Annotated in this window: 92 protein-coding genes, 1 tRNA gene and 3 pseudogenes (1 of these 96 running past the window's edge); 55 read left to right on the top strand and 41 right to left on the bottom strand. The window is 69.7% G+C overall.

Annotated features, from left to right (window positions below):
* Together ACTWQR_RS10050 and ACTWQR_RS10045 are read right to left on the bottom strand one after the other, a co-directional pair.
* A protein-coding gene (locus ACTWQR_RS10050) for a class I SAM-dependent methyltransferase (protein ID WP_443226602.1) crosses the window boundary here: on the bottom strand, positions 1 to 101 show its 5' portion. Its footprint begins 715 nt before the window's first position; only the first 101 of its 816 coding nucleotides appear in the window; its start codon is at positions 99 to 101; its stop codon lies off the left edge, out of view.
* Between the two features lie 133 nt (positions 102 to 234).
* A complete protein-coding gene (locus ACTWQR_RS10045) occupies positions 235 to 1,725 on the bottom strand; it encodes a bifunctional phosphatase PAP2/diacylglycerol kinase family protein (RefSeq protein WP_443226601.1) in 1,491 nt (496 codons plus the stop codon).
* 107 nt (positions 1,726 to 1,832) lie between these two features.
* Here ACTWQR_RS10045 and ACTWQR_RS10040 point away from each other — a divergent pair, with 107 nt between their 5' ends.
* The gene (locus ACTWQR_RS10040) at positions 1,833 to 3,452 is read left to right on the top strand and encodes an ABC-F family ATP-binding cassette domain-containing protein (protein ID WP_443226600.1); all 1,620 of its coding nucleotides are present in this window, start codon (positions 1,833 to 1,835) and stop codon (positions 3,450 to 3,452) included.
* Between the two features lie 117 nt (positions 3,453 to 3,569).
* On the opposite strand, the gene ACTWQR_RS10035 is transcribed toward ACTWQR_RS10040, so the two are convergent.
* Positions 3,570 to 4,676, bottom strand: coding sequence for a baeRF2 domain-containing protein (locus tag ACTWQR_RS10035; RefSeq protein ID WP_443226599.1), 1,107 nt, complete (start codon positions 4,674 to 4,676; stop codon positions 3,570 to 3,572).
* An 86-nt stretch (positions 4,677 to 4,762) separates the two neighbouring features.
* Between ACTWQR_RS10035 and ACTWQR_RS10030 the strand changes: the two genes are divergently transcribed.
* Entirely contained in the window at positions 4,763 to 4,999 is a 237-nt protein-coding gene (locus tag ACTWQR_RS10030) for a DUF6158 family protein (protein ID WP_443226598.1), read from the top strand.
* Positions 5,000 to 5,207: 208 nt separating this feature from the next.
* On the opposite strand, the gene ACTWQR_RS10025 is transcribed toward ACTWQR_RS10030, so the two are convergent.
* The 3 genes from ACTWQR_RS10025 to ACTWQR_RS10015 all read right to left on the bottom strand — a co-directional run bounded on the left by ACTWQR_RS10025 (position 5,208) and on the right by ACTWQR_RS10015 (position 6,871).
* On the bottom strand, positions 5,208 to 5,795 hold the full coding sequence (locus tag ACTWQR_RS10025; RefSeq protein WP_443226597.1) for a type 1 glutamine amidotransferase domain-containing protein: 588 nt from the start codon (positions 5,793 to 5,795) through the stop codon (positions 5,208 to 5,210).
* 128 nt (positions 5,796 to 5,923) lie between these two features.
* Positions 5,924 to 6,367, bottom strand: coding sequence for a CBS domain-containing protein (locus ACTWQR_RS10020; protein ID WP_443226596.1), 444 nt, complete (start codon positions 6,365 to 6,367; stop codon positions 5,924 to 5,926).
* 87 nt (positions 6,368 to 6,454) lie between these two features.
* Entirely contained in the window at positions 6,455 to 6,871 is a 417-nt protein-coding gene (locus ACTWQR_RS10015; RefSeq protein ID WP_443226595.1) for a DUF2795 domain-containing protein, read from the bottom strand.
* 155 nt (positions 6,872 to 7,026) lie between these two features.
* On the opposite strand from ACTWQR_RS10015, the gene ACTWQR_RS10010 reads away from it, so the two are divergent.
* A complete protein-coding gene (locus tag ACTWQR_RS10010; RefSeq protein ID WP_443226594.1) occupies positions 7,027 to 7,185 on the top strand; it encodes a hypothetical protein in 159 nt (52 codons plus the stop codon).
* 189 nt (positions 7,186 to 7,374) lie between these two features.
* Here the strand turns inward: ACTWQR_RS10010 and ACTWQR_RS10005 are convergent, their stop codons facing one another.
* Positions 7,375 to 9,168, bottom strand: a complete 1,794-nt coding sequence (locus tag ACTWQR_RS10005) for a thiamine pyrophosphate-requiring protein (RefSeq protein WP_443226593.1) — start codon at positions 9,166 to 9,168, stop codon at positions 7,375 to 7,377.
* Positions 9,169 to 9,444: 276 nt separating this feature from the next.
* Here ACTWQR_RS10005 and ACTWQR_RS10000 point away from each other — a divergent pair, with 276 nt between their 5' ends.
* Positions 9,445 to 10,239: an RNA polymerase sigma factor SigF gene (locus ACTWQR_RS10000; protein WP_443226592.1), complete on the top strand. Its 795-nt coding sequence runs from the start codon at positions 9,445 to 9,447 to the stop codon at positions 10,237 to 10,239.
* A 105-nt stretch (positions 10,240 to 10,344) separates the two neighbouring features.
* Here the strand turns inward: ACTWQR_RS10000 and ACTWQR_RS09995 are convergent, their stop codons facing one another.
* Positions 10,345 to 11,487 (bottom strand): PAS domain-containing protein, encoded by a 1,143-nt coding sequence (locus ACTWQR_RS09995; RefSeq protein ID WP_443226591.1) that lies wholly within the window; start codon positions 11,485 to 11,487, stop codon positions 10,345 to 10,347.
* Positions 11,488 to 11,596: 109 nt separating this feature from the next.
* Here ACTWQR_RS09995 and ACTWQR_RS09990 point away from each other — a divergent pair, with 109 nt between their 5' ends.
* The 4 genes from ACTWQR_RS09990 to ACTWQR_RS09975 all read left to right on the top strand — a co-directional run bounded on the left by ACTWQR_RS09990 (position 11,597) and on the right by ACTWQR_RS09975 (position 15,685).
* Positions 11,597 to 12,313, top strand: coding sequence for an ANTAR domain-containing response regulator (locus ACTWQR_RS09990; protein ID WP_443226590.1), 717 nt, complete (start codon positions 11,597 to 11,599; stop codon positions 12,311 to 12,313).
* Positions 12,314 to 12,586: 273 nt separating this feature from the next.
* On the top strand, positions 12,587 to 13,189 hold the full coding sequence (locus ACTWQR_RS09985; protein ID WP_443226589.1) for a hypothetical protein: 603 nt from the start codon (positions 12,587 to 12,589) through the stop codon (positions 13,187 to 13,189).
* Between the two features lie 112 nt (positions 13,190 to 13,301).
* Positions 13,302 to 14,537, top strand: a complete 1,236-nt coding sequence (locus ACTWQR_RS09980; protein ID WP_443226588.1) for an aminotransferase class I/II-fold pyridoxal phosphate-dependent enzyme — start codon at positions 13,302 to 13,304, stop codon at positions 14,535 to 14,537.
* Positions 14,534 to 15,685 carry an MBL fold metallo-hydrolase gene (locus ACTWQR_RS09975; RefSeq protein ID WP_443226587.1) on the top strand — a complete coding sequence of 384 codons (1,152 nt, stop codon included), beginning with the start codon at positions 14,534 to 14,536 and terminating at the stop codon, positions 15,683 to 15,685. The genes ACTWQR_RS09980 and ACTWQR_RS09975 overlap by 4 nt, the downstream gene beginning before the upstream one ends.
* 69 nt (positions 15,686 to 15,754) lie before the next feature.
* On the opposite strand, the gene ACTWQR_RS09970 is transcribed toward ACTWQR_RS09975, so the two are convergent.
* The gene (locus tag ACTWQR_RS09970; RefSeq protein ID WP_443226586.1) at positions 15,755 to 16,375 is read right to left on the bottom strand and encodes a DedA family protein; all 621 of its coding nucleotides are present in this window, start codon (positions 16,373 to 16,375) and stop codon (positions 15,755 to 15,757) included.
* 5 nt (positions 16,376 to 16,380) lie between these two features.
* The gene (locus tag ACTWQR_RS09965; RefSeq protein WP_443226585.1) at positions 16,381 to 17,229 is read right to left on the bottom strand and encodes an MBL fold metallo-hydrolase; all 849 of its coding nucleotides are present in this window, start codon (positions 17,227 to 17,229) and stop codon (positions 16,381 to 16,383) included.
* A gap of 84 nt (positions 17,230 to 17,313) precedes the next feature.
* Between ACTWQR_RS09965 and ACTWQR_RS09960 the strand changes: the two genes are divergently transcribed.
* The 4 genes from ACTWQR_RS09960 (at position 17,314) to dnaK (ending at position 22,987) form a co-directional block, all read left to right on the top strand.
* Entirely contained in the window at positions 17,314 to 17,739 is a 426-nt protein-coding gene (locus tag ACTWQR_RS09960) for a hypothetical protein (RefSeq protein ID WP_443226584.1), read from the top strand.
* Between the two features lie 196 nt (positions 17,740 to 17,935).
* Positions 17,936 to 20,071 (top strand): phage holin family protein, encoded by a 2,136-nt coding sequence (locus tag ACTWQR_RS09955; protein ID WP_443226583.1) that lies wholly within the window; start codon positions 17,936 to 17,938, stop codon positions 20,069 to 20,071.
* A gap of 420 nt (positions 20,072 to 20,491) precedes the next feature.
* Complete coding sequence (locus ACTWQR_RS09950) at positions 20,492 to 20,920, top strand: OsmC family protein (protein WP_443226582.1); 429 nt, start codon at positions 20,492 to 20,494, stop codon at positions 20,918 to 20,920.
* 153 nt (positions 20,921 to 21,073) lie between these two features.
* Complete coding sequence (gene dnaK, locus ACTWQR_RS09945; RefSeq protein ID WP_443226581.1) at positions 21,074 to 22,987, top strand: molecular chaperone DnaK; 1,914 nt, start codon at positions 21,074 to 21,076, stop codon at positions 22,985 to 22,987.
* A gap of 55 nt (positions 22,988 to 23,042) precedes the next feature.
* Here dnaK and ACTWQR_RS09940 read toward each other — a convergent pair whose 3' ends face one another.
* Positions 23,043 to 23,906: a helix-turn-helix domain-containing protein gene (locus ACTWQR_RS09940; RefSeq protein WP_443226580.1), complete on the bottom strand. Its 864-nt coding sequence runs from the start codon at positions 23,904 to 23,906 to the stop codon at positions 23,043 to 23,045.
* A 335-nt stretch (positions 23,907 to 24,241) separates the two neighbouring features.
* Complete coding sequence (locus ACTWQR_RS09935; RefSeq protein ID WP_443226579.1) at positions 24,242 to 25,195, bottom strand: helix-turn-helix domain-containing protein; 954 nt, start codon at positions 25,193 to 25,195, stop codon at positions 24,242 to 24,244.
* Positions 25,196 to 25,352: 157 nt separating this feature from the next.
* Between ACTWQR_RS09935 and ACTWQR_RS09930 the strand changes: the two genes are divergently transcribed.
* The 3 genes from ACTWQR_RS09930 to ACTWQR_RS09920 all read left to right on the top strand — a co-directional run bounded on the left by ACTWQR_RS09930 (position 25,353) and on the right by ACTWQR_RS09920 (position 28,502).
* A complete protein-coding gene (locus ACTWQR_RS09930; RefSeq protein WP_443226578.1) occupies positions 25,353 to 25,655 on the top strand; it encodes a 4a-hydroxytetrahydrobiopterin dehydratase in 303 nt (100 codons plus the stop codon).
* 8 nt (positions 25,656 to 25,663) lie between these two features.
* The gene (locus ACTWQR_RS09925) at positions 25,664 to 26,383 is read left to right on the top strand and encodes a class I SAM-dependent methyltransferase (RefSeq protein ID WP_443226577.1); all 720 of its coding nucleotides are present in this window, start codon (positions 25,664 to 25,666) and stop codon (positions 26,381 to 26,383) included.
* A 235-nt stretch (positions 26,384 to 26,618) separates the two neighbouring features.
* A complete protein-coding gene (locus tag ACTWQR_RS09920; protein ID WP_443226576.1) occupies positions 26,619 to 28,502 on the top strand; it encodes a rhamnogalacturonan lyase in 1,884 nt (627 codons plus the stop codon).
* 41 nt (positions 28,503 to 28,543) lie between these two features.
* On the opposite strand, the gene ACTWQR_RS09915 is transcribed toward ACTWQR_RS09920, so the two are convergent.
* Positions 28,544 to 31,180 (bottom strand): cellulose binding domain-containing protein, encoded by a 2,637-nt coding sequence (locus tag ACTWQR_RS09915; RefSeq protein WP_443226575.1) that lies wholly within the window; start codon positions 31,178 to 31,180, stop codon positions 28,544 to 28,546.
* Positions 31,181 to 31,380: 200 nt separating this feature from the next.
* Entirely contained in the window at positions 31,381 to 34,296 is a 2,916-nt protein-coding gene (locus tag ACTWQR_RS09910) for a glycoside hydrolase family 48 protein (protein ID WP_443226574.1), read from the bottom strand.
* Between the two features lie 253 nt (positions 34,297 to 34,549).
* On the opposite strand from ACTWQR_RS09910, the gene ACTWQR_RS09905 reads away from it, so the two are divergent.
* From ACTWQR_RS09905 to ACTWQR_RS09895, 3 genes are all read left to right on the top strand, one after another.
* Positions 34,550 to 36,076, top strand: coding sequence for a cellulose binding domain-containing protein (locus ACTWQR_RS09905; protein ID WP_443226573.1), 1,527 nt, complete (start codon positions 34,550 to 34,552; stop codon positions 36,074 to 36,076).
* 12 nt (positions 36,077 to 36,088) lie between these two features.
* The gene (locus ACTWQR_RS09900; RefSeq protein WP_443226572.1) at positions 36,089 to 37,798 is read left to right on the top strand and encodes a glycoside hydrolase family 6 protein; all 1,710 of its coding nucleotides are present in this window, start codon (positions 36,089 to 36,091) and stop codon (positions 37,796 to 37,798) included.
* A gap of 213 nt (positions 37,799 to 38,011) precedes the next feature.
* The gene (locus tag ACTWQR_RS09895) at positions 38,012 to 38,896 is read left to right on the top strand and encodes a class I SAM-dependent methyltransferase (RefSeq protein WP_443226571.1); all 885 of its coding nucleotides are present in this window, start codon (positions 38,012 to 38,014) and stop codon (positions 38,894 to 38,896) included.
* 99 nt (positions 38,897 to 38,995) lie between these two features.
* On the opposite strand, the gene ACTWQR_RS09890 is transcribed toward ACTWQR_RS09895, so the two are convergent.
* Positions 38,996 to 39,679 (bottom strand): glycoside hydrolase family 75 protein, encoded by a 684-nt coding sequence (locus ACTWQR_RS09890; RefSeq protein ID WP_443226570.1) that lies wholly within the window; start codon positions 39,677 to 39,679, stop codon positions 38,996 to 38,998.
* A 154-nt stretch (positions 39,680 to 39,833) separates the two neighbouring features.
* Between ACTWQR_RS09890 and ACTWQR_RS09885 the strand changes: the two genes are divergently transcribed.
* Positions 39,834 to 40,799 carry a DMT family transporter gene (locus ACTWQR_RS09885; RefSeq protein ID WP_443226569.1) on the top strand — a complete coding sequence of 322 codons (966 nt, stop codon included), beginning with the start codon at positions 39,834 to 39,836 and terminating at the stop codon, positions 40,797 to 40,799.
* Between the two features lie 79 nt (positions 40,800 to 40,878).
* On the opposite strand, the gene ACTWQR_RS09880 is transcribed toward ACTWQR_RS09885, so the two are convergent.
* Together ACTWQR_RS09880 and def are read right to left on the bottom strand one after the other, a co-directional pair.
* The gene (locus tag ACTWQR_RS09880) at positions 40,879 to 41,082 is read right to left on the bottom strand and encodes a hypothetical protein (protein ID WP_443226568.1); all 204 of its coding nucleotides are present in this window, start codon (positions 41,080 to 41,082) and stop codon (positions 40,879 to 40,881) included.
* 372 nt (positions 41,083 to 41,454) lie between these two features.
* The gene (gene def, locus ACTWQR_RS09875) at positions 41,455 to 42,132 is read right to left on the bottom strand and encodes a peptide deformylase (protein ID WP_443226567.1); all 678 of its coding nucleotides are present in this window, start codon (positions 42,130 to 42,132) and stop codon (positions 41,455 to 41,457) included.
* A 166-nt stretch (positions 42,133 to 42,298) separates the two neighbouring features.
* Here def and ACTWQR_RS09870 point away from each other — a divergent pair, with 166 nt between their 5' ends.
* Positions 42,299 to 42,868 carry a winged helix-turn-helix domain-containing protein gene (locus tag ACTWQR_RS09870; RefSeq protein WP_443226566.1) on the top strand — a complete coding sequence of 190 codons (570 nt, stop codon included), beginning with the start codon at positions 42,299 to 42,301 and terminating at the stop codon, positions 42,866 to 42,868.
* Between the two features lie 106 nt (positions 42,869 to 42,974).
* On the opposite strand, the gene ACTWQR_RS09865 is transcribed toward ACTWQR_RS09870, so the two are convergent.
* Positions 42,975 to 43,766, bottom strand: coding sequence for an aldo/keto reductase (locus tag ACTWQR_RS09865; protein WP_443226684.1), 792 nt, complete (start codon positions 43,764 to 43,766; stop codon positions 42,975 to 42,977).
* Between the two features lie 286 nt (positions 43,767 to 44,052).
* Between ACTWQR_RS09865 and ACTWQR_RS09860 the strand changes: the two genes are divergently transcribed.
* On the top strand, positions 44,053 to 44,844 hold the full coding sequence (locus ACTWQR_RS09860) for a heparin lyase I family protein (protein WP_443226565.1): 792 nt from the start codon (positions 44,053 to 44,055) through the stop codon (positions 44,842 to 44,844).
* Between the two features lie 143 nt (positions 44,845 to 44,987).
* On the opposite strand, the gene ACTWQR_RS09855 is transcribed toward ACTWQR_RS09860, so the two are convergent.
* Both ACTWQR_RS09855 and ACTWQR_RS09850 read right to left on the bottom strand, forming a co-directional pair.
* Positions 44,988 to 46,814 (bottom strand): AMP-dependent synthetase/ligase, encoded by a 1,827-nt coding sequence (locus ACTWQR_RS09855; RefSeq protein ID WP_443226564.1) that lies wholly within the window; start codon positions 46,812 to 46,814, stop codon positions 44,988 to 44,990.
* Between the two features lie 546 nt (positions 46,815 to 47,360).
* Complete coding sequence (locus tag ACTWQR_RS09850) at positions 47,361 to 48,227, bottom strand: LysR substrate-binding domain-containing protein (protein ID WP_443226683.1); 867 nt, start codon at positions 48,225 to 48,227, stop codon at positions 47,361 to 47,363.
* A 140-nt stretch (positions 48,228 to 48,367) separates the two neighbouring features.
* On the opposite strand from ACTWQR_RS09850, the gene ACTWQR_RS09845 reads away from it, so the two are divergent.
* Positions 48,368 to 49,411, top strand: coding sequence for a bile acid:sodium symporter family protein (locus ACTWQR_RS09845; RefSeq protein WP_443226563.1), 1,044 nt, complete (start codon positions 48,368 to 48,370; stop codon positions 49,409 to 49,411).
* On the opposite strand, the gene ACTWQR_RS09840 is transcribed toward ACTWQR_RS09845, so the two are convergent.
* Entirely contained in the window at positions 49,350 to 50,582 is a 1,233-nt protein-coding gene (locus tag ACTWQR_RS09840; RefSeq protein WP_443226562.1) for a DUF4185 domain-containing protein, read from the bottom strand. The genes ACTWQR_RS09845 and ACTWQR_RS09840 overlap by 62 nt on opposite strands.
* A gap of 10 nt (positions 50,583 to 50,592) precedes the next feature.
* Positions 50,593 to 52,512, bottom strand: coding sequence for an exo-alpha-sialidase (locus ACTWQR_RS09835; protein ID WP_443226561.1), 1,920 nt, complete (start codon positions 52,510 to 52,512; stop codon positions 50,593 to 50,595).
* A 248-nt stretch (positions 52,513 to 52,760) separates the two neighbouring features.
* On the opposite strand from ACTWQR_RS09835, the gene ACTWQR_RS09830 reads away from it, so the two are divergent.
* Positions 52,761 to 53,318, top strand: a complete 558-nt coding sequence (locus tag ACTWQR_RS09830; RefSeq protein ID WP_443226560.1) for an isochorismatase family protein — start codon at positions 52,761 to 52,763, stop codon at positions 53,316 to 53,318.
* A 204-nt stretch (positions 53,319 to 53,522) separates the two neighbouring features.
* On the opposite strand, the gene fdhD is transcribed toward ACTWQR_RS09830, so the two are convergent.
* The 5 genes from fdhD to ACTWQR_RS09805 are packed head-to-tail and all read right to left on the bottom strand — an operon-like array spanning position 53,523 to position 60,011.
* Positions 53,523 to 54,386: a formate dehydrogenase accessory sulfurtransferase FdhD gene (fdhD, locus tag ACTWQR_RS09825; protein WP_443226559.1), complete on the bottom strand. Its 864-nt coding sequence runs from the start codon at positions 54,384 to 54,386 to the stop codon at positions 53,523 to 53,525.
* 7 nt (positions 54,387 to 54,393) lie between these two features.
* On the bottom strand, positions 54,394 to 55,254 hold the full coding sequence (locus ACTWQR_RS09820) for a 2Fe-2S iron-sulfur cluster-binding protein (protein ID WP_443226558.1): 861 nt from the start codon (positions 55,252 to 55,254) through the stop codon (positions 54,394 to 54,396).
* The gene (locus ACTWQR_RS09815) at positions 55,251 to 57,074 is read right to left on the bottom strand and encodes an NAD(P)H-dependent oxidoreductase subunit E (RefSeq protein ID WP_443226557.1); all 1,824 of its coding nucleotides are present in this window, start codon (positions 57,072 to 57,074) and stop codon (positions 55,251 to 55,253) included. Before ACTWQR_RS09815 ends, ACTWQR_RS09820 begins: the two co-directional genes overlap by 4 nt.
* Before the next feature lie 5 nt (positions 57,075 to 57,079).
* Positions 57,080 to 59,005: a molybdopterin oxidoreductase family protein gene (locus ACTWQR_RS09810; RefSeq protein ID WP_443226556.1), complete on the bottom strand. Its 1,926-nt coding sequence runs from the start codon at positions 59,003 to 59,005 to the stop codon at positions 57,080 to 57,082.
* Between the two features lie 34 nt (positions 59,006 to 59,039).
* Positions 59,040 to 60,011 (bottom strand): 2-dehydropantoate 2-reductase, encoded by a 972-nt coding sequence (locus ACTWQR_RS09805; protein ID WP_443226555.1) that lies wholly within the window; start codon positions 60,009 to 60,011, stop codon positions 59,040 to 59,042.
* A 355-nt stretch (positions 60,012 to 60,366) separates the two neighbouring features.
* Between ACTWQR_RS09805 and ACTWQR_RS09800 the strand changes: the two genes are divergently transcribed.
* From ACTWQR_RS09800 to ACTWQR_RS09785, 4 genes are all read left to right on the top strand, one after another.
* A complete protein-coding gene (locus tag ACTWQR_RS09800; protein WP_443226554.1) occupies positions 60,367 to 61,698 on the top strand; it encodes an OFA family MFS transporter in 1,332 nt (443 codons plus the stop codon).
* Positions 61,670 to 61,831, top strand: coding sequence for an MFS transporter small subunit (locus ACTWQR_RS09795; RefSeq protein ID WP_443226553.1), 162 nt, complete (start codon positions 61,670 to 61,672; stop codon positions 61,829 to 61,831). The genes ACTWQR_RS09800 and ACTWQR_RS09795 overlap by 29 nt, the downstream gene beginning before the upstream one ends.
* Positions 61,832 to 61,967: 136 nt before the next feature.
* Positions 61,968 to 62,906 (top strand): beta-ketoacyl-ACP synthase III, encoded by a 939-nt coding sequence (locus tag ACTWQR_RS09790; RefSeq protein WP_443226552.1) that lies wholly within the window; start codon positions 61,968 to 61,970, stop codon positions 62,904 to 62,906.
* Between the two features lie 159 nt (positions 62,907 to 63,065).
* Positions 63,066 to 63,743: a GntR family transcriptional regulator gene (locus tag ACTWQR_RS09785; RefSeq protein WP_443226551.1), complete on the top strand. Its 678-nt coding sequence runs from the start codon at positions 63,066 to 63,068 to the stop codon at positions 63,741 to 63,743.
* 148 nt (positions 63,744 to 63,891) lie between these two features.
* Here ACTWQR_RS09785 and ACTWQR_RS09780 read toward each other — a convergent pair whose 3' ends face one another.
* Entirely contained in the window at positions 63,892 to 64,722 is an 831-nt protein-coding gene (locus ACTWQR_RS09780; protein ID WP_443226550.1) for an NAD(P)H-binding protein, read from the bottom strand.
* A 225-nt stretch (positions 64,723 to 64,947) separates the two neighbouring features.
* Between ACTWQR_RS09780 and ACTWQR_RS09775 the strand changes: the two genes are divergently transcribed.
* The 16 genes and pseudogenes from ACTWQR_RS09775 to ACTWQR_RS09700 all read left to right on the top strand — a co-directional run bounded on the left by ACTWQR_RS09775 (position 64,948) and on the right by ACTWQR_RS09700 (position 85,651).
* Entirely contained in the window at positions 64,948 to 66,129 is a 1,182-nt protein-coding gene (locus tag ACTWQR_RS09775; RefSeq protein WP_443226682.1) for an ROK family protein, read from the top strand.
* Between the two features lie 133 nt (positions 66,130 to 66,262).
* Positions 66,263 to 67,801, top strand: a complete 1,539-nt coding sequence (locus ACTWQR_RS09770; RefSeq protein WP_443226549.1) for a sugar ABC transporter ATP-binding protein — start codon at positions 66,263 to 66,265, stop codon at positions 67,799 to 67,801.
* Positions 67,798 to 68,817 carry an ABC transporter permease gene (locus ACTWQR_RS09765; RefSeq protein WP_443226548.1) on the top strand — a complete coding sequence of 340 codons (1,020 nt, stop codon included), beginning with the start codon at positions 67,798 to 67,800 and terminating at the stop codon, positions 68,815 to 68,817. The genes ACTWQR_RS09770 and ACTWQR_RS09765 overlap by 4 nt, the downstream gene beginning before the upstream one ends.
* Before the next feature lie 17 nt (positions 68,818 to 68,834).
* Positions 68,835 to 69,872, top strand: coding sequence for a substrate-binding domain-containing protein (locus ACTWQR_RS09760; protein WP_443226547.1), 1,038 nt, complete (start codon positions 68,835 to 68,837; stop codon positions 69,870 to 69,872).
* Between the two features lie 79 nt (positions 69,873 to 69,951).
* On the top strand, positions 69,952 to 71,154 hold the full coding sequence (locus tag ACTWQR_RS09755; protein ID WP_443226546.1) for a Gfo/Idh/MocA family protein: 1,203 nt from the start codon (positions 69,952 to 69,954) through the stop codon (positions 71,152 to 71,154).
* A gap of 14 nt (positions 71,155 to 71,168) precedes the next feature.
* Positions 71,169 to 72,173 carry a sugar phosphate isomerase/epimerase family protein gene (locus ACTWQR_RS09750; RefSeq protein WP_443226545.1) on the top strand — a complete coding sequence of 335 codons (1,005 nt, stop codon included), beginning with the start codon at positions 71,169 to 71,171 and terminating at the stop codon, positions 72,171 to 72,173.
* An 88-nt stretch (positions 72,174 to 72,261) separates the two neighbouring features.
* Positions 72,262 to 74,778, top strand: a complete 2,517-nt coding sequence (locus tag ACTWQR_RS09745; protein WP_443226544.1) for a PQQ-dependent sugar dehydrogenase — start codon at positions 72,262 to 72,264, stop codon at positions 74,776 to 74,778.
* 12 nt (positions 74,779 to 74,790) lie between these two features.
* The gene (locus ACTWQR_RS09740; protein WP_443226543.1) at positions 74,791 to 76,218 is read left to right on the top strand and encodes a ThuA domain-containing protein; all 1,428 of its coding nucleotides are present in this window, start codon (positions 74,791 to 74,793) and stop codon (positions 76,216 to 76,218) included.
* A 162-nt stretch (positions 76,219 to 76,380) separates the two neighbouring features.
* Positions 76,381 to 77,541, top strand: coding sequence for an inositol-3-phosphate synthase (locus tag ACTWQR_RS09735; protein ID WP_443226542.1), 1,161 nt, complete (start codon positions 76,381 to 76,383; stop codon positions 77,539 to 77,541).
* 275 nt (positions 77,542 to 77,816) lie between these two features.
* A pseudogene (locus ACTWQR_RS09730) lies at positions 77,817 to 78,620 on the top strand (SCO3242 family prenyltransferase); the annotation flags it as partial.
* A 563-nt stretch (positions 78,621 to 79,183) separates the two neighbouring features.
* Positions 79,184 to 80,281 (top strand): sugar phosphate isomerase/epimerase family protein, encoded by a 1,098-nt coding sequence (locus ACTWQR_RS09725; RefSeq protein WP_443226541.1) that lies wholly within the window; start codon positions 79,184 to 79,186, stop codon positions 80,279 to 80,281.
* Complete coding sequence (locus ACTWQR_RS09720) at positions 80,278 to 80,973, top strand: EboA domain-containing protein (RefSeq protein ID WP_443226540.1); 696 nt, start codon at positions 80,278 to 80,280, stop codon at positions 80,971 to 80,973. Before ACTWQR_RS09725 ends, ACTWQR_RS09720 begins: the two co-directional genes overlap by 4 nt.
* On the top strand, positions 80,973 to 81,860 hold the full coding sequence (locus tag ACTWQR_RS09715) for a TatD family hydrolase (protein WP_443226539.1): 888 nt from the start codon (positions 80,973 to 80,975) through the stop codon (positions 81,858 to 81,860). The genes ACTWQR_RS09720 and ACTWQR_RS09715 overlap by 1 nt, the downstream gene beginning before the upstream one ends.
* Before the next feature lie 3 nt (positions 81,861 to 81,863).
* Positions 81,864 to 83,033 (top strand): metabolite traffic protein EboE, encoded by a 1,170-nt coding sequence (eboE, locus tag ACTWQR_RS09710; RefSeq protein ID WP_443226538.1) that lies wholly within the window; start codon positions 81,864 to 81,866, stop codon positions 83,031 to 83,033.
* Positions 83,030 to 84,472, top strand: a complete 1,443-nt coding sequence (locus tag ACTWQR_RS09705; RefSeq protein ID WP_443226537.1) for a nucleotide pyrophosphatase/phosphodiesterase family protein — start codon at positions 83,030 to 83,032, stop codon at positions 84,470 to 84,472. Before eboE ends, ACTWQR_RS09705 begins: the two co-directional genes overlap by 4 nt.
* 117 nt (positions 84,473 to 84,589) lie before the next feature.
* Positions 84,590 to 85,651, top strand: coding sequence for a sugar phosphate isomerase/epimerase family protein (locus tag ACTWQR_RS09700; RefSeq protein WP_443226536.1), 1,062 nt, complete (start codon positions 84,590 to 84,592; stop codon positions 85,649 to 85,651).
* A 114-nt stretch (positions 85,652 to 85,765) separates the two neighbouring features.
* On the opposite strand, the gene ACTWQR_RS09695 is transcribed toward ACTWQR_RS09700, so the two are convergent.
* The 5 genes from ACTWQR_RS09695 to ACTWQR_RS09675 all read right to left on the bottom strand — a co-directional run bounded on the left by ACTWQR_RS09695 (position 85,766) and on the right by ACTWQR_RS09675 (position 93,079).
* Positions 85,766 to 86,155 carry a hypothetical protein gene (locus ACTWQR_RS09695; RefSeq protein WP_443226535.1) on the bottom strand — a complete coding sequence of 130 codons (390 nt, stop codon included), beginning with the start codon at positions 86,153 to 86,155 and terminating at the stop codon, positions 85,766 to 85,768.
* A gap of 290 nt (positions 86,156 to 86,445) precedes the next feature.
* Positions 86,446 to 87,852: an OFA family MFS transporter gene (locus ACTWQR_RS09690; RefSeq protein WP_443226534.1), complete on the bottom strand. Its 1,407-nt coding sequence runs from the start codon at positions 87,850 to 87,852 to the stop codon at positions 86,446 to 86,448.
* A 114-nt stretch (positions 87,853 to 87,966) separates the two neighbouring features.
* On the bottom strand, positions 87,967 to 90,111 hold the full coding sequence (locus ACTWQR_RS09685) for an acetate--CoA ligase family protein (RefSeq protein ID WP_443226533.1): 2,145 nt from the start codon (positions 90,109 to 90,111) through the stop codon (positions 87,967 to 87,969).
* Between the two features lie 3 nt (positions 90,112 to 90,114).
* Positions 90,115 to 91,383: a formyl-CoA transferase gene (frc, locus tag ACTWQR_RS09680; RefSeq protein ID WP_443226532.1), complete on the bottom strand. Its 1,269-nt coding sequence runs from the start codon at positions 91,381 to 91,383 to the stop codon at positions 90,115 to 90,117.
* Between the two features lie 10 nt (positions 91,384 to 91,393).
* On the bottom strand, positions 91,394 to 93,079 hold the full coding sequence (locus tag ACTWQR_RS09675; protein ID WP_443226531.1) for a thiamine pyrophosphate-binding protein: 1,686 nt from the start codon (positions 93,077 to 93,079) through the stop codon (positions 91,394 to 91,396).
* Positions 93,080 to 93,267: 188 nt separating this feature from the next.
* Between ACTWQR_RS09675 and sucC the strand changes: the two genes are divergently transcribed.
* From sucC to ACTWQR_RS09660, 3 genes are all read left to right on the top strand, one after another.
* A complete protein-coding gene (gene sucC / locus ACTWQR_RS09670; RefSeq protein ID WP_443226530.1) occupies positions 93,268 to 94,398 on the top strand; it encodes an ADP-forming succinate--CoA ligase subunit beta in 1,131 nt (376 codons plus the stop codon).
* Positions 94,399 to 94,409: 11 nt separating this feature from the next.
* Entirely contained in the window at positions 94,410 to 95,294 is an 885-nt protein-coding gene (sucD, locus tag ACTWQR_RS09665) for a succinate--CoA ligase subunit alpha (RefSeq protein WP_443226529.1), read from the top strand.
* Between the two features lie 246 nt (positions 95,295 to 95,540).
* Positions 95,541 to 97,085, top strand: coding sequence for an aldehyde dehydrogenase family protein (locus tag ACTWQR_RS09660; RefSeq protein WP_443226528.1), 1,545 nt, complete (start codon positions 95,541 to 95,543; stop codon positions 97,083 to 97,085).
* A 64-nt stretch (positions 97,086 to 97,149) separates the two neighbouring features.
* On the opposite strand, the gene ACTWQR_RS09655 is transcribed toward ACTWQR_RS09660, so the two are convergent.
* Positions 97,150 to 97,374 (bottom strand): hypothetical protein, encoded by a 225-nt coding sequence (locus tag ACTWQR_RS09655; protein WP_443226527.1) that lies wholly within the window; start codon positions 97,372 to 97,374, stop codon positions 97,150 to 97,152.
* A 170-nt stretch (positions 97,375 to 97,544) separates the two neighbouring features.
* Here ACTWQR_RS09655 and ACTWQR_RS09650 point away from each other — a divergent pair.
* Positions 97,545 to 97,629 (top strand) — tRNA-Leu (locus tag ACTWQR_RS09650).
* Here the strand turns inward: ACTWQR_RS09650 and ACTWQR_RS09645 are convergent.
* Both ACTWQR_RS09645 and ACTWQR_RS09640 read right to left on the bottom strand, forming a co-directional pair.
* Positions 97,611 to 98,210, bottom strand: coding sequence for a hypothetical protein (locus ACTWQR_RS09645; RefSeq protein WP_443226526.1), 600 nt, complete (start codon positions 98,208 to 98,210; stop codon positions 97,611 to 97,613). The two genes, ACTWQR_RS09650 and ACTWQR_RS09645, sit on opposite strands and share 19 nt — an antisense overlap.
* A 23-nt stretch (positions 98,211 to 98,233) precedes the next feature.
* Complete coding sequence (locus tag ACTWQR_RS09640) at positions 98,234 to 98,473, bottom strand: integrase core domain-containing protein (protein WP_443226525.1); 240 nt, start codon at positions 98,471 to 98,473, stop codon at positions 98,234 to 98,236.
* Between the two features lie 201 nt (positions 98,474 to 98,674).
* Between ACTWQR_RS09640 and ACTWQR_RS09635 the strand changes: the two genes are divergently transcribed.
* The 4 genes and pseudogenes from ACTWQR_RS09635 to ACTWQR_RS09620 all read left to right on the top strand — a co-directional run bounded on the left by ACTWQR_RS09635 (position 98,675) and on the right by ACTWQR_RS09620 (position 104,924).
* Positions 98,675 to 101,305 (top strand): valine--tRNA ligase, encoded by a 2,631-nt coding sequence (locus ACTWQR_RS09635; protein WP_443226524.1) that lies wholly within the window; start codon positions 98,675 to 98,677, stop codon positions 101,303 to 101,305.
* Positions 101,306 to 101,821: 516 nt separating this feature from the next.
* Positions 101,822 to 101,953: pseudogene (locus ACTWQR_RS09630) on the top strand (hypothetical protein); the annotation flags it as partial.
* A gap of 151 nt (positions 101,954 to 102,104) precedes the next feature.
* Positions 102,105 to 103,229 (top strand): annotated as a pseudogene (locus tag ACTWQR_RS09625) (dihydroxy-acid dehydratase domain-containing protein); the annotation flags it as partial.
* A 936-nt stretch (positions 103,230 to 104,165) separates the two neighbouring features.
* A complete protein-coding gene (locus ACTWQR_RS09620; RefSeq protein ID WP_443226523.1) occupies positions 104,166 to 104,924 on the top strand; it encodes a ribonuclease BN in 759 nt (252 codons plus the stop codon).
* A 435-nt stretch (positions 104,925 to 105,359) separates the two neighbouring features.
* Here ACTWQR_RS09620 and ACTWQR_RS09615 read toward each other — a convergent pair whose 3' ends face one another.
* Positions 105,360 to 106,376 (bottom strand): LacI family DNA-binding transcriptional regulator, encoded by a 1,017-nt coding sequence (locus ACTWQR_RS09615; RefSeq protein WP_443226522.1) that lies wholly within the window; start codon positions 106,374 to 106,376, stop codon positions 105,360 to 105,362.
* A gap of 294 nt (positions 106,377 to 106,670) precedes the next feature.
* Here ACTWQR_RS09615 and ACTWQR_RS09610 point away from each other — a divergent pair, with 294 nt between their 5' ends.
* The 4 genes from ACTWQR_RS09610 (at position 106,671) to ACTWQR_RS09595 (ending at position 111,861) form a co-directional block, all read left to right on the top strand.
* Positions 106,671 to 107,984: an extracellular solute-binding protein gene (locus ACTWQR_RS09610; RefSeq protein ID WP_443226521.1), complete on the top strand. Its 1,314-nt coding sequence runs from the start codon at positions 106,671 to 106,673 to the stop codon at positions 107,982 to 107,984.
* 365 nt (positions 107,985 to 108,349) lie between these two features.
* Positions 108,350 to 109,357, top strand: a complete 1,008-nt coding sequence (locus ACTWQR_RS09605; RefSeq protein ID WP_443226520.1) for a carbohydrate ABC transporter permease — start codon at positions 108,350 to 108,352, stop codon at positions 109,355 to 109,357.
* Positions 109,358 to 109,370: 13 nt separating this feature from the next.
* Positions 109,371 to 110,312 carry a carbohydrate ABC transporter permease gene (locus tag ACTWQR_RS09600; protein ID WP_443226519.1) on the top strand — a complete coding sequence of 314 codons (942 nt, stop codon included), beginning with the start codon at positions 109,371 to 109,373 and terminating at the stop codon, positions 110,310 to 110,312.
* A 142-nt stretch (positions 110,313 to 110,454) separates the two neighbouring features.
* The gene (locus ACTWQR_RS09595; protein WP_443226681.1) at positions 110,455 to 111,861 is read left to right on the top strand and encodes a GH1 family beta-glucosidase; all 1,407 of its coding nucleotides are present in this window, start codon (positions 110,455 to 110,457) and stop codon (positions 111,859 to 111,861) included.
* Between the two features lie 515 nt (positions 111,862 to 112,376).
* Here the strand turns inward: ACTWQR_RS09595 and ligK are convergent.
* The 4 genes from ligK to ACTWQR_RS09575 form a co-directional block, all read right to left on the bottom strand.
* The gene (gene ligK, locus ACTWQR_RS09590) at positions 112,377 to 113,060 is read right to left on the bottom strand and encodes a 4-carboxy-4-hydroxy-2-oxoadipate aldolase/oxaloacetate decarboxylase (RefSeq protein WP_443226518.1); all 684 of its coding nucleotides are present in this window, start codon (positions 113,058 to 113,060) and stop codon (positions 112,377 to 112,379) included.
* A gap of 23 nt (positions 113,061 to 113,083) precedes the next feature.
* Positions 113,084 to 114,109: an amidohydrolase family protein gene (locus ACTWQR_RS09585; RefSeq protein ID WP_443226517.1), complete on the bottom strand. Its 1,026-nt coding sequence runs from the start codon at positions 114,107 to 114,109 to the stop codon at positions 113,084 to 113,086.
* Positions 114,110 to 114,402: 293 nt separating this feature from the next.
* Entirely contained in the window at positions 114,403 to 114,807 is a 405-nt protein-coding gene (locus ACTWQR_RS09580) for a hypothetical protein (protein ID WP_443226516.1), read from the bottom strand.
* A 170-nt stretch (positions 114,808 to 114,977) separates the two neighbouring features.
* The gene (locus ACTWQR_RS09575; protein ID WP_443226515.1) at positions 114,978 to 115,163 is read right to left on the bottom strand and encodes a hypothetical protein; all 186 of its coding nucleotides are present in this window, start codon (positions 115,161 to 115,163) and stop codon (positions 114,978 to 114,980) included.
* Positions 115,164 to 115,343: the final 180 nt, after the last annotated feature.

The following is a 115,343-nucleotide window of genomic DNA, read 5'->3' as shown; positions in this document are numbered from 1 at the left end:
TCGAGGAGGTAGGCCGCCGAGTTGGCGGCCGTGCGCCAGGTGTGCGAGCGAAGCACGGACTCGTGATGGCCGTGCGTGTAGACGGCGGTCTCCTTCGACATGGCGTCCCCATTCCATCGAGAGCGATACGTGTCACCGTACGCCTTCATGTCGAATGATGAGACTCGTATCTTGCTATGTGGACTGACGGATGATCGGTGACGGTGATCAGCGACAGGTGATCAGTGACGGTGATCAGCGATGGGTGAGCGGCCGGTAGACCGTCAGTGCCTCGGGCAGCTTTTCGAGCGTCACCTCGCCCTCGACCGTGGTGACCTCACCGTCGTACGCGAGCAGCGTGCCGGGCTCGACGCCCTCCACACGCAGCTTGCCGACGCGGACGGCCGCGTGCACGGGCGAGCGGGTCAGCGGTCCCGCGACGGCCGCCGCGAGGAGCCGGACGGCGGGAACGCGGCCTCCGTGCACCACCCGTACGTCCAGGCGGCCGTCCGCGAGATCGAAGCGGCGGCCGGGAGTCAGGCCCATCCGGCGGTACATGCCGTTGCCGGCGAACAGCAGCCACAACGGCCGTTCCCTGCCGCCGAATTCGGCCCGCAGGGGATGCCGGTCGGCACGCAGCACGCGCACGGCCGCGACCACCCCGGCCGGCCAGGGGCCGATCCGCTTCGACCAGCGGTCCCGCTCGCGCACCAGCTCCGGATAGACGCCCAGGCTGCAGGTGTTGAGGAAGCAGCCCTCCCGGTCGCCGGTGGAGAAGTAGCCCACGTCCACCCGTACGGCATCGCCCTGCCGCACGGCCCGGCTCAGATCGCGTACGTCCTCGACGCCCAGGTCCTGCGCGAAGTGGTTGAGCGTGCCGCCGGGCAGCACCGCGAGCGGCAGGGTGTGGCGCAGTGCCACCTCGGCGGCGGCGTTCACGGTGCCGTCGCCGCCGCACACGCCCAGCACCTGGGCGCGGGCCGCCGCCTTCTCCAACTCGGCCGACAGGTCCGCCGCTTCGCACACCACGACCTCGGCGAGCGGCAGCGCGACGGCCAGCGCGCGTACGCGGTCCGAGGTGGCCGCCGCCCTGTTGGCCACGAGGACCAGGCCCTGCCCGTCCGGCAGCGCGGGCGCGTCCACGCGCGGGCGGCCCGGGGGCGGCAGCTGGTCCCGGGTCGGCACGAGGCCGCGTACGGCGAAGGCGGCGCCCGCGCCGAGTGCGGCCCCGGCGAGCACGTCGCTCGGGAAGTGCACACCCGTGTAGACGCGGGAGAGGGCCACCGCGGCGGCCACCGGGGCCACCGCCGAGCCCAGGGAGCGGGATTCAAGGGCGACGCCCATCGCGAAGGCCGCCGCCGACGCGGAGTGGCCCGAGGGGAACGAGGTGGTGATCGGCTGCCGCTTCAGCTGCCGGATCAGCGGCACCGCGTCGAGGAGCGGGCGCGGACGGCGCACCGAGCGCTTGCCGAGCGTGTTGATGGTGGCCGAGGCGAGGGCGAGCGAGGCGATACCGCGGACGGCCGCGCGGCGGGCCCGCGGCGAGCGCGTGGCCGCGAGCGCCGCTGCCGTGCCGAACCACAGCACTCCGTGGTTCGCGCTGTGGCTCAGCCTCGGCAGGAAGGGGTCGGCGCCCGGCCAGTGCCGGGCCGCGACGGCCTCGAAGAGGCGGCAGTCCAGGGCCAGCAGCCGGTCGCGAAGGGCGTGCCCGGACTCCGGGACGGTGAGGTCTACGTCTGCGGTCATGGGAATGCGTGTACCCCGGCAGGCCCATACCTCGCACAACCGCCCGCCGCCGGCCCGTCTCGTAACCCGTTTGCCGCGCGCCCGCCCGCCCCGGACAATGCGCAACCATGGGACATCTGGAAGCCGCGCACCTCGAGTACTACCTCCCCGACGGGAGGGCGCTCCTCGGCGATGTGTCCTTCCGGGTGGGCGAAGGGGCCTCGGTCGCGCTGGTGGGGCCCAACGGGGCCGGGAAGACGACACTGCTGCGCCTGATCTCGGGGGAGCTGAAGCCGCACGGCGGCACGGTCACGGTGAGCGGCGGACTCGGCGTGATGCGCCAGTTCGTCGGATCCGTACGGGACGAGACGACCGTGCGCGACCTGCTCGTGTCGGTCGCGCAGCCCCGGATCCGCGAGGCGGCCCAGGCCGTCGACCGCGCCGAGCACGCCATCATGACGGTCGACGACGAGGCCGCCCAGATGCAGTACGCGCAGGCGCTCTCCGACTGGGCCGAGGTCCAGGGGTACGAGGCCGAGACGCTCTGGGACATCTGCACCATGGCCGCGCTCGGCGTGCCCTACGACAAGGCGCAGTTCCGCGAGGTGCGCACGCTCTCCGGCGGTGAGCAGAAGCGGCTCGTACTGGAGGCGCTGCTGCGCGGTACCGACGAGGTGCTGCTGCTCGACGAGCCGGACAACTACCTCGACGTGCCCGGCAAGCGCTGGCTGGAGGAGCGGCTGCGGGAGACCCGTAAGACGGTCCTGTTCGTCTCCCACGACCGGGAGCTGCTGGCCCGCTCCGCCGAGAAGATCGTGAGCGTGGAGCCGGGTCCCGCCGGGGCCGACGCCTGGGTGCACGGCGGCGGCTTCGCCACGTACCACGAGGCACGGCGCGCGCGCTTCGCGCGCTTCGAGGAGCTGCGGCGGCGCTGGGACGAGAAGCACGCGCAGCTGAAGAAGCTGGTGCTCAACCTGCGGCAGGCCGCCGCGATCAGCCCTGACATGGCCTCGCGGTACGCGGCCGCGCAGACCAGGTTGCGCAAGTTCGAGGAGGCCGGGCCGCCGCCGGAGCCGCCGCGCGAGCAGGACATCACGATGCGCCTGCACGGTGGCCGGACGGGCGTAAGGGCCGTCACCTGCAAGGGACTTGAGCTCACCGGGCTGATGAAACCCTTCGATCTGGAGGTCTTCTACGGCGAGCGGGTCGCCGTGCTCGGCTCGAACGGCTCCGGCAAGTCGCACTTCCTGCGGCTCCTGGCGGGCGGCGACGTGGCGCACACCGGGGACTGGAAGCTCGGCGCGCGCGTCGTGCCCGGCCACTTCGCGCAGACCCACGCCCACCCGGAGCTGGAGGGGCGCCTCCTCCTCGACATCCTGTGGACCGAGTACGCGCAGGACCGCGGTGCCGCGATGTCCCGGCTGCGGCGCTACGAGCTGACGGGCCAGGCGGAGCAGCGCTTCGACCGGCTCTCCGGTGGTCAGCAGGCCCGTTTCCAGATCCTCCTCCTGGAGCTGGAGGGGTCCACGGCCCTGCTCCTCGACGAGCCCACCGACAACCTGGACCTGGAGTCGGCGGAAGCCCTCCAGGAAGGTCTCGAGGCGTACGAAGGCACGGTCCTCGCGGTCACTCATGACCGCTGGTTCGCCCGCTCCTTCGACCGTTATCTGGTGTTCGGCAGCGATGGGCGTGTGCGCGAGACGAGTGAGCCGGTCTGGGACGAGCGGAGGGTTCAGCGGGATCGCTGAACCCTCCACGGGAACGCTCCGCGGGGCGCGTTGGTATTGACGCTGCGGGCCGGTGGGGGCTTGTCGCGCAGTTCCCCGCGCCCCTTCCAGGGGCGCGCCACCGCAGGGCCGCGCCCCTTATGCCCAACGCAGCAGTGCGCCCAAGCCGCCCACCGGCACCTCCTGCGGGCCGGCCGCCGTCACCGACAGCGCGGGCGCGCCGGTCGCGAACGCCGACCGCAGGAGCGCGTCGTCCGCGCGGGCCGGCCAGGGGTGGGTCTCGCCGAGCGGCTTGGTTTCCGTACGCCGTACCGCCAGCTGGTCCGGGTCCTCGCCGATCCACACCTCGCGGTGCGCGTCAGGGCCGTCCGGGCGGATCAGGAGCTCCTCGATCCGGTGCTCCCGGGCCGCCTCGACCAGCGCGGGCACGCCCTCCACGGCGCCGACGTGGCCGTCCGCGTCGGGTACCCGGGCCGCCAGGAACCGCTCCAGTTCGTCGGCCGCCCTGCGGTGCACGTGCTCCGCGCGGGCCCGCTCCACGTCCTCGTCGAGGAGCCTGCTGCCGGGCCCGTGCGGGGCCTCGACCACGCGGTCGTGCAGCCGTTGCGGCAGCCGTTCGCGCACGGCCCGTCGCTCACGGTCGTCGCCGACGAGGATCAGCAGGTCGGCCCGGGTCTCCTCCTGGCACACGGCGAGCGCGTCGGCGATCTCCGCGGCGTTGTGTTCCCAGGTGTTCTCGACCTTGAGCTGGAAGTGCCGCTCGGACCAGTCGATGGAGGTGGTCCGGTGCACGGGCCACTGCCGTCCGGCCACGGTGCCCGCGTCCCGGCTGCCCCGCGCGCCCCGCAGTTCGAAGTCCGCGCCCTTGCGGTCGATGTAGGCGACCACGGACAGCGGGTCCTCACCGACCAGGTCCAGCAGCGGCGCGGTGTGCGGCAGCGCCGACCAGTGGACGGACAGGACTCCGGGGTTCGCGGCCAGGGGCGGGTCGAGGATCACCTCGCCGCCGGTGGCGAACACCGCCCGGCCGTGCGGCTCGGTGGAGTGCCGCAGCTCTTCCAGCGCCGTCCGGACGGCCTCGCAGGTGGACTCGTCAGCGCCTTGCCCGGCGAGCTCTCTGGCCGCCGCCTGGGCAGTCAGCGACCTTTCGTGCGGTGTGTCCTCCGTGTGCCGGGAGGTGTCGATGTACACGGAGGCCCAGGGCCCCCGATGTTCGTAAAGTGGATTGAGAAAGGCGAGATCCATGGCTCCCTCCCGGATGCCGCTCGGGATATTGCTGACCGGGCGGGTACCCGGACCGCACCGAAGGACACGACGATCGGGGTACCACGATGACCGGAGTCGACCCGAGCCTCTTGGACGACCAGCAGCTGATGAAAGAGCTGGAGACGATCCACCGCACCCGCCACGACACGCTGCTGCACGGCTCGAACGACGCTCTGCGCACCCACAACGAGCGGATGGCGCAACTGGAGGGCGAGTATCTGCGCAGGAACCCGCGCCGCCCGGTTTCCCAGGGCAGGACCCGAGCGGGGGCGCGGGAACGGCAGTCGGAGGGGGGCAGCTGAAGCGCCCGGTCCGACCTGAGGTCCACTCGCTCTGCCGCTCTGCCGCTCTGCCGCTCTGCCGCTGGGCGCGCTGACGTCAGCCGTGCCTCACGATTGACGCCGGCCGCGCCATCGTCGGCGTCAACCGGTCGGCGTCAACCGCTGGTAAACGTCCTGACGTCAGCCGCTGGTAAACGTCCTGACGTCAGCCGCTGCTCACGTCCTGACGTCAGCTGTTCGTCACGTGCTGACGCCAGCCGTGCTTCACGGGGTGACCTTGGCGTCGCTTCCAGAACTCCGCCAGGGACGCCTCGCAGAACGCCTTGAGGTCGTCCGGCCTGCGGCTCGTGACGAGCGTCGCGGGCCCGGCCTCGCAGACCGTGACCTGCTCGTCGACCCAGGTGCCGCCCGCGTTGCGGATGTCGGTGCGCAGGCTCGGCCAGGAGGTGAGGGTGCGGCCGCGGACCACGTCCGCCTCGACGAGCGTCCACGGAGCGTGGCAGATCGCGGCCACCGGCCGGCCCTGCTCGAAGAAGTCGCGTACGAACGACACGGCCCGCTCGTCCATGCGCAGCGCGTCCGGATTGGCCACGCCGCCGGGAAGTACCAGGCCGTCGAAGGACTCGGCCGAGGCTTCGCCGACGACCTGCTGCACGGGGAAGACGTCTGCCTTGTCGAGATGGTTGAACGCCTGGATCCGCCCCGGCTTCGTCGACAGCAGTACGGGCTCGCCGCCCGAGTCGTGCACGGCGTGCCAGGGGTCGGTGAGTTCGATCTGCTCGACGCCCTCCGGCGCCATCAGAAACGCGATACGCATTGCGGTTTCCACGTCCTTCTCTCTCGGCTCGTGCGGGCCCACGGCGCCGGCTGCTCGTCCTGCTCGTCCTGTTCGTTCACGTGCCTTGTCCAGGTGCGGTGTTCGACCGCGGGACCCGCATGTGGGGTTCACATGCGGGTGCTGCCGCCCGGCCAGTCGTCCGGTTCGGCGCGGCTGATCTCCGCGAGGGCCGACTCCGGGTTCTGGGAGACGGCGAGGTCGCCCAGGCTGATCATGCCGACCGGCAGGCCGTCCTGGACGACCGGCAGGCGGCGTACGGCGTGATCGCGCATCAGCTCGACCGCGGCCGCCACGGCCTCGTCCGGGCCGACCACCACCGGGTTGGGTGTGCACACCGCCTGAGCGCTCACCGTCAGCGGGTCCACGCCGTCCGCGACCGCGCGCAGCGCGATGTCGCGGTCGGTCAGGACGCCGATGATGTCGTTGTCTCGGGCCACCAGGACGTCGCCGATGTCCTGAGCTCGCATGAGCTGCGCCGCTTCGACGAGCGAGGCGTCGGGGCGGACGGCGACGACACCTGGTGTCATGACTTCCCTCACGAATACAGCCATGGCTGTGGGCCCTTCCTGCGTTCTCCGCTCACGGAGTACGGGTTTACGTCAGCGTGACGTCGCCCGCAGTACCCCTGAGGCGGCGGGCTATGCGTTCCGTGCGGGCTCTTCCGGTGCCGCGGTCCGGGCCGCGGAGCCCACGACGGCCTCGGCCAGTTCCCGTGCGTTGGCGTAGCGAGCCTTGCGCGGCAGCCGCTCCACCGCTTCGACGAGGGTGTCCGGCGCGTACCGGCTCCGCAGGACATCGATCAGTTCGCGTGGGCCCGCCGGGAACGACGTACGGCCCAGGAGCCGTGCCAGTTCGAGGCGGACAGCCGCCATGGAGGCGGTGACGGTGCCCGGTGTCACGGGGCCACCCGCGACAGGCAGATCGTCGTCGGCGGTCGGCTCGGGGTCGTGCCATTCCTCCGTCCGGGTCGGATGCCCCGACCTCAGCAGGCCCTGCAGTTCATGCTTCATCTCCTCGTCCCGGTGGACGCTCAGACGGTCGCTGCCTCGCTGCATGACTCCCTCCAGGTGTTCAGGGGGTGGAACCTCGTGTACCCGCACCCCGCGCATCGACACGGAGGCAGGACCTCCACTCGGGGGGTTTGTCCGCCCGTGACCGGGAGACCCGATCTTCACCCCCCCACCGTGGAACCCTGGGGAAGGACAGGCCCATGGCGGTATTCGCTGTGATCATCCCTGTGCTGATGCTCGGCGTTGTCCTGGCACTCGGCCGCTACGAGGAATGGCTGCTCCCGCCCGCGTCGCAGCCCGACGAACTTCCACTCGTCCCGGAGCCCGACGAGACCGGAAGGACTGCTCTGAGCCACTGAGAGTCACTGGCCGGACGACCTCGGCCCCCGGCACGGGAACTGCCGGGGGCCGATGCGCGGGTCCGTACGGCATGGGAACTGCCCGGGGCCGATATTCCGTACGGCATGGGAACTGCCGGGGCCGATGCGCGGGTCGTACGCGCGTGGGGCCGCACGCCGGTCGCGAGGTGATCCGTACGCCGTCGTGCCTCAGGGCCGGTCGTGGCCCGGGAGGAACTCCTGGAGCTTGGCCTTGAGGCCCTGGCGGACCATGGACGTGCGGTCGGAGTCGCCCTTGAGGATGGACGCGGCGGTGGCCTCCATCTGCTCCCAGGTGGCGTGCGGGGGGATCGGCGGGACGGCCGGGTCGGTGAGGAATTCGATCACGGCGGGGCCGTCTGCCTCCAGGCCCGCGCGCCAGCCCGCCTCGACGTCCTCCGGCTTCTCCACCCGCAGGCCGGTCAGTCCGAGGGAGCGGGCGAAGGCGGCGTACTGCACGTCCGGGATCTCCTGCGAGGGCAGGAACGACGGGGCGCCCTCCATGGCGCGCATCTCCCAGGTGACCTGGTTGAGGTCGTGGTTGTTCCAGACGCCCACGACGAGCCGCGGGTCCTCCCACTGGTGGCGGTACTTCGCCGCCGTGATCATTTCCGCGAGCCCGTTCATCTGCATGGCGCCGTCCCCGACGAGCGCGATCACGGGCCTGTTCGGGTGCGCGAACTTGGCGCCGATCGCGTACGGCACCCCGCAGCCCATCGTCGCGAGGGTCCCCGACAGCGAGGAGCGCATCCCGGAGCGGTGCGTCAGATGCCGCGCGTACCAGTTCGCCGCCGACCCGGAGTCGGAGGTGATGATCGCGTTGCCGGGCAGCAGCGGGTCGAGTGCCCGTGCCACGTACTCCGGGTTGATCGGATCGGCGGACAGCTCCGCCCGGCGCCCCATGACCTCGCGCCAGCGCGTCACGTTCGCGCACACGGTGTCGTACCACTCGCGCCCGCGGTCGGCGTCCAGCAGCGGAATCAGCCGCTCAAGCGTCGCCTTGGCGTCGCCGACGAGATTCACCTCGTACGGATAGCGCATCCCGATCATGTGCGGATCGATGTCGATCTGCACGCCCCGCGCCTTGCCGAACTCCGGCATGAACTGGGTGTACGGGAAGGAGGAGCCGATGGTCAGCAGGGTGTCGCAGTCGCGCATCAGCTCGTACGAGGGACGCGTGCCGAGGAGGCCGATCGCTCCGGTCACGTACGGGAGTTCGTCGCTCAGCGCGTCCTTGCCGAGCAGCGCCTTGGCGACGCCCGCGCCGAGCAGCTCGGCGATCCGCTCCACCTCGGGCTGCGCTCCGGCGGCCCCCTGGCCGATGAGGATCGCCGCCTTGTCGCCGGCGTTGAGGATCTCGGCCGCCCGCTCCACGGAGTCCTGCGAGGGAATCGCGGTCCACGCGCTGCGGTCCAGGCTCGAGGGGACCATCTTGAACTCGTGGGTGGGAGGCGAGTAGTCGAGGTCCTGGACGTCCCCGGGGATGATCACGGCGGTGGGGGCGCGGCGGGCGTAGGCGGTGCGGATCGCCCGGTCCAGGACGTTCGGCAGTTGCTCGGGGACGTTCACCGTCTCGACGAAGTCGGAGGCGACGTCCTTGAACAGCGTGTGCAGGTCGACCTCCTGCTGGTAGGAGCCGCCCATCGCGGTGCGGTGCGTCTGACCGACGATCGCGAGCACCGGCACGTGGTCGAGTTTGGCGTCGTACAGACCGTTGAGCAGGTGGATCGCGCCGGGACCCGAGGTCGCGGCGCACACCCCGAGGCGCCCGCTGAACTTCGCGTAGCCGACCGCCTCGAACGCCGACATCTCCTCGTGCCGCGACTGGACGAAGCGCGGCTGGTCCTCGGCCCGGCCCCAGGCGGCGAGGAGGCCGTTGATGCCGTCCCCGGGGTAACCAAACACATGTTCTACGCCCCATTCGCGCAGGCGCTGCAGGACGTGGTCTGCGACCTTGGTGCTCATGCGGGACCTCCCCGGGTGGTGGCGTTACCCCGCCCGAGTCACCCTCGCGAGGCCGGGAAAACGTGGGGCCGGGAAACCGGCGGGTTGTGCGCCGCGTAGAGGCCGGGGTGTTTGCCGCGCATGGGGGCGGGCAGCCGAATACACAGTGCTTCGGACAGGAGGCACGTCCGTGGGAGTGGTGAATCCCCCCGCCGCGGGTGTGCCCGTCCGGCTCTGGGTGCGCTCCCACGGTTGACCGTCCAACCAAGGCACCCCCTCAAGGGAGTTGCGAGCACCATGCACACTCACGCGAGTGCGAAGCACCACCCGCACGACGACGCCCCGGACACCGCGGAGGACTTCCGCAGGCTCGCCGCGCTGCCTCCGGGACAGCTGCGCGACACGCTCCGCGAGCGGATCATCGAGGCCTGGATGCCCATGGCAGAGCGGCTCGCCGGACGCTTCCGCAGCCGTGGCGAGAGCTATGAGGACCTCCGGCAGGTGGCGGCGCTCGGCCTGGTCAAGGCCGTCGACCGGTACGACCCCGAGCGCGGCAACGCCTTCGAGAGTTACGCCGTGCCGACCGTCACCGGTGAGATCAAGCGCCACTTCCGTGACCACATGTGGACCCTGCACGTTCCGCGCCGGGTCCAGGACCTTCGCAACCGGGTCCGGTTCGCCCGCCAGGACCTGTCCCAGACCATCTCCGGCCGGCAGCCCACGATCGCCGAGATCGCCGAGCACGCGCAGCTGAGCGAGGAGGACGTACGTGTCGGCCTCGAGGCACTGGAGAGCTTCACCGCCCTCTCGCTCGACGCCGAACTCCCGGGCAGCGAGGACGGATACTCTCTGAGCGACGCGCTCGGCGCGGCCGACCCGGCCCTCGACGTGGTCATCGACCGCGAGGCGGTCAAGCCCCGCCTCCAGGCTCTGCCCGAGCGCGAACGCGCCATCCTCTACATGCGGTTCTTCGGCGACATGACCCAGAGCCGTATCGCCGAGCAGCTGGGCATCTCGCAGATGCACGTGTCCCGGTTGATCAGCCGTTGCTGCAACAGGCTGCGGGATCAAGTTCTGCAGGATGTCGCCTGAGGCGGTGGGGGATCTGCGGGTCCGTTGTGGCTGGTCGCGCCCACGCGGCGGAGCCGCAAAGCGTCACAGCCCCGCGCCCCTTATGGGCGCCCCCTGACGGGGGGCCTACCTGCGGTCCAAGTTCCTTAGGACCAGGGCCAAGTGGCGCGACATCATGTCCATCACCTGGGCCTCCGCCATCGAGAAGGCCAGGCGGGCGCCGGTGCGGAACAGGGTGATGACGCCCTGTACGACGCCGTCGGTGGTCAGGGGGACGCAGAGCAGGGACGTGACGTTGGCACGGACCAGGACGGGGGCGCCGGAGGAGTCACGGCCGAAGGCGTCCGGGTCCTCCGGGCGTACCTGGAGGGCCGTGGAACCGCCGCGTGCCGCCTCGACGACGAGGGGGCACGCGGCGGGATCCTGCGCCTCCAGATCCCCGACCTGCGCGTCCCGCTGATTCGCCGACTGGTCCGGCGGGCCGAGGACGGTCGTACGGCACAGCCGTGCGGCCCCCTCGTCGGCCACCACCCAGTCCGCGAACCGCCCGTGCAGCACCCGGGCGGCCCGCTCCAGCACCGCGGCCCGCGTCTTGGCGGGCTCGGCCAGCAGCGCCGTGGTCATCGCGTCCAGCAGGTCCATCAGCGCCGCGTGCCGCGTCGTCTCGCCGAGGTCCGGCACCGGTCCGGGACCGCGCTCCGCCGAGGGCACCCGCGCACCGGCGGGCTGGAGCACCACCAGTACGGCCGTACGCGGCTCACCGCTCGGCCGCAGCGCGGTGAGCGTCGCGCGCAGGGGAACGGAGGGCCGCTGCTGAAGGTGCACGATGAGACTGCGGTCGCCCTCGCCGCGCGCCACCGCGGCGGTCTGGGACCGGAACGCGGCCCGGTCGGCGTGCGCGAGGAAACCGGTGAGCGGGCGACCGGTCGCGTAACCCGCGCGCACACCGGTGAAATTGGTGGTCGCGAAGTTCAGCCTGCGGACCACGGTCTCGCGGTCGATCAGCGCGACGGGCAGCGGCAGCCGCTGGAAGATCGCCTTCAGAAGCTGCTGCTCCTGGCGGTCGGCGGAGGGTGCCCTGGACGCGCCGGCGCCGGTCAGCCGTTCGTACCAGGGCCACAACTGGTCGGCCACATGGTCGAGTTCGAAGATCGCCGCGTCCAGCACGGTGGAAAGATCGTCATGGGGTATGGTCCGCGCCGCCTTCAACTCCGCGACGCGGCGCACGAAATCCGCGAGTTCCTCACCGAACTCCTCCGTCTGCGCCATGCGACGAACGTAGCTCTTCACACGCGTTCGCGGGGCGGCGGAAGCGGAACGTCTCGAACTCGTTTTCCCCGCAGGTGAGCGGGAACGCGCGAAGAAGAGGAGGTGTGACATGGCGGACACCGAACATCTTGGCTCCCGGGGAACGGAATCCCCGGAATCTGCACTTCCGGGTCGTCGGCTGTCAGAACTGGCCGAGCAGGCGGCACGCTGCACCACCGACTGCTGCGGCGCGGGCACCACTGTGTCCGACGGCGGCCCGGAGCGGCCGGCCGCGGTGACCCACCCGGACCTCGCGGGGCTCGTCTCGGTCCAGCTCCGCTCCGGAGACGGTCCGATCCCCGCCGCGCTGGAGAGCGGTGAGCCCGTAGAGTCGGGTGACCTGCTGCGCGAGGAACGCTGGCCGCAGTACCGGGCCATGGCGCTCGACTCGGGCGTACGCTCCAGCGTCACGATCCCCTTCCGCCGCGCGGGCCTGGCGGTCACCCTCAGCCTGTACAGCTTCCGTCCGGGCAGCCTGGAGGACGCCCCGCACGGTCCCGCCCAGGCACTCGGCGACCTCGCCGCGACCTGTCTCGTACGCGACCGCTCGTACCGTGCCGCGCTCACCGAACTCGACCAGCTGGGCGCCGCGCTGCGCACCCGCCCCGTCGTCGACCAGGCGTGCGGCATCGTCATGCATGTGCTGGGCTGCGACGCCGACGCGGCCTTCGCGGTCCTGCGCCGCATCTCGCAGGGCACCAACCGCAAACTGGCCGAGGTCGCCTCGGCCCTCGTCGAGACACGGGGCCGGGGACTGGAGCAGGAGCTGGTGTCCTTGTCGAACTAGCACCGTTGCAGTACTGGCCGAACAGAGCCGTAGCGGTACGGACATCAGGCCGAACGACGTCGTACGCGCGTGTGCCGGGCTCACCGGGCCCGGCACACGCGCGTGTGCGTGCCGTCACCCGCTCGGACGTCCGCGTGGCACGAATGGTGTCCGGCCGCGCGCGCCCGGTCGGCAGCGGGTCTCTGATGGGCTGCGGGGCACGACGGCAGTGCCCCGCCTCCGCAGCCTCAGGGGCGTGGGGGTCCCCAGCCTCCGGCCAAAGGAGCCCAGCCCATGCGCCGTACCGTCCGTGTCCTGTCCGCCACCGTCCTCACCGCCGTCGTCCTGGGCACCGCCGCCACGGCCGCGGCCGGGAACCCGACGGCGGAGGTCAGCCCGCACACCGTGGCCCCCGGCGGCACCGTCACCGTGTCGGTCTCCTGCGAACCGACCGGCGGACCCGCGCCCGAGACCATCGACGCCACCTCCCAGGCCTTCGAGCACGGCACCGTCCAGCTGCACAAGGCCGCGGGCGACGACGAAGACCCCGCGGCCGGCCCGGCCTACGGCGGCACCGCCCGTATCGCGCCCGCCGCGAACTTCGAGGAGGGCGCGCCCGACGCGGTCGGCAAGACCTCCGAGTGGACTGTGGACGGCACCTGCCCGGCGGCGCCCGGCGGAGAGGGCAAGCAGTGGAGCGCGTCGTTCACGGTGTCTGGTGAGGCCGCCAAGGACAGGTCCCACGGCCCCGTGGTCCCGCACGGGGTGCGCGCGGGCGAGGGCGGTACCTTCACCGACTCCCCGGTCGCCCTCGGCGCGGGCGGTCTCCTCATCGCGGGCGCGTTCGGCGCGGCCGTCCACAAGCTGCTCCGCCGGGAGTCCGCCACGAAAGACTGAGGGGGAGCCTGCCACGAAAGGCTGAGTTGGCGGCGCCGATCACTGGGTACTCAACGAATCGACGGAGTACGGATCACATCGACGGAGTACGGATCACTGCGCGGAGGTGCGTATGCGGCGGACGGATCCGGAAGGGCATGGTCCCGTCCGTTACGGCCCACCGCTCCCCGGCCAGGGGCTCCCCGTGCCGCCCGGACTCGCCGCTGCCGCGGTGGGAGCGCACACCGAGTCGACCGGCGGAGGTCCCGCACTCCTGGACGCCGCCTGCGCCTACTGGGCCCGGCGCGGACTGCCCGCCCGCCGCGACCTGACGGCAGCGGCCCCCGGCGCCCCCGCGCTGCTCCTCGCCCTGACCGCCGCGCTCGGCGGCGACGTCCTGGTGCCGCGCCCGTGCGCCGCATGGTGGGCGCCGCAGGCCCGTCTGCTGGGCAGATCCGCCTTCCACGTGGGGACGCCCGCCGAGTGCGGCGGCGTCCCGGACCCGTACGCCCTCCTGGAAACCGTGCGCCGCGTACGCGCCGAGGGCGGCGACCCGCGGCTGCTCGTGCTGTCCGTCGCCGACGACCCCACCGCCACCGTCGCGCCGCCCGAGGTGGTGCACGAGACCATCGAGGCGGCCGCGGGCGAGGGGCTGCACCTGGTCAGCGACGAGACCTGGCGCGACACCCTGCACGAGCCGCACGACACCGTGCTGCTGAGCCCCGCCGAGATGCTCCCCGACCGGGTCACGGTCCTCACCGACCTGTCCGGCCCCTTCCTGCCACCCGGCTGGCCGGCCGCCGTCGCCCGCTTCCCCGACAACGACACCGGCCTCGGGCTGCGCGACCGTGTCCTCGACGTCCTCACCGCGCTCGGCGCCCGGATCGCCGCGCCGGTCGCCGCGGCCGCCGCGTACGCGCTCCACGAGCCCGACGAGATCGTCGGGCGCCTCACCACGGCCGCGCGCCTGCACGCGCGCGTGGCCGCCGCCGCGCACCACGCCGTCGTGGCCGCCGGCGCCCTCGCCCGGCCCCCGCGCGCCGGCCGCCACCTGTACACGGACCTCGGCCCGCTGCGCCCCGCGCTCATCCGGCTCGGTGTCGGCGACGCCCAGGAGCTGGAGGACTTCCTCACCGCCCGGCTCGGCATGCCCGCGCCCGGCGGCCACCGCTTCGGGGACGATCTCGGCGCCCTGCGCGTACGCCTGGGCACCGGACCGTTCCTCGGCACAACCGACGAGGAGCGTTCGGCGTCTCTCACGTCACCGGAACCTCTGGAATTGCCGCATGTGGAACGTGCGTTGAGTCTGCTGGGATCGGTCTTCGAAGATCTCCGCGACGACGCTCGGCGATGGGAGTCCCCTCGATGACGCAGCAGTCCGAGTCGACCACGACCACCTCATCCCCCGGGGACGGCGATCAGGCGTCCTCATCCGCCTCCGTGCCCGCATCCGTGCCGGTATCCGTGTCCGCGTCCGGGCCTGCACTCGGAACGCCGCTCGCCGACCCCCGCCCGCTCGGCGAGCGGCGTGTCTGGCCCCGTTCCTTCGTGGACCGGCTGACCGCCCCGCTGCCGGGCATCAGCGGCTTCGCGCGGTTCGCCCGCGAGGGCGCGCTGCGGCCCGGTCCCGAAGGGCTCGCCGACATTCCGCGGCTGCCGTACGAGCCGGGTCCGCTGCCCCGCGTGAACGCGCGCACGGTCGCCGTCTCCTGGGCGGGACACGCGAGTTGGGTGATTCGGATCGGCGGCCTGACCGTCCTCACCGACCCGGTCTGGTCCCGCAAGATCCTCGGAACTCCGGCCCGGATCACGCCCGTTGGCGTGCCCTGGAGCGAACTGCCGCGCGTCGACGCGGTCGTCATCAGCCACAACCACTACGACCACCTGGACGCCCCGACCCTGCGCAGACTCCCACGCGACACCCCGGTGTTCGTCCCGGCCGGGCTCGGCCGCTGGTTCCGGCGCCGCCGCTTCACGCACGTCACCGAACTGGACTGGTGGGAGGCGGCCGAACTGCATCCGAGGGGCGGCGCCGCAGGCGCCTCGGTCGAGGGTGGTGGCGGGAGACGGGCGGGCGGAGTCCGCCTCGACTTCGTGCCCGCCCACCACTGGTCCAAGCGCAGCCTCCACGACACCTGTCGCACCCTTTGGGGCGGATGGGTACTGACCGCGTCCGACGGACAGCGGGTGTACTTCGCCGGCGACACCGGATACGGCCACTGGTTCGCCCAGATCGGCCACCGCTACCCCGGCATCGATCTCGCCCTGCTTCCCATCGGCGCGTACGACCCCCGGTGGTGGCTCAGTGACGTGCACTGCGACCCGGAGGAGGCGGTGCGGGCGGCCCAGGACCTCGGTGCGCGCCGGATGGCCCCGATGCACTGGGCCACGTTCGTACTCTCGGCCGAGCCCGTTCTCGAACCGCTCATGCGCGTACGTACGGCGTGGGAGAAGGCGGGCCTTGCCAGAGAGGACCTGTGGGACTTGCCGGTGGGTGCGTCACGGGTGCTGGGCTAGGGATGGGCCGCCCTGGCCGGTACGTGACGTGCGGGTGGGTTGTGGCCGGTCGCGCAGTTCCCGCGCCCTTCAAGGGCGGGCCGGTCGGCGGACCCGGCGCCAAACGCTGGGCGCGGTGCTGATCGCCAAGGTCAGGACGACCGCCGCCACCACGCCCTCCCAAGGCTCCTCGAACAGCGAGCCGCCAAGAACGCCGATGAGCTGGTACGTCGCCGCCCAGGCCAGGCACGCCGGCACATCGCCGCGCGCAAACCGCCGCAACGGCCACTTGGCCAGCAGACAGGCGAGCATCACCGGGATGCGCCCCGCCGGTACCAGCCGCGACAGGACCAGCACCGCGACTCCGTGATCCGCGAGCTTCTCCTGGGCCTGGGCAAGACGGTCCTCGGGCGCGCGGTCGCGGATCGCCGCCAGCCAGCGCGAGCCGTTCTTCGACCCCATGCCGCGCCGCCCGAGCCAGTACAGCGCGACGTCCCCGAGGAACGCCGCGAGCGCCGCCACCACGAAGACCAGCGCCATCGCGAAGGGCGCCGTCTGGTGAAAGGCCACCACCGCCGCCGAACTCACCAGCGCACCGGTCGGCACCACCGGCACCAGCGCACCGATCAGCACCAGCAGAAACAGTGACGGATAACCGATCGCCTGCTGTGTGGACTCCGGCGGCACGGTCGTGGCCGCGGCGGCGAGCACCTGTCTCACCGGGCGTCGCCCTCCCGCTCGTCGCCGCTCAGGTCGGCCGGTGCGTCCCGCGGGCCGCTCAGGGGAGTGCGGGACCCCGCGCTGCCGGGGCGCACGCTCTCACCGTGCCCCAGCTTGTGCACCGCCACGCCTGGTGCACGCTCGGCGGCCAGGCGCACGAACTCCTCGCCCGGCGTGTGGAATTCATGGGGGCGCACGGCGTCCATCCCGATCGGCCAGTACGTGCCGTAGTGCACCGGCACCGCGCTCCCCGGCTGCAGCATGGCCAGCGCCTCGGCGGCCCGCCCGGCGTCCAGGTGCCCCTCACCCAGATATGGCCCCCAGCCGCCGACCGGCAGCAGTGCCACGTCGACCGGACCGACCTCCTTGGCCATCGACTCGAACAGGCCCGTGTCCCCGGCGAAGTACGTCCGCGTCTCGCCCTCGATCACATAGCCGAGCGCGGGCGAGCGGTGCGGTCCGACCGGCAGCCGCCGCCCGTCGTGCCGCGCCGGAACGGTCCGTACGACCAGGTCACCGACCTGTGTCCGGTCACCGGGCGCCACTTCGGTGAGCCGCAGATGGCCGAGCCTGCGCAGGCCGGGCACCTGCCGAGGGGCGCCCTTCGGCACCAGCAGCAGGGTGCCCGGCGCGAGCCGGGCCAGCGAGGGCACGTGCAGATGGTCGGCGTGCAGATGCGAGACCAGAGCCACGTCCGCCACGGCCGCTTCCGGCGGGGGCGGCGCCCCGCGGCGCCGGCGCAGATGCGCGAGCCGGCGTGCGAAGAGAGGGTCGGTGAGCACCCGCGTACCCGAGTCCTCGACCGTGCAGGTGGCGTGACCCCACCAAGTGATCTCCACCGGCACTCCTTTGCCCCCTTCGCGCGACTCCCCCCGAGCCTACGGGCAGGAGTAGGGTCGGCGGCGAAACCCGGAGGTGAGGGGGACGCCATGGGAGACACGCGCGCTGCCTACGGCATGCTTCGCGTGACGGCGATCGCGAGTCTGACGCCGTTGGAGGAACTGGAGGCGGACCCCTTCCTGGTGGACTCGCGCAGCCAGCACGCCATGTGCGCGCGCTGGGCGGCCGAGCGCGGCTATGTGGTCACCCGCGAACTGCTCGTACGAGGACTGCGGCCCGACCACTGCGCCCTCTGGGAGGACGTCGAGGCGGGCCTCGTCGACCTGTTCGTCGCGCCCAGCCACCGGGTTCTGGAGCGGGCGCTCGCCTCGGTCGACGAGTTCACCGCCGAGTGCGCGCGGCGCGGGGTGCGCGTCGAGACGGTCGGGCACGCGGAACCGGCGTACGACGCGCAGATGAAGGCCCGGGTCCACCGACGCCTGTCGATGCCGACGGCGGGGTACGACGGCCGCTGACCGGCGACCCTCAAGGGGCGCGGGGCTGTGACATCGTGCGGCTCCGCCGCGATGGGGGTCCCCCCGCTCGAGCCAAGTCGAGAGTGGGGGAGCGACCAGCCACGGACGGCCCGCAGTTCATCCACGGCGTTTCCCACGGACCGCTCGGCGAAGCCCAGAAGCCCAAGAGCACGCTCACCCGTTGTGACAAGGTTAGATGTCGGACTGGCACCCAGCGGAGCGCAAAGGTGGGCGTGGAGTGAGCGGTGCGCGATGGCGGAGGGTTGTCAGCGCGGTATGGCGGAGCATCGCGGTGTGGGCCGTGTCCACCGTCACGATGCTGGTGCTCGCCGGGATCCTTCCCGACTTCAGAATCCAGTCCGTCGACGGGGACAGCGCCACCCGGATCGCCGTCACCGCCGCACTTGGCGCCGGAGCCTTCGGCGTGCTCTCGGCGGTCGTATGGCCCCTCCTCGTCAGGGCACTGCTCCTCGTACCCGCGTACGTCCTCGGCCTGCTCGTCTTCTTCCTCAACGGGTCACTCCTGCTCCTCGCGCTGCGCATCATCCCGTCGGGAGAGAGCGAAGCCGCCCCCGAGACCGCCGTGGTGGTCGCCGCGGTGATGTCGGCGGTCGCGTCGGCGACCGGCGGAGCCCTCGCCGTACGGGACGACGACGCGTACCGGAGGAGGCTCTACCGGCTGTCCGACCGCCGCCGCGTCGAGGAACCGCCGGCCGCGGGCCCGAGGACCCACGGCACGGTCTTCCTCCAGCTCGACGGCGTCGGCCACGACGTACTCCTCGACGCCGTGTACCAGGGCCTGATGCCGACCGTCGCCGGCTGGCTCGGCGAGGGCCCGGCCGACCGGCCCGCCCCTCGCCCCACCCACCGGCTCACGCCCTGGCGCACCGACTGGTCGAGCCAGACCGGCGCCAGTCAGCTCGGCATCCTGCACGGCTCCAACCACGACATCCCCGCCTTCCGCTGGTACGAGAAGGACAGCCGGGAGGTCATGGTCTGCAACCGTCCCACCAGCGCCGCCGAACTCCAGCGCCGGGCCATCGAGCACACCGGCGACGGCGGCCTGCTGACCGTGGACGGCGCCAGCCGCGGCAATCTGTTCAGCGGGGGTGCGGGGCAACTCGCCCTGGTGCTCTCCGTGGCCTCCAGAAGGGGGCGGGAGAACCGTTCGCGGGCCGGCTACTTCGCGTACTTCTCCGATCCCGCGAACGCCGTCCGCACCGCCATGTCCTTCGTCGCCGAAGCCGGCCGCGAGATCGGCGAGTCCACCCGGGTCCGCATCAGGAAGCAGCGCCCCCGCGTCAGCCGCGGCGGCCTCTACCCCTTCATTCGCGCCTTCGCGACCGTCGTCGAGCGGGACGTCGTCGTCGCCGCGGTGATCGGGGACATGCTCGCCGGCCGCGCCTCGGTCTACGCGGACCTGGTGGCGTACGACGAGGTGGCACACCACTCGGGCCCGCGCAGCCGCGACACCGAGAAGGTCCTGCAGCGACTGGACCGCTCGCTCGCCCTGATCGCGCAGGTCGCCGAACACGCCCCCCGCGCGTACCGCATAGTCCTGCTGTCCGACCACGGCCAGAGCCCCGGCGAGACCTTCCGGGCCCGCTACGGGCTCGGCCTCGGCGAACTCGTCCGGGCCGGCTGCGGGCTGCCCGTGCCCCGCAAGGCGCGGCGCACGCACAGCGGCGCCGAGGCCAGGGCGGCCGTCCGGGCGGCCCTGCGCAGGCCTGTCGAGGAGGGCGACGAACAGCACCGCCCGTCCCGCCGCCGCTCGGAACCCCTCGTCCTGGCCTCCGGCAACCTGGGCCTGGTGTCCTTCCCCGACGTACCGCACCGGATGAGCCGCGAGGAGATAGACGACCGCCACCCGGCGCTGCTGACCACGCTCGCCAACCACCCCGGCATCGGCTTCGTACTCGTGCGCAGCGAGGAGCACGGCGGCCTCGTGCTCGGCGCGCACGGCGCCGAGATCCCCATGGACGAGCTGGACGAGAACCCGGGCCCGCTCGCCGACTTCGGCCCGGGCGCCGCCGACGCCGTACGCCGCACGCACTCGTTCCCGCACGCCGCGGACATCATGGTCAACTCCTGGTACGACCCCCAGGAGGGCGAAGTCCTCGCGTTCGAGGAGCAGATCGGCTCCCACGGCGGCCTCGGCGGAGCACAGGGTCGGCCCTTCCTGATGTCGCCCCTCGCACTCTCCGCACCCGTCGAGGACGGCGAGGAACTGGTCGGCGCCGAGCACATCCACCGCGTACTGCGCCGCTGGCTGCGCGAGGTCAACGGCCCGCAGGTACCCATCGAAGCCCGCCCCGGCCAACGGGCCGCATAGGCCCCCTGGCAGGCCACCGTGGGCACCGCGGGCACCGTGCCTCCAGCTCCGCGCGCGTATGTGCCCGGCCGTCGACCATTCCTCCGCCGCAACCACCGCAGCCGGGTGTCGAGTTCGGTGCTGGCCTCGCGAACGTGGCGAGGATCCCGAGGACGGCGACGGTGAAGGCGCGTACGAAGTCCGGATGGAGCAGGCACAGGACGCCGGATGCGAAATCCGCCAAATCCCGTGATTCCCGCGAGGACTTGGAATGAGGTCGAGCATGGAATGGACCGCAGGGCCTCGGCTGCCCCCTCGGCAGGAGATTCAGCGGCCCGGTTCGGCGGGCCCCCGCCCGGTCGGGTGGGTGCGCCGGGGCCAGGTGTGATCGGATGGGGGTTACGGATCCCCGAAACGGGACCACACCCGAAAGGAATCACCGTGGCTACCTCGCGCTCCGCACACACCGTGTGGGAAGGCAATCTGTTCAAGGGCAACGGCGTCGTCACCTTCGACTCCTCCGGCAGCATCGCTGAGCAGCCGGTGACGTGGGCGTCGCGCGCCGAGGAGGCGAACGGCAAGACCAGCCCGGAGGAGCTGATCGCCGCCGCCCACTCCAGCTGCTTCTCGATGGCCTTCTCGAACATCCTCGACAAGGCCGGCACCCCGCCGACCAAGCTGACCACCTCGGCCGATGTGACCTTCCAGCCCGGCGAGGGCATCACCGGCATCCACCTCACCGTCGAGGGCACCGTGCCCGGCATCGACGAGCAGGCCTTCGTCGCCGCGGCCGAGGACGCCAAGGTCAACTGCCCGGTCAGCCAGGCGCTGACCGGCACGACGATCACGCTGTCGGCGAAGCTCGCCTGACGCTCCCGCGTACACGTACGTCGATGCCGCGCCCGCCACCAGGGGGCGCGGCATCGTCATGTCCAGGACGATGCGGGCCACCCGTACCCTTGACAATGAGGCACTCAAGTTTTGTGATGGAGAGCAGGAAGGCCCTGGCGGAAGGGGATGGACATGGCACGTGCGGTCGGGATCGATCTCGGTACCACGAACTCGGTGGTGGCCGTCCTGGAAGGGGGCGAGCCCACCGTCGTCGCCAACGCCGAGGGCGCGCGCACCACACCCTCGGTGGTGGCCTTCGCCAAGAACAACGAGGTCCTCGTCGGCGAGGTCGCCAAACGGCAGGCCGTGACCAACATCGAGCGCACCGCGCGCTCCGTGAAACGCCATATGGGGGACCCGGGCTGGCGGTTCCCCGAGACCGGCACCGTCGACGGCACCCGCTACCGCGCGCAGGAGCTGTCCGCGCGCGTGCTGCAGAAGCTGAAGCGGGACGCCGAGGCGTATCTCGGCGAGGACGTCACGGACGCCGTGATCACCGTGCCCGCCTACTTCGACGACACCCAGCGCCAGTCCACCAAGGAGGCAGGCGAGATCGCAGGCCTCAAGGTCCTGCGGATCATCAACGAGCCGACGGCCGCGGCCCTCGCCTACGGGCTCGACCGGGGTGAGGAGCAGACCGTCCTCGTCTTCGACCTGGGTGGCGGGACCTTCGACGTCTCGCTCCTGGAGATCGGCGAAGGCGTCATCGAGGTCAAGGCCACCAACGGCGACACCCAACTCGGCGGCGACGACTGGGACCAGCGGATCGTCGAGCACCTCGTCAAACGCTTCAAAGGGCAGTACGGCATCGACCTCGGCCAGGACAAGATGGCGCTCCAACGCCTGCGCGAGGGCGCCGAGAAGGCCAAGATCGAACTGTCCTCGTCCACCGAGACGACCATCAACCTGCCCTACATCACCGCCACCGGCGAAGGCCCGCTGCACCTCGACGAGAAGCTGACGCGCGCCCAGTTCCAGGAACTCACCGCCGACTTGCTCGACCGCTGCAAGAACCCCTTCCACCAGGCGGTCAAGGACGCGGGCGTGAAGCTCGAGGCGGTCGACCACGTCATCCTCGTCGGCGGTTCGACCCGGATGCCCGCGGTGACCGAGCTGGTCAAGGAACTCACCGGCAAGGACCCGCACAAGGGTGTCAACCCGGACGAGGTCGTGGCCCTCGGCGCGGCCCTCCAAGCCGGTGTCATCCGCGGCGACGTCAAGGATGTACTGCTCCTCGACGTCACCCCGTTGTCCCTCGGCATCGAGACCAAGGGCGGCATCATGACGAAGCTCATCGAGCGCAACACGACCATTCCCACGAGGCGTTCGGAGATCTTCACCACCGCCACCGACAACCAGCCCTCGGTCGGTATCCAGGTCTTCCAGGGCGAGCGTGAAATCGCCGCCTACAACAAGAAGTTGGGTGTCTTCGACCTCACCGGACTGCCGCCCTCGCCGCGCGGAGTGCCACAGATCGAGGTGGCCTTCGACATCGACGCCAACGGCATCATGCACGTCTCGGCGAAGGACCTCGCCACGGGCCGCGAGCAGAAGATGACCGTCACCGGCGGCTCCGCGCTGCCCAAGGACGACATCGACCGCATGATGCGCGAGGCCGAGCAGTACGCCGACGAGGACCGCAGGCGCCGCGAGGCCGCCGAGACCCGCAACCAGGCCGAGCAACTCGTCTACCAGACCGAGAAGTTCATCCGCGAGAACGACGAGCGGATCCCGGCGGAGACGAAGACGGAGGTCGAGTCCGCGATCACCGACCTGAAGGGGCTCCTGGAGGCCGGGGACAGCACCGACACGGCCACGCTGCGGACAGGCGTCGAGAAACTCGCCACCGTCAGCCAGAAGATGGGCCAGGCGATGTACGCGCAGGCCCAGCAGTCGGCCCCGGGGGAGCAGCCGGGGACCGGGACCGAGCACACCTCGTCGTCGGACGAGGAGGGCGTGGTCGACGCCGAGATCGTCGACGACGAGAAGGACGGCGGGGACGGCATGGGAGGCAGGGACACCGACACGAAGGGCGGCGCCGCCTGAGGAACGCCCACGGGCCGACCGCCCACGGGCCCCGGGGAAAGGCGGACCCCGGGGCTCAGAAGTCCGCCCGGCGCTCCCGGATCAGCTCCTTGGTGCGCTCGACGGTGGCCGCCCCGGTCGTCATGTGGTCCAGGACCTCCAAGTGCGCGGCCACCTCCGTGCGGGAGTCGAGGTAGAGCGCCCCGGTCAGATACTCGCTGTAGACCATGTCGGGCAGCTCCGGCTCGGCGAAGCGGAACAGCACGAACGGCGCGTACGTCCCGGGGTGCGGGCCCGCCGCGAACTCGGCGATCTGCAGCGTGATGTGGTCGCTCTCGACGACTTCCAGGAGGTGGTCCAGCTGGTCCGCCATCACCTCGGAGCGGATGCTGACCGGCCGTCGCAGGACCGTTTCTTCCATGATCACCCACAGGTGGGGCGGGTTGTCGCCGGTCAGCCGCTTCTGCCGGGCCAGCCGCAGCGACACATGGCGCTCGATCTCCTCGGGCCCGGTCTGCCCGACCGTGCCCGCCTCCAGAACGGCACGTGCGTATTCCTCGGTCTGGAGCAGTCCGGGCACGAAGTGCGGCTCGTACGACCGAATGATCGAGGCCGCCTGCTCCAGGCTCACATGCAGGCTGAACCAATCCGGCAGGACGTCGTGGTAGCGCTGCCACCAGCCGGGCTGGTTCGCCTCCTCGGCCAGCGAGACGAACGCCGCGATCTCGTCGTCGGGCACGCCGTACGTCGACAGGAGCACCTGGACATACGGGATCTTCAGCGCGACCTCGGCCATCTCCATCCGTCGAATGGTCGCACCCGCGACACGCAGGATCCGCGCGGCCTCGTCCCGCTTCAGGCCGGACGCCTCGCGCAACTCCTGAAGCCGTCTTCCCAGCACCACTTGACCCACGGTCGGCGCGGGACGCCTCTCACTCACGTCGCGCCTCCCCATGCGCCGAGCATGGCGAGAAGTGTGCCACGTTCCTGAGCAACCATCACCGGATCGGGTGCGTTGTTATTACCTCTGTTACTACCTCCCCCTTTTTTTTCGCTGCCACTACCTCTGCGATTACTCCGCCATTACGCCTTCGATCACGTCCGCCATTACCTCTGGGGTAATCGACGGTCACTCGGGGTGCCCGGCATGGTGGGCGTACTGGTTCCCGGGCCGGCGCACTCCGGTCCGGGAACCGGGTGCCGTACCTCGCCGCGTCCGGCCCGCTGGGGCAGGCCGTCACCCGGCACAGCCGAAACAGACGAGCTGACGGGGCCTCAGGACATCAGCGACTGAAGGTATTTGGCCGTCGCCGGGTCGGCGGGGAGCAGCGTCTCGATGGCCAGCTCGGCGACCGTCACGTCCATGGGCGTGTTGAACGTCGCGATGGACGAGATGAAGGACAGGACCCGGCCGTCGTGCTCGAGCCGCATCGGCAGCGCGATGCAGGGGACCGACAGCTCCACAGGCTCCCCGTCGCCCTCTGGAGAGGGCTGCCCCTCTGGGGAAGGGCGTCCCTCCCGGAGCGGATACGCCGCCACCTCCTCGTGCAGCGCCCGCAGCGGCTCCGAGCGGCGCAGGGCGATCTCCCGTTCCATCTGGGCCAGCAGATGGCCGCGCCACTCGCGCAGATTGAGGATCCTGGGCGCCAGGCCCTCCGGGTGCAGCGTCAGCCGCATCGCGTTCAGCGGGGGTGCGAGCAGGTGCTCGGGGAGGCCGTCGAGCAGCATCACGATGCCCCGGTTGGCGGCGACGACGTTGTACGTGGCGTCCACGACGAACGCCGGGTAGGGCTCGTAGCCCTGGATCAGCCGCTCCAGGCCCTCGCGCAGCGCCTCGAGCGCCGGATCGTCCAGTGGGGTCTCCGGGTAGTGGGGTGCGTAACCGGCCGCCAGCAGAAGGGAGTTGCGCTCCCGGACCGGTACGTCCAGGTGCTCGGCCAGCCGCAGCACCATCTCCTCGCTCGGCCGGGAGCGGCCCGTCTCGATGAAGCTGATGTGCCGTGCCGACGATCCGGCCCGCAGCGCCAGCTCCAGCTGACTGACCCGGCGCTGCTCCCGCCAGCCACGCAGCAGCGGGCCGACCCCCTTGTCGACGGCGGACGCGGTCGGGGACCCGTCGACGGACGCGGCGGTGGAGCCACCGGACGCGGCGGTGGACCCGTCGACGGACGCGGCGGTGGAGCCACCGGACGCGGCGGTGGACCCGTTGGCGGACGCGGCGGTGGTCATGTCACGACCGTAGCCGATGCGCGGCTCGCCGGTCGATGCGCGGGCCGCACGGCCGAATGCATACGCCACGGACCGCCGGGAACCCGCCTGACCAGGGACGAAACGGCCGGACTGTGGCACGCTGAAGAGATCCGGATGTCACGGAAGGAGCGAGATCATGCCCGTGGAACCGCTGTCGCAGAAGGACATCGAGGAACGGCTCGCGGAGCTGCCCGGCTGGTCGCTCGACGGAGACCGGATCACCCGCTCGTATCGGCTCGGCTCGCACTTCGCGGCGGCCGGTCTCGTCGTGCACATCGCCCAGGTGCAGGACGAGCTGGACCACCACTCCGACCTCACGCTCGGCTACCACAGCGTCTCCCTCAGCGTGAACACGCACACGGTGGGCGCCGTCACCGAGCTGGACCTCGACCTTGCGCGCCGGGTCGAGGAACTCGCCCCCGCGCACGGCGCGAGCTGAGCGCGCCGGTGTTCGACTACAACAAGGAGGCCGAGCGGTACGACGCCTCCCGGGGCGGCGAGCCCCGTGCCGCGGCGGCCGCGAACGCGGTGCTCGGACTGATCCCCGAGAACGCGCGGAGCCTCCTCGACGCCGCCTGCGGCACCGGCATCGTGACCCGGCGGTTCGCGGCGGCCGGCCTCGACGTGACAGGCGCCGACGCTGCGAACGGCATGCTGCGGCGGGCCGCCGAACGCGTCCCGGGCCGCGTCATTCTGGCCGATGTCCGCCAACTTCCCTTTGCCGACGCCTCGTTCGACGCGGTCTCGGCGATCTGGCTGCTGCACCTCCTGGACGACGCGCACCGTGCCGTCCAGGAGGCGGCCCGCATACTGCGCCCGGGCGGCGTCTTCGTCACGACCGTCGACAAGGCCGCCGCGCACGACGTCCGCAGCGACATCGACGCCGTGATGGCACCGCGCCCGCGCCGCGCCGCCCGCGACCGCTCGGACCTCGTGGCCGAGTACGCCGCCCGGTACGCCCTGGTCCCGGCGGGGCGGTCGAGCTTCCGTGGCCGGGCCCGGGCCCCGGCGCAGGCCGCCGCCGACGTACGGCGCGGCTGGTACACGCTGCTGCCGCCCGGCGAGCCGCTCACCGAAAAGCTCGCGTCCCGCCTGGAGCAGCTGCCGGACCAGCAAGTTCCGCGCGGGGAACCGGAGTTCAAACTGCGGGCGTTCACAAGGGCTTAGGGAACGGCCCAGGAAAAGGCCTGGGAAGTGGTGGGGAGGTGCTGGAACCGGCTGACCTGCGGGAACGGATCTCGCGGACGGTGACGGCGTCGGCGCGCACGTATGCGTGGACGCACGCGCGGTCGTACGCGTAGAGAGCGCTTACTGAAAGGCGGTGGAGGGCGGCAACTCCCGTACCCCCAGCGGCGACTGAGGGAGCAGAACCCGTCTGCCCCCTCTCAGGAGGTACGTCACCGTGCAGCACCCGCACCCGCATCCGCACCGCAGACGCAAGAAGACCGGGCTGGTCCTGGCCACCGTTGTCACCGGCGCGCTGGCCGCCGCCGGGCTCACCGCTCTCACCGCCGGCTCCGCGCAGGCCGCGACCGCCCGCCAGGTCGAAAAGCTCGACCGGGGCGTCGTCAGCGTCCACACCGGTAGCGGAAACCTCGTCAGCTGGCGCTGGCTCGGCACCGATCCGAGCGACGTGTCGTTCAACGTCTACCGGGCCGGCACGAAGGTCAACCCGACCCCGATCACCGGCTCCACGAACTACTTCCACTCCGGTGCGCCCAACTCGGCCGACTACACGGTCCGCGCGGTCGTGGGCGGTGTCGAGCAGGGCGACTCCGTCCACGCGATCCAGTTCCGTACCGGATACAAGGACGTCCCCATCACCCCGCCCGCCGGCGGCACGACCCCGGACGGCGTCGCCTACACCTACGAGGCCAACGACGCTTCCGTCGCCGACCTCGACGGCGACGGCGCCCTCGACTTCGTGCTCAAGTGGCAGCCGACCAACGCCAAGGACAACTCCCAGTCCGGCTACACCGGCAACACGTTCATCGACGGCGTCAAGCTCGACGGCACCCGCCTGTGGCGCATCGACCTGGGCCGCAACATCCGCTCGGGCGCGCACTACACGCAGTTCCAGGCGTACGACTACGACGGCGACGGCAAGGCCGAGGTCGCCATGAAGACGGCCGACGGTACGAAGGACGGCACGGGTGCGGTGATCGGCAGCTCGTCCGCCGACCACCGCAACTCCAGCGGGTACGTCCTGGCCGGGCCCGAGTTCCTGACCATGTTCAACGGTCAGACGGGCAAGGCGATGGGGACGGTCGACTACGTCCCCGCGCGCGGCACGGTCTCGTCGTGGGGCGACTCGTACGGCAACCGCGTCGACCGGTTCCTCGCCGGTACGGCCTACCTGGACGGCGCCCGGCCATCGTTGATCATGGCCCGCGGCTACTACACGCGTACGGTGCTGGCGGCCTGGGACTGGCGGAACGGCGCCTTCACGCGGCGCTGGACCTTCGACACCAACTCCTCCACGAACAGCGGCAAGGGCTATGACGGCCAGGGCAACCACAGCTTGTCCATCGCGGACGTGGACGCCGACGGCAAGGATGAGATCGTCTACGGCGGCATGACCGTGGACGACAACGGCAACGGGCTGTGGACGACGAAGCTCAACCACGGTGACGCGGGCCATGTCGGCGACCACAACCCGGCCCGTGCGGGCCTGGAGTACTTCAAGGTCTCCGAGGACTCCTCCAAACCGGGCTCCTGGATGGCCGACGCCCGCACCGGATCAGTTCTGTGGCAGACGGCCACCGGTGCCGACAACGGCCGCGGCGTCGCCGCCGACATCTACGCCGGCAGCGCGGGCTCCGAGGCCTGGTCCGCCTCCGACACCACCCTGCGCTCGGCCACCGGCGGCTCGCTCGGCCGGGAACCGTCCAGCATCAACTTCGTGAGCTGGTGGGACGGCGACACCACCCGCGAACTGCTCGACGGCACGCGCATCGACAAGTACGGCACGTCCGGCGACACCCGCCTGCTGACCGGCTCCTCCGTCCACTCCAACAACGGCACCAAGGCGACGCCGGCCCTGTCCGGCGACATCTTCGGCGACTGGCGCGAGGAGGTGGTCTGGGCGACGTCGAACAACACGGCCCTGCGGATCTACTCCACGCCGAACGAGACCAGCACGAAGATCACGACCCTGCTCCACGACACGATGTACCGCACGGCCCTGGCCTGGCAGAACACGGCCTACAACCAGCCGCCGCACCCGAGTTTCCACATCGGCAACGGCATGGCGACGGCGCCTCGACCGACGGTCTACACGCCGTAGGCAAAACGGGGCGCGTGCCGATTCGGCACGCGCCCCGTTCTTCAACTCGCGGTACAGGTCTGGTCATTGAACTTGAAGGCGGCGGGCTTGCTGTTCGATGCCGTCCAACTCCCGGTGAACCCAAAACTCACCGATGAACCGGACGCCACCTTGCCGTTCCAGTTCAGGTTCTTTGCCGTGACCGTGGAGCCGGATTGTGTGTGGTCGGCATTCCACAGTTGCGTGATCTTCTGCCCGTCGGTGAAGGACCAGCTCAGCGACCAACCGTCCCACGCACTGGTCCCCGTGTTGGCCACCTGTACTTCACCCTGGAAACCGTCTGCCCACTGACTCGTGACCTTGTACGTCACCGCGCAGGCACCCGCGGGCTCGTTGCCGCCTCCGTCCGAAGCACCGGCCGAGTCCCCGTAGACGACTCCGCGCCCGTTCGTCGACACGTACACACGCCCGTACACCCGCGGATCCCCGGTGATGGCCGCACCCGTCCAACCCCACTGGTGCGCGTCGTCGTTGATCCGGGTCCAGGTCGCGCCCTTGTCGGTCGAGCGGAAGATGCCGCGTACGCCGCCGATCTTCGCGCTCGTGTAGAGCGTCTGGTACGAGGCCCCGGTCGCCGCCTTGCCGAAGCCGATCGTGTCGGCCTGCTCGACACCGGACAGCTTGGTGAAGGTCGCGCCGCCGTCCGTCGAGTGCCACAGCCCGTACGCGCCGTCGCTCGCCCCGCCGGCCAGCCAGACGTCACCCTTCGTCCCGGGCAACGCCTTGAACCGCACGCTGTCGCCGCTCGGCAGGCCGGTCGCGGCCGAGGCCGTGAAGGTCGCGCCGCCGTCCGAACTGACATAGAACTTCCCGGACTTGAAGCCGTAGAAAGTCTTCGGGTCGACCCGGTCGGACTCCACGATCGCCCCGGCCGGGATACCGCTCGACGCCGACCACGACGTGCCGAACCCGGTCGCGTACTGCACACCCGCGCCCTCCGGACTCCACACGAAGCGGCTGCCGTCGGACGCCGCGGCGACCGTGCCGCCGCCGCTCACGCCCGAAGGGTCGGTGCCGGCGAACCAATTGGCGCCGTTGTCCGTGGAGAAGGCGATGTGCGGACCCGAGTCCAGATTTCCCACCCGCACCACTGTCCCAGGGTTGGACTCGGCGAAGTCGAGGCTCGTCGTCGTGGTGAAGTTCGGCGAAGTGAACATCATCGAGGGGACCTTGGTGAGGTCCGTGTGCCGGAAGCCGCCGATGTCACCGAGGGCGCTGAAGAGCTGGGCACCGCCGGACGGGGGAGCGGCGAGGTCGTTGACCGCCGTCTCCTCCAAGCCCTGGACCATCGGCTTGATGGTGAACTGGCCGCCGCTGTCCCACTGATCGAGGTTTTCGGTGCCGTAGATCGTCGCGCCCGTCCCGTACATCATCCGGGCCGAGTCGAACGGGTCGATCTCCAACGCCTCGGTCATCCAGCCGAGTTTGGGAGACTCCTCGGGCGGCGATGGGTTGGCGCCCCAGCTCAGCCACGGCGAGGACGAGACGTCCATCGTGTAGCGGTTCGAACGGGTGGGATAGGACGTGTAGTCCCAGGCCTTCGTCCAGGTGCCGCCGCTGTCCGTGGAGCGGAAGACCTGCGTGTCCGGCCACCAGGAGCTGTACGCGGTCGCCATCACGGTCCCCGGATTCTGCCGGTCGACAGTCAGCCCGCTGAAGCCGTAGTACGTGTCGGCCTCCGCGACCGGGCTGATGTCCGTCCAGGTGCCGGTCGCCGTCGCGTACCGCCACAGCCGGCCCTTGCCGCCGTCGTAGGGGCCGCCCTTGTCGCTGTACGCGAGGTAGAGGTAGCCGTTCTCGGCGTCCAGCACGCCCTTGTGGGCCAGGTATCCGGTGGGCTGACCGGCGATCCGGGACCAGGTCGCGCCCGCGTCGGTCGAGCGGTAGACGGCGTTGTCCTTGTCGGCGACCCCGACGTAGATGGTCTGGGTGGCGTTCGTGCCGGTGCCGGTGCCGGTCGACTCGTCGAAGGTGACCCAGGCGATGCCCTGGTTGTCGGAGGCGTAGCCGCTGGTGTCGGTCGGATCCTGCGCGTAGTTGCCGACGTTCGGGAAGTTCGTCACCTGCGACCAGGAGGCACCCGAGTCCGTGGAGCGCCACAGGCCCTTGCCGCTCGGCGCGCCCAGATACAGCACGCTGTTCTTGTGGGGGTCGATCGCGAGGCGCTCGCCCATGCCGCGCCCGGGCATGTTGCCGCCCAGCTTGAACGGCAGGTCCGCCTTCTGCCAGGTCGCGCCCCGGTCGGCGGACCTGAGTACGGCTCCGTTGCCGGGGTCCCAGCTGTTCGTGTACGTGCCGACGGCCGCGTACACCTTGTCCGGTGCCACGGCGTCGGAGGCGAGGCTCACGACTCCGGTGTGGCCCCAGCGGTCCCAGCCGACCGAGTCGAGCAGCGGGGTCCAGGTCTTCGACGACTGCTGCCAGCGGTAGGCGCCGCCGATGTCGGTGCGGGCGTAGGCGAGGTTCTTCTCGGAGCGGTTGAAGACGATGCCGGGGACGAAGCCGCCGCCGTCGATGCGGGCGTTCTTCCAGGTGTAGGTGTCGGCGGCGATGTTCACCGCCTTGGCGGCCTTCTCGGGGGTCTCGGCGGCCAGCGCGGTCGGGGTGCCGGCGAGCAGGCCGGCCGCGAGGCTGAGCACGGCCGTGAGAACGCGGGTCCTTCGGGCGGTTTTTGCGGTACCTGCGGCACGTGCGGTTCGTACGGTTCTTCGCACGGTGGGGTCCTTTCCTGAAGCGGGGGGGGGGAAAGGCGCGAAGGCCGGGCGGGCCCCCGGGAGGTGAAGGGGCCCGCCCGGACCGGGTCCTGATGGGCAGGACCTTGTACGCGGAGCAGCAGGGGCTATTCGAGGAGCTCCGCGTACGAGCCCATGGCGAGGGCTATGTCCGCCTGGGCCCAGAACCGGTGGTACGTGAAGGTGGGCGCGGCTCCGCCCGCCAGGTAGGACTCGATCTTCGACCAGGCCGGGTCGTCCTTGTAGAAGGAGCGGATCGAGTCGAAGGTGGACGAGGAGTTGATCGGGTCGCCGTTCGGCATCTCGCCGGTCCAGCCGCTCGGGACGTACAGGCCGTCGTCGAAGCGGTTGTAGTCGGCGCGGGTCTCCTGGACGGCGATGCCCAGCGGGTCCTGGTTGTTCTCCCACATGCCGTCGAGCAGCGCCTTGGCCGTCGTCTTCGCCTCCGTGTCACCGGACCGGTCGGCGTAGTACGTCAGGGTCTTGGCGTACGCGGCCGCCACGCCCACGTCGTCGGTGTAGTCGGCGACGGTGACGTGAAGTCCTGTGTTCGCACCGGGAGTTGCCGCGTTCCACGTGTCGGGCTTGCCCGACCACTGGAGCGTGTTCGGGATACGGAAGCTGCCGTCCGGATTGATCGTGGTCTTGGACAGCGCCCAGTCGACCCACTTGTCGAGGACGACCTTGGCGTCCGCGTCACCCGTCTGCTGGTAGTACTCGGCGACCCGCTCCATGGACCACGCCTGGAAGCCGAACCACTGGTTGGACGGCGGGTCGTGGTAGACGGGCTTCTCGTCGTAGAACATGCCGTAGAAGGTCGGCGTCCCGGCCGGCGGGGTCGCGTGACGGCCGCCCCAGCTGTTGGTCGCACCGCCCGCGATGGCACCCTCGCTCGACTGCAGCCAGCGGTAGAACTCCAGCTGCCGGTCGAGGGACTTGGCCCAGTCCGCCTGCCCTGTCGCCGACTTGGGCTTCAGGTCGGCGTAGGAGCTGAGCGCGTACGCCGCCAGAGGGTTCTGGTAGCCGCCGTGGGTGTGGCTGGAACCGATGCGCCAGGACCAGCCCGCCGAGGTGTCGGTGGCGCCGCCCCAGGCGTAGTACCAGGACATAAGGTAGTGCGAGGCGTCCTTGCCGGTGCCTGCCGGACAGGTCGACGGGCCGACGCAGTTGCCGATTTTCTTGAAGTACTTGTCGTACATGGAGTAGCGCAGATAGTCACCCATCTTCGCCGCCTTGCCGACGGTCGCCGAGATCTCGGAGCCCTTGCCCTGCTCGTCGGCCCAGATGTCCGCCCAGTACGCGGCCTGCACGGCACGCGCGTCGGCGTCGGGGGCGTTGGTGAACTTCCACTGCTTGGCGTACGAGGCGTCCTTGGTGAACAGATCCAGGTAGCCGTTCGTGCCGCCGTAGGTGAAGTTGTCGCAGGTCGGCTGCGGCACCGTCTCCCACACGGACTCCTGCGGCCCGCGCTGGAAGGTGTTGATGTACGACGGTCCGGTGTCGGACGGGCCCGCCTGGCACTTGCCCGGCGAGTTGCCGTACCCGTAGACGTTGTCGACGTCCTGCAGCCAGTGCATGCCGTACACGTCGTCCGTGCCGTACGCGCTCTTCAGCTCCGCCGCGATCGGGTCGGGGCCGACCGCGACACCGGTGTCCAGCTGCGCCGGGTACTCGTTCGGAGTGTCGTGCTCCGGTGCGTACGTCGCCGGCTTCGAGGCGTTGTAGAAGGAGTTCGTCGGCTGGTCGGCCTTTGTGGGGATCATGAACTTCTCCATGATCTCCCAGGCGCCGTTGAACCTGGACCAGTCGCCCGTCACCTTGCCGTACATGGCCTGGAGCCACAGCAGATAGCTGTACGCCTCCGATGTCGTCTCATGGCCGTGGTCGGGCGCCTCGACGATCAGCGTCTCCACCGAGTGGTACGGGATGCCCTCGGGGGAGAAGTAGCCGTTCGCCGGATTGGTGATCTTCCCGTAGAGGTCCAGGAAGCGGGCGTCGTACGCCTTCGTCGCGGCGAGCTGGGTGACGGTGACGGTGGCCTTGGCGTGGCCGGTGGCCGTTGTTTCGAAAGCCGCCGAACCCGTGCCGGAGGCGTCGGCGGTGATGGTCACCTTCTGCGCCGTGTTCCAGTTCGACGGGGTGAAGGTGAGCGATGCGCCACCGGTGACGGACAGGCCCGTGTTGCCGCTCGCCCGAGCCGTCGTCACGGTCACGTTCGCCGACGGCTGCGTCGAGAGCTTCACCTCGTACGTGCCCGTCTTGCCCTGTTGGACGCCGAGTTGGGTCGGCGTGGCGACCACGGCGGGACCCGAGGCGACCGTGATGCCGACCGGCGTGGACTCCGCCGACGCGCCCAGGCTGTCGTACGCCTTCGCGAGCAGCGAATGACTGCCCACGGTCAAGCCATTGACCGAGAGCGAGTAGGGCGAGGTGGTGTCGGTGCCCAGGAGGGTCGTGTCGTCGTAGAACTCGACCTTGCTGACCGTGGCGTTGTCGGCGGCCGCGGCGGTCGCGGCGAGGGGGACCGCGTCGCCCTGCGAGTAGACGGCACCCGCCGCGGGGCTGGTCAGCACGGTGATCGGCGGCTGGTGGGCGCCGGTGCAGGCCGTGCCGTTGATCGCGAAGGACGTGGGCGCGGCGTTGGTGCCGCTGTACGTGAACTGCGCGCCGGTCGTGACGGCCGTCCCGACGGCGATCGTGCCGTTGTAGGAGGCGTTCTTCACGGTGACCGTCTTGCCGGACTGCGCCCAGGTGCCGCTCCAGCCGTTGGTGAGCTTCTGGTCGCCCCCGTAGTCGTACGTCAGCGTCCAGTCGCTGATGGCCTCCGTGCCGCGGTTGGTGAGCGTCAGCTCGGCGGTGAAACCGGAGCCCCAGTCATTGGTCTTGTAGTCGACGCTGCACTGAACTGCCGCCGCCTGAGCGGGAGTTGTGCCAGTGGCGAGCATCGTGATCGGGAGAGCGAGGGCCGCCACCACGGCGGTCCACATTCGCCGCGCCAGGCGGCGTCTGCGTCTTGGTGCCATGTTCTGGTTCCTCTCCTTGCGGCTCGGAGATGGGGGAGGAGCAACAAGCTTTGAACCAGTGGGAGCGCTCCCATATTGAGGAGGGGGGTGCAAGGGGTCAAGGTGTTTGAAGAGTCGAAATGATTCGATAGATCAAGAGTGCAACTCCTCTGTCCTTTGCCGACACTTGGCGCTAGCTTCATCCGCACCAGTGGGAGCGATTCCATCAGTCGACGCGTCCGTAACGACGCGACCGAGCTGCAAGGACTCGCTCATGCGACACCCCCCGCGTTTACCTCTTTTAGTTGTCGGCGCCGCCGCGGTCGCCCTTGTGGGCACCGCGATCGCGCCGGTTGTCACGGCTTCAGGAGCCGCACCCGCCTGCACGGTGGAGTACTCGGTCACCAGTCAGTGGGACGCCGGCTTCCAGGGTGCCGTGAAGGTCACCAACAACACGGCAGCGGTGAGCAGTTGGAGCCTCACATTCGACTTCGCCGGAAGTCAGAAAGTCACCCAGGGCTGGAACGCCAAGTGGTCCCAGTCCGGCACCACCGTCACAGCGGCCAACGAGAGCTACAACGGTTCGCTGGGCACCGGCGCGAGCGTCAGCGCCGGGTTCCTCGCCTCCTCGGCGGGGAGCAGCGCCGCGCCCACGTCCTTCAAGCTCAACGGGACGACATGCAACGTGGACGCGGAGCCGTCACCGGACCCGACGGACCCGACCGACCCGCCTGACCCGACCGACCCGCCGGAGCCCACGGACGGACCGCCCGCCCTGAAGGTCTCCGGCAACAAACTGGTCGACGAGAACGGCGCCACCCGACGCCTGCTCGGTGTCAACCGCTCCGGCGGCGAGTTCATGTGCGTCCAGGGCCACGGCATCTTCGACGGCCCCGTCGACGACGCCTCCGTCAAGGCGATCGCCGACTGGAACGCCAACACGGTCCGCATTCCGCTCAACGAGGAGTGCTGGCTGGGACTTTCCAACATCAAGCCCGAGTACGGCGGAGCCAACTACATCGCCGCCGTCAAGGACCTGGTGACGAAGGTCAAGGCCCACGGCATGACGCCGATGCTCGAACTGCACTGGTCCCACGGCCAGTACACGGGCAATTCGGCGGGCTGCTCCGACGTGCACGCCAGCTGTCAGAAGCCGATGCCGGGCGCCCAGTACACGCCGTCCTTCTGGACCTCCGTCGCGAGCACCTTCAAGGACGACGCGACCGTCGTGTTCGACCTGTTCAACGAGCCCTACCCGGACCGCGCGACCTCCACCGCCACCCAGGCGTGGACCTGCTGGCGCGACGGCGGGACCTGCCCCGGCATCGGCTACGAGGTGGCCGGAATGCAGGACCTGATCGACGCGATACGCGGCACCGGCGCCAAGAACGTGATCCTGGCCGGCGGACTCGCGTACTCGAACGACCTGAGCCAGTGGCTGACGTACAAGCCCACTGACCCGACCGGCAATCTCGCCGCCGCCTGGCACGTCTACAACTTCAACACCTGCTCCAACGAAAGCTGCTGGGACTCCACGCTCGCGCCCGTCGCCGCCCAAGTCCCGCTCGTGGCGGGTGAGATCGGCGAGAACACCTGCGCGCACTCCTTCATCGACCGCGTCATGAAGTGGTTCGACGACCGGAACCTCTCCTACCTCGGCTGGACCTGGAACACCTGGGACTGCTCCTCAGGTCCGGCCCTCATCTCCAACTACGACGGCACTCCCACGTCGTTCGGCATCGGGCTGCGCGATCACCTGCGCTCCCTGGACGGATCCCTCAACGGATCCCTCAACGGATAGGAACCCGCACACATGAGCCGTACAAGAACAGCACTGTTAGCGGCACTGGCGATGGTCGCCGGCACCGCGGGCGCCGCCGCCGCGGCGATACCCGCGGACGTCGGCGCGGCCGCCGTCCCCTGCACCGTCGACTACAAGGTGCAGAACCAGTGGGACTCCGGCTTCACCACCGCGGTCACGGTCACCAACAACGGCGCTGCCAAGTCGAGTTGGGCCCTGAAGTGGTCGTACGCCGGAAACCAGAAGATCACCAACGGCTGGAACGCCAACCTCAGCCAGAGCGGGACGGCGGTCACCGCCGCCAACGAGAGCTACAACGGCACGTTGGCGACCGGTGGTTCCATCAGCTTCGGCTTCAACGCCTCCTACAGCGGCACGAACGCCATGCCGACGACCTTCACGCTCGACGGCGTGACCTGCAACGTCGACGACGGAGGCGGCGGCCCCACGGACCCGCCGGACCCGACTGGTCCCAAGGTCGACAACCCGTACTCGGGCGCCAAGGTGTACGTGAACCCGGAGTGGTCCGCGAAGGCCGCCGCCGAGACCGGAGGCAGCCGGATCGCCAACCAGCCGACAGGCGTGTGGCTCGACCGGATCGCCGCGATCAACGGCGTGAACGGCGGCATGGGCCTGCGCGACCACCTCGACGAGGCGCTGACGCAGAAGGGCTCGGACGAATTGGTCGTCCAGCTCGTCATCTACAACCTGCCCGGCCGTGACTGCGCGGCCCTCGCCTCCAACGGCGAGCTCGGCCCGACGGAGATCGACAAGTACAAGACCCAGTACATCGACCCGATCGCGGCGATCCTCGCGGACAGCAAGTACGCGGATCTGCGCATCGTCACGACCGTCGAGATCGACTCGCTGCCGAACCTGGTCACGAACGTCTCGCCGCGGGTCACCGCCACCCCGAACTGCGACACGATGAAGGCGAACGGCAACTACATCAAGGGCGTCGGCTACGCGCTGAACAAGCTCGGCGACGCGCCCAACGTCTACAACTACGTGGACGCCGGCCACCACGGCTGGATCGGCTGGGACGACAACTTCGGCCCGTCCGCCGACATGTTCAAGCAGGCCGCCACCGCCGAGGGCGCGACCGTGGCCGATGTGCACGGCTTCATCACCAACACGGCGAACTACAGCGCCCTGAAGGAGAACAACTTCACGATCAACGACAACGTGGCGGGCAAGTCGGTCCGTGAGTCCAAGTGGATCGACTGGAACCGCTACGTCGACGAGCAGTCCTTCGCGCAGGGCTTCCGCGACAAGCTGGTCTCGGTCGGCTTCAACTCCGGTATCGGCATGCTGATCGACACGTCCAGGAACGGCTGGGGCGGTACGGCCCGGCCCGCCGGTCCCGGTCCGCAGACCAGCGTGGACACCTATGTCGACGGTGGCCGCTATGACCGCCGCTTCAACGCGGGCAACTGGTGCAACCAGTCGGGCGCCGGCCTCGGCGAGCGTCCGCAGGCCGCTCCTGCCACCGGTATCGACGCCTACGTGTGGATGAAGCCTCCGGGCGAGTCCGACGGGTCCAGCTCGGCGATCCCGAACGACGAGGGCAAGGGCTTCGACCGGATGTGCGACCCGACGTACACCGGCAACCCCCGGAACAACAACAACATGTCGGGCGCGCTGCCGAACTCGCCGCTGTCCGGGCACTGGTTCTCGGCGCAGTTCCAGGAGCTCATGAAGAACGCGTACCCGGCGCTCTGACGCTCCGCCGGTAGGGCGGTTCGGCATCTGCGGGCCGTCTGTGGCTGAGCGCGCGGTTCCCCGCGCCCCTTGAGGGGCGCGGGGAACCGCGTCATGAACCGGGCGGGCGTTGCTGCTTTTTGCTGATCCGTGTTGCTGTTTCCGCAACAGTGGTGGCCATTTCCGGGAGTGGTGGAGCACGCTGGCCGCATCCCGAACGAGAGGCTCGGAACCATGGCACACCACCACGAAGACGCCCACGACAACGGTCACGGCCACACCCACATGGACTTCGCCGAGATGCTTCCCATGCTGGAGCAGGAGGCCGAACTGTTCACCCCGCTCTACGCACAGGCCGCCGCCTGGCTGCGGGAGCGGCAGCCGGAGCCGGAGCTGATCGTGGACGCGGGCAGCGGGCCCGGAGTCATCTCCTGCCTCCTCGCCGATACGTTCCCGGGGGCGCGCGTCGTCGCGGTGGACGGGGCGGAGCCTCTCCTGGAACGGGCCCGCGAACGCGCCGCCCGCCACGGGATCGCCGACCGCTTCAGCACGCTGGAGGCCGAACTGGCCGATGGGCTGGGCGACTTGGAGTATCCCGCCGATCTCCTCTGGGCCAGCAGGTCCCTGCACCACGTCGGCGACCAGCGGGCCGCGCTCACCGGCTTCGCGGACCGGCTCGCGCCCGGCGGCACCCTCGCCCTGCTGGAGGGCGGGCTGCCCTCGCGCTACCTCCCGCGTGACATCGGCATCGGCCGGCCCGGGCTGCAGTCCCGGCTGGACGCGGTACAGGAGGAGTGGTTCGCGCGGATGCGGGCCGAGTTGCCCGGCGCGGTGGAAGAGACCGAGGACTGGCCCGCGCTGCTCGGCGCCGCCGGGCTGCGGCACGCCGCCACACGCTCGTTCCTGCTCGACCTGCCCGCGCCTCTCTCGGACGAGGGCCGGGCTTTCGTCGCCACCAGCCTCGGCCATCGCCGGGAGGGACTCGCCGACGGCCTCGACGCGGATGATCTCGCCACGCTCGACCGGCTCCTCGACCCGGACGACAAGGCGAGCGTGTATCACCGGGCGGATGTTTTCCTGCTGGTGGCGATGACGGTGTATGTCGGGGTGAAGGGGTAGCGGTCCACGCGGGGCCAGTCTGCTACGGGCGGATTTCGCTCTGCGACACCCGTGGCAGACACCGGGTCGTCGTGCTCGTCGCCGGAACGCGCCGCCTGTTCAGTTGTTCTGGAGGAACCGCTTCGCCAGCCTGTCGCCCAGGGCCACCGCCGCGCTGTGGCTCTCGATGGGGGAGACCTGTGAGCGGGTGAAGAAGATGTACGTCACTCCCGAGCCTGTGCCGCCGGTCGCCGGGTCGGGATCGATGCCCAGGGCCTTGGCGGTGGCGTACGAGGCCTCGCCGATGATCCTCGCGGGGCCGGTGTCGCCGACGACCGCGTACTGGACCTTGTCGCCGTGGACGACCGCGACCACCCCGCCGCCCTTGATCCCGGCGTTGGCGTAGTTCCATGTGCCGCTGGGGCGGGGCACGACGACGTACGGGAGTCTCTCCGAGTTCAGGGGCCTGCCGTCGGACTGGTGGAAGGCCGTGTCGCCCTGGAACCACGGGTCCGTGTCGCCGTTGCATCGGGCGGTGACCTGGCCGTCGCAGTCGATGTCCATGTCCGCCTTCCAGAAGACCGCGCCGTTCTTGCCGCAGACGGGGACGGAGGGTGACGCTCCTTCGTCGGTGCGGTACCTGCCGTTGGAGATCCGGGAGCAGGACGTCACCTTGGCGAGGAGGGCGGCGGCGCTGACCGTGCCCTCCCGGGCCTGGGCGGGAGCGGCGTCCGCCGGGAGCGACGCAGCGGCGAGAAGCGCGGTACCGGCGGCCGCGGCGAGGGTCAGTGTCCGAGTGCGCACTGTGGGGAGACCCCTTCCGTAAGGAGATTTTCCTTGTCAGGTTGCCGCACGAGGTGAACCGCTTGCGTGGCCGCGTCGAGCCGCACGATTAGGTGGCCGATGCACGGGTACCCGGGCGGATCTTGGTTTCGACCCGTGGTGAGGGGAGAGCGTCGTGCTCCGCCGGTCCACGCCGACCGCACCCACCGAGGCGCCGAGGCGCGCCGTCAACCTGCTTCCGCACGGCCCCCGTTGGGGACAGGCGGCCGGGGCGGTGGCGCTCTCCCTGTCGCCGGTCTTTCTGGACCTGTCGGGCACGGAAGCGGGCACAGCGTCCGTGTACCGCTGCCTGCTGGCGCTCCCCGTCCTGCTGGTTCTGACGATCCCCGAATACCGCCGCGAGGGGCCACCGCCGAGCCGCCAGGTGGGCTACAGCCTGGTCGCCGGGGCACTCTTCGCCGGCGACATGGTCCTGTGGACGAAGGCGATCGCCGAGGTCGGCGCGGGTCTGTCCACGGTGCTGGTCAATGTCCAGGTGGCGCTCGTGCCCCTGCTCGCCTGGGCCGTGGACCGGGAGCGCGTGGGCCGCCGCTTTCTGGTCTGGCTGCCCGTGATGATGGTGGGCGTCGTCCTCACGGGCGGGCTGCTGGAGAGCGGCGTGAACGGCAGGGACTCCACCGCGGGCACCGTCCACGCGATCCTCGCGGCTCTGTGCTACTCGGGCTTCCTGTTCCTGCTGCGCCGCGGCGGCTCCCAGGGGCACGTCCGTACGGCCTACACGGTGGTGATCGTTTCCTCCACCGCCTTCTCGGCACTCATCGGTGCGCTCTGGGGTGCCCTCGATCTCGCACCGCCTTGGCGCGCCCTGGCCTGGCTCGCGGCGGCGGCTCTGAGCAGCGGGGCGATCGGGTGGCTGCTGGTGGCCATGTATTCACCGCGGCTGCCCAGCCACGTCGGAGCGGTGCTGCTCCTCCTCACTCCGGTGGGCGCGCTCGCCCTGGGGGCGGTGGCGCTCGACGAGCGGCCGACGCCGTCGCAGTGGGTGGGCTGCGTACTGATCCTGGTGAGCGCGTACGTGACGGTGGGGTGGCGAGGCGAGACCCCGGAGCCGGGAGAGCCGGGGGAACGCGAGGGGGCGTAGATCGCCCGATCGAGGCGGACACGGCCCAGCCCGGCGAACCGGCCGGTGATCACGGCGCCGTACGTACGGCGAGCGGGAGTCAGCGGCCTCGGGGCGCTCCGCGCCGCCGTTGTGCGGGCGGGGGCGAAGGCGGGGAGAAGGTGTCCTCCTCCTCGTCCAGGGGCGGCAGCTCGATGGTGTAGCGCGGCTGGAGAAACAGATCGTGGTGCTGCGGCGCGGCGGGCGAGCCGTCCGTGTTCTGCTCCGGCTGGGCAGGATCGAGAGGGGAATGGGCAGCAGTCATGCACAACCGTCCAGGGTTAAGGGTCGCGCGGATCCAGAGCGGAGTTGTCGACCGGTGACGGTCGGTACTCGTCAACTCTACGTGCGCAAGTCCATTACATCCTACTGCCAGCCGGACGGGCGTCAGCAGGCAAGGTGAGGAGCGCTACACGTCAGATATCCGGTCGTCCGCACCGAGGTGGGCCACCCCGCGGGCAGAGTGCGCGCCGACTCGTGGCGAGACATGTCCGGGACACGTCCCGGACACTTCCCAGAGATGTCCTGGGCGTGTCCTGGGCATCCTCCCAGCCACGTCTCAGGCACCTCCCAGGCACTCCCCCCAGGCCGACCTCTGGCCCGCCTCTGGTGGCGCCGGTCGCCGTCCTGCCGAGAGTCAACGGCCCAACTCGGCCGCCGTTTTGGTGCGGCGTGCGAACACCGCCTCACGACGGTCCGCCATCTGCCGCAGGGCGTCCTTGCGGTCCCGTTTCGAGAGCCGGTCAAGGTAGAGGTGGCCGTACAGGTGGTCGGTCTCGTGCTGGAGGCAGCGGGCGAAGTAGTCGGTGCCCTCGATGACGAGGGGATTGCCGTGCTGGTCGTAGCCGCGGGCCACGGTGTGGTCGGGGCGGGGGACGGACATGCCCGCGCCGGGGACGGAGAGGCAGCCCTCGGTGTCGTCGATCAGGCGCCGGGTGGCCGGGGCGGACTGGTCGAGGACCGGGTTGACGATGTGGCCGACGTGGCGGACGCCGTGTTCGTCGGGGCAGTCGTAGACGAACAGCCGTAGGCCGACGCCGACCTGGTTCGCGGCGAGGCCGCAACCCTCGGCGACGTACATCGTCAGGAACAGGTCGTCGACCAGAGCGGCCAGCTCCGGGGTGCCGAACTCGGTCACCTCGCGGCAGGGTCGGTGCAGAACCTCCTCGCCGACCTCCGTGATCCGGCGCACGGAACCACGCCGGGCCTCGGGAGCGAGCGGCGGATACGGGCCGTCGACCGGCTCGCCCTGCACACGGACTCGGCGGTCGACGCGGGCCGGCGGCCGCCCGGGATCAACGGACACTGCGGTCATCACCCTTCCCTCTTCCTGCTCCTGCCTGCTTCCTGGAGCTCGCGTGCGGCCTACGCGCTCTCACGCTCATGTCCTCGCGCCCGCGCCCTTGCTCACACAGGGCTCACACCCGGCTTGTGCAGACACGCGCTTGCCAAGCTCTTTGCAAAGTAGCAGACTTTGCAAAGTGACTGAAGAGGACGTTCTGCCCGAGCACGAGGTGCGTGCGGGCCTGCTCGATCTGCTCGCCGAAGTCGGCACCCTCACCGCCACGCAGGCGGCCGGGCGGCTCGGCTACAGCTCCGGGCTCTGCTCGTTCCATCTGCGGCAACTCGCGCGGTACGGGCGGATCGAGGAGGTACCGCGCAGTGGTGGGCGGGCCAAGCCGTGGCGGCTGCGGAAGGGGGCGGACCCGGCAACCGGCGCCGCTGACGGGCAGGTCGAGGAGCCCGAGGAGTTCGGGGAGCTGGCCCGCGGCCTGGAGGACGAGAGCTACCAGCGGTGGCTGGACCGTCGGGAGCGGGCGCCGCGCGAGTGGCGGCAGGACGAGGCCTTCAGCGGCGTCGTCTACCTGACGCCGGAGGAGATGCGTGCCGTAGCGGAGTCCGTACGGCAGACCCTCGACCGGTATCGGCACCGGGAGCAGCAGCCCCTCGCACGCCCGGACACCGCCAGGCCCGTCGCCCTCGTCGCCCGGCTCTTCCCGCTGCTGCCCGATGGTCAGGATGCCAATGACCAGGGTGCCTCGGGCGCATGACAAAGCCGCCGCCCGAGCGAATCGGGCGGCGGCTCCGAGTGCCGTACGACCGTCTGCCGTACGACCGTCTCGTCTGCCGTACGACCGTGTGCCGTACGACCGTTGGTCAGTCCTGGTGGGACATCGCCGGGTCCGGGCCGAGGCGACGGTCCTCGTTGAGTGCGCTGATCGCGGCGATGTCCTCGGTGTCGAGGGAGAAGTCGAAGACCTCGATGTTCTCCTTGATCCGGGACGGCGTCACGGACTTGGGGATCACCACGTTCCCGAGCTGGAGATGCCAGCGCAGGACGATCTGCGCGGGCGTACGGCCGTGCTTCTGGGCGATGGCCACGATGGCGGGGACTTCGAGCAGGCCCCTGCCCTGGCCGAGCGGCGACCAGGCCTCCGTGGCGATGCCCTGCTCCGCGTGGTACTCGCGGGCCGCGTGCTGCTGCAGGTGCGGGTGCAGCTCGATCTGGTTGACGGCCGGGATGACGGACGTGGCGTCGATCAGCTTCGCCAGGTGCTCCGGAAGGAAGTTGGAGACGCCGATGGACTTGGCGCGGCCGTCCGCGTACAGCTTCTCGAAGGCCTTGTACGTGTCGATGTCCCCGCCCTTGGCCGGCATCGGCCAGTGGATGAGGTACAGGTCGACGTAGTCGAGGCCGAGCCTCTCCAGAGACGTGTCGAAGGCGCGCAGCGTCGAGTCGTACCCCTGGTCGCTGTTCCAGAGCTTTGTGGTGACGAAAAGATCCTTGCGGGCGATACCGGAGGCGGCGAGGGCCTTGCCGGTGCCCTCTTCGTTGCCGTAGATCGCGGCGGTGTCGATGCTGCGGTACCCGGCCTCCAGCGCGGTGGCGACAGCCCGCTCCGCCTCGTCGTCCGGCACCTGCCAGACTCCGAAGCCCAGTTGGGGCATCTCGACGCCGTTGTTCAGGATGATCGGGGGGACCTTGCTCACGAGCTCTCGATCCTTCAGTCGGCGGGTGGTACTCCCATCGTCAACGATCACGGGTCGTTGCGCATTCCTGTCCCGTGCGTTCGCCGACGGAGCGGGAAATTGGCCGGAAACCGCTCCAGCGGTTCCACCTTATCGGTCCAGACCATTGACCGAGTCCTGTCATCCCATGGACGCTGCCGCATGCCACTCGCATGTCACTGAACTCAGTGCATGTACGTGAACGACAGGATGGGGTGAGAGGTCTGTGAGCACCACGAGAAGGAACCTGCTGGGCGCGGCACTTGGCGGCGCGGCCGCGACGGTCGTCGGTCTGCCCGCCGCCACCGGGGCGCACGCCGCCTCCTGGCAGCTGAAGTGGTCCCCGTCGGCGAGCGCCGACGGGCTCGGCGCCTTCGAGACCCTCGAGGACGACCGCGCCGACTCGCACCCCGCGGCTTCCCCGCACATCTACGCCACGGGCAACAACTGGCGCTTCAACATGCACACCGTCGACCGCGACACCTCGACGGACCGTCAGCGCCATGAGGTCACCGGCCTGCGCAACGGCTCCGGCAGCGACTACCTCAAGTGGACCGAGGGCCAGACCTGGCGGGTCACGTACTCGATGTACATCCCCAGCTCCCTGAAGGCCACGACCACCTTCACCCACATCATGCAGATGAAGCAGCCCGGCTCCGGATCCTCGCCGATCGTCGTGCAGTCGCTTCGCCGGGTGAACGGCGTGCAGACCATCGAACTGAAGCTCTTCAGCGACGACATCCTCGTCGGGCGTACGAACCTCGAGCCGCTGCACAACAAGTGGATCGACGTCGACTTCCAGATCAAGGTCGGCAACGGCTCGGCCGGCTCGGTCCGCTGGATCCTCAAGAACGGCTCCACGACGATCATCGACAAGTCGAGAACGGGCGTCGACACGTTCCTGGCCGACCGAGTACGCCCCAAGTGGGGCATCTACCGCTCCCTCGGCGACACGTCGGGGTCCTTGCAGGACTGCTACTTGCTGCTTACGAACATGCGGGGCTACCAACTGGTGTGAGCGCGGCCGGGCGCCCCTGAAGGGGCGCGGGGAACCGCGCGACCAGCCACAACCGGTCCACAGCCGACAAACAAGCCCCGCAGCCGACAAACAACCCCGCAGTCGACAAACAACCCGCGGTATCTCGGCCGAACCGCCGAGCGCTACGCCCGGTACAGCGCCTCGACCTCCGACGAGTACGCGTTCTCGATCGCCTTCCGCTTCAGCTTCAGCGAGGGCGTCAACAGCCCTTGTTCCTCGGTGAACTGATGAGCCAGTATCCGGAACGTACGGATCGACTCGGCCTGGGAGACGAGTGTGTTCGCGGCGACCACCGCCCGGCGCACCTCCGTCTCCAGGTCGGGATCGCGCACCAGCTCGGACGGCGTCAGCTGAGGTTTGCCGCGCATTGTCAGCCAGTGTTCGACGGCCTCCCCGTCGAGGGTGACGAGCGCCGCGATGTACGGGCGGTCGTTGCCGACGACGATGCACTGCGCGACCAGCGGATGGTCCCGCACCCGCTCCTCCAGGACCCCCGGCGAAACGCTCTTGCCGCCGGAGGTCACCAGGATTTCCTTCTTGCGCCCGGTGATGGTGAGGTAGCCGTCCTCGTCGAGCGCGCCCAGGTCGCCCGTGGCGAGCCAGCCGTCGTGCAGCGTGGCGTCGGTGGCCTTCGGGTCGTTGAGATAGCCCTGGAAGATGTTGTCGCCGCTCAGCCAGATCTCGCCGTCGTCCGCGATGTGCACGGTCGTGCCCGGGATCGGCTGTCCCACGGTGCCGTACCGGGTGCGCTCGGGCGGGTTGGCGGTCGCGGCGGCCGTGGACTCCGTCAGCCCGTAGCCCTCGTAGATCTGCACGCCCGCGCCCGCGAAGAACAGTCCGAGCCGTCGGTCCATCGCCGAGCCGCCGGACATCGCGTGCTTCACGCGTCCGCCCATCGCGGTACGGATCTTGGAGTAGACGAGCTTGTCGAAGAGCTGGTGCTGCATCCGCAGCGCTGTCGAGGGCCCGGGTCCGATGCCCCAGGCCTTCGCCTCCGCCGCGTCCGCGTACCGTACGGCGACCTCGACGGCCTTCTCGAAGGGGCCCGCCCTGCCCTCCCGTTCGGCCTTCCTGCGCGCCGCGTTGAAGACCTTCTCGAAGATGTACGGCACGGCGAGAAAGAACGTCGGCTGGAACGCGGCCAGGTCGGGCAGCAGGGCCGCCGCGTTGAGCTGCGGCTGGTGACCGAACTTGACCCTGCCGCGGATCGCCGCGACCTGCACCATCCGTCCGAAGACGTGCGCGAGCGGCAGGAACAGCAGGGTGGCCGCCTCGTCGCCGCGCTTGGAGCGGAAGAGCGGCTCCCAGCGCTCGGTGACCGTGTTCGACTCGAACATGAAGTTCGCGTGGGACAGGACACAGCCCTTGGGGCGGCCGGTGGTGCCGGAGGTGTAGATGATCGTGGCGACCGACTCGGGTGTGACCGCGCGCCGGTGCCGGTGCACCACCTCGTCGTCGATGTGCGCGCCCGCCTCGTACAGCTCCTGCACGGCGCCCGCGTCGAGCTGCCAGAGTTTGTGCAGCATCGGCAGCCGGTCGATGACCGTGGCGATCGTCATCGCGTGGTCCTCGTGTTCCACCATCGCGGCCGACACCTGCGAGTCGTGCAGCGTCCAGAAGACCTGCTCGGCCGACGAGGTGGGGTAGATGGGCACGACCTGGGCGCCGATGGACCACAGCGCGTAGTCGAAGAGCGTCCACTCGTAGCGCGTACGGGACATGATCGCGACCCGGTCGCCGAAACGGATGCCGTGGGCCAGCAACCCCTTCGCCAGTGCCAGGACCTCGTCGCGGAACTCCGCGGACGTCACGTCACGCCACTCGCCCCGGTCGTCCTTGCGGCCGAGCGCGATGTAGAGGGGGTCTTCGAGGGCGTGCTCGAAGACAGCATCGGCCAGACCGCCCACCGGCGGTGCCGACGCCAATGGAGGGTTGGTGAACTCGCGCAATCCCCGCTCCTTGTGGCGCTCCGCACAGCGCCGTGAAAGCTACCCCACCGGGCGCCACAGCGGGAGGGGCGTCGGAGCACCTGGAGGCAGGGCATCGGCACTGGTCAGCCATTTAAATACGGCCACAAGGGGGGAGGCCGGGACAGAATCCTTACGGCTCCGTAGGTTTCGGGCCCGTAATCTCCACGGAATCTGTACGACGCGATTACGCTGCGCTGGCTTGGCGGGTGGGTGCTCGGTGGGGGCTGTCGTTTGTGGCGTGCGGGTCGGTTTGGGCTGGTCGGGCAGTTCCCCGCGCCCCTGAGGGGCGCCCCTGCGGGGCTGCCCCTGAGGGGCGCCCCTGCGGGGCTGCCCCTCATCGCCTTCGGTGCGCCGGGACCGCGCTCTCGGGCGACGCGCCCAGCCGTTGGCGAGGTGCCCGCACCAACACCAGTACCAGCGCGTCGGGCGGCGTTCCCGTCACACCCGCGACCAGGGCTTCCATTTCAGCCGCAAAATGTGACAGCCCCGCGCCCCTTGAGGGGCGCGCTCCCGGATGCCGGGTCTTCAACGTCCCCGGTGAAGTCGGTCTCCCGCTGCCAGGATCTTGGTCGCCAAGGCGTCTGCCGCTTCCTGCGCCGAGGTTCGGCGTCTGCCGTGCACCAGGACGAATTCGACCTCGCCCAGTTCGGGCAGTCCCGCGCGGTCGGGGACGCGGACCAGGCCCGGTGGGATCAGGCCCCGGGAGTGGGCCATCACCCCCAGGCCCGCCCGCGCGGCCGCGATGAGGCCGTTGAGGCTGCCGCTGGTGCAGGCGATGCGCCAGGCGCGGCTCTGGCGTTCCAGGGCTTCCAGGGCGAGGGCTCGGGTGATCCCGGGCGGCGGGTAGACGATCAGCGGGACCGGGCGGTCGGGATCCAGCCGGAGGCGTTCCGCGCCGATCCAGACCAGGTGGTCGTGCCAGACCAGTTCGCCGCGCGGGTCTTCGGGGCGCCGCTTGGCCAGTACCAGGTCGAGCTTTCCGTCGGCCAGTTGCTCGTGCAAGGTGCCGGAGAGCTCGACGGTCAGCTCCAGGTCGACCTCGGGGTGGTCGTGGCGGAAGCCCTCCAGGATCTCGGTCAGGCGGGTCAGGACGAAGTCCTCCGAGGCGCCGAAGCGCAGCCGGCCGCGCAGCCGCGTCCCCGTGAAGAACGCCGCCGCCTGCTCGTGCGCGTCCAGAATGCGGCGTGCGAAGCCGAGCATGGCCTCGCCGTCCTCCGTCAGCTCCACGGAGTGGGTGTCCCGTGAGAACAGCTGTCGCCCGGTGGTGTCCTCCAGGCGGCGCACGTGCTGGCTGACCGTGGACTGGCGCAGTCCGAGGCGGCGGGCGGCCTGCGTGAAGCTCAGCGTCTGGGACACCGCGAGGAACGTACGCAGCTGCGAAGGGTCGTACACCGTCATGGTGCCCAGGCTAGCGCGGTCATCGTGATGCGTGATGACAGTCAGAGCGGTATGACGGATTCCCGATCACGGTCCGGGAGAGGACGATGGAGAGGGCACGATCTGAACTCAACGCATCGAAGTAGTGGAGCACCGTGAAACGCCTGCAGTGGCCGTCCTGGCTGCCGATCGACCCGTACATCCTGCTGCTGCTCGGGACAGTGGGCCTCGCAGCCCTCCTCCCCGCCCGGGGCAACGGCGCCGATGTCGCGGACGCCGCCTCCACCGCCGCGATCGCCCTCCTCTTCTTCCTCTACGGGGCACGCCTGTCGACCCGTGAGGCGGTCGACGGACTGCGGCACTGGCGGTTGCACGTAACGGTCCTGGCCTGCACCTTCGTGATGTTTCCGCTGCTCGGGCTGGCGGCCCGGGGGCTGGAACCGGTGTTCCTGAACCACTCGCTCTACACCGGCCTGCTCTTCCTCACCCTCGTGCCCTCGACGGTCCAGTCCTCGATAGCCTTCACGTCCATCGCGCGCGGCAACGTGCCCGCGGCGATCTGCGCGGGCTCCTTCTCCTCCCTCGCGGGCATCGTGATCACCCCGCTGCTCGCGGCGACACTTCTCGGCAGCACCGGGGGCGGGTTCTCCGCGGACTCGCTTCTCAAGATCGTGCTGCAGCTGCTCGTGCCGTTCGTGGCCGGCCAACTGCTCCGGCGCTGGATAGGTGGCTTCATCGCCCGTCACAAGAAGATCCTCGGCCTCGTCGACCGGGGCTCGATCCTGCTGGTCGTCTACACCGCGTTCAGCGAGGGCATGGTGCAGGGCATCTGGCACCAGGTCAGCCCGGCCCGCCTGGCAGGCCTGCTGGGGGTCGAGGTCGTGCTGCTCGCCGTGATGCTCGCGATCACCTGGTACGGGGCGAAGGCGCTGCGCTTCAGTCGCGAGGACCGGATCGTCGTCCAGTTCGCCGGGTCGAAGAAGTCCCTGGCGGCCGGACTGCCCATGGCGAGCGTACTGTTCGGCGCTCACGCCTCACTGGCCGTACTGCCTCTGATGCTCTTCCACCAGATGCAGCTCATCGTCTGCGCGGTCATCGCCAAACGCCGCTCCCACGACCCCGAGGCGCAGCCGGCCGTCAACCAGGCCCCAGCCGCAGAGTCACGAATCGCGGTCGGTACAGGGACACGTTCCGACTGAGGTTCGCCTGCGCCGAAACGCCGGTCGTGTCCAGCCAGTTGACGTCGTAGCTCAGTACGAGCCCGCCTTCGCCGAGCGCAGGGTGGAGCTGCGGGTTGTACGCCGCCACGCCCGCGCGCTGCTCGGGCAGCGGCGGGCTGAAGCCCTTGCCGGGCCCGTGCCAGGGCCCCGTGGGCGAGCACGCCCAGTACGAGGTGATGGTCGTCAGCCCCTCGGCGCCCGCCGCCATCGTGAACAGCACGTACGTCCCCCCGTCGCGGACGACCGTGAACGCGCTGCCCACCCCCTTCCGCTCACCGTCACCCAGTACGGGCCTCATGTGTGACGGGATGGTCCACCGCTCGCCGTCCCAGTACTGCCACGCGGCCGGATCCGCCAGCCTGCCGCGGGGCACGCGCGCGATGTACGCCTTCGAGGCGGGGCGCGCGGCGGCCCGGGCGTCGTCACCGCCGAAGACGTACGTCCAGTTCCCGTCGTCGGTCAGCGCGGTCGTGCCGAACAGGACCCGCCGCGCCGGGTCCTGGACCCGTTGCTGGTCCAGGACCTTCACGATGCCCTCGACGCGCAGGTCGGGCAGCGAGAGCGTGGCGACCTCGGTGGCGGTGGGGACGCCGTAGATCCAGGGGTACGCGCCGTTCGTACGGGTCCACAGCATGACCCGTACGACCTGCTCGGACGAGCCGGGGGAGCGGGGCTCGACCCGGGCCGCCACCGGCCAGCGCCACTGCCCCGGGGCCGGGTCCGGGAACAGCGGCGCCGGCAGGGTGCGCCGGAGGCGGCCGTCGGTCATCACCACGGCCGAGTTGCGCACCAGGGGCGTGTTGGTGTCCCGCCACGCGTAGGACTCGCCCGCCAGGTTCGGCGGCCGGTACACCTGGCCGAGAAACGTGTCCGAGAACAGCCACAGCACCCGCCCGTCCGGCAGCCGCAGCGAGTGCGTGCCGTCGCCGCCGGTCCAGTCGTCGGTCCGCGCGGGGTCGTCCCCGTACCGCGCGAACTCGCCCGTGAGTGTGGAGTCGGCGGTCCAGGACGTGACCTTACGGGCCCCGCACGCGCCCTCCCGGTCCTCGTCCTCCGGGAGGGCGGTGAGCAGCACGGCTCCGAGGACCAGGGCCAGGAGCAGGCCAAGACCGGTCCCCGTGAGCTGTCGTGCTCGGGTGTTGTCGGGCACGCCCGGGACGTTAGTGGCTGCCGCTCACCCGGTCCATGGGCAGCCACAGGACGGTGTCCCGGGTCACAGCGGCGTTGGCCGTGCGGACGCCGGTCAGCTCCGCGTCGCTCAGCGCCCGGTCGTAGACCCGTACGTCGTCGATCGCGCCGGTGAAGTGCGCGCGGCTGTCGAGCCGCTGGCCCACATGGACGCCGAACGGCGAGTTGCGGCTCACGGAACCCGGCACGTCCACCGTGCTGAGCGACGTGCCGTCGATGAACAGGGTCAGCTGTCCGGCGCCGCGACGCAGCGCCAGATGGTGCCACCGGCCGTCGTTGTACGCGCCGGTCGTGCGCACGGACGCGGACCTCGGGGCGCTCGCGCCGTCCCGGGCGGTGATCAGCCCCTGTATACGGTCGCTCGCGGGCTCGCCGCGCAGCCACACCTGCGGCTGGGTGGTGCCGATCCCGCCCATCCACAGCAGCGGCTGCTCACCGGTGGCGGCCGTGTAGCGGAACCACAGCGACGCCGTGAAGTCCTTTGTCCCGAGCGTCAGTTCGTCGCGGTACGGCAGGCGTACGGCGGCGTCGGTGCCGTCGAACTCCATGGCGCCGCCGAACACGCCGGCCGTCGCGCGGGCGCCCCCGAGGACCGCCGCCCGACGCGCCTCCGGAGCGAGGTCGGCCGTGGTGGGGTCGGGGCCGCGTCGCGGTTCCAGCCAGTCCTCGGTGAACCGCGCGAAACGGATCTCGTCGCGCGCGTCCACCGTGCCGCCCTCGTACATCAGGCCCACGGTGTCCGCGCCGATCCCCACCAGGTCCGAGTAGCCGGACCAGTCCCTGGTGACGACGGTGCCACGGTCCACGCTGTCCCAGGTGCGTCCGCCGTCGTACGAGGAGCGGATCATCATCGTGCGGCGGCGGTCCGGGTCGCCAGGAGACGCGAGCAGGATCCGGTCGCCGAACCGCAGTGTGGATCCCTGGACTTGGGGTGTGTAGAGGTCAGGAAGGGCGCGGAAGGGCGCGACGAAGCTGTCGCCCCCGTCGCGGCTGAACGCCTGACTGCGGTGGCCGAGATCGGTGCCGTCCTGTTCACGGCCGCTGACGATGATCGTCCCGTCGGCGCGCTCGGTCATGGTGATCTCGGACGGCTTCTGGCGGAACGTGCCCTCGGCCGGTATCGGCCAGGAGTCCGTCGCCCCGATCCGCCAGTGGTCGCCGCCGTCGTCGCTGACGATGAGCGCGGCGTGGTTGGCGGTGACCCTCCCTACGCCTCCGGCCGGGGGGACCCCCGTCTCGCTTCGCTCGCCCTCCCAGGTCTCGGTGTTGACGCCGAAGACGAGCCGGCCCGCGTGCCTGCCGAGGGTCAGCTGGATGCCGTGCACCGGGCCGGTGGCGTACCAGGAGTTCCAGTTCGCCGGGAGGATCTCGTCGCTGAGGTCGCGCGGCTCGGACCAGGTGCGGCCGTCGTCGTCGCTGTGCTGCATGTGCGGGGTGCGGTCGCAGGGGATCTGGCAGTTGCCGCCGTCCGTGCGGCCCGTGTTGTACGTCTCGGCCAGCACGATGCGGCCGGTCTCGCGGTCCACGACCGGGGCGGGGTTGCCGTGCGTGTCGCCCGCGCCCTCGTTGACGACCTGGAGCGGGCTCCAGGTGCGGCCGCCGTCGGTGGACCGCTTGAGCACGATGTCTATGTCGCCGGCGTCACTGCAGTCGTTCACCCGGCCCTCGGCGAACGCGAGCAGGGTGCCCTTGGTGGTCTTCACGACGGCCGGGATCCGGAAACAGGCGTAACCGGGATCCTGAGAGGCTTTGAAGAGCACCTGCTGCTCGAAGCCCGTCTCCGGGGCGGCCGGTTCGGCTTGTGCCGGGCTCGGCAGGGCGAGTAACGCTGCGGTGGTGAGAAGCGCTGTCAGGGTGGATCTGAGGCGGCGTGCGCGAAGACTTGACGGCATGGTGCGGCCTGCCCTTCATGCGTCTGGACATCTGAACATCTGGACATCCCACGTCCGACGTGCACGGACACAGACGCTACTTGGGCCTCCGACGGCCCACAAGGAGCGTGCACGGTCGTGTTGGGAAGAGCGCGTGCGGCGGCCCCACCACTGCCTGACGGAGGCTCAGGGGGCCAGGCGAGAGCAGTTCACGAGCCCGTTGATCCGGATTTCCGGTACGGACGGCTGATGCGGGCTAACGTTCCGTCATGACCGCAGCTGACACCGAGCCCCGCCTCGCCCTCGACCCCGCGCGCACCGCCCTCGTGCTCATCGACCTGATGGACCGTATCGTCGGACTGCCGTTGGAGCCCTACAAGGGCCCCGAAGTCGTCTCCGTCGCTGAGGAGTTGGCGGCCGCCTTCCGCGCGGTGGGCGCGCTCGTCGTCCTCGTTCGCGTCGAACGGCCCGGCGTCGCCGAGCAGCCGCCCGGCAGTGGACTGGTCGCCGGGCTCGCGGCCGACGGCGACCTCGAGATCGTGAAGCGGACCATCGGTGGCTTCCAGGGCACGGGTCTGGACGAGCGGCTCCGCGAGCGCGGGGTCTCCACGCTGGTGTTCGGCGGAGTCGCCACCAACCTCGGCGTCGAGTCCACCGCCCGCGCCGCCGGCGACCTCGGTTACGGCCTCGTCTTGGTCGAGGACGCCATGGCCGCCCTCACCGCTCCCGAACACGAGGCCGCCGTGAAGCTGAACTTCCCGCGCCTGGGGACCGTCGTCACGGCCTCGGAGGTGCATTTCGCCAAGGGGCGAGCGGGGATCACGTAAAGCCCTTTGCCCGCGAGTGAGCCGAAGGGGCACGCCCAGCCGCCACGCGCTCGCAGACGAAGACGCTGCTGTGGCGGCTCTTCGCGCGGAGCGCTTGGCGCCCCGGAGGCGAACCGAGCGCTGAAAAACACAGCGGGGCCCCTCCGGCGCAGGGGGCGCTCCCCGCCGGGTCGGGGCCCCGCCGCCGTGTCGCGGGGAGACCGGTCAGCCCTGGGCGGCCGCGGTCCGCAGAGCGATGCGGTGCTCGCCCGCGTACACGTTCATGGAGGCGCCCCGGAGGAAGCCGACGAGGGTGAGGTTCGACTCGGCGGCCAGGTCCACGGCCAGCGAGGACGGGGCCGAGACCGCCGCCAGCATCGGGATGCCCGCCATCACCGCCTTCTGGGCCAGCTCGAAGGACGCCCGGCCCGAGACCAGCAGCACCGTGCGGGAGAGCGGCAGCGAGCCGTTCTGCAGGGCGCGGCCGACCAGCTTGTCGACCGCGTTGTGCCGGCCCACGTCCTCCCGGATGTCGAGCAGCTCGCCGTCCTCGGTGAACAGGGCCGCCGCGTGCAGGCCCCCGGTCCGGTCGAAGACCCGTTGCGCCGCGCGAAGCCGGTCGGGGAGGCTCGCGAGGAGTTCGGGTTCGAGCCGCACCGGGGGAGTCGTGTCGCCCGCCGTGTCGTCGATCGTCCAGCGGGCCGTCGTACGGACCGCGTCCAGGCTCGCCTTGCCGCACAGGCCGCAGGACGAGGTCGTGTAGACGTTGCGTTCGAGCGTGATGTCGGGAATGACGACGCCGGGCGCCGTCTTCACGTCGACGATGTTGTACGTGTTCGAGCCGTCCACCGTGGCGCCGGCGCAGTACACGATGTTCTGCAACTCGTCGGCCGCGCCCAGAACCCCCTCGCTGACCAGGAAGCCCGCCGCGAGCGCGAAGTCGTCGCCCGGGGTGCGCATCGTGATCGCGAGGGGTTTTCCGTTGAGGCGGATCTCCAGTGGTTCCTCGGCGACGAGCGTGTCCGGGCGGGTGGAGACCGCCCCGTCCCGGATGCGGATCACCTTGCGTCGTTCCGTGACTCGTCCCATGTCCTGATCAGTCCCGGTTCTGTACGTGCTGGTAGCCGAAGCGGCCCTTGATGCAGAGATTGCCGTGGGTCACCGGGTTGTCGTGCGGAGAGGTGACCTTCACGATCTCATTGTCCTGCACGTGCAGGGTGAGGTTGCAGCCCACTCCGCAGTACGCGCACACCGTGGTCGTCTCGGTCTGCGCCGACTCGTCCCACGTGCCCGCCGCCCGCATGTCGAACTCCGACTTGAAGGACAGCGCTCCCGTCGGGCACACCTCGATGCAGTTTCCGCAGTACACACACGCGGACTCGGTCAGCGGCCCGTCGTGCTCGACCGCGATCCGGGCGTCGAAGCCCCGCCCGACCACCGAGATCGCGAAGGTGTTCTGCCACTGGTCGCCACAGGCGTCCACGCACTTGTAGCAGAGGATGCACTTGTCGTAGTCGCGGACGTACAGGTCGTTGTCGACCTTCGGTTCCTCGTTGAGGCGTGCCGCGTCCGGGCCGAAGCGGTCGGGCTTCGCCTCGTACTCCTTGAGCCACTCGGCGACCTGCGGTGTGGTCGACAAGTCGACGGAGGACGCGAGGAGTTCGAGGACGATCTTGCGGCTGTGCCGGGCGCGCTCGGTGTCGGTACGGACCTCCATGCCCGCCTCGGCCTTGCGGGAGCAGGCGGGGACGAGCGTGCGGGCTCCCTCGACCTCGACGACGCACACACGGCAGGCGTTCTTCGGCGTGAGGGTGTCGCCCTGGCAGAGCGTCGGCACGTCCTTGCCGGCGGCCCGGCAGGCGTCGAGGATGGTCGATCCCTCGGGGACCCGTACGGGCTCCTCGTCCAGGGTGAACTCGAGCAGACGGCGGGGAACCCCCAGCGATATCACGGTCATTCGTACGCCCCCAGACGGTCGATGGCGGATTCCACGGCATTCCACGCGGTCTGTCCGAGACCGCAGATCGAGGCGTCCCGCATGGCACGGCCCACCTCGCGAAGCAGCGCGATGTCGCCGGCCGCCTCCGCACCCGTCCGCTCGGCGATGCGATGCAGGGCCTCCTCCTGGCGCACGGTGCCGACCCGGCACGGCACGCACTGCCCGCACGACTCGTCGCGGAAGAACTCGGCGATCCGGAGCAGCAGGCGGGGCAGCGGCACGGTGTCGTCGAAGGCCAGCACGACACCCGAGCCGAGCGTCGTGCCCGCCTCCCGCGTGCCCTCGAAGGTGAGCGGGATGTCCAGCTCGTCGGGGCGTACGAAACCACCGGCCGCGCCGCCGAGCAGCACCGCGCGCAGTCGCTCGCGTACGCCCGCCAGCTCCAGCAGCTCGCCGAGCGTCGCGCCGAACGGCAGCTCGTAGATGCCGGGCCGGTCCACGCTTCCCGACACGCAGAACAGCTTCGGGCCCGTGGACTTCCCGGTGCCGATCGCCGCGTACGCGGGCGCCCCCATCGTGAGGACGGGCAGCACGTTGACGAGCGTCTCGACGTTGTTCTCGGCGGTGGGTTTGCCGAACAAACCCTTCTCCACGGGGAAGGGCGGTTTGGAACGCGGCTCTCCTCTGTACCCCTCTATCGAGTTGAAGAGGGCGGTCTCCTCACCGCAGATGTACGCGCCCGCGCCCCGCCGGATCTCGATGTCGAAGGCATATCCCTGGCCGAGGACGTCGTCCCCGAGCAGCCCACGCGCGCGTGCCTGCCCGATGGCGTGCTCCAGACGCTGGAGAGCCCGGGGGTACTCGCCGCGCAGGTAGAGGTATCCCTTGTGCGCGCCGACCGCGTACCCCGCGATCGTCATCGCCTCTACGAGGGAGTACGGATCGCCCTCCATGACGACCCGGTCCTTGAACGTGCCCGGCTCGGACTCGTCGGCGTTGCAGACGAGGTAGTGCGGATGGTCCGGCTGTGAGGCCGTGGCCTGCCATTTGCGGCCGGTGGGGAAGGCGGCGCCGCCGCGTCCGACCAGGCCCGCGTCGGTGACCTCGCGGATGACCCCGGCGGGGCCGATCGCGAAGGCCTGCCGCAGGGCGGTGTAGCCGCCGTGTGCCCGGTAGTCGTCGAGCGACGCCGGATCGACCACGCCGACGCGGCTCAACAGCACCAGAGACGAGTCTCCGGCCTGCGGGACCGCCATCGCCGCGGGCGGCTCCTCCGGCGCCGAGTCGGGCGCGCTGCCCGCGAGCACGGCCGACTCGACCGTCGCGGGCGCCGACACCGCCGTACGCACCGGATCCCCGGCCTTGACCGCGAGCGCCGCCGGGGCCCTCTCGCACAGGCCCAGACAGGGGCTGCGCTCGACGCTGACACCGCTGCCGAGGCCGAGCCGGGCCTCGACGCCGGCGCAGAGTTCACTCGCGCCCGCAGCCGCGCACGCGAGGTCCGTGCAGACGTGGAGAACTGTCGCCGGGCGCGGCTTCACGGAGAACATCGCGTAGAAGGTGGCGACCCCGTACGCCTCCGCCGGTGGCACGGTCAGCCGGCGGCACAGATAGTCGAGTGCGCCCTCGCTGATCCAGCCGATCCGGTCGTTGACGGCGTGCAGCCCCGGCAACAGCAGGTCACGGCGTTCCCGGGCCTCGCGGCCGCCGCGTGCCCACCTGAGGTCGGCGTCGGAACGGTCGGCGCCCTCCCACGAAGACTCCGGAGGACCGAGCAGCGCGTCGACCGCCGCCCGCTCCTCGTCCGTCGGCTTGCTGTCGCCGAAGTGCAGATCCACTTACGTCACCTCACTTGAATCGCAACCGGCAGCTTCTCGATCCGGATCGCCGACGCCTTGAACTCCGCCGTACCGGCGATCGGGCAGTTCTCCTCGATCGTCAGCTGGTTGGTGTCCACCTCGTCGGGAAAATGCATGGTCATGAACGCGAGCCCGGGCCGCAGCGCCGGATCGATCCACACCGGGGCCCTCACCGAGCCGCGCCGTGAGGAGATCTGGACCTCCTCACCGACCACCACGCCGTAGTGCTCGGCGTCCTCCGGGCACAGCTCGACGTACTCGCCGCGCCGCAGCGGCGAGGCGAAACTGCCGCTCTGCACACCGGTGTTGTACGAGTCCAGACGCCGCCCGGTGGTCAGACGGATCGGGTACTCCTCGTCCGTCAGATCGACGGGCGGGTCGTGCTGGACGATCCCGAAGGGCGCGAGACGGCCGCGCTCGGCGGGGTCGGACGACCACAACCGGCCGTGCAGATACGTCGGTTCGAGCTTGTCCGGGTCCGGGCACGGCCACTGGATGCCCTGGTGCTCCGCCAGGCGCTCGTACGTCATCCCGTAGTGGTCCGGCGACACCGACCGCAGCTCGTTCCATACGGATTCGGAGTCCGCGTACTTCCACTCGTGGCCGAGCCGGGCGGCGAGGTCGCAGAGGATGTCGATGTCCTCGCGGGCCTCACCGGGCGGGGTGACCGCCCGTCGCACCCGCTGAACTCGCCGTTCACTGTTGGTGGTCGTGCCGTCCGTCTCGGCCCACCCGGCGGTCGCGGGCAGCACGACGTCGGCCAGCTCGGCGGTCTTGGTGAGGAAGATGTCCTGGACCACGAGGAAGTCGAGCGCGCGCAGCCGCCGTACGGCCTGCTCGCTGTCGGCCTCCGACTGCGCCGGGTTCTCGCCGATGCAGTAGACGGCCCTGAGCGTGCCCTCCTCCATGGCCTCGAACATCTCCGTCAGGTTCAGCCCGTAGTGCGGCTGGATGACGGTGTCCCACGCGGACTCGAACTTCAGCCGCGCGTCCGGGTCGAGGACGTCCTGGAAGCCCGGCAGACGGTTCGGGATGGCACCCATGTCACCGCCGCCCTGCACGTTGTTCTGGCCGCGCAGGGGCTGCAACCCCGAGCCGAAACGCCCCACATGGCCGGTCAGGAGGGACAGGTTGATGAGCGCGCGCACGTTGTCCGTGCCGTTGTGGTGCTCCGTGATGCCGAGCGTCCAGCACAGCTGGGCGCGCTCGGCCCGGGCGTAGGCGTGCGCCAACTCCCTTATCGCGGCAGCCGGTACGCCCGTCACCTTCTCGGCGAGCGACAGGGTCCAGGGCTCGACGAGCTGCTTGTACTCCTCGAAGCCGGTCGTCGCCCGTTCGACGAAGGCGTCGTTCGCCAGCCCCGAGTGGATGATCTCGCGGCCGATCGCGTGGGCCATCGGGATGTCCGTGCCGACGTTCAGGCCCAGCCAGCTCTCGGCCCACTCGGCCGTTGACGTGCGGCGCGGATCGACCGCGTACATCCGTGCCCCGTTCCTGATCCCCTTCAGTACGTGCTGGAAGAAGATCGGGTGCGCGAAACGGGCGTTGGAGCCCCACATCACGATGAGGTCGGTGTGCTCGACCTCCCCGTACGAGGAGGTCCCGCCGCCCGAGCCGAACGCGGCCGACAGACCCGCCACGCTCGGCGCGTGACAGGTGCGGTTGCAGGAGTCGACGTTGTTGGTGCCCATCACGACGCGCGCGAACTTCTGCGCCACGTAGTTCATCTCGTTCGTGGCGCGGGCGCAGGAGAACATGCCGAACGCGTCGCGATTCACGTCCAGGCCCCGGGCGGCGCGGTCGAGCGCCTCGTCCCAGGTGGCGCGGCGGAACGGCTCGTCCCGGGAGTCACGGACGAGGGGGTGCGTAAGTCGGGTGTAGGTCTTGGGAGTTCGGTCGCGTTTCCTCATACGGCGGTCCTCAGGAAAGTCCTCGTGGATGTCCTCATGCGGCGGTCCTCAGGGCGAGCAGGTCCGAAATGGCGTGGACGGTGCGGAGCGTGGGCACCGGGACGTCGGTGATCTCCGCCAGCTCGACGACGGCCGCGAGCAGGACGTCGAGTTCGAGCGGCTTGCCGCGCTCCAGGTCCTGGAGAGTGGAGGTGCGGTGGTCGCCGACGCGCTCCGCGCCGGCCAGCCTCCGCTCGATGGAGACGCCCACCTCGCAGCCCAGTGCCTCGGCGACCGCGAGCGTCTCGGCCATCATGATCTCGATGACCTTGCGTGTGCCGCCGTGCAGGCACATCTGGCGCATGGTGGCGCGGGCCAGGGCGCTGATGGGGTTGAAGGAGATGTTGCCGAGCAGCTTGAGCCAGATGTCGTTGCGCAGATCCGGCTCGACGGGGCATTTGAGCCCGCCCGCGACCATGGCGTCGCTGAACGCCGTACAGCGCGCCGAGACCGAGCGGTCGGGCTCGCCGACGGAGAACCGGGTGCCTTCGAGATGGCGTACAACTCCCGGTCCCGCCAGCTCGGTTGCCGCGTAGACGACGCAACCGATGGCCCGGGAGGGCGCGAGCACCGCACTGACCGCGCCGTCCGGGTCCACGCTCTCGACACGGTGGCCGTCGTGCGGGCCGCCGTGCCGGTGGAAGTACCACCAGGGGATGCCGTTCTGGGCGGCGATCACCGCCGTCGTGTCGTTCAGGAGAGGCTCGATCAGCGGCCCGCACGTCGCGTACGAGTTGGCCTTCAGGCCCAGGAAGACGAAGTCGACCGGGCCGACCTCGGCCGGGTCGGCGGTGGCGTGGGCCCGTGCGGTGAAGTCGCCGCGCGGGCTGAGCACTCGCACTCCGTGCTGCCTCATGGCCGCGAGATGCGGTCCACGGGCGATGAGGTGCACGTCGGCGCCGGCGCGATGCAGCGCGGCTCCGACGTAGGCGCCGATCGCACCGGCGCCGAGAACTGCCACTTTCACTTGGGGGGCTCCGTTCGGTCGAGGGTACCGAGGAGTTGCTGAGCTGCACTGATCAGTGTTGAACTGTGTCGACTGAATATTGTCTACAGTATGGGAGTTGGGGCAGCAAGGGTTCGCGCAGCACCTGGAACACACTCGGGGCCGCGCCCGGGGATCGCCGAAGGGCGGGTCCGGAGTTCGCTGAGTGTCGCGCCCCGAACACCCTTGGTAGAGCTGTCGAGTTCGGCCCCGAAATGCCGTTCGTCGGACCGAACCGACCGTTCGCCGCACCCTGGATACCGTTTACCGCACACGGCGTGCGCGTCTGTGTGGCCGCCTTCCCAACCGAGTGACCGCTTCCTTATCGTCCGGGATCATGAGTCCCCCCATAGCGCCACCCGGCTGGAGCCGTTGGCTGGTACCTCCCGCGGCCCTTTCGGTGCACCTCTCGATCGGACAGGCCTATGCCTGGTCCGTGTTCAAACCGTCCCTGGAGTCCGCGCTCGACCTCAGCGGCACCCAGAGCGCCCTCCCCTTCCAGCTCGGCATCGTGATGCTCGGCCTGTCCGCCGCGTTCGGCGGCACGCTCGTGGAGCGCAACGGGCCGCGCTGGGCGATGACGGTCGCCCTGATCTGCTTCTCGTCGGGCTTCCTGCTGTCCGCGCTCGGCGCCGCCACCGAGCAGTACTGGCTGATCGTGTTCGGCTACGGCTTCGTCGGCGGGATCGGCCTCGGCATCGGCTACATCTCGCCCGTCTCGACCCTCATCAAGTGGTTCCCGGACAGGCCCGGCATGGCCACCGGCATCGCCATCATGGGCTTCGGCGGCGGCGCGCTGATCGCCTCACCGTGGTCCGCGCAGATGCTGGAGTCCTTCGGCTCCGACAACACCGGCATCGCGCAGGCCTTCCTCGTGCACGGCCTGACGTACGCCGTCTTCATGTTGCTCGGCGTACTGCTCGTGCGCGTGCCACGCCCCGCGAAGACCGCCGCCGACGGCGGCCCGGCGCCGCTCGAAGGGGTCCAGGTCTCCGCGAACAGTGCCATCCGAACTCCCCAGTTCTGGTGCCTGTGGGTCGTGCTCTGCATGAACGTGACCGCCGGCATCGGCATCCTGGAGAAGGCCGCCCCGATGATCACGGACTTCTTCGCGGACACCTCGACACCAGTCTCGGCGTCGGCGGCGGCCGGATTCGTCGCACTGCTCTCGGCGGCCAACATGCTGGGCCGCATCGGCTGGTCGTCGACGTCCGACCTGATCGGACGCAAGAACATCTACCGCGTCTACCTGGGCGTCGGCGCGTTGATGTACGCCCTCATCGCCTGGGTCGGGGACTCCTCGAAGCCGCTGTTCATCATCTGCGCGCTGGTGATCCTCTCCTTCTACGGCGGCGGCTTCGCGACCATCCCCGCCTACCTCAAGGACCTCTTCGGGACCTACCAGGTCGGCGCGATCCACGGGCGGCTGCTCACCGCCTGGTCGACCGCCGGCGTCCTCGGACCGCTGATCGTCAACTGGATCGCGGACCGGCAGGAGGAGGCGGGCAAGTCCGGCGAGTCCCTCTACGGCCTGTCACTGATCATCATGATCGGGCTGCTCGTGGTCGGTTTCGTCGCCAACGAGTTCGTCCGTCCCGTCCACGCCCGTCACCACATCCCCGCCCAGAGGGAGGCCGCCGATGTCCACGAGCGACAGCAGTCTGCCTGACAGCAGCCCGCCCGACAGCAGTCCGCCCGGCCGCGCCGGGCTGATCGCCTTCGCCTGGGTCTGGGTGGGAGCGCCGCTGGCGTATGGTCTGTACGAACTCGTACGGAAGGCCACCCAGCTGTTCACGGGGTAGGTGCTCGGACTTCCGAGGGTCTGACGGAAGCCGACAAGGGTGGCGCGCCATTCCTGTGACTTTACGTGTCCTCGTACCCGTGAGTACCTGATCAGACTGGTGAGTCCCGTTACCCAGGCAACAAGGGGGACCGCCCATGACCGGCTCACGCATCGCCGCCGTCGGCCACTATCAGCCCGCCAAGGTTCTCACCAACGAGGACCTGGCGGAGCTGGTCGACACCAGCGACGAGTGGATCACGAGCCGGGTGGGCATCCGTACGCGCCACATCGCCGGGCCGGACGAACCGGTCGACGAGCTGGCCGCGCACGCCGCGGCGAAGGCCCTCGCGTCGGCCGGTCTCGTCCCCGAGGACATCGACCTCGTCCTGGTGGCCACCTCCACCGCGATCGACCGCTCGCCGAACATGGCCGCCCGGGTCGCCGCCCGGCTCGGCATCCCGTCGGCGGCCACCATGGACCTCAACGTCGTCTGCGCGGGCTTCACGCACGCGCTGGCCACCGCCGACCACGCCGTACGCGCCGGTGGCGCGACCCGGGTGCTCGTCATCGGCGCCGACAAGATGTCCGACGTGGCCGACTGGACGGACCGCACGACCTGCGTGCTCGTCGGGGACGGGGCGGGGGCCGCGGTCGTCGAGGCCGCCGAGGAGCCCGGCATCGGGCCCGTGCTCTGGGGCTCCGTGCCCGAGATGGGGAACGCGGTACGGATCGAGGGCGTCCCTTCGCGGTTCGCGCAGGAGGGCCAGAGCGTCTACCGGTGGGCGACCACCCGGCTGCCGGCCATCGCCCGCCAGGCCTGCGAGCGCGCCGGCCTCGTCCCCGAGGACCTCGCCGCGGTCGTACTGCACCAGGCCAACCTGCGGATCATCGAGCCCCTCGCCGGGAAGATCGGCGCCGTGAACGCCGTCGTCGCACGCGATGTCGTCGAGTCCGGCAACACCTCCGCCGCCAGCATCCCGCTCGCGCTGTCCAAGCTCGTCGAACGCGGAGAGATCTCCACCGGCGACCCGGTGCTCCTCTTCGGCTTCGGTGGCAATCTCTCGTACGCGGGGCAGGTCGTCCGCTGCCCGTGACCTGGGCGTATTGCGTGGTGTGACGAGGCCAACTCCCCCTCAGCCTGGTCATTGTGCGCCGTAGACTGTAGACGAAAGACAATTGATACTGGCTTTCCGGCTGCCGTGCTGTCGTCGTCAATGCCGCAGACGCCGCCGCTGCCCAGGAGGGGGACCGCGATGTTGTCGACCGGGCTGCCACAGGGATCGGTGCCCAAGCTCGAACGGCCGGGCCCCTTGCGGGACCGTGTCTACGAGGCGCTGCTTGAACTCATCACGACCCGCGCCCTGCAGCCCGGCCAGCACCTGGTGGAGAGCGAACTCGCCGGACACCTCGGGGTCTCCCGGCAGCCCGTGCGCGAGGCCCTGCAGCGGCTGAACACCGAGGGCTGGGTCGATCTGCGGCCCGCGCAGGGCGCGTTCGTGCACGAGCCGACGGAGGCGGAGGCGGATCAACTCCTCACCGTTCGCACGCTGTTGGAGGCCGAGGCCGCCAGGCTCGCGGCGGCCAACGCGGGCAGCACCGGCATCAGCGCGCTGGAGGAGCTGTGCGCCGAGGGCGAGCGGGCGGTCGGCGCCGACGACGTGGACGGGGCGGTGGCGATGAACGCCCGCTTCCACGCGAAGGTCATGGAGCTGGCGGGCAACGCCGTCCTCGCCGAGCTGGCCGCGCAGGTCGACCGACGCGTCCGCTGGTACTACACGCCGGTCGCCCGCCAGCGCGGCCGCCAGTCCTGGATCGAGCACCGGGATCTGATCGCCGCGATCTCGGCCCGAGACGAACAGCGCGCGACCGAGATCATGCGCGCGCACACCGAGCACACGCGCAGGACGTATCACGCGCGTCCGCGCGACTAGCTCCGCTGGGCACGGTGATGATCTGCGGGCCGGTGGGGGCTGGTCGCTCCCCCACTCGCGGCTGCGCTCGAGCGGGGGGACCCCCATCGCGGCGGAGCCGCACATCGATACAGCCCCGCGCCCCTATGGGGCGCGGCTCGTAAGACCGTCAGAACGCGTCGGCGTGCTCCAGCGCCCACTCCCGGAACGTGCGCGGTGACCGGCCCGTGACCTCCTCGACCGTCGGCAGGACCTGGGACTCGTCCAGGATTCCGTCGGCGAAGAAGCGGAGGAAAGCGGTGGCGTACGGAGCCGGGAAGGCGGCCCCCAGCGCCTCGCGCGTCTCCTCGTCCGTGAGCCCGACGGTACGCAGTTCACGGCCCAGGACCTCGCCGAGGACTGCGACGCGATCGGCGGGCAGCAGGGACTGAGGCCCCGTCAGGGTGTGGATGCTGCCCTCGTGTTCGGGCCCCGGCGAGAGCAGGGCGCGGGCGGCGACCTGGGCGATGTCGTACGGGTCGATGTCCGCCGTGCGGACGCCGGGAAACGGCACGCGTACCTCGTCGCCCTTGCGGATCTGGTCCGCGAGCGACAGCGCGTTGGCCATGAAGCTCACGGGCCGCAGAAAAGTCCAGGCGAGTCCGGACGCGCGCACCCCGTCCTCCGCCGCCCGCAGATAGCTGGTGACCGCGTTGTCGTCGTCGACCTCCGCCGACTTGCCGGAGAGCATCACGACTCGCTCGACACCCGCCGCCCTCGCGTCGGCGAGGATCGCCTGCTGCCCCTCGTACCCCGGCATCAGGAACAGAGCGCGTACTCCGTCGAGCGCGCCCCGCACCGTCTCCGGGCGGTTCAGGTCACCGGCCACCGCCTCGGCGCCCTGCGGTAATCCGGTCGAAGCGCCGGCCCGGCTCAGCGCGCGCACCGGCTCACCCGCGGCGGCCACCGCGCGCACCACTCCGGCCCCCACGTTCCCCGTGGCACCCGTCACCAGAATCATGAGCTCCCCCTCATCGGCCCCGGGCCACGGCGACCGGGGGCACCCGCCCATCCTGCTGTGCGAATCCCCGTCCGACCACCCTCCCGACTCGCTTTGTCCTCTGAGTGGAAGAAGTCGTCGGTAATTCGTGCGCAACTTCTTCCCAGCTTCGGCAGCCGCTGCTACGTTCCCCTCGAAAGCCAACGACGGCGGTGCCGATTAGGCGGGGAGGGGCTCGTGAGACGTATGACGGCGCGACCCGGAAACGCCCATCAGGCACGGCTGCTCAGGCTGTTGCGTGACGGCGGACCCAACTCGCGGGCGCAACTGGGCGATCAGGTCGACCTCTCACGGTCCAAGCTGGCGGTGGAGGTCGAACGGCTCCTGGAGACGGGCCTCGTGGTCGCCGACGGACTCGCCGCCTCGCGCGGTGGCCGCCGCTCCCACAACATCCGTCTCGCTCCGGCCCTGCGTTTCCTCGGCGTCGACATCGGCGCCACGTCGGTCGATGTGGCCGTCACCAACGCGGAGCTGGAGGTTCTCGGCCACATCAACCAGCCCATGGACGTACGCGAGGGCCCGGTCGCGGTCTTCGAGCAAGTCCTGTCCATGGCAGCGAAGTTGAAGGCCTCGGGGCTGGCGGAAGGCTTCGACGGCGCGGGGATCGGGGTCCCCGGACCGGTGCGCTTCCCCGAAGGCGTGCCAGTGGCGCCTCCGATCATGCCGGGCTGGGACGGATTCCCGGTGCGCGAGGCGCTGAGCCAGGACCTCGGCTGCCCCGTCATGGTCGACAACGACGTGAACCTGATGGCGATGGGGGAGCAGCACGCGGGCGTGGCCCGTTCCGTGGGCGACTTCCTCTGCGTCAAGATCGGTACCGGCATCGGCTGCGGGATCGTCGTCGGCGGTGAGGTCTACCGCGGTACGACGGGCAGCGCGGGCGACATCGGACACATCCAGGCCGTGCCCGACGGCCGTCCGTGCGCCTGCGGCAACCGGGGCTGCCTGGAGGCCCACTTCAGCGGCGCGGCACTCGCCCGCGACGCCATGGAAGCCGCCCAGCAGGGGCTTTCCCAAGAACTCGCGGCACGCCTCGAGGCGGCAGGCACCCTGAGTGCCGTCGACGTCGCCACCGCGGCAGCCGCGGGCGACGCCACCGCGCTCGATCTCATCCGTGAGGGCGGCAACCGCACCGGCCAGGTCATCGCCGGACTCGTCAGCTTCTTCAATCCGGGCCTGGTGGTGATCGGCGGTGGGGTGACCGGTATCGGCCACACCCTGCTCGCCGCGATCCGCACTCAGGTCTATCGCCAGTCGCTGCCTCTCGCGACCGGCAATCTGCCCATCGTCCTGGGGGAGTTGGGACCCACCGCCGGAGTCATCGGCGCGGCCCGGCTCATCAGCGACCACCTGTTCTCACCCGCGTAACACCGCTCCGGAGCCGAAACAGCGCCACAGCTCTACACCTCCATAGATATATATCCCTGTAAAGCACCCCCTGATCCGCCCTGCCGCACCACGCCCTGCCCTGAATCCGGCCCGCACGCCGAGGGGAACCGTCATGGCACCTGAACCACCGCTGCTCACCATGTCCGGCATCACCAAGTCGTTCCCCGGAGTCCGGGCCCTCGACGGTGTCGACCTCGACGTCCAGGCCGGCGAAGTGCACTGCCTGCTCGGCCAGAACGGCGCCGGGAAGTCCACCCTCATCAAGGTCCTGGCCGGCGCCCACCAGCCGGACGACGGCACGATCGGCTGGCGCGGCGAGCAGGTCACGCTCCGCTCGCCCATCGCCGCGATGCGCCTGGGCATCGCCACCATCTACCAGGAACTCGACCTGGTCGAAGGCCTGTCGGTGGCCGAGAACGTCTACCTCGGCCATGAACCGACGGCCGCCGGATTCGTCGTACGCGGAAAGGACGCGAAGGCCTCAACAGCCTCCCTTCTCAAGCGACTTGGGCACTCGGAGATCGATCCGGCCCGGCTCGTCGGCGAGTTGTCCGCCGCCCAGCAGCAGATCGTGTCCATGGCACGGGCGCTCTCCCACGACGTACGCCTCATCGTCATGGACGAGCCCTCCGCGGCCCTCGACCCCGACGAGGTCGACAACCTCTTCCGCATCGTCGGTGACCTCACCGCGGACGGCGTCGCCGTCGTCTACATCTCGCACCGCCTGGAGGAGATCCGCCGCATCGGCGACCGGGTGACCGTGCTCAAGGACGGGCGGGCGGTGGCGGGCGGGCTGCCCGCGAAGTCGACGCCGACCCGAGAGGTCGTCGCGCTGATGACGGGGCGGAACGTCGAGTACGTCTTCCCCGACCGCCCGGTGCGCGACGCGCTGCCCGAGCCGGTCCTGGAGGTCAAAGGCCTCGCCCGCGACGGCGAGTTCGCGCCACTCGACCTCACCCTGCGGCCCGGTGAGATCGTCGGCCTCGCGGGACTCGTCGGCTCCGGCCGCTCCGAGATCCTGGAGACCATCTACGGAGCACGCAAGCCGAGCGCGGGCCACGTCCTGGTCGACGGGCGCCGGTTGAGGCCGGGCAGTGTCCGCGCCGCCGTCCGCGCCGGACTCGGACTGGCGCCGGAGGAGCGCAAGGCGCAGGCCCTGCTGATGCTGGAGTCCGTCACCCGGAACGTGTCGGTGTCCTCCATGTCCCGCTTCTCGTACGGGGGTTGGCTCGACCGGAGCGCCGAGCGCGACGCGGCGCGCAAGGCGACGCGCGAGCTGTCGCTGCGCCCCGACAACCCGTCCGCGCTCATCCGCACCCTCTCAGGCGGCAACCAGCAGAAGGCCGTCCTGGCCCGCTGGCTGCTGCGCGGCTGCCGGGTGCTGCTCCTCGACGAACCGACCCGTGGCGTCGACGTCGGCGCCCGCGCCGAGCTGTACGCCGTCATCCGCCGCCTGGCCGACGACGGCCTGGCCGTGCTGATGGTCTCCAGCGAAGTGCCCGAAGTCCTCGGCCTCGCCGACCGCGTCCTGGTGCTCCGCGAGGGCCACATCGTCCACACGGCGCCGGCCCGGGAGCTCGACGAACACCGCGTACTCGACCTCGTGATGGAAGGAAGCCCGGTGGCCACTGAAGGGAGTCCGGCGTCATGACGCAGCCCGTATCGCCGCCCAGGGACGACACCCACAAGGTGTCACCGTCGGCGGAACCCAGCCCGTGGCGGGCGGTCGTGGCCCGCGCCGACGTCCGCACCCTCTCCCTGCTCGGCGTGCTCGCCGTCCTGATCCTCATCGGAGGCATCACCAAGCCCGACGAGTTCCTCGACACCCGCAACCTCCAACTCGTCCTCACCCAGGCCTCGGTGATCGGTGTCGTCACCGTCGGCATGACCTTCGTCATCATCTCCGGAGGCATCGACCTGTCCGTCGGCGCGATCGTCGCGCTCGCCTCGGTGTGGGCGACGACCGTCGCCACCCAGGACTTCGGCTTCGTCGGCATCCTCTTCACGGCGGTGCTCGTGGGCGTCGGCTGCGGCCTCGTCAACGGGGTGCTGATCGCGTACGGCGCCATCGTGCCGTTCATCGCGACACTCGCCATGCTCGCCTCGGCCCGCGGTCTCGCCCTGCAGATCACCGACGGCAACACCCAGGTCGTCACCGTCGACGGCATCCTCGACCTCGGGGAGCGCGACTCCTACGTCCTCGGCATTCCGCCGCTCGTCATGGTGTTCGCGGTCGTGACGATCATCGGCTGGCTCGTGCTCAACCGCACCACCTTCGGGCGGCGCACGGTCGCCGTCGGCGGCAACGCGGAGGCGGCCCGGCTCGCCGGCATCGACGTACGCCGCCAGCGGCTGTACCTCTACCTGCTCTCCGGGCTGTGCTGCGGCATCGCGGCATTCCTGCTGATCATCCTGTCCGGCTCGGGCCAGAACACCAACGGCAACCTGTACGAACTCGACGCCATCGCCGCCGCGATCATCGGCGGCACCCTGCTCACCGGGGGACGCGGCACCATCGTCGGCTCGGTGCTCGGCGTCCTGATCTTCACCACGATCACCAACATCTTCGCCCTGAACAACCTGCAGAGCGACGTCCAGCAGATCGCCAAGGGCGCGATCATCGTCGCCGCCGTGCTCGTCCAGCGCCGTACCGCAAGCACGACTTGAGGAAAGGGTTCACCGCCATGCCAGAGCTCACGAGCCGCAGAGGACTGCTCTTCGGGACCGCCGCCGTCGGGGCCGGTGTCCTCCTCACAGGTTGCACCAGCAATGAATCCGACGACGAGCCGGCCTCGAACGACCAGCCGGCCGCCGACGACAAGCCCGGCAAGCAGGTCACCATCGGCTTCGCGGGCCCGCAGGCCGACCACGGCTGGCTCAACGCGATCAACGACAACGCCAAGAACCGCGCCAAGAAGTACAAGGACGTGACGCTGGAGATCACCGAGGGCTCCAACGACACCGCCGCGCAGATCGGCCAGATCGAGACGCTGATCAACAAGAAGGTCGACGTCCTGGTGGTGCTGCCGGCCGACGGCAAGGCGCTCACCCAGGTCGGCCTGCAGGCGATGCGCGCGGGCATCCCCGTCGTCAACCTCGACCGGATCTTCAACTCCCCGCAGGCGTACCGCTGCTGGATCGGCGGCGACAACTACGGCATGGGCCTCAACGCCGGCCACTACATCGGCGAGAAGCTCAAGGACAAGAAGAACGCCCGGGTCATCGAACTCGCCGGACTCGACAACCTGGAGCTCACCCAGCAGCGCACGCAGGGCTTCGACGCGGCCCTCAAGAACTACCCGAACATCAAGAAGGTCGCCCGGCAGGCCGCCGACTTCACCGTCGAGTCGGGACAGGCCAAGATGTCCCAACTCCTGCAGGCCCAGTCGAACTTCGACGCCCTGTGGAACCACGACGACGACCAGGGAGTCGGCGCCCTGCGCGCCATCGAGCAGGCCGGACGCGACGACTTCCTGATGGTCGGCGGAGCCGGTGCGCTGTCCGCCATGCAGGCCATCGAGTCGGACAACAGCGTCCTCAAGGCCACCGTCCTCTACCCGCCCACCATGGCCGCGTCCGCGATCGACCTCGCCCGCGCCCTCGGCCAGGGCAAGGGCGTCGGCGGCCTCGCCGAGTTCGAGATCCCGGCGTCCCTGACGCTCTACTCGGCGGTCGTCGACAAGGAGAACGTCGAGCAGTACATGCCCACCGGCTTCAAGTGATGCGTGCCGCTCCCAGGGCCTGCCCGCGGGTCAGGCCCTACCCCCCACACCGCGCCACGACGACGAGGAGGACCTCCGCATGGGACAGCCGCACCAGGGCGACGAGGCAGGCAAGCGCCCGCTGGGCGTGGGCATGGTCGGATACGCGTTCATGGGCGCCGCCCACTCCCAGGGCTGGCGCACCGTGGGCCGCGTCTTCGACCTGCCACGCCGACCGGTCCTCGCCGCCGTCTGCGGCCGTGACGGACAGGCCGTACGGGCCGCGGCCGACCGGCTCGGCTGGGCGGCCGCCGAGACCGACTGGCGGGCCCTGATCGCCCGCGACGATGTCGATCTCGTCGACATCTGCACACCCGGCGACAGCCACGCCGAGATCGCCCTCGCCGCGCTGGCCGCGGGCAAGCACGTGCTGTGCGAGAAGCCCCTCGCCAACACGGTCGAGGAGGCCGCGGCGATGACCGAGGCCGCCGAAGCCGCAGCCAAGCGCGGCCAGGTGTCGATGGTCGGCTTCAACTACCGCCGCCTGCCCGCCACTTCGCTCGCCCGGAAGATGGTCGCCGAGGGTCGCCTCGGCACCCTGCGGCATGTACGGGTGACGTACCTTCAGGACTGGCTGGTGGACCCCGAGTTCCCGCTTACCTGGCGGCTGCGCAAGGAGGCGGCCGGCTCGGGCGCCCTCGGCGACCTGGGCGCGCACATCGTCGACCTCGCCCAGTACCTGGCGGGCGAGCAGGTGGTGGGGGTGTCGGCGCTCACCGAGACCTTCGTACGGGAGAGGCCGCTGCTCACCGGCGCGTCCAGCGGTCTCTCGGCGGCCGGCGGCAGCGACTCCGGGGCCGTCACGGTCGACGACGCCGCCCTGTTCACCGGCCGGTTCGCCTCCGGCGCCCTCGCCTCCTTCGAGGCCACCCGGTACGCCACCGGCCGCAAGAACTCCCTGCGCATCGAACTCAACGGTGAACACGGCTCCTTGGCCTTCGACCTGGAGCGCCTCAACGAGCTCTCGTACCACGACGGCCGGGAACCCGGTACGCACGCGGGCTTCCGCCGCATCCTCGTCACCGAACCCGACCACCCCTACCTGGAGGCCTGGTGGCCGCCCGGTCACGGCCTCGGCTACGAGCACACCTTCGTCCATCAGGCCCGCGACCTGGTGCACGCCGTCGCGGACGGCCGGCAGCCCCTGCCCTCCTTCGCCGACGGTCTCCAGGTACAGCGCGTCCTCGCGGCGGTCGAGGAGAGCGCCGAGAAGAACTCCGCCTACACCCCCGCCGCCAGCTGAGGAGGGCCAGTCCCATGCCGCGCAACTTCACGCTCTTCACCGGCCAGTGGGCCGACCTCCCCCTGGAAGAGGTCTGCCGACTCGCCCGCGACTTCGGCTACGACGGGCTCGAACTCGCCTGCTGGGGCGACCACTTCGAGGTCGACAAGGCCCTCGCGGACTCCACATACCTCGACTCCCGACGCGAGCTGCTCGACAAGTACGGCCTCAAGTGCTGGGCGATCTCCAACCACCTGGTCGGCCAGGCCGTCTGCGACGCCATCATCGACGAACGCCACCAGGCGATCCTGCCGGCCCGCATCTGGGGTGACGGCGAGGCGGAGGGCGTACGGCAGCGGGCGGCGGCCGAGATCGCCGACACCGCGCGTGCCGCGGCCGCCTTCGGAGTCGACACCGTCATCGGCTTCACGGGCTCCGCGATCTGGCACCTGGTCGCGATGTTCCCGCCCGCTCCCGAGTCGATGATCGAGCGCGGCTACGACGACTTCGCCATGCGCTGGAACCCCATCCTCGACGTCTTCGACACCGAGGGCGTGCGGTTCGCGCACGAGGTCCACCCCAGCGAGATCGCGTACGACTACTGGACAACTCAGCGCGCCCTTGAGGCAGTTGACCACCGTCCGGCCTTCGGGCTGAACTTCGATCCCTCGCACTTCGTCTGGCAGGACCTCGACCCGGTCGGCTTCCTGTGGGACTTCCGCGACCGGATCTACCACGTCGACTGCAAGGAAGCGCGCAAGCGCCTCGACGGCCGCAACGGACGCCTCGGCTCGCACCTCCCGTGGGGCGACCCGCGCCGCGGCTGGGACTTCGTGTCCGCGGGCCACGGCGACGTCCCCTGGGAGGACGTGTTCCGGATGCTGCGCTCCATCGACTACAAGGGCCCCATCTCGGTCGAGTGGGAGGACGCGGGCATGGACCGCCTCCAGGGCGCACCCGAGGCACTCACCCGACTGAAGGCGTACGACTTCGAGCCGCCGTCGGCGTCCTTCGACGCCGCGTTCGGCGGCAACGACTAGCCACCCTCCTCGCAGAGTCTCCGGGGTGACGGCGCACCCCGGCGTAACGCACCCGCATGTACAACTGGCCCCATTCTGGAGGCAACCCGTGCACGCGAACGACCCCACCAGCACCAACAGAACCGAGAGTCACAGACGACGCCCGAGACTCCGACTCCGCAAGGCGCTCGCTCTGCTGACCGGAGCGCTCCTCGCGGGCGCGTCGCTCACCCTCGCCACACCGCCGGCGGGCGCCGCTGACGCCGCCCCGGGCGCCGCGCCCGCCGCGGCACCGGCCGCCGAGGACTTCCAGCAGGTCACCCTCGCCAAGGGCGAACCCGAGACCGGTGAGCCCATGTCGCTGGCCGTCCTCCCGGACCGCTCGGTCCTGCACACCTCTCGCGACGGCGAACTGCGCGTCACCGACGCCGCCGGCAACACGAAACTCGCGGGCAAGCTCGACGTCTACTCGCACGACGAGGAAGGCCTGCAGGGTGTCGGCATCGACCCCGGCTTCGCCGACAACCGCTTCATCTACCTCTACTACGCCCCGCCGCTGGACACCCCGGCGGGCGACGCCCCCGAGACTGGCACCGCGGCCGACTTCGCGCCCTTCGACGGCGTCAACCGGCTCTCCCGCTTCGTCCTGAAGGCGGACGGCACCCTCGACAACGCCAGCGAGAAGAAGATCCTCGACGTCCCGGCCACCCGCGGCATCTGCTGCCACGTCGGCGGCGACATCGACTTCGACGCGCAAGGGAACCTCTACCTGTCGACCGGTGACGACTCCAACCCGTTCCAGTCGGACGGCTACACGCCCATCGACGAGCGCGCCAACCGCAACCCCGTCTTCGACGCCCAGCGCACCTCGGGCAACACCAACGACCTGCGCGGCAAGATCCTGCGCATCAAGGTGAACGCCGACGGCTCGTACTCGGTCCCGGACGGCAACCTCTTCGCGCCCGGCACGGACAAGACGAAGCCCGAGATCTACGCGATGGGCTTCCGCAACCCGTTCCGCTTCAGCGTCGACAAGGCGACCGGCATCCTGTACGTGGGTGACTACGGGCCGGACGCCGGCGCCGCCAGCGCCACGCGCGGCCCCGCCGGCCAGGTCGAGTTCGCCCGCGTCACCAAGCCCGGCAACTTCGGCTGGCCGTACTGCACCGGTGACAACGACGCCTACATCGACTACGACTTCGCGACCGGCACCTCAGGCTCCGCCTTCGACTGCGCCGCCCCGAAGAACACCTCGCCCAACAACACCGGCCTGACGGATCTGCCGCCGGCCGAGACCGCCTGGATTCCGTACGACGGCGCGTCCGTCCCGGAGTTCGGCGACGGTTCCGAGTCCCCGATGGGCGGACCGGTCTACCACTACGACGCGGCGCTCGACTCGCCGGTCAAGTTCCCCGAGGCGTACGACGGTGACTTCTTCGCCGGGGAGTTCGGCCGACGCTGGATCAAGCGGATCTCGTCGGACGACAGCGGCACCGTGCAGTCCATCAGCGACGTGCCGTGGACCGGCACGCAGATCATGGACATGGAGTTCGGACCGGACGGTGCGCTGTACGTCCTCGACTACGGCATCTCGTGGTTCGGCGGCGACGAGTACTCGGGTCTGTACCGGATCGAGAACGCGACCGACGGCCACTCGCCCGTGCCGCAGGCCGCGGCCGACCGTACGTCGGGACAGGCGCCGCTGCGAGTGAAGTTCTCCTCCGCGGGCACGACGGACGCCGACGGTGACGCCCTCACGTACAGCTGGGACTTCGGCGACGGCGGTAAGTCGACCTCGGCGAACCCCACGTACAAGTACAAGAAGAACGGCACCTACACGGCGACGCTGACGGCCAAGGACACCACCGGACGCACGGGCAGCGCGAGTGTGCGGATCGTCGTCGGGAACACCGCGCCGAAGGTGACGCTGGAACTCCCGGGCGACGGGCAGCTGTTCAGCTTCGGTGACGCCATCCCGTTCAAGGTGAAGGTGACGGACCCGGAGGACGGCGCGATCGACTGCGCGAAGGTGAAGGTCACCTTCGTTCTCGGCCACGACAGCCACGGCCACCCGGTGACCTCGGCGAACGGCTGCTCCGGCACCATCCAGACCAGTGCCGACGGCGGCCACGACGAGGACGCCAACATCTTCGGTGTCCTCGACGCGGAGTACACCGACGGCGGAGGCGGCGGCCAGGAGGCGCTCACCACGCACGACCAGAGTGTCGTCCAGCCCAAGCACCGGCAGGCCGAGCACTACGGCAAGTCCCAGGGCGTCTCGATCATCACGAAGACCACCGCACACGGCGGCAAGACCGTCGGTGACGTCAACAACGGCGACTGGATCTCCTTCGAGCCGTATGTCCTGAGCAACGCCAAGAAGATCACCGCCCGGATCGCCTCCGGCGGCACCGGCGGCAAGCTCGAGATCCGCGCGGGCTCGCCCACCGGCCGTCTGCTCGGCAGCGCGACCGTCCCGGTCACCGGCGGCTGGGACACCTTCCAGGACGTCAGCGCCGATCTGAAAGGTGCGCCGCGCGGCACGACCACCCTCTACCTCGTCTTCAAGGGGAGCGGGACCGGGGCGCTGTACGACGTGGACGACTTCACCTTCACGACTCGCTGAGGGAGGTGTGCGATGAGATCAACTGGCCGAACGGTGACCGCTGTTGTCGGCGCCGCCCTGCTCATCGGGTGTGTGTCGGGACCCGCGGCCTCGAAGGGGTCCGCTGAATCCTCGGGATCGGCTGAGTCCTCTGGATCGGCTGAATCGTCCAAAGGGGAGCGGGTCCTGGTGTTCTCCAAGACCGCCGGGTTCCGGCACGACTCCATCCCCGAGGGGATCGCCGCGGTGAAGGAACTGGGCACCGCGGGCGGATTCGCGGTGGACGCGACCGAGGACGGAGCCGCCTTCACCTCGCGCAACCTGGCCCGGTACGACGCCGTGGTGTTCCTCTCCACGACGGGAGACGTGCTCAACGACGCCCAGCAGCGGGCGTTCGAGGGCTACATCAAGCGCGGCGGCGGTTACGTGGGCATCCACGCGGCCGCCGACACCGAGTACGACTGGGAGTTCTACGGCGGCCTCGCCGGCGCGTACTTCCAGTCGCACCCGGCGATCCAGCCGGCGCGGATCGAGGTCGAGGACCGGGCACACCCGGCCACCTCACACCTCGAGGAGTCCTGGAACCGTACGGACGAGTGGTACAACTACCGCTCCAATCCCCGGGACCGGGCCCATGTCCTGGCCTCGCTCGACGAGTCGTCGTACAGCGGCGGCACGATGAGCGGCGACCATCCGATCGCCTGGTGCCAGGAGTACCGGGGCGGCCGCGCCTTCTACACCGGCAGCGGTCACACCAAGGAGTCGTTCGCCGACCCCGCCTTCCGGCAGCACCTGCTGGGCGGGATCAGCTGGGCGACCGGTGCGGCGCAGGCCGACTGCCGGCCGGAGAACGGGTACACGCCGCTCTTCGACGGGACGGCCGAGTCGTTGTCGGACTGGAAGCAGGCGGGGCCGGGTTCGTTCTCGCTCTCGGACGACGGAACGCTCACGTCGTCCGGTGGCCTGGGCATGCTCTGGTACGCCGCAGGCGCCGACGACGCAGATGACGGCGGTGGCTTCGGCTCGTACTCGTTGAAGCTCGACTGGAAGATGGCGAGCGCCTCCGGTGACGACAACTCCGGTGTGTTCGTGGGCTTCCCGGCCTCCGACGACCCGTGGTCGGCCGTCAACAACGGGTACGAGATCCAGATCGACGCCACGGACGCGGCAGACCGCACGACCGGGTCCGTGTACAGCTTCCAGTCCGCCGACATCAAGAAGCGCGACCGTGCGCTGAACCCGCCGGGGGAGTGGAACACGTACGAGATCCGCGTGGAGGGCGAACGGCTCCGCGTCTGGCTCAACGGCGTGAAGATCAACGATTTCACCAACACCGATCCGGCGCGGAGCCTGCGCGACGGCCATGTCGGCATCCAGAACCACGGGGCCGACGACCAGGTGTCCTTCCGTGACATCCGGATCAAGGAACTGCCGGCGCGAGCGGCCGCGCAGGGCGATTGAGCGACGGCGGGCGGGGGACGCCGGACCTCCGCCCGCCGTCTTATCCCTTTCCGTCTTGTCCCTTTCTGGCTTGTCTCTCTACTTCTCTCTACTTCTCTGTCCCTTCCTTCTGTCTCTTTCTGTCTTGTCCCTTTTGGCTCGCGTACGACAAGGAGGCTGCCCATGTCCGCGTCCCCTTCTGCGCCCCGGGTGGGGGTGTGGCTGATCGGAGCCCGCGGCTCTGTCGCCACCACGGCCGTCGCGGGCTGCGCCGCGGTGACCGCCGGGCTGCACCCGCCGACGGGCATGGTCACCGAGACCTCTGCTTTTGCCGACTGCGGCCTGCCCCCGCTGTCCTCTCTCGTCTTCGGCGGCCATGACGTGGTGGACTGCCCGCTGCCGAAGCGGGCGGAGTCGCTGGCCGCCGGTGGAGTCCTGCCGCCCGGTCTGCCCTCGGCGGTGAACGCCGAACTGGCCGCCGCCGACCGGGAGATCATGCTCGGCGGTCCCCGGCCCGGCGACGCACGAGGCGAAGACGAACTGGTCGAGGCCCTGGCCTCCGACATACGCGACTTCATCCGCCGGAGCGGTCTGGCCCGGGCGGTCGTGGTGAACGTGGCATCCACGGAACCCGTGCCCGCCGGCGCGCTCCTCCCGGCCAGCTCCCTGTACGCGGCGGCCGCGCTGCGGGCCGACTGCCCGTACGTCAACTTCACCCCGTCCACGGGTCTGCACCACCCGGCGCTCGCGTCAGCGGCCGCGTCGTCCGGGCTGCCGTACGCGGGGCGTGACGGCAAGACCGGCCAGACGCTGCTGCGGTCGGTCCTCGGCCCGATGTTCGCGCAGCGCGCCCTGGCGGTCCGGGCATGGTCCGGTACGAACCTGCTGGGCGGCGGCGACGGCGCGGCCCTCGCGGACCCGGGGGCGGCGGCCGCGAAGAACGCCGGCAAGGAACGCGTCCTCGCCGACACCCTCGGCACGGTCCCAGAGGGCGAGGTCCACATTGACGACGTACCGACGCTCGGCGACTGGAAGACGGCCTGGGACCACATCGCCTTCGACGGCTTCCTCGGCACGCGGATGGTCCTGCAGACGACCTGGCAGGGCTGCGACTCTTCCCTTGCGGCGCCGCTGATCCTGGACCTGGCGCGGCTGGTGGCCCGCGCCCACGAGGTGGGCCTGTCGGGTCCCCTGAGCGAACTGGGCTTCTACTTCAAGGACCCGGTGGGGGAGGGGCCTGCGGCTCTGGGCGAGCAGTACGTGGAGCTGGTGGGGTTCGCGGGGCGGTTGCGGCAGGGATCTGGGGAGCCGGACACGCGGGGGATTTCGGGAGAGCGGCGATGAGGGGGCCGCGAGGTCTTCTGGGGTTCCGGGGTCTGCGGGGTTTGAGAGACCTGAGGGGTCTGAGGGACGTGAGGGCTCTGAGGGGTCTGAGGGGGCGAACGGCAGCGGACGGCGACCGTCTCGCCGCACCGGGCCGTCTTGCTGCACCGGGCCAGAATTCCGCACCGGGCCAGCTTTCCGCGCCGGGCCAGAATTCCGCGCCGGATCAGCTTTCCGCACCGAATGAGAAGGACGTGGGTCAGACATCGCGTGAGGAGAGCCCGGGACCGCGCGAAGTGAAGTCGGGGCCGAACCCCTGGGTGGAACTGCTCCGCCTCCCCGCCCTTTTCACGGTCCCCGGCGACGCACTCGCGGGAGCCGCCGCGGCCGGGGCACGCCCGACCCACCGCACCCTGCTGGCCATCGCCTCCTCCCTCTGCCTGTACGAGGCGGGCATGGCCCTCAACGACTGGGCCGACCGCACGGAGGACGCCGTGGACCGCCCACACCGCCCCCTGCCCTCGGGCCGTATCAAACCGCCCGCGGCTCTGGCAGCGGCCGGAGGCCTGACGGCGGCGGGCCTGGCCCTGGCGTCCCGAGCGGGCCGACGACCATTCGCGGTCGCCGGCGCACTGGCCGCCACGGTCTGGTCGTACGACCTGATCCTCAAGCGCACGCCCGCGGGCCCTCTCGCGATGGCCACAGCCCGCGCCCTGGACCTCCTCCTCGGGGCTGCGGTCACCAACGGTGATACCCGTAGGGCATTACCCTCCGCCCTGACCCTGGGCACCCACACCCTGGCCATCACCACCGTCTCCCGCCACGAAACCCAGGGGGGCTCCCCCTGGGCCCCGTTGACGGCACTGGCAACGACGACGGCACTGACCTGGGCGATCACACACGCTGACCAGGCACGGGACCAAGCGCACCACCCGCTGACCGCCCGGCCGGAGACCCACGCCGCAACACCGGCTCACCGGCCGGCCACTCGCGCCACCACGCCGACTCCCCACCGGGAGGCAGGCGCCGCCGCGCCGAGTCCTCAACGGGGGGCAGGCGCCGCCGCGCCGAGTCCTCAACGGGGGGCAGGCGCCGCCGCGCCGAGTCCTCAACGGGGGGCAGGCGCCGCCGCGCCGAGTCCTCACCGGGAGGCAGGCGCCACGACGCCGACTTCCAGCTCCGAGGCGCGCGTGCCCACGTGGGTTCCGGGAACCACGGCCCGCGCCTCTGCGCAGAGGTCCGCGGCCGCTGCCCTCGCCTCCACGCCGACCTTCAGGCCTGGCACCCGCGCTGTCATGGTGACGCCCAGGTCCGAGGCCCGCGTCGCACGGAGAGGTCCCGTGTCCCATCGACTCCTGGCATCGCGGCCCCCCGCAACCGCCCCCGCAACTGTCCTCGCTCCCGCTCCCACTCCCGCCCGGAGCGAAGTCGCCCTGCGCACAGCACTTGCCGCCGTCTACGCCGCGACCGCCGCCCGCCCCCTCTTCCACGCCGCCCTCAACCCGTCACCCCCACTCACCCAACGAGCCGTCGGAGGTGGCATCCGAGCCATGATCCCCCTACAGGCCGCCCTCGCCGCCCGCTCCGGCGCCCCCGTCACGGCTCTGCTGACAGCCGCACTCGCCCCGGCCGCCCGTAAGTTCAGCCGAAAGGTGAGCCTGACGTGACCTCTCAGCCGAGCCGTCCCTCCATTCCCAGCCCTCTCAGCGCTCCTGGGCCTGCGCCAACCACTCACCCCCTCCGCTACGCCTACGGCACCAACGGCCTGACCGACCTCCGCCTGGACGACGCGCTCTCCCTCCTCGCCGACCTCGGCTACGAAGGCATAGGCCTGACTCTCGACCACATGCATCTGGACCCGCTCGCCCCCGATCTAGCGGCCCGCACCCGCAGGCTCGCTCACAGGCTGGGCGAGCTCGGCCTGGGCGTCACCATCGAGACCGGCGCCCGCTACGTACTCGACCCGAGGCGCAAGCACGCCCCCTCACTGCTCGACCCGAACCCCGACGAACGAGCCCGCCGCGTCGACCTGCTCATCCGAGCCGTCCACATCGCCGCCGACCTCGGCGCCCACGCAGTGCACTGCTTCAGCGGCATCCTCCCGAAGGCCATGGACGCGGCAGCGGACAAGGCAGCCGCGGGCGCGGACATGGCAGTCGCGGGCGCGGACATGGCAGTCGCGGGCGCGGATGTCGCCCAGATGGAAGCGGAGGCGGACCAGGAAATCAACAAGGACACGGCCTGGAAGCGCCTCGCCGAGACCCTCATCCCCGTCCTCGATGCCGCCACCGCCGCCGGAATCCCCCTCGCCATCGAACCCGAACCGGGCCACCTCCTCGCCACCCTCGCCGACTTCCACCACCTCCGAACCGCACTCGGCAGCCCCGACGTCCTCGGTCTCACCCTCGACATCGGCCACTGCCAGTGCCTCGAACCCCTGTCACCCGCCGACTGCGTACGTGCCGCCGCCCCCTGGCTGCGACACGTCCAGATCGAGGACATGCGACGCGGCATCCACGAACACCTCCCTTTCGGCGACGGAGAGATCGACTTCCCACCGGTGCTCGAAGCTCTGGCCGCCGCCCGCTACCAGGGCCTGATCACCGTCGAACTGCCTCGCCACTCCCACGCCGGCCCGCAACTCGCCGAAGAATCCCTCCTCTTCCTCCACCACGCGGCCGCGGCCGTCCACTCCCAAGATGCCGACCAGCCGCCGCCCCCCGGCGAGGGCACCGTCGCCCCCGAAGGGAGAACCCCGTGAATCACCTACACGACGCCCCCGGCACCCCGACGGAAGCCCCGCCCACCCTGGCGGCCCTGCACGCCGGCCTCAACGCCCGGCTCGACGGCGCCGCCCGCGCCTGGCTGGACCGGGCCCTCGACGAGGCGGCCGCCCACTCGGGCATCCACGGACCCATCTCTGTCTGGGAGCTGCGGATCGCCGAGGCGGGCCGCCGCTGCGGACCCGAGTACGCCGACACGGCCCGCATGCTCCTCCTGCACGCCGCCCAGGCCGACGCCGACACCCTCGCGCGTGTCTACCGCCAGGGCACCGCCGCCGAACGCCGCGCCGTCCTCCAGGCACTGCCCCACCTCGTGCCGGGCCCCGACGCCCTGCCGATCGTCGAGGACGCCCTGCGTACCAACGACACCCGGCTGGTGGCCGCCGCCGTCGGCCCGTACGCCGCCCGGCACCTGGACGCCCACAACTGGCGGCACGCCGTCCTGAAGTGCCTGTTCACCGGAGTCCCCGTCGACGCCGTGGCCGACCTGCCCCGCCGTGCCCGCGCCGACGCCGAACTCGCCCGCATGCTCGGCGACTACGCCGACGAACGCACCGCCGCGGACCGTCCCGTACCCCCCGACCTGCACCGCGTCCTGGCCTTGACCGAGCACCCGGCCACCCCGTCCGGCCCCGATGGCACATCCGGCACCGACGGCAAGGAGTCCTGATGCGCATCTTCGACCCCCACATCCACATGACGTCACGGACCACCGACGACTACGAGGCCATGTACGCCGCCGGTGTCCGAGCTGTCGTCGAACCCTCCTTCTGGCTCGGCCAGCCCCGCACCTCACCCGCCTCCTTTCTCGACTACTTCGACTCCCTACTCGGCTGGGAACCCTTCCGCGCCGCCCAGTACGGCATCGCCCACCACTGCACCCTCGCCCTCAACCCCAAGGAGGCCAACGACCCCCGCTGCGCCCCTGTCCTCGACGAACTGCCCCGCTATCTCGTCAAGGACCACGTCGTGGCCGTCGGCGAGATCGGCTACGACTCGATGACCCCGGCCGAGGACACCGCGCTCGCCGTCCAGCTCCAGCTCGCCGCCGAGCACGAACTGCCCGCCCTCGTCCACACCCCGCACCGCGACAAGCTGGCGGGCCTGCGCCGCACCCTCGACGTCGTCCGGGAGTCCGCGCTGCCTCCGGACCGTGTCCTGGTCGACCACCTCAACGAGACCACGGTCAAGGAAGCCAAGGACGGCGGCTGCTGGCTCGGCTTCTCCGTCTATCCGGACACCAAGATGGACGAGGAGCGGATGGTCACGGTCCTGCGGGCGTATGGACCCGAGAAGGTCCTGGTCAACTCCGCCGCCGACTGGGGCAGAAGCGACCCGCTCAAGACCCGCAAGGTGGGCGACGCCCTGCTGGCGGCAGGTTTCACCGACGACGACGTCGACCAGGTGCTGTGGCGCAACCCTGTCGCGTTCTACGGGCTCAGTGGCCGCCTCGACCTCGAGGTCGCCGGCACGGATGCCACCCACGAGGGCAACTCCATCCTCCGCGGCGCCCCGAAGACCGACCCGAAGACCGACCCGGCGACAACGGAGGTGTGACCCATGCGCTTCCGCCACCCCGACGGCTCCACCGTCCACCTCGCCTACTGCACCAACGTCCACCCCGCCGAAACCCTCGACGGCGTCCTCGCCCAGCTCCGCGACCACTGCGAACCCGTACGCAAACGCCTCGGCCGAGACCGGCTCGGGATCGGCCTGTGGCTGGCCAAGGACGCCGCCCACGCCCTTGTCACCGACCCGTCCGCCCTGCGTCGACTGCGCACCGAACTCGACGGCCGCGGCCTCGAAGTCGTCACCCTCAACGGATTCCCGTACGAAGGGTTCGGCGCCGACGAGGTCAAGTACCGCGTGTACAAGCCGGACTGGGCCGACGCCGAGCGACTCACCCACACCACCGCTCTCGCCCGCGTCCTCGCCGGGCTTCTCCCGGACGACGTCACCGAGGGCACCATCTCCACCCTGCCGCTCGCCTGGCGCACCGCGTATGACGACACCCGGGCAGCCCAGGCCCGCACGGCCCTCACCACTCTCGCCGAACGTCTCGACGCGCTGGAGGAGCTGACCGGCCGCTCCATCCGCATCGGCCTGGAGCCGGAGCCCGGCTGCACCGTCGAAACCACGGCCGACGCCATCGCCCCGCTCACCGCGATCGGCCACGACCGCGTCGGCGTCTGCCTCGACACCTGCCATCTCGCCACCTCCTTCGAAGATCCGCACACCGCCCTGGACGCGCTGACCACCGCACGCGTCCCCGTCGTCAAGTCCCAGCTCTCAGCCGCACTGCACGCCGAACACCCCCATCTCCCCGAAGTCCGCGAGGCCCTCGCCGCCTTCGACGAACCCCGCTTCCTGCACCAGACCCGCACCCTCACCGCCGCCGGACTGCGCGGTACCGACGATCTCGGCGAGGCCCTCAAGGAAGACGCGATGCCCGACGCGTCCCCGTGGCGCGCCCACTTCCACGTCCCCCTGCACGCGGCCCCCGCCGCACCACTCACCTCCACGCTCCCCGTACTCAAGGACACGCTGACCCGGCTGGTCGGCGGCCCGCACCCGCTCACCCGCCATCTGGAGGTCGAGACCTACACCTGGCAGGCCCTCCCGACCGAGCTGCGCCCACGCGCCCGCCCCCAGCTCGCCGACGGCATCGCCGCAGAACTCACTCTCGCCCGCGACCTGTTGACGGACCTCGGCCTGAAAGAACTCCCATGAGCACCCACGAGAACCTGAGCCCTCGCGGGACCCCGGGGGCGCCGGTCGGCACCGACAAGGCCGCGGATCCCACCCCGCTCCTCGTCCTGGACGTCGTCGGCCTCACCCCCCGTCTCCTCGACCACATGCCGCGTCTCAAGGCCCTCGCCCAGACCGGCTCGCGAGCCCACCTCGGCACAGTCCTGCCCGCGGTCACCTGCGCCGCCCAGTCCACCTTCCTCACCGGCACCCACCCCGCCGAGCACGGCATCGTCGGCAACGGCTGGTACTTCCGCGAACTCGGCGACGTACTCCTGTGGCGCCAGCACAACGGCCTGGTGTCCGGAGACAAACTGTGGGACGCCGCCCGGCGCGCGCACCCCGGCTACACGGTCGCCAATATCTGCTGGTGGTACGCCATGGGCGCCGACACCGACATCACCATCACCCCTCGTCCGATCTACTACTCCGACGGCCGCAAGGAACCCGACTGCTACACCCGGCCCCCGGCCCTGCACGACGAACTCACCGAGAAATTCGGCACGTTCCCGCTGTTCCACTTCTGGGGCCCCGGCGCCGACCTCGTCTCCAGCCGCTGGATCATCGACGCGACCCGCCACATCAACCGCACCCGCCACCCGGACCTGACCCTCTGCTACCTCCCCCATCTCGACTACGACCTGCAGCGCTTCGGCCCCGACGACCCGCGCTCCTTACAAGCGGCCGCCGATCTGGATTCGGCCATGGCTCCCCTCCTCGACGACGCGCAAGCCGAAGGACGCACAGTCGTCGCCCTGTCCGAGTACGGCATCACCCGCGCGGACCGCCCCGTCGACATCAACCGCGCACTGCGCCGCGCCGGACTTCTCGAGGTGCACACGCAGGACGGCATGGAGTACCTCGACCCGATGGCCTCACGAGCTTTCGCGGTCGCCGACCACCAGATCGCCCACGTCTACGTACGCCGCCCCGAGGACTTGGAGGCCACGAGAGCGGCGCTCGCCGACCTGCCCGGTATCGAGCAACTCCTCGACGACGAGGGCAAGAAGACCCATCACCTCGACCATCCGCGCTCCGGCGAACTCGTCGCCGTCGCGGAGCCGGACGCCTGGTTCACGTACTACTACTGGCTCGACGACGCCCGCGCGCCCGACTTCGCGCAGCTCGTCGAGATCCACCGCAAACCCGGCTACGACCCGGTCGAGCTCTTCATGGATCCACTCGACCCGTACGTCAAGGTCAAGGCCGCGGGCGCACTGGCCCGCAAGAAGCTCGGCATGCGCTACCGCATGGCGGTCGTGCCTCTCGATCCCTCACCTATTCGCGGCAGCCACGGCCGCCTTCCCCTGAGCGACGACGAAGGTCCGCTCATCATCTGCTCCACCCCCCGCGCTGTCGGCGACCGTGTCGCGGCCACCGATGTGAAAGCACTGCTGCTCCAACTCGCCGGTCTCAACTGACCGTCCATGACCGGCGGACCTCGGCCCGCCGGCCCCTCACAGGCCCGTCTCTTCCGACTGGTCACAAGTGAAGCACTCACCACTGACAACGCCCTCCGACAACGAGGAGTTCCAGGCATGAGCCGCACCAGCCGCACCGCCTTCACGGCCTCCACCAGCAAGAACGACGACCCCGAACTCACCCACCGCCTCAGCAGACGAGGCATGCTCGGCGTGGCCGCCGGCGCCACCGCGGCCGCCCTGCTCGGCACCGCCGCCACCCCCGCCGCGGCCGCCGAAGCGGGCCGGGGCCGCCCCGTCCTGCCGCCCGGTCGGCTCGGTATCCAGCTGTACAGCCTGCGTGACAAGGTCTCCACGCTCGGATTCGCCCCCGTCTTCGCCGAGTTGGCGAAGTACGGCTACGACGAGGTCGAGTTCGCCGGATACACCCAGGGCTCGGCGGGCCCCATCACGCTCGCCCAGCTCAAGCGGCTGGCCCGCGACCACGGCCTGAACCCCATAGGCAGCCACGTCGGCTACTACTCCAGCGACCCGAACGCGTACACCTTCGCCCAGAACCTCACCAAGGTCCTCGACGATGCCCAGGCCCTCGGCCTCAAGCACATCGGCACCGCGTCGGGACCCTTCCGCTACGGCGACACGGTGGACGCCTGGAAGCGCGCGGCCGAGGAGTTCAACACCTACGGCGCGGCGGCCAAGAAGCGCGGCATGAAGTTCTACCAGCACAACCACGCCGAGGAGTTCTCCTTCGCCTCGGACCGCCCCGGCGTACGTCTCTACGACGTGCTGCTCGCCGAGACCGACCCCGATCTGGTCTATCTGGAGATGGACATCTACTGGGCGTTCGCCGGCCAGTTCCGCTTCTCCAAGCAGGTCGACGGCACCCCCGCCCCCTTCGATCCGCTGCGATACGTACTGAAGCAGCCCGCGCGCTATCCGCTCTTCCACGTCAAGGACGGCATCCGCGACGAATCCGTCCGCGACGGCTACCGGATGGTGGACGTCGGTGACGGCGACATCGACTACAAGGAGTTCATCTCGAAGGTCACCAAGCGCACTCCCGGCGGGCGCCACTACCACCACTGGCAGGCCGAACACGACAACCCCGTAGAGTCCTTCGCCTTCGCCCGCAAGTCCAGCGAGCACCTGCACTCGCTGCGGGAGAGGTGCGGCGACTGACAACTTCGTACACATACGGTCGGCCCTGGATCCGCGCATTCCAGGGCCGACCGTTGCGCGCTCAGCCCAGATCGGAGGGGTGGGCGCGCTCTGCAGTTCATCGGCGGATCACACCTACCCGACCTCTGTGAAGGTCTTCCAGTTGGAGCAGTCGACTGGACTCTCGTCGCTTGCGCCGTCCACCCGACAGATCCTCATCCGGTGCGCGAAGGCGCTCAGAACGTCGACGTTGTTGATTACGGTGTAGCTCCCCGCGCCACCGCCGTTGTACTTGGTTGCGAAGAAGTGCCAACGATCGTTGTAGAACCGTTCTACGTACGCCCGCACGCCGTGATCATCCGCACGGTGGTCCCAGACTTCGAAGTCATCTCCGTTGTCTATGAAATTCAGCTGAGCGAGGAGTGTTCCACTCGAACTGCGCAGCGTAACCGAATAGTCATCGGCATGGGCTGAATTGGCACCTGTGATCATCAACATCGCAGCCGCCAAGGTGACTGCCGCCACCTGTCTTATTCTTGGCGTGAAGTTCCTCCGTTTCGAAGCTTTTACCGTAACGGAAGGGTACTTTTGGCCGCGGGTTAGTGGACCCACTTCCGTGATTTTTGAGCCTTATGTGAGATTGCATTTATGATCCAATTTCTTTATCTTTCTCGACCTGTGAGGGCGGGTAATTTCAGTGGCAACTGATGGGCGGGGTCGAGCTGTGCACCTCATCGCTGCGGTCTCTGTTCGGCAGGCGCCCAGGACGGGACCGCCCGGGTCTCAGAGGCCCGGGCGGTCCAGGTTTCCGTGTGTCACTCCGCTCGGTCCGGCCCGTCGACCACCTCGCGGCTGATCGGCTGCGGATTGGGCGAGATGCTGCCCTTGTGGGGACGTCCCGGCGGGTGGAGGAACAACGCCACGAAGCCGGCGAAGAACGAGATGCAGCCGGCGAGGATGAAGGCGCCGTTGAGCCCCCAGGCATCGACGACCATGAAGCCCATACCCGCGCCCAGACCGGAGACGAGCTTGGAGCTGTAGACCATGCCGTAGTTGGTCGCGTTGTTGTTCTCCCCGAAGTAGTCCGCGGTCATGGCCGCGAACATCGGGAAGATTGCGCCGCCGCCGAAGCCGGAGATCGCGGAGAAGATCAGGAACAGTGGCAGGTTCTTGATCTCGGCGGACCAGATTATGCCGAACTGGGCGGCGCCCAGGATGACACAGACGTAGATCAGACACTGCTTGCGGCCGTAGAGGTCGGAGAGCCAGCCGATGACACCGCGCCCGGTGCCGTTGACGATCGCCTTGAGTGACATGGCGGTGGCCACGATCCCGCCGGCGAAGCCCGCGTGCTCGCCGATATCGATCTGGAAGGAAATACCGAAGATGTTCACGCCGGAGGTGCACGCCAGACAGAACCACATCAGTGCCACCCGGCCGGTCTTCCAGGCCTCCAAGGGGGTGTACTGGCGGACGGCCGGTGGGTTCTTCTCCAGCGCACGGCGGGCGCGCGGGTCATCCGGCGGGTTCAGCGGGTCGATATCGGCGGGCCACCAGTTCTTCGGTGGGTCCATGAAGAAGTAGCCTGCGACGGCCACGACCGCGGCGAGGAAGACACCGACCGAGACCAGGACGACCTTGAAGTTGGAGATGTCCATCACGGTGGTGAACAGGAAGACGAAGGGCACCGAGCCGTAAGCAAAGCCCCCGTTGACGAAGCCGGTCTTGCCGCCCTTGCGTTCCGGATACCACTTGCCGACCATGTTGACGCAGGTGGCGTACACCATGCCCGCGCCCATACCGCTGAACACACCGAAGCCGACGAGTGCGAGTGCGACGTTCGGCGCGTAGGCCAGCGAGAGATAGCCCATCAGTGTCCCGCCCGCGCCGAGCATCATCGCCCAACGGGCCGGCAGCTTGCCGGTTTCACGCAGCCTTCCCGCCGGAAAGGCGACCGCGGCCTGACAGAAGACCCAGGCCGTGAGCATCCAGTAGATGTTCTGGCTGGACCAGTGGTGCGCGTCGTGCAGTGTGTCCTCGGCGGACGCGAACGCGTACTCCGCCGAACTGATGCCCATCATGCCCACCCAGGGCAGGATGACCATCCACTTGCGTTTGCGGCCCATGATGTCGATATCGGTCTCGCCGATCCGGTACATCCGGCCGTTGGCGTCCGTCACCTCCCTGTAGGGGACGGGGGTGGAGATGTCTGTTGTCGCCATTTCGATCGAACCCCTTGCGTCGAAGAAGCTGGCCAGCGCCCCCTGTCCGTACTTCTCGTGCCGGGGCCCGCGGAGAGCGGTCACCGCAGGCCCCGTGGTTCGAGCTCTCTCAGCTCATCGACCGCCCCCCAACAACCCGGCCGCACGCGCCCAGCGATACTTCGCGCCGAGCACGGCCACCGGCTTCTCGGTTGTGTACGGGTACGCCACGACGCCCCGCTCGAAGAGGTACTGGCAGGCCTCCTCGACCTCGACGTCGCCCGCTAGGGACGCCACGACGGGCTTCTCGATCCCGCGCTCCCGGAATTCGGCCACCACGCGCGCGGTGAGCTCGGCGAAGACCATGGGAGGGGTCACGATGGTGTGCCAGTAGCCCAGGACGAGCGAGTGGATCCGCGGGTCCTCCAGGCCGAGCCGGATCGTGGCCTCGTATGTCGACGGCGGCTCGCCGCCCGTGATGTCCACCGGGTTGCCGGCGGCCCCGAAGGGCGGGATGAACTTCCGGAAGGAGGCGTCCAGGTCCGGAGGGATCTCCATCAGGGAGAGGCCGTTGTCGGTCACCGCGTCGGACAGCAGGACGCCACTGCCGCCCGCGCCCGTGATGATCACGATGTTGTCGCCCTGCGGAGTCGGCAGCACCGGCAACGCGCGCGCGTACTCCAGCATTTCGTTGAGACCGGGGGCCCTGATGACACCGGCCTGCTTCAGGATGTCCTCGTACACGGCGTCGTCGCCCGCGAGCGCGCCCGTGTGCGAACCCGCGGCCTTGGCTCCGGCCGCCGTACGACCCGCCTTCAGGACGACCACCGGCTTCTTGGGGACGGTCGCCCGTGCGGCCTCGACGAAAGCGCGCCCGTCCTTGAGGTCCTCCAAGTGCATGGCGATGCACTGGGTGTTGGGGTCCTCACCGAACCAGGTCAGCAGATCGTCCTCGTCCAGGTCCGACTTGTTGCCGAGCCCCACGATCGCCGAAACACCTGTCTTCGTAGTGCGTGCGAAGCCCAGGATGGCCATCCCTATGCCACCGGACTGCGAGGTGAGCGCGACGCCGCCTTTCACGTCGTACGGCGTGCAGAACGTGGCGCACAGGTCCTGCCACGTCGAGTAGTAGCCGTAGATGTTCGGCCCGAGCAGCCGGACGCCGTATCGCTCGCCGATGGCCACGATCTCGTCCTGGAGTTCCTGCTCACCGGTCTCCGCGAACCCGGACGGGATCAGTACGGCGTTGGGGATCCCCTTGCGTCCCACCTCCTCCAGGGCCGAGGCCACGAACTTGGCGGGGATAGCGAAGACCGCCACATCCACCTCACCGGGAACGTCGGTGACACTCTTGTACGCCTTGCGGCCGAGAATGTCATCGGCCTTGGGATTCACCGGGTGGATCTCTCCGGAGAAGCCGCCGTCGATGAGGTTGCGCATCACTGAGTTGCCGATCTTGCCCGACTCGTTGGAAGCCCCGATCACGGCGACCGACGAGGGCTGCATCAGCCGGCGCATCGACGTGAGGATCTCCTCGCGCGTGTACTTGCGCCGCTCCTTGGGCACCGAGTCGGCGAGGATCACGCGGATGTCCGCCGCGACCGCCCCCTCCGGAGTGGCGATCACCGGGTTGAGGTCGACCTCGGCGATCTCCGGGAAGTCCGCTACGAGTTCGGACACCCGACGGATCTGCTCGGCGATCGCCCATCGATCCACCGGCGGAGCGCCGCGCACCCCGCGCAGGATCTCCGCGGCCCGGATCGAGTCCAGCATCGACAGGGCCTCGTCCGCGTCCACGGGCGCCAGCCGGAAGGTGACGTCCTTCAGGACCTCGACGAGGACACCACCGAGCCCGAAGGCCACGACCTTCCCGAACGTCGGGTCGGTCACCGCGCCGACGATGACCTCCTGCCCCTGGGGGAGCAGTTCCTGCACCTGTACGCCCTCGATCCGGGCGTCCGGCGCGTACGCGCGCGCGTTGTCGATGATTTTGTGGAACGCGGCCCGTACGTCGGTGGCGCCCTCCACACCGACGATCACGCCGCCCGCGTCGGTCTTGTGGAGGATGTCCGGGGAGACGATCTTCATTACGACGGGCCCGCCGAAGCGTGCCGCGTACGCCACCGCCTCCTCGACGTCGGTCGCCAACTCCTCGCCGGGGACGGCGATCGCGTACGCGTCGGCGATCACCTTGCCCTCGGGCGCGGTCAGCGCGGTCCGCCCCTCGGCCCGCACGGCTTCGAGGAGCGTGCGCACCCTGAGCACCCGGTCTTCGGCCATCAATCAGATCACTCCGTTCGACTTGAGCAGGCGCAGCTCTTCGTCACCGAGACCGAGCTCGCCGACGTACACCTCTTCGTTGTGCTCGCCGAGCAGCGGCGAACTGGCCACGTCCACGGGGGAGTCGGAGAGTTTCAGCGGGCTGCCCACGGTGACGAAGTCGCCGCGCTCCGGGTGGGGCACCGTCACGACCATCTCGTTGGCGACCAGCGACGCGTCCTCGATGATCTCCCTGGTGGACAGGATCGGGCCGCACGGGATGTTGTGGGTGTTGAGCCTCTCCAGGACCTCCCACTTGGGGAGCGTGGATGACCACTCCTCAATGAGCTGGAACATCTTGTTGAGCTGCGGAAGCCGTGCCTCCGGCGTCGCCCACTCGGGGTCATCGGCCAGCTCCGGCCGGCCGATGAGCTCGGTGATCGGCTTCCAGCCGACGGGCTGCACGATGACGTACACGTAGTCGTTGGGCCCGCCCGGCGCGCACTTGACCGCCCAGCCGGGCTGGCCGCCGCCGGACGCGTTGCCGGACCTGGGAACTTCGTCGCCGAAGTCGTCGTTGGGATATTCAGCGAGCGGCCCATGGGCCAGGCGCTGCTGGTCGCGCAACTTCACCCGGCAGAGGTTGAGCACGGCATGCTGCATGGCCACGTTGACCCGCTGACCACGCCCGGTGCTCTCCCGCTGGAACAGCGCCGCGAGAATCCCCGCCACGGCGTGGATGCCCGTGCCAGAGTCCCCGATCTGGGCCCCCGTCGCCAGCGGCGGCCCGTCCTCGAAACCGGTGGTCGACATCGACCCGCCCATGGCCTGAGCGACGACCTCGTACGCCTTGAAGTTGGTGTACGGGCCGTCCCCGAACCCCTTGATGGAGGCATAGACGATCCGTGGATTGATCTCCTGGATGCGGTCCCAGGTGAAGCCCATGCGGTCGACCGCGCCCGGTCCGAAGTTCTCGACCATGACGTCCGAGCGCCGGATCAGCTCGGTGAGGATCTCCTTGCCGCGCTCGGTCTTGGTGTTCAGGGTGATGCTCCGCTTGTTGCAGTTGAGCATCGTGAAGTAGAGGGAGTCGACATCCGGAAGGTCGCGCAGCTGCTTGCGCGTGATGTCTCCGGTCGGCGCCTCCAGCTTGACGACGTCCGCGCCGAGCCAGGCGAGGAGTTGTGTCGCCGACGGCCCGGACTGGACGTGCGTCATGTCGAGGACGCGGATGCCTTCGAGAGCCTTGGTCGAGGTCGCCGGCGTCGTTGCCGTCGGTATCGTCGCTGTCATCGGGGCCACCTCACTTGTACATCGTCTGGTTCATGGTTCCGGGGGCGTACGCGTCCGGGTCGACCCAGACGTTGATCAGCGAGGGCTTGCCCGACTCGCGGGCGCGCTGGAGGGCGGGGCCGATGTCGGCGGGATCGCGGACCTCCTCGCCGTAACCGCCCAGCATCTGGGCGAACTTGTCGTAGTGGACGTCGCCGAGAGTGTTGCCGACCCGCTCGCGCTCCAGGCCGTACTTGGCGGCCTGGCCGTAACGGATCTGGTTCATCGAGGAGTTGTTGCCGACGATGCCGACGAAGGGGAGGTTGTAGCGGACGAGGGTCTCGAAGTCCCAGCCGGTGAGGGAGAAGGCGCCGTCTCCGAAGAGGGCGACTACTTCCTTGTCGGGCCGCGCCTGCTTGGCCGCGAGCACGAAGGGCACGCCGACGCCGAGCGTGCCGAGCGGGCCCGGGTCCATCCAGTGGCCCGGCGACTTGGGCTGTACGACCTGACCGGAGAAGGTGACGATGTCACCGCCGTCGCCGATGTAGATCGAGTCCTCGGTGAGGAAGTCGTTGATCTCGCTGACCAGCCGGTACGGGTGGATCGGTGAGGCGTCCGACTTCAGGTTGGGCAGCCGCTTCTCGATCGCCGTCTGCTCGGCGGCCCGCAGCTCGTCGAGCCACTCCTTGCGCTTCGACGCGCCGCCGTTGATGCGCCCGGAGGCGGCTTCGGTCACCGACTTCAGGACGAGGCCCGCGTCGCCGACGATCCCCAGGTCGATGTCCCGGTTCTTGCCTACGGTCCGGTAGTCGAGGTCGATCTGCACGACGGTCGCGTCCGACGACAGCCGCTTGCCGTAGCCCATGCGGAAGTCGAAGGGCGTGCCGACGATGACGATCACGTCGGCATTGGAGAACGCGTACCGGCGCGAGAGCTGGAAGTGGTGCGCGTCCCCGGGCGGCAGGGTGCCGCGGCCGGCGCCGTTCATGTAGGCGGGGATGTTGAGGGTGCGTACGAGGTCGATGGCCGCCTCGGTGCCGCGGGTCGTCCACACTTGGCTGCCCAGCAGGATCGCGGGCTTCTCGGCGTGCACGAGGAGGTCGGCGAGCTTCTCGATCGCCTCGGGGTCACCGGCCGAGCGGGTCGAGGCCCGGTACTGGCCGGCGGCGGGGACCCGGGCCTTCTCGACCGGCACCTTGGCGTCCAGTACATCGCGCGGTATCTCCAGGAAGGACGGTCCGGGAGCACCGTGGTAGCACTCGCGGAACGCCATCGACACCATGTCGGCTGCGCGGGCGGTGTCAGGCACGGTCGCCGCGAACTTGGTGATCGGCGTCATCATGTCGACGTGCGGCAGGTCCTGAAGGGACCCCATCTTGTGTTGCGTGTGGGCGCCTTGCCCGCCGATGAGCAGCATCGGGGACTCCGCGCGGAAGGCGTTGGCGACACCCGTCACGGCGTCGGTCGTGCCGGGACCGGCGGTGACGACCGCGCAGCCGGGCTTGCCGGTGATGCGCGCGTAGCCGTCGGCGGCGTGGGCGGCGACCTGTTCGTGGCGAACGTCGACGACCTCTATGCCTTCGTCGACGCAGCCGTCGTAGATGTCGATGATGTGGCCGCCGCAGAGCGTGTAGATGACCTCCACACCCTCCGCTTTGAGTGCCTTGGCGACCAGGTGCCCACCGGAGATGAGGTTCTGGCTGTTGTCGTCGGGCATGGCGAAGTCCTGTCCCTTCGTAGGGGATTGGGCGCGCTCCAGTGCAGCTCAGACGGTGTGCGCGCACTGCTCGTGGATGCCGTCGCGGTACATTGCATACAGTCGACGAATACTGTATGAAGCTTGTTATCCCGCATCCGGTGGGTGGTGTCCAGGGGGCGTGCGGCACTTTTAAGTCAGGAGCCGAGATGGACCTGTTCGAGCACCAGGCAAGGGAACTCTTCGAGGAACACGGCATCTTGGTGCCGAGGGCGGAGGTCACCGACTCGCCCAAGGAGGCACGCGAGATCGCCCGCAGGCTCGGCGGCCGCGTCGTCGTCAAGGCGCAGGTGAAGACCGGCGGGCGCGGCAAGGCGGGCGGCGTGAAACTCGCTGCAGATCCGGCCGCCACCGAACTGACGGCACGCCAGATCCTCGGTATGGACATCAAGGGCCACACGGTCGGCAAGGTGATGCTGGCCCAACCGGTCGACATCGAGAGCGAGTTCTACATCAGTTACGTACTCGACCGCGCCGCCGGCCGTTTCCTCGCGATCGCCTCGGCCGAGGGCGGCATGGACATCGAGGAAGTGGCCGCCACCCGGCCGGACGCCGTGGCACGCGTCCACATCGACCCGGCCGAGGGCGTCACCTCGGCGAAGGCGACCGAGATCGCCGAGGCCGCGGGCCTGCCCCCGCAGACCGTCGACGTCCTGGTCAGGCTCTGGGACGTACTGATCCGGGAGGACGCCGTCCTCGTCGAGGTGAACCCCCTTGTCCGTACGGCCCAGGGGCAGATCCTCGCCCTCGACGGCAAGGTCACGCTCGACGACAACGCCCGCTTCCGTCAGGCGCGTTGGGGCGACCAGGAGTCCGCGCACGACGACCCGCTGGAGGCGGCCGCCGCGGCCAAGGGCCTCAACTACGTGAAGCTGGACGGCGAGGTCGGCATCATCGGCAACGGCGCGGGCCTCGTCATGTCGACCCTCGACGTGGTCGCGGGCTGCGGCGCGCGACCCGCCAACTTCCTTGACATCGGCGGGGGCGCCTCCGCCCAGATCATGGCCGACGGCCTCTCCGTCATCCTCTCCGACCCGGCCGTGAAGTCGGTCTTCGTGAACGTCTTCGGCGGCATCACCGCCTGCGACGCGGTCGCCGACGGCATCGTGCAGGCCCTGGACACCGTCCAGCTGACCAAACCCCTGGTCGTCCGCCTCGACGGAAACAACGCCGTACGCGGCCGCACGATCCTCGACGACCGAGCCCACCCGCTGGTCCAGCAGGCCACCACCATGGACGGCGCCGCGCGCCGCGCCGCCCAACTCGCCAACGCCATCTGAAGGAGCGGGACATGGCCATCTACCTGACCAAGGAGAGCAAGGTCCTCGTCCAGGGCATGACCGGCGGCGAGGGCATGAAGCACACCCGGCGCATGCTCGCGGCGGGCACCAATGTCGTGGGCGGCGTCAACCCCCGCAAGGCAGGCCAGAGCGTCGACTTCGACGACCGGGCCGTCCCCGTCTTCGGCTCCGTACGCGACGGCATCGAGGCGACCGGCGCCGACGTGAGCGTCGTCTTCGTCCCGCCCGCCTTCGCCAAAGCCGCGGTTGTGGAAGCCGCCGACGCCGGGATCGGACTCGCCGTCGTCATCACGGAGGGCATCCCGGTCCACGACTCGGTCGCCTTCCACGCCTACGCCACCGCCAAAGGCACCCGCATCATCGGCCCCAACTGCCCCGGCCTGATCACCCCAGGCCAGTCCAACGCGGGCATCATCCCCGCCGACATCACCAAGCCCGGCCGCATCGGTCTGGTGTCCAAGTCGGGGACGCTCACGTACCAACTCATGTACGAACTCCGCGACATCGGTTTCTCGACATGCGTGGGCATCGGCGGCGACCCGGTCGTCGGCACCACGCACATCGACTGCCTGGCAGCTTTCCAGGACGACCCCGACACCGAACTCATCGTCCTCATCGGGGAGATCGGCGGCGACGCCGAGGAACGCGCCGCCGCGTACGTCCGCGAGCACGTCACCAAGCCCGTGATCGGCTACATCGCCGGTTTCACCGCGCCCGAGGGCAAGACGATGGGCCACGCGGGAGCGATCGTGTCCGGCTCGTCCGGTACCGCACAGGCGAAGAAGGAAGCGCTGGAGGCGGCCGGTGTACGCGTGGGCGGCACACCGACCGAGACGGCGAAACTCGTTCTGGCGCTCCTCGAAGAAGGTCGCTGAGCACCCTCGAAGCGGAGCGTGACGTCACTCATAGTTGACGCGAGGTGACTGTCGAGCGGGACATTCGCTCGCTACGTTCCCTCACCACCTTCCTTCCCTACGTACGTGACCACGTGTCCCTACGCAGGGAAGCCGAGCCGTGCAATTCCCTCCCTCCCTCCCACCCGTCGCCCACCACCACCCCTCCAAGGAAGGCCCTCCGGGCCCTTTCTTTCTCGACTGTGCACCGAGAGCGGAGAAACCCGAATGGCATCACCAACCCTCACCCTCAAGTCCCACACCTCCTGGACCGACGCCTGGCAGCGCTGCCTCGCGGTAGCGCCCGAGGCGTTCCAGGACGACCGTGTCCTCAACCTCTGGGGCGCCGCCTGGCAGGCGGACGGCCGGGCCCTGCCCGCCACCAGCCCCGTCGACGGCAGTCCCATCGCGGGCCCGCCGCGGCTGGACGGCGCCACGGCCCACCAGGCCGTGCGCGCCTCGCTCGACTACCACCGCGCCTGGCGTCACGTACCTCTGGAAGAGCGCCGCGCCCGCGTCGCCGCCACCCTCGACGCGCTCACTCAGCACCGCGAACTGCTCGCCCTCCTCCTCGTCTGGGAGATCGGCAAGCCCTGGCGGCTCGCGCAGGCCGACGTCGACCGGGCCATCGACGGCGTGCGCTGGTACGTCGACGGAATGGAGCCCATGCTCGAGGGCCGGACCCCGCTCGACGGGCCCGTGTCCAACATCGCGAGCTGGAACTACCCGATGAGCGTGCTCGTTCACGCATTGCTGGTACAGGCACTGGCAGGCAACGCGGTCATCGCCAAGACCCCGACCGACGGCGGCGTCGCGTGTCTGACCCTGGCCTGTGCGCTCGCCGCACGCGAAGGGATTCCCGTCACCCTCGTCAGCGGCAGCGGGGGCGAGCTGTCGGAGGCGCTCGTGCGCGCGCCCGAGGTCGGCTGCGTCTCCTTCGTCGGCGGCCGGGACACGGGTGCCGCGGTGGCCACGGCCGTCGCCGACCTGGGCAAGCGACACGTACTCGAGCAGGAAGGACTCAACACCTGGGGCATCTGGAACTACACCGACTGGGACACGCTGACGGCGGCCATCCCGAAGCTCTTCGACTACGGCAAGCAGCGCTGCACGGCCTACCCGCGCTTCGTCGTACAGCGTGAGCTGTTCGACGAGTTCCTCGCCGCGTACCTGCCGGCCGTCCGCACCCTGCGCGTCGGCCACCCGCTCGCCGTCGAGCAACCGGACGACCCGTACCCGCAGCTGGACTTCGGACCCGTGATCAACGCGGCCAAGGCGAAGGACCTCCACGACCAGGTCGCCGAGGCCATCGACCGCGGCGCCGTCCCAGTACACCGCGGCAAGTTCGGTGACGCCCGCTTCCTGCCCGGCCAGGACACGGCGGCGTACGTCCAGCCGGTCACGCTGCTCAACCCGCCCCCATCCTCCCCACTCCACCACGCGGAGCCCTTCGGCCCGGTCGACACCATCGTCCTGGTCGACACCGAGGCCGAGCTGCTCGCCGCCATGAACGCGTCGAACGGCGCGCTCGTCGCCACCCTGTCCACGGACGACGAGGCCACGTACAGCCGACTGTCCCCGCAGATCCGTGCGTTCAAGGTCGGCCACGGGAATCCCCGCTCCCGGGGCGACCGGGACGAGCTCTTCGGCGGCTTCGGCGCGTCGTGGCGCGGCGCGTTCGTGGGCGGCGAGCTGCTGGTGCGTGCGGTGACTCAGGGGCCGGCGGGGGAGCGGTTGCCGGGGAACTTCCCCGACTACCACCTGATGCCGTGACCGCGGCCCGGACTGTGACCGCGGATCGGGCCCTCACCGACGAGGTTCACGGTGTGGTCAAGGCTCACGGGGTGACCGTGTAACTCCGTAGGTCGAAGGTCTGGCCCAGGGCGTTGGTGGGCGTCACCGTCACCGCGGTGCCGTCCACTGACACCTTCGGGAGGCGATACGCCTGCGCGCCCTCTGCCGGGCGGGCGCGACCCCGCAGACCGAGCCGCGGTTGCGGCTGATGGGACCGGCCGAGGGCCGCCCGGACACCACGCGAAGGTGCGAGAACGAACCACTCCATGGACCCGCCGTGTCGATCAAGCCACTCACAGTGAACGCCGAAGTGTGTCGCTTCCTGGCCTCACGTAGGCCCGCTGCAGCCAGGAAACGCAGGTGAAGGGCACCTCGAAAGCTTGGTATTGTTGTCCATGTCGCCGCGGGGAACACCCCCGGCCAGGCGGCAGACACCTAGTCCGGGTGGCGGAATGGCAGACGCGCTAGCTTGAGGTGCTAGTGCCCTTTATCGGGCGTGGGGGTTCAAGTCCCCCCTCGGACACCGACTGGTAGTCCACGGGTTGTCGCAGAGTGCTGGTTGAGATTCATCTCGACCAGCATTTTCTGTTTTCCGGAGTCGTAGGTGAGGGCGAGCCCGAGCTGTCGGTAGATCTCCGCCTTGTCCGCGGCTTCCGCTTGGTGTACGACGGCGGCCAGGTCGCTGATGGAGCGTACGAGCCGGGCGATCTCGTCTCGGGTCATCCGGGCGCCGGGGCCTTGGGCCGTGGTGCGCAGTTCGGCTTCGGCGCGGGCTTTGCGGGCCTGGGTCTCGGCGATCCATTGAGTGGCGAGGGTTGGGTCGGCTCCGGCTTCGAGCGCTGCGCGGTGGGTGGCGAGCTTGGCATCGCAGTCGGCGATCACTGTCCGGGCGGCTTCGGCGGTGCCTTTCTCGTCGCTGGCGGGGGGTGCGGCACCGGCCATCAGGTCGATGGTGTCGTCGAGGCGGTGCGGCAGGAACACTTTGCTCAGCCGGTCGTCGAGCGGTGGGAGGATCCACGTCTCGCGCAGGCAAACGTTGCGGGGGTGCTGGATGTGGTTGGCGAGGGCGTACTCCTCGGGGAAGCGGCATCGGTAGTATGTCAATCCCCTCGCAGCGTGGAGACGATCTATGCAGCCAGTCCCTCGGCGAGGGTGGCTCGGTAGTCACGTTCGTAGTCGATCGGGCTCTTGAACCCGCACACGCTGTGTAGCCGCCTGGAGTTGTAGAAAACGGTGATCCAGGTGGCGATCTTGATGCGTGCCTCGGTGCGGGTGCGGAAGGCATGCCGGTGGACGTACTCGACCTTCAGCACGCTGTTGAACGCCTCGCTCACGGCGTTGTCGAGACATGACCCGACCAAGTCCATGTGGCTTTCCCCCGAAGCCGAGAGACTGATCTTTGCGATCGGGCGGCGGCCAAAGCGGGTAAACTGGCGGACGGCCGCACGAGAGCGTTCTTGGTCACACTTGGACTGCCTTCGTGCGGCCACTCTCATGCCCTGACTGCGGCCTGTGCGCGGAGGGAAAGTCAGGTAAGGGTGGAGACGCCGGGCCCCTAGAATGGCCGGGTGACCGACAATACTCAGCGCCCCACTAGTGGGCCGAACAGCTCCCCTGAACTGCCGACTCAGTACGCGCCGGCCGAGGTAGAGGGGCAGCTGTACGAGCGCTGGGTAGATCGGGGTTACTTCGAGGCCGACGCGAAGAGCGACAAGCCCGCGTACACCATCGTCATCCCGCCGCCGAACGTCACCGGCAGCCTGCACCTCGGGCACGCCTTCGAGCACACGCTGATCGACGCCCTGACCCGCCGCAAGCGCATGCAGGGCTACGAGACGCTGTGGCAGCCCGGCATGGACCACGCCGGCATCGCCACTCAGAACGTGGTCGAACGTGAGCTCGCCAAGGAAGGCAAGTCGCGTCACGACCTGGGCCGTGAGGCTTTCGTCGACCGCGTCTGGCAGTGGAAGGCCGAGTCCGGCGGTCAGATCGCCGGCCAGATGAAGCGCCTCGGCAATGGTGTCGCCTGGAGCCGAGACCGGTTCACGATGGACGAGGGTCTCTCCAGGGCCGTTCAGACCGTCTTCAAGAACATGTTCGATGACGGCCTGATCTACCAGGCCGAGCGCATCATCAACTGGTGCCCGCGCTGTCTGACGGCCATCTCGGACATCGAGGTGGACTACCAGGACGACGACGGCGAGCTCGTCTCCATCCGGTACGGCGAAGGCGACGAGTCCCTTGTCGTGGCGACGACCCGCGCCGAGACGATGCTCGGCGACACTGCTGTCGCGGTCCACCCGGACGACGAGCGGTACGCCTCGCTCATCGGCAAGCAGATCAAGCTGCCGCTCACCGGCCGCACCATCCCGGTTGTCGCAGACACTCACGTCGACCCGGAGTTCGGTACCGGCGCGGTCAAGGTGACGCCCGCGCACGACCCGAACGACTTCGCCATCGGCCAGCGCCACAACCTCGACTCGATCGCGGTTCTCGACGAGCGCGGCGTCATCACGGCCCACGGCCCCTTCCAGGGCCTGGACCGCTTCGAGGCCCGCTCTGCCATCGTCGCCGCCCTGCGCGCCGATGGCCGGATCGTCGCCGAGAAGCGGCCGTACACACATGCCGTCGGCCACTGCTCGCGCTGCAAGACAACGCTGGAACCGCGGCTGTCCATGCAGTGGTGGGTCAAGGTCGACACCCTCGCCAAGGCGGCCGGTGACGCGGTCCGCGACGGCCGGGTGGACATCCACCCCTCCGACATGTCGCAGCGGTACTTCGACTGGGTCGACAACCTCAACGACTGGTGCATCTCCCGCCAGCTGTGGTGGGGCCACCGCATCCCTGTCTGGCACGGCCCGAACGGCGAGACCGTCTGTGTCGGCCCCGACGAGCAACCGCCGGCCGGCGAAGGCTGGACCCAGGACACGGATGTTCTCGACACCTGGTTCTCGTCCGGCCTGTGGCCGTTCTCCACCCTGGGCTGGCCGGAGAACACCGCGGATCTTGCGAAGTTCTATCCGAACTCCGTCCTCGTCACCGGGTACGACCTGATGTTCTTCTGGGTCGCCAGGATGATGATGTTCGGTCTGTACGCCATGGACGGCGAAGTGCCGTTCCGCACCATTGCGTTCCACGGCATGGTCCGCGACGAGTTCGGCAAGAAGATGTCGAAGTCGTTCGGGAACACCGTGAACCCGCTGGACTGGATGGACAAGTACGGCTCGGACGCCGTCCGCTTCACCCTGGCCAAGGGCGCCAACCCCGGTACCGACGTGCCGATCGGCGAGGACTGGGTCCAGGCGTCCCGGAACTTCGCCAACAAGATCTGGAACGCCACGCGCTTCGCGATGATGAACGGCGCCACGATCGAGGGCGATCTGCCGCCTGTCGAGAAGCTCTCGGCCACGGACCGCTGGATTCTGTCGCGGCTCAACAGCGTTGTGGCAGAGGTCGACGCGTACTACGACGACTACCAGTTCGCGAAACTCGCCGACGCGCTGTACCACTTCGCGTGGGACGAGGTCTTCGACTGGTACGTCGAGCTGTCCAAGACCACCTTCTTCGAGGGCGGCGAGCAGGCTGCGGTCTCCGGCCGCGTGCTGGGAGAGGTTCTCGACGTCACCCTTCGCCTCCTGCACCCGGTCATCCCATTCGTCACCGAGACCCTGTGGACGACGCTCACCGGCCGTGAATCCGTCGTGATCGCCGACTGGCCGGCTGACAGCGGATTCCGCGACTCGGCGGCCGAGGCGGAGATCGAGAGCCTCCAGAAGGTGATCACGGAGGTTCGTCGCTTCCGCTCGGACCAGGGCCTTCAGCCGGGTCAGAAGGTGCCGGCCCATTTGGACCTGTCGGGCACGCAGCTCGCCGCCCACGAGGCCGCTATCCGCCAGCTGCTGCGTCTGCTGCCGGAGGGCGATGGTTTCAGCGCTACAGCGACTCTCCCCGTCGCCGGTGCCACGGTCGCGCTCGACCTGTCCGGCACGATCGACGTCGCGGCCGAGCGCAAGCGCCTCGCCAAGGACCTTGCCGCGGCCGAGAAGGAGAAGGCCGAGGCGGAGGCCAAGCTCGGCAACGAGGCGTTCCTGGCGAAGGCCCCGGACAACGTGGTCGACAAGATCCGCACCCGCCTTGCGAAGGCGGAAGAGGACATCGTCCGGCTGCAGAACCAAATCAGCAACCTGCCGCCCGCGTAGAAGCCAGGCCAGCGAAGGAAGCCCCGGACGCATCGTCCGGGGCTTCCTTCGCGAGGCGGACTCTCGCTACGGGATGCCCAGGCACTCGTAGGGGCTCGACAGAGCGAACTCCCGCTGGCGGGCGACCGTCAGTGCCTGTTCGAGGTCGAACTCTGCCATGCGGATCAGGTCGACGAGCCGAGACGGCTTCGAGGCGAGCACGTCGCGCGTGATGGCCTCGGCCGAGTCGGCGCGGTTGAAGTGGTGCCGGAACAGGTCGAGGTTCTTCTCGACTACGAGCAGGGTCATGTCGAACTCGGAGATCTCGGCGTTGGAGACTCGTCGTGTGCGCGAGTGGACCCGGTATTCGTGCAGCGGGCCGGCGATGCACACGATGTTGTTGTGGTCGCCCTCGCGGAAACGCCCGGCGAGGAGGTTCACGGCGAACGCCCAGTCCCCCCACTTCCGTACGTGCGGGTCGTAGAGACCGCCGCGGATGGCGTCGTCTCGGCGACAGACGATCGAGGTGGGCACGTGATGCTTGCGCAGGATCAGCTCCTCGCGGCACGGGTAGGAGGAGATGGTGAGCCCGTCGAAGTCGCCGATCAGGACAGCCGTCTCGGCGGCGAACAACCGGCCAAGCTCTGGGCCATCCTCGACGAGGCGGTACTGCGCCGCACGATCGGCTCGGCCGAGGTCGTGCGCGATCAGCTGCGCAAACTTGGTGGAGGCGAGCGAGCAGCCGAACATCACTGTCTGTCTGCCGCAGACACAGAGAGCGCCAAACACCCAGCCGCCGGTGAGCATGGTCTGGGCGAACGCCGGCTCGATGGCGCTGGTGGCCGAGGCCCTGGGTGCGGTCGTCCCCGGCGTCGCCGGCATCCCCGCCCCCGACAGCCGTCTGCTGGAGGCCGCCCATGGCACCGGTCGGCTGGCGGTGGAGATGGTGTCCGCAGACCGACGGCCGGGCACCTTCCTGACCAAGGCGTCCTTCCACAACGCGATCGTGGCGCTGGCTGCCATCGGCGGCTCGACCAACGCGGTCGTCCACCTCCTGGCGATCGCCGGCCGCCTCGGCATCGACCTGTCGATCGACGACTTCGACCACATCGGCTCACGGGTTCCGGTCCTCGTGGACCTCCTGCCGGCCGGCCGTTTCCTCATGGACGACCTCCACCGCGCCGGGGGCCTGCTCGCCGTCCTGCGCGAGGTCCGTGAACTGCTGGACCCCGACGCGCTGACGGTCACCGGCAAGCCTCTGGTCGATCACCTCGACGACGCCCCGATCTGGGACTCCGAGGTCATCCGCACCCGCGCGAATCCGCTGGTCGCCGAGGGTGGCATCGCCGTCCTGCGGGGGAACCTCGCCCCCGCAGGGGCGCTCATCAAACCCGCGGCGGCCTCCCCGCACCTGCTGCGACACCGCGGCCGGGCGGTCGTCTTCGACAGCATCGAGGACTTCCACGCCCGAATCGACGACCCGGACCTCGACGTCGACGCCGGCTCCGTCCTGGTACTGCGCGGGTGCGGCCCCAAGGGCTACCCGGGCATGCCGGAGGTGGCGAACATGCCGCTGCCCAAGAAACTGCTCGCCCAGGGCGTCCGCGACATGGTTCGCGTCTGCGACGGCCGCATGAGCGGCACCGCCTACGGCACCGTCGTCCTGCACGTGGCGCCGGAGGCCGCGGCCGGCGGGCCGCTCGCGCTCGCGCGGACGGGGGACTTCATCAGCCTCGACGTCGAGGCCCGGCGCATCGACCTCGACATGCCCGCGGGCGAACTCGCCCGCAGGAGCCCCAACGAAGCCACCGTCACCGGCTTCGCCAACCCCCGGCGCGGCTGGGAACGGCTCTACGTCGACCACGTCCTGCAGGCCGATACCGGTGCCGACCTGGACTTCCTCGTCGGCTCCAGCGGTTCGGAGGTGAGCCGTGAATCGCACTGAACGGCGCATCCGGCGTATCCGGCACAGGTACGACACGGCCGAGTCGCCTCTGTAGCGCGAAGCATCGTGGACGAAGGAAAGCCGGTCGGAGGCGCGGGCGGCGACGGTGCCCGTTCCGGCCTACTCCGGCCGGGCCGGCAGCCTGGCGGCGGTGACGAGGTACTTGGCGTCCGCAGGCAGCAGCACGCGGCCGGCCGTTTCGCGGTGGGGCAGGCTGAGTCGGCGTCGGGCGCAGGGAGCGGCAGGGATGCCCTGCGCAGCCGTACGCTCCACGTCTTCGGGTCGGGAAACACAGTGAACCGACACACGTGATCGCGCAGCACCACGCCCTCGCGGAGGGGCGAGAGACCGTCGATGGAACCTCGGACACCGGCAGGAACAGTCACACTCGCAGAGACCTCGCTTCGCGTGGGGCCCTTCGTGCTGCCCGGAATGGGTGCAGAGGCTGCTGAGCCGGTCGCGTATCCGGAGCCTGCGGGGCACGCTGGAAGCAGCCACTCGTGATGCCCGGCCCGCCCGGTGCGGAGACGAGCCTGCATGCCGCTGCACGGGAACAAGGCGAGGTGACCACGCATGTGCCACAGGGTCGTGTCACCACTGCGGCAGGCTTGTCGCGGCCCTCTCGGCGCGGAGCGGAGCGGCGGGCATGACCCGCCTGTCGGACCAGGAGGACCAGGCGAACCGGGAGGACCGGGAGGATCAGGAGAACCGGGAGGACCTGTCGGACCATCGGGTCCGTCTGAGCCGTCCGGCTCACCGGGCGCTCCGGATCCTTCCGGGGCGCCCGATTCTCCGGGTTCCCCGGGTGACGGTCGGCCCGGCAGGAGCGGCAGCGGGAGTCACCCCCGCAGCCGTGGGCACCGGTCGAGGGAACTGGGGCACTTCCTCCACGTCAGGGGCACGCGCGTATGGCGGCGCGGCAAGGAAGTGGAGCTGATGCACCGGGCCATGGGCTTCGCGGCGCTGGGACTGGTGACGTTCGCCCCGCTGCTGATCGTGGTCGCGGCGGCCGCCCCGCTCCAGGAACGCGGCTTCTCCACGTGGGTCGTGGACGGTATGGGGCTGTCCGGGCGCCCGGCCGACGCCGTGCAGGCCCTCTTCGCCGCACCCCGCAAGGTTCTGAGCGCGACCAGTGTCCTGAGCGTGGCGTTGCTCGCGCTCTTCGGCGTGACATTCGCGGGCAGCGTCCAGACCGGTTACGAGAAGGTGTGGGACCTGTCGGCCGGGCGCTGGCACACCGTATGGCGGCGCGTGGTGTGGCTCGTCGCTCTGACGGCCTATCTCTTCGCCGAAGCACAGAGTGGGGCCGCCCTGGGATCGGGAACCCTGCGCTCATGGCTCCGGGCCGGGCTGTCCGCGCTGCTCGGCGTGCTCTTCTTCTGGTGGGGGCAGCGTTTTCTGTTGGGCGGCCGGATTCCCTGGCGTGCCCTCCTGCCGGGCGCCATCGCCACGATGGTGGGGCTGGGCGGCCTGCGTCTGTTCTCTTCCCTCGTGTTCTCCCCGCTCATCGTGAGCAACGCGGTCTCCTACGGTTCGGTCGGCACCGTCCTGGTCGTGACGTCCTGGCTCGTAGGTGTCGGCTTCGTCGTCTTCGGCGGCGCCCTCGTCGGTCGCTACTGGTATCTCCACGAACCGCACAACATTCCCCACCCGCACCCGCACGTCCATCACCGACCCCGCTCACGGAAACGCTGAGGCGCCGTGAACCCGCCTGCTTGACGAAAGTCGTGGCGGGTGGGTTGTGGGCCGTGGGTGGTGACGAACCGCGGCGGCACCGCACGGGACGTGGCTGATGGGCCGCCACCGGCGATGGGCAGTGGCGATGCACGAGCGAGACGCGGTGGCGGACCCTGTGCCGCTCCGCGTGTCCACGTATCCGCCCGGCCCGGAGTGGACACGCGGAGTGGACGAAGATGCGCCGTGCGCAACACCTGGCACCGACTTGGCCGTCGCAGATGATGTGCCGTGGATCTGATGGTGTGGACGTGGCCGTCCGGGCCGGGCGCCCGGCCCGACCGAGCCGCTGCTTTCGGCATGGCGTCAGGCCCGGCTCTACCGCCGAGGCGTGTCGTGGCCAGACGTTCCGCCTGGCCCACCAGCACCTCTCACGGCCTCATGATTCTCACGGCCTCATGACGATTCGCGTACGACGAGCTCGGTGGGAAGCGTGACGTGCCGACGCGGTGCCTCGGGATCGCCGATCTCCTCCAGGAGGATGTGGGCGATCATGCTGCCGATCTCCTCGACGGGCTGACGCACGGTGCTGAGGGGCGGATTGCTGTGCCGGGCGATGATGGAGTCGTCGAATCCGACCACGGCCACGTCGTCGGGGACGCGGCTCCCTTGTCTGCGCAGCTCCGCCAGTGCACCCGCCGCCATGACGTCCGAGGCGACGAACACCGCGTCGAGCTCGGGGACTTGTTCAAGGAGTGAACGCATCGCCGCCTCCCCGCCCTCCTCGGTGAAGTCGCCCGAGGCCACGAGTCGGTCCGTGGCCTCGTGGCCCGCCTGCTCGAGAGCCGAGCGCCAGCCCTGGAGCCTGCTGCGCGCTACGTCCATGTCGAGCGGTCCGCTGATGGTGGCGACGGTCCGCCGCCCCCGGCCGAGGAGGTGGTTGACGGCCGTCGCGGCCCCGCCCGCGTTGTCGGAGTGCACATGGCTGAGTGACTCGTCGGGGGAGCGGCGCCCGGCGAGCACCGTAGGGAGCCCCATGTCCTCCAGCAGCCCCGGCAGCGGATCGTGCTCGTGCACCGAGACCAGGAGAACTCCGTCGACACGCCGCTCCGCCACCGACTTGGTGAGCTGGTCCCGCTCGGCCTGGTCGCGTACGAGCACCAGCTGGAGCTGCGTCCGGGTCTTCGCGAGGGCGGTGCTGACCCCGCGGATTACCGCCGAGAAGTAGGGCTCCGAGCCCAGTCTGCTCTCCGACTCGGGGATCACCAGGGCCACGGAGTTCGTCCTGCTCGTCACCAGCCCGCGGGCAACCGAGTTCGGTACGTAGTCCAGCTCGGCGATGGCGGCGAGCACGGCGGCCCTGGCCTTCTCACTGACGAGCTCGGAGCCGTTGATGACTCGTGAAACCGTGGTGCGTCCGACACCGGCGCGCGCGGCCACGGTTTTGATGGTCGGGCGTTGCCTGCCCCCCATGACGCCTCCCTCACTTCTGCGCTGCCCGGACGGCTCTCACCTGCGCGCATTGTGCCAGACCGGCGCCGGACATCCGCGAGCGTCCGCAGGGTCCAAGCGCGGGGCAGGACATCTTCCCGCAACGAAATGGATTCGACTTCTTGACAGAGCCTTTCGCGGCGGCCAGGCTTCGGGCTCCTGAGTGGGCACGTTCCCATCCCTGTTTGGGAACGTACCCACCGGACAAATCGTGCCTACGGGGCGGACCGTGGGGCTCGAACTCCGGTGCGTCAGCGCCGCCGCTAGGAGGACCAAATGGACAAGTTCCGAAGCAAGTTGCGTACGAGAGTCGTGGCCGCGGTGTCGGCTGCGTCGGCTCTCGGTCTGGTCGTGGGCTGCGGGGGCAGCAGTGACGGGGGGACCGGTGGGGGCAGGGACGGCGACAAGGTCACCATCACCATGGGACTGTTCGGCGTCATGGGCTTCAAGGAGACCGGGCTGCTCGACAAGTACATGAAGGAAAACCCGAACGTCGTCATCAAGGCGGACGTCGCGGGTGACGAGCAGACTTACTACACCGCCCTGCAGACGCACCTGGCCGCCGGCAGCGGGCTGAAGGACATCCAGGGCATAGAGATTGGTAGGGCCAAGGAACTGTCCGACACGCAGAAGGACAAGTTCGTCGATCTGGCCGGCGTGGCCGGGACGGACCACTTCCTTCCGTGGAAGCAGAGCCAGGTCACCACCGCGGACAAGAAGGTCATCGGCCTCGGCACCGACATCGGCCCGATGGCGGTCTGCTACCGCAAGGACCTCTTCGAGCAGGCCGGCCTGCCCACCGAACGCGACGAGGTCGCCAAGCTGTGGGAGGGCGACTGGTCGAAGTACGTCGCCGCGGGCAAGCGGTTCAAGGAGAAGTCGAAGGACGACAAGGTCGCCTTCATGGACAGCTCCAGCGGGCTGTTCAACGCCATGATCTACGGCGACTCCCAGCAGTTCTACGACAAGGAGGGCGAGCTGATCTACGCCACCAACCCTGTCGTGAAGGACGCGTGGAAGCTGGCCTCCGAGGCGGCCACGTCCGATCTGACCGCGAAGCTCCGCCAGTTCCAGCCCGGTTGGGACCCCGGTCTGGCCAACAGCACCTTCGCCAGCACCGTCTGCCCGGCGTGGATGCTCGCGCACATCAGCGAGAAGGCGGGCCCGAAGAACAAGGGCAAGTGGGATGTCGCCAAGGCGCCCAAGGGCGCCAACTGGGGCGGAGCGTTCCTCGGCGTGATGGAGAAGAGCCCCGTCAAGAAGGAGGCGCAGGAGCTCGTGGCCTGGCTCACCGCCCCTGAGCAGCAGGCCTATCTCTTCAAGGAGATCGGCAACTTCCCCTCGTCGCAGACCGCCTTGGAGACACCCGAAGTGGTCGATGCCAAGTCGGACTACTTCAACGGCGCGCCCATCGGGAAGATCTTCGGCGCCGCGGCCCAGGAGATCCCCGACGAGCAGGTGCTCGGCCGCAAGGACGGCACCATCAAGGACATCTTCTCGCAGGGCCTGACCTTGATCGAGGCGCAGAACAAGAGCCCGAACGAGGCGTGGAAGACCACTGACACGCGCATCGAGAAGGCCGCCGGCTGACCTCGGGCCCCATTGCCCATCTCCGCAGAAGCCCGGCGTCCCACGCGCGGCCCGTGTGGGCCGCCGGGCCCCTGCCCGCCTCCCCCAGAGCAGTTTCTGAACCTCCGCCTGCGCCCCGACGCCCGGTGCGCACCCTCGCGGCACGTCGCCGCAGGACAGGTGGCTCCGCCACATGACCTGCAACGCCGCACGCCGAGGGCACGCACCGGCTGTGTCCGACAGCCTCCCCCGCTCTCGGCTTCGCTCGAGCGGGGGGACCCCCATGAGCGGGGGGACCTCCATCGCGGCGGGCGCTGCGCCCCCCGCTCCGCGCGGACGACGGGGTTCAGAAACAGGCTCTCACCCTCCAGGAAGGACGCCTTCCGGTGGCCATTTCCACCTCGACACCCTCAGACGGTGCGCCCGGCACCGCCTCGCCGGCCGGGACCGGCACCGGCACCGGCACCGGCGGGGACGGTCAGCGTCGCCGCACGCTGCTGCACCGTCTCGACGTCCGGGGCGCGCCGTATGCCTTCGTCGCCCCGTTCTTCGTCGTCTTCGCCGCCTTCAGCTTCTACCCGCTCATCTACACCTCGTGGATCTCGCTGCACCGCGTCGAACTGTCGACCCTGAACCTCATGGAGTGGGTCGGCTTCGACAACTACACGGCGCTGTGGGACGACGACCGCTTCTGGAACGCGCTGTTCAACACGTTCACCATCGGCGTCCTGTCGACCGTGCCGCAGTTGCTGATGGCGCTCGGGCTGGCGCACCTGCTCAACTACCGGCTGCGCGGCTCGACGTTCTTCCGCGTCGCCGCCCTGACGCCGTACGCCACGTCGGTCGGTGCCGCGGCCCTCGTGTTCACGATGCTCTTCGAACGCGACTTCGGCATGATCAACTGGATGTTGAGCCTGATCGGTGTCGACAACATCGACTGGGAGAACAACAAGTGGGCCGCGCAGACGGCCATTTCCTCGATCGTCATCTGGCGCTGGACCGGCTACAACGCCCTGCTCTACCTCGCGGCGATGCAGGCGATCCCGCGCGACCGCTACGAAGCCGCGGCCATCGACGGCGCCTCGCGGTGGCAGCAGTTCCTGAAGGTCACCGTCCCCGGCATCCGCTCCACCATCGTGTTCACCATCGTCCTGTCCACGATCGGCGCCACCCAGCTCTTCGGTGAGCCCCTGATCTTCGGCCAGGGCCCGAACGGCATCACCGGGGGAGCGGACAACCAGTACCAGACGCTGGGTCTGCTGCTGTACGAGGAGGGCTGGAAGAACTACCAGATGGGCCGGGCCGCCACGGTCGCCTGGGCGATGTTCCTGGTGCTCATTCTCGTGTTCGTCGTCCAACGAATCGTCAAGCGCGTCCTTGCGCGCAGGGCCTGACCGGGAGATTTCCATGACCACAGACAGCATCCCGGTCCAGGCGGCGGACGCGCGCCCCGGGGTCGCGAAGAAGGCCCGGAAGGACACCCCCTCCGGCGGACGGCGCCCCAGGCTGTTCCGGCACCCGGGTGCCGGACGTCAGCACCACGCGGGGCCCGTCGCCTACATCCTGCTGGGGATCGCGGCGCTGTTCTCGCTCTTCCCGCTCTACTGGACGATGGTGGCGGCGTCGACCGACAACACGCGCGTCACCCAGACGCCTCCGCCGTTCCTGCCGGGACCCCACCTCCTGGAGAACCTCGGCAAGGCCTGGCAGGACGCCGCGCTGGGCAAGGCCATGCTCAACAGCCTGATCGTGGCCGGGGTGATCGCCCTGTCCACGGTGCTGTTCGCCACCCTCGCCGGCTTCGCGTTCGCCAAACTCCGCTTCAAGGGCCGCAACATCCTGCTGATGCTCGTCATCGGCACGATGATGGTGCCGCCCCAGCTCGGCGTCGTACCGCTGTTCATGATGATGACCGAACTGGGCTGGGGCCAGAAGCTGCCCGCCGTCATCTTCCCCACGCTCGTCAGCGCCGTCGGCGTGTTCTTCATGCGGCAGTACCTGTCCGAGGCGCTGCCCGACGAACTCGTCGAGGCCGGGCGGGTGGACGGTGCGCACTCCCTGCGCATCTTCTGGAGCATCGTGCTGCCGATCGCCCGGCCTCCCATGGCCGTGCTGTTCATGATCACTTTCGTGCACGCCTGGAACGACTTCTTCTGGCCGTTCATCGTGCTCGACATGACCAATCCGACGGTCCCCGTAGCGCTCACCCAGCTCAGTGCGGGATACGTGCGCGACCAGTCGCTGATCATGGCAGGCGCGCTGCTCGGCACGCTGCCGCTGCTCGCCCTGTTCATCGTCTTCGGCCGTCAGATCGTCGGCGGAATCATGCAGGGAGCGGTCAAGGGATGAGTGCCGTGCCGTCCCCCTGTTGCCGCGGCCCTTCGACGCCCGCCACCCCGCTTCGCCTCTCCCGCCCCGCAGTACATCTGGAAGGACCCACGTGACTACCGCAACCCGACGTGTCGCGCCCGCCCCGGAGAACACCACCGTCATGAGGTTCCCGCAGGGCTTCACCTGGGGTACGGCGACCGCCGCGTACCAGATCGAGGGTGCCGCCTCCACGGACGGACGCACTCCCTCGATCTGGGACACCTACTCGCACACGCCCGGCAGGGTGCGCAACGGCGACACCGGTGACGTCGCCACCGACCACTACCACCGCTGGCGCGAAGACGTCGAGATCATGGCCGATCTGGGCGTCAGTGCCTACCGGTTCTCCCTGTCGTGGCCGCGCGTGCAGCCGACCGGGCGCGGCCCGGCCGTCGAGAAGGGGCTCGACTTCTATCGCGCCCTGACCGACGCACTGCTGGAAAAGGGCATCGAACCGGTCGTCACCCTCTACCACTGGGACCTGCCGCAGGAGCTGGAGGACGCGGGCGGCTGGCCGGAGCGCGCCACCGCCGACCGGTTCGCCGACTACGCGACGCTGGCGGCCCGTGCGCTGGGGGACCGGGTGAAGACCTGGATCACCCTCAACGAGCCCTGGTGCAGCGCCTTCCTCGGATACGGCTCCGGCGTCCACGCGCCCGGGCGCACCGACCCGGTCGCGGCCCTGCGAGCGGCGCACCACCTCAACCTCGCCCACGGCAAGGCCGTTCAGGCGCTGCGCGCCGAACTGCCCGCCCGCGCACAGGCGTCCATCACACTCAACATTCACCACGTCCGCGCGCTGACCGAGGCAGCCGAGGACCTCGACGCGGCCCGGCGGATCGACGCCCTGGCCAACCGCGTGTTCACCGGCCCTCTGCTGGAAGGCCAATACCCCCAGGACCTTCTCCAGGACACGGCGAGCCTGACCGACTGGTCCTTCGTACGGGACGGCGACACCGCCACGATCCACCAGCCGCTGGACTTCCTGGGCGTCAACTACTACACACCCACGCTCGTTTCCGCCGCCACCGGCGAGGCCAGCCACGGTTCCGACGGTCACGGGATGAGCGAGCACAGCCCCTGGCCGGGCGCCGACGTCGCCTTCCACCGGCCGCCCGGCAGCACCACCGCGATGGGCTGGGCGGTCGACCCCAGCGGCCTGTACGACCTGCTGACGCGGCTCAAGGCGGACTTCCCCGCGATGCCTCTGGTGATCACAGAGAACGGGGCCGCGTTCGACGACTACGTGAACCCGGAGGGCGAGGTGGCCGACCCCGAACGCATCGCCTACCTACACGGCCACCTGTCGGCCGTGCACCGGGCGATCGTGGCCGGTGTCGACGTCCGGGGCTACTTCCTGTGGTCTCTGCTGGACAACTTCGAGTGGGGCTACGGCTACAGCAAGCGCTTCGGGGCCGTCTACGTCGACTACCCGACCGGCAAGCGCATCCCCAAGGCCAGCGCGCGGTGGTACGCCGACCTGGCCCGCACCGGCACATTGCCGGAGGGGAGCGGCGGGAACCGGTGAGCACGGGTGCTCGCGGTGACGGTGGCGTACGCTCCGACGCCGCTGCACGGCGCTTCGGGGACAGATTCAATCCGCCACGCGCATAGGGCAGTTGGCGGAAACTGACCGACGGCCATCCGTTGCGGGCGCGGGACATCCCGCTGTCCCGCGCCCCGCAACGAGTGCAGCACCTGGACACTATCGGCGGCGCCCGCATCGACGGCACGGCACTGGAGTGGAATCGTGCGCCCGGAGGAGAATGCGGGCACCCCGTCACACAATCCCGCGCGCCTGTCCACCAGCCCTGGCCGACGCGTCTCGCCGAGGCGGAGCGTCACGCAGTCGGTGCGGGCGTGCTGACAACTGTCCGTTGCCGCACCGGAGTCGGGTGTGCCGAGCGAGTGCCGGGACCGAAGGCGGCCAGGACGATCGCGCCGGCCGGCCAGGCGCCGGCGATGAAGCAGAAGACGCTCTGACAGCGTGACGCGGCGACCCGCGCCGGTCGACCTGGCGCGGATCCGGAGTGGGGAGACTCCTCAGTCGACGTAGCGCAGGCCCGCGGCCGCGAGCGGTTCGCGCATGCCGTACATGTCGAGGCCGAGTTCGCCCGCGGCGAGCCGCTTGCGCTTCCGCGCCTCGTTCTCCTCTCGGCGGAGGGAGGCCTCGGCGACCTCGGCGACGCGCTCGGCCGGGACGACGACCACGCCGTCCGCGTCCGCGACGACCACATCGCCGGGGCGGACCTGCGCGTTGGCGCAGACGACGGGTACGTTGACCGATCCGAGGGTTGCCTTCACGGTGCCCTTGGAATTGATCGCGCGGCTGAAGACGGGGAAGTCCATGTCCTGGAGTTCGGCCACGTCGCGGCAGCCGCCGTCGATGATCAGCCCCGTACCGCCCCGTGCGCGTACCGAGGTGGCGAGCAGCTCACCGAAGAAACCGTCCTCGCATTCGGTGGTGCAGGCTGCCACCAGGACGTCACCCGGCTGCAGTTGTTCCACGGCCACGTGCATCATCCAGTTGTCGCCCGGCTGGAGCAGCACCGTGACCGCCGGTCCGCAGAGCCTGGCGCCGGGATATACGGGCCGTAGGTAGGGGCGCATCAGACCGCAGCGGCCCATGGCCTCGTGGATCGTGCTGACACCGAAGGGTGCGAGCGCCTCGACGTCCGAGCGGTCCGGGCGTGTGACGGAGCGGTGGACGACTCCGAGTTCGTACATGGTCCTGCTCTTCCTTCCGCGGGTCAGCGGCCCTGGCGTTTCAGCAGGGCGTCCAGGCGGGGGTAGACGGCACGGGCGTTGTGTTCCTGGATCGCGGCCAGGTCGTCCGGGGACAGCCTGGCGGCCTCGGCATAGCGACGGGTGTCGTCGAAGTGGTGGCCGGTGCACGGGTCGACGGAGCGGACGGCGCCGATCATCTCCGAGGCGAAGAGGATGTTCCTGGCGGGGATGACGTCGAAGAGGAGGTCCGAACCGGGCTGGTGGTAGACGCACGTGTCGAAGAAGACGTTGTCCAGGACGTGTTCTTCCAGGGGCGGCCTGCCGAGTGCCGTCGCCAGCCCGCGGAAGCGGCCCCAGTGGTAGGGAACGGCGCCGCCGCCGTGCGGGATGACCAGGCGCAGGGTGGGGAAGTCCGCGAACAGGTCACCCTCTACGAGCTGCATGAACGCCGTGGTGTCGGCGTTGAGATAGTGCGCTCCGGTGGTGTGGAACGCGGGGTTGACGCTCGTACTGACGTGGACCATCGCCGGGATGTCGTACTCCACCATCTTCTCGTAGACGGGGTACCACGAGCGGTCGGTCAGCGGTGGAGCGGTCCAGTGACCGCCCGAGGGGTCGGGGTTGAGGTTCAGGGCGACGGCGCCGTACTCCTCCACGCAGCGGGTGAGTTCCGGTACGCAGGTGGCCGGGTCCACGCCGGGGGACTGCGGGAGCATCGCGGCGGGGACGAAACGCTCCGGGTAGAGGCTGCTGACACGGAAGCAGAGCTCGTTGCAGATGCCCGCCCACTCGGAAGAGGTCCCGAAGTCCCCGATGTGATGCGCCATGAACGACGCGCGGGGCGAGAAGACCGTCATGTCGATGCCGCGTTCGTCCATCAGCCGCAACTGGTTCGCCTCGATGGTCTGGCGCAGCTCGTCGTCACTGATGCGCAGATCGGCGCGAGCCGGGGCGACCGTGGGGTGGGCGAGCCCTTCGATCTGCTGATTGCGCCATGCTTCCAGCGCCGGCGGGGCGGTCGTGTAGTGACCGTGGCAGTCGATGATCATCGCTGTTCCTGTGCGAGGAGCGGAGTTCCTGACCGGTCGCCGGACGTGCGCTGCCCCTTCCGCGCTCCGTCGTCGCGGACGCGGACGTCAGCGGGCTTGCCTGTCGCGGCTCGCACCGTCACTCTCCCTTTGGGTGGCTTGCCTGCGAACCTAACCGCTGACGAAATTGTTGACAATATCTGCGACGATAATTTTTCGCGGAGCACGCAGACGGGACCGCCTTCCTTGAGGCGGGTCCCGTCTGTTCGGCGTTTCGATCCGACTTCGTCTTCTCTTCCTGTTTTGACTCCTCGTTACGACGTGCAGACGTCCTTCAGCTTGTCGGCGGCGGCGTCGATCTTGCTGGAGTCCGGGCTGGTGTCGCCGTTCAGAATGGATTTGTTGTAGTCCGCGACCGCATCGTTGAGCTCGTCGACCGCCTTGTTGACCTCGTTGTTGTCGGTCTTGTCGTCGATCTTTTCCAGGTTCTTGTCGATGGTGTCGATGGATTCGTCGGTCCGCGTGGGGTCCTCCGCCGCGTCCAGGCCGGCCTCATGGATTTCCCTGAGGCTGTCGGAGATCGTGTCGGCGTTCTGGAGGCAGTCCAGCGAGTCGTCGAGGTTCTCGCAGCCGGTGAGGAACGCGGCGGTCAGGGTGACGGCAGCCAGGGCGGTGGCGATGGCGGCGGTACGGCGTCCACGGCGGCGGTTCACGGTCATGGGAAGGGTCCTTTGCTCGATGGGCTTGCTGGACTCGCTGGGCCTGGTGGACTCGCTGGGCTTGGTGGGCTTGGTGGGTGACTGCGGGGGGTTTCGATTTCGAAGTGAAGGAACCGCGTGAGCGACAGCGGCGCGGCGGCGCGGCGGCGCGATGAGTCCGGGTTCGATGGCTACGAGCCGCTGATGGACAGGACGGGCCTCGCAGGGGCGGCCGTGATCCCTTTCGCGCCGTCCACCTTCTCCGCGCCGTCGAGGACGGCACCGGCGGCGGAGCTCGTGGCGAGCCTGCCCACGAAGAACGACCACCGCAGCAGGTTGGCGACGAACGACTTCACACCGGCCGGCAGCGACTTCACGGAACTGTCCTTCTGGATCTGGAGGATCTGGAGGATCTGAGGAGGACCGTGAGGTCCCTCGCGGTCCTCCCCAGATGACCGCGAGGGTTCCTCGCGGTCCGTGGATCTGTTGTGATCTCTGCCGACTACGATCCCGTCGCGGGCTCGCCGCCACGAGGTACCGGCCCCCCAGAGCCATTG

This window comes from Streptomyces sp. 2A115 (genome assembly GCF_052245575.1).
Classification (GTDB): Bacteria; Actinomycetota; Actinomycetes; order Streptomycetales; family Streptomycetaceae; genus Streptomyces.
The sequence above is the reverse complement of the archived record's forward strand: the minus strand, read 5'-3'. Positions and strand labels throughout refer to the sequence as shown.

Bases quoted from the DNA above. Each gene is read 5' to 3' on its own strand.
- ACTWQR_RS09755 (WP_443226546.1), top strand. From the start codon at position 69,952: ATGGGACAGCCGCACCAGGGCGACGAGGCAGGCAAGCGCCCGCTGGGC.
- dnaK (WP_443226581.1), top strand. From the start codon at position 21,074: ATGGCACGTGCGGTCGGGATCGATCTCGGTACCACGAACTCGGTGGTG.
- ACTWQR_RS09770 (WP_443226549.1), top strand. From the start codon at position 66,263: ATGGCACCTGAACCACCGCTGCTCACCATGTCCGGCATCACCAAGTCG.
- ACTWQR_RS10020 (WP_443226596.1), bottom strand. From the start codon at position 6,367: ATGGCTGTATTCGTGAGGGAAGTCATGACACCAGGTGTCGTCGCCGTC.
- ACTWQR_RS09880 (WP_443226568.1), bottom strand. From the start codon at position 41,082: ATGACTGCTGCCCATTCCCCTCTCGATCCTGCCCAGCCGGAGCAGAAC.
- ACTWQR_RS09660 (WP_443226528.1), top strand. From the start codon at position 95,541: ATGGCATCACCAACCCTCACCCTCAAGTCCCACACCTCCTGGACCGAC.
- ACTWQR_RS10025 (WP_443226597.1), bottom strand. From the start codon at position 5,795: ATGCGTATCGCGTTTCTGATGGCGCCGGAGGGCGTCGAGCAGATCGAA.
- ACTWQR_RS09610 (WP_443226521.1), top strand. From the start codon at position 106,671: ATGGACAAGTTCCGAAGCAAGTTGCGTACGAGAGTCGTGGCCGCGGTG.
- sucD (WP_443226529.1), top strand. From the start codon at position 94,410: ATGGCCATCTACCTGACCAAGGAGAGCAAGGTCCTCGTCCAGGGCATG.
- ACTWQR_RS09765 (WP_443226548.1), top strand. From the start codon at position 67,798: ATGACGCAGCCCGTATCGCCGCCCAGGGACGACACCCACAAGGTGTCA.
- ACTWQR_RS10015 (WP_443226595.1), bottom strand. From the start codon at position 6,871: ATGCAGCGAGGCAGCGACCGTCTGAGCGTCCACCGGGACGAGGAGATG.
- ACTWQR_RS09975 (WP_443226587.1), top strand. From the start codon at position 14,534: ATGACGCAGCAGTCCGAGTCGACCACGACCACCTCATCCCCCGGGGAC.
- ACTWQR_RS09790 (WP_443226552.1), top strand. From the start codon at position 61,968: ATGACCGGCTCACGCATCGCCGCCGTCGGCCACTATCAGCCCGCCAAG.
- sucC (WP_443226530.1), top strand. From the start codon at position 93,268: ATGGACCTGTTCGAGCACCAGGCAAGGGAACTCTTCGAGGAACACGGC.
- ACTWQR_RS09600 (WP_443226519.1), top strand. From the start codon at position 109,371: ATGACCACAGACAGCATCCCGGTCCAGGCGGCGGACGCGCGCCCCGGG.
- ACTWQR_RS09895 (WP_443226571.1), top strand. From the start codon at position 38,012: ATGGCACACCACCACGAAGACGCCCACGACAACGGTCACGGCCACACC.
- ACTWQR_RS09700 (WP_443226536.1), top strand. From the start codon at position 84,590: ATGAGCCGCACCAGCCGCACCGCCTTCACGGCCTCCACCAGCAAGAAC.
- ACTWQR_RS10035 (WP_443226599.1), bottom strand. From the start codon at position 4,676: ATGGATCTCGCCTTTCTCAATCCACTTTACGAACATCGGGGGCCCTGG.
- ACTWQR_RS09595 (WP_443226681.1), top strand. From the start codon at position 110,455: ATGAGGTTCCCGCAGGGCTTCACCTGGGGTACGGCGACCGCCGCGTAC.
- ACTWQR_RS09780 (WP_443226550.1), bottom strand. From the start codon at position 64,722: ATGATTCTGGTGACGGGTGCCACGGGGAACGTGGGGGCCGGAGTGGTG.
- ACTWQR_RS10010 (WP_443226594.1), top strand. From the start codon at position 7,027: ATGGCGGTATTCGCTGTGATCATCCCTGTGCTGATGCTCGGCGTTGTC.
- ACTWQR_RS09615 (WP_443226522.1), bottom strand. From the start codon at position 106,376: ATGGGGGGCAGGCAACGCCCGACCATCAAAACCGTGGCCGCGCGCGCC.
- ACTWQR_RS09955 (WP_443226583.1), top strand. From the start codon at position 17,936: ATGTCGGACTGGCACCCAGCGGAGCGCAAAGGTGGGCGTGGAGTGAGC.
- ACTWQR_RS09580 (WP_443226516.1), bottom strand. From the start codon at position 114,807: ATGACCGTGAACCGCCGCCGTGGACGCCGTACCGCCGCCATCGCCACC.
- ACTWQR_RS09980 (WP_443226588.1), top strand. From the start codon at position 13,302: ATGCGGCGGACGGATCCGGAAGGGCATGGTCCCGTCCGTTACGGCCCA.
- ACTWQR_RS09795 (WP_443226553.1), top strand. From the start codon at position 61,670: ATGTCCACGAGCGACAGCAGTCTGCCTGACAGCAGCCCGCCCGACAGC.
- ACTWQR_RS09905 (WP_443226573.1), top strand. From the start codon at position 34,550: ATGCGACACCCCCCGCGTTTACCTCTTTTAGTTGTCGGCGCCGCCGCG.
- ACTWQR_RS09800 (WP_443226554.1), top strand. From the start codon at position 60,367: ATGAGTCCCCCCATAGCGCCACCCGGCTGGAGCCGTTGGCTGGTACCT.
- frc (WP_443226532.1), bottom strand. From the start codon at position 91,383: ATGACAGCGACGATACCGACGGCAACGACGCCGGCGACCTCGACCAAG.
- ACTWQR_RS09690 (WP_443226534.1), bottom strand. From the start codon at position 87,852: ATGGCGACAACAGACATCTCCACCCCCGTCCCCTACAGGGAGGTGACG.
- ACTWQR_RS09910 (WP_443226574.1), bottom strand. From the start codon at position 34,296: ATGGCACCAAGACGCAGACGCCGCCTGGCGCGGCGAATGTGGACCGCC.
- ACTWQR_RS09995 (WP_443226591.1), bottom strand. From the start codon at position 11,487: ATGGCGCAGACGGAGGAGTTCGGTGAGGAACTCGCGGATTTCGTGCGC.
- ACTWQR_RS09865 (WP_443226684.1), bottom strand. From the start codon at position 43,766: ATGCCCCAACTGGGCTTCGGAGTCTGGCAGGTGCCGGACGACGAGGCG.
- ACTWQR_RS09675 (WP_443226531.1), bottom strand. From the start codon at position 93,079: ATGCCCGACGACAACAGCCAGAACCTCATCTCCGGTGGGCACCTGGTC.
- ACTWQR_RS09830 (WP_443226560.1), top strand. From the start codon at position 52,761: ATGACCGCAGCTGACACCGAGCCCCGCCTCGCCCTCGACCCCGCGCGC.
- ACTWQR_RS09835 (WP_443226561.1), bottom strand. From the start codon at position 52,512: ATGCCGTCAAGTCTTCGCGCACGCCGCCTCAGATCCACCCTGACAGCG.
- ACTWQR_RS10005 (WP_443226593.1), bottom strand. From the start codon at position 9,168: ATGAGCACCAAGGTCGCAGACCACGTCCTGCAGCGCCTGCGCGAATGG.
- ACTWQR_RS09820 (WP_443226558.1), bottom strand. From the start codon at position 55,254: ATGACCGTGATATCGCTGGGGGTTCCCCGCCGTCTGCTCGAGTTCACC.
- ACTWQR_RS09585 (WP_443226517.1), bottom strand. From the start codon at position 114,109: ATGATCATCGACTGCCACGGTCACTACACGACCGCCCCGCCGGCGCTG.
- ACTWQR_RS09785 (WP_443226551.1), top strand. From the start codon at position 63,066: ATGTTGTCGACCGGGCTGCCACAGGGATCGGTGCCCAAGCTCGAACGG.
- ACTWQR_RS09935 (WP_443226579.1), bottom strand. From the start codon at position 25,195: ATGACCACCGCCGCGTCCGCCAACGGGTCCACCGCCGCGTCCGGTGGC.
- ACTWQR_RS09900 (WP_443226572.1), top strand. From the start codon at position 36,089: ATGAGCCGTACAAGAACAGCACTGTTAGCGGCACTGGCGATGGTCGCC.
- ACTWQR_RS09990 (WP_443226590.1), top strand. From the start codon at position 11,597: ATGGCGGACACCGAACATCTTGGCTCCCGGGGAACGGAATCCCCGGAA.
- ACTWQR_RS10030 (WP_443226598.1), top strand. From the start codon at position 4,763: ATGACCGGAGTCGACCCGAGCCTCTTGGACGACCAGCAGCTGATGAAA.
- ACTWQR_RS09985 (WP_443226589.1), top strand. From the start codon at position 12,587: ATGCGCCGTACCGTCCGTGTCCTGTCCGCCACCGTCCTCACCGCCGTC.
- ACTWQR_RS09810 (WP_443226556.1), bottom strand. From the start codon at position 59,005: ATGAGGAAACGCGACCGAACTCCCAAGACCTACACCCGACTTACGCAC.
- ACTWQR_RS10000 (WP_443226592.1), top strand. From the start codon at position 9,445: ATGCACACTCACGCGAGTGCGAAGCACCACCCGCACGACGACGCCCCG.
- fdhD (WP_443226559.1), bottom strand. From the start codon at position 54,386: ATGGGACGAGTCACGGAACGACGCAAGGTGATCCGCATCCGGGACGGG.
- ACTWQR_RS09960 (WP_443226584.1), top strand. From the start codon at position 17,314: ATGGGAGACACGCGCGCTGCCTACGGCATGCTTCGCGTGACGGCGATC.
- ACTWQR_RS09740 (WP_443226543.1), top strand. From the start codon at position 74,791: ATGAGATCAACTGGCCGAACGGTGACCGCTGTTGTCGGCGCCGCCCTG.
- ACTWQR_RS09655 (WP_443226527.1), bottom strand. From the start codon at position 97,374: ATGGAGTGGTTCGTTCTCGCACCTTCGCGTGGTGTCCGGGCGGCCCTC.
- ligK (WP_443226518.1), bottom strand. From the start codon at position 113,060: ATGTACGAACTCGGAGTCGTCCACCGCTCCGTCACACGCCCGGACCGC.
- def (WP_443226567.1), bottom strand. From the start codon at position 42,132: ATGACCGCAGTGTCCGTTGATCCCGGGCGGCCGCCGGCCCGCGTCGAC.
- ACTWQR_RS10040 (WP_443226600.1), top strand. From the start codon at position 1,833: ATGGGACATCTGGAAGCCGCGCACCTCGAGTACTACCTCCCCGACGGG.
- ACTWQR_RS09705 (WP_443226537.1), top strand. From the start codon at position 83,030: ATGAGCACCCACGAGAACCTGAGCCCTCGCGGGACCCCGGGGGCGCCG.
- ACTWQR_RS09760 (WP_443226547.1), top strand. From the start codon at position 68,835: ATGCCAGAGCTCACGAGCCGCAGAGGACTGCTCTTCGGGACCGCCGCC.
- ACTWQR_RS09640 (WP_443226525.1), bottom strand. From the start codon at position 98,473: ATGGACTTGGTCGGGTCATGTCTCGACAACGCCGTGAGCGAGGCGTTC.
- ACTWQR_RS09715 (WP_443226539.1), top strand. From the start codon at position 80,973: ATGCGCATCTTCGACCCCCACATCCACATGACGTCACGGACCACCGAC.
- ACTWQR_RS10045 (WP_443226601.1), bottom strand. From the start codon at position 1,725: ATGACCGCAGACGTAGACCTCACCGTCCCGGAGTCCGGGCACGCCCTT.
- ACTWQR_RS09750 (WP_443226545.1), top strand. From the start codon at position 71,169: ATGCCGCGCAACTTCACGCTCTTCACCGGCCAGTGGGCCGACCTCCCC.
- ACTWQR_RS09735 (WP_443226542.1), top strand. From the start codon at position 76,381: ATGTCCGCGTCCCCTTCTGCGCCCCGGGTGGGGGTGTGGCTGATCGGA.
- ACTWQR_RS09775 (WP_443226682.1), top strand. From the start codon at position 64,948: ATGACGGCGCGACCCGGAAACGCCCATCAGGCACGGCTGCTCAGGCTG.
- ACTWQR_RS09685 (WP_443226533.1), bottom strand. From the start codon at position 90,111: ATGGCCGAAGACCGGGTGCTCAGGGTGCGCACGCTCCTCGAAGCCGTG.
- ACTWQR_RS09930 (WP_443226578.1), top strand. From the start codon at position 25,353: ATGCCCGTGGAACCGCTGTCGCAGAAGGACATCGAGGAACGGCTCGCG.
- ACTWQR_RS09620 (WP_443226523.1), top strand. From the start codon at position 104,166: ATGCACCGGGCCATGGGCTTCGCGGCGCTGGGACTGGTGACGTTCGCC.
- eboE (WP_443226538.1), top strand. From the start codon at position 81,864: ATGCGCTTCCGCCACCCCGACGGCTCCACCGTCCACCTCGCCTACTGC.